This window comes from Citrobacter sp. wls706, assembly GCF_005281305.1.
Lineage (GTDB): Bacteria > Pseudomonadota > Gammaproteobacteria > Enterobacterales > Enterobacteriaceae > Citrobacter > Citrobacter werkmanii.
On record NZ_SZXG01000039.1, the window covers coordinates 37,242 to 125,556 of the forward strand.

The 88,315-nt window shown below is 53.0% G+C and carries 79 protein-coding genes, 1 pseudogene and 1 riboswitch (1 of these 81 running past the window's edge); of the genes and pseudogenes, 37 read left to right on the plus strand and 43 right to left on the minus strand.

The genetic code is table 11. The features are described 5' to 3' along the window. Positions 1-78, minus strand: partial view of a formate dehydrogenase subunit beta gene (gene fdxH, locus FDW92_RS19710; RefSeq protein ID WP_137400689.1) — the start only. 858 nt of this gene lie to the left of the window's left edge; 78 of the gene's 936 nt are visible here — the first part of the coding sequence; its start codon is at positions 76-78; its stop codon lies off the left edge, out of view. A gap of 12 nt (positions 79-90) precedes the next feature. After that, entirely contained in the window at positions 91-3,141 is a 3,051-nt protein-coding gene (gene fdnG, locus FDW92_RS19715) for a formate dehydrogenase-N subunit alpha (protein ID WP_137400690.1), read from the minus strand. 194 nt (positions 3,142-3,335) lie between these two features. Between fdnG and fdhD the strand changes: the two genes are divergently transcribed. Further along, positions 3,336-4,172, plus strand: a complete 837-nt coding sequence (gene fdhD / locus FDW92_RS19720; protein ID WP_072014814.1) for a formate dehydrogenase accessory sulfurtransferase FdhD — start codon at positions 3,336-3,338, stop codon at positions 4,170-4,172. Here fdhD and FDW92_RS19725 read toward each other — a convergent pair. Both FDW92_RS19725 and FDW92_RS19730 read right to left on the minus strand, forming a co-directional pair. Beyond that, positions 4,139-4,645 (minus strand): YgjV family protein, encoded by a 507-nt coding sequence (locus FDW92_RS19725; protein WP_042313487.1) that lies wholly within the window; start codon positions 4,643-4,645, stop codon positions 4,139-4,141. The genes fdhD and FDW92_RS19725 overlap by 34 nt on opposite strands. Before the next feature lie 58 nt (positions 4,646-4,703). Further along, on the minus strand, positions 4,704-5,225 hold the full coding sequence (locus FDW92_RS19730; protein ID WP_042313486.1) for a Crp/Fnr family transcriptional regulator: 522 nt from the start codon (positions 5,223-5,225) through the stop codon (positions 4,704-4,706). A 129-nt stretch (positions 5,226-5,354) separates the two neighbouring features. Here FDW92_RS19730 and FDW92_RS19735 point away from each other — a divergent pair, with 129 nt between their 5' ends. Beyond that, positions 5,355-5,567 (plus strand): DUF1471 domain-containing protein, encoded by a 213-nt coding sequence (locus tag FDW92_RS19735; protein ID WP_042313485.1) that lies wholly within the window; start codon positions 5,355-5,357, stop codon positions 5,565-5,567. Between the two features lie 56 nt (positions 5,568-5,623). Here FDW92_RS19735 and FDW92_RS19740 read toward each other — a convergent pair whose 3' ends face one another. The 6 genes from FDW92_RS19740 to FDW92_RS19765 all read right to left on the minus strand — a co-directional run bounded on the left by FDW92_RS19740 (position 5,624) and on the right by FDW92_RS19765 (position 11,496). Beyond that, positions 5,624-7,369: a putative frv operon regulatory protein gene (locus FDW92_RS19740; protein WP_042313482.1), complete on the minus strand. Its 1,746-nt coding sequence runs from the start codon at positions 7,367-7,369 to the stop codon at positions 5,624-5,626. After that, the gene (locus tag FDW92_RS19745; RefSeq protein WP_042313479.1) at positions 7,369-8,439 is read right to left on the minus strand and encodes an aminopeptidase; all 1,071 of its coding nucleotides are present in this window, start codon (positions 8,437-8,439) and stop codon (positions 7,369-7,371) included. Before FDW92_RS19745 ends, FDW92_RS19740 begins: the two co-directional genes overlap by 1 nt. Next, a complete protein-coding gene (locus FDW92_RS19750; RefSeq protein WP_042313477.1) occupies positions 8,429-9,874 on the minus strand; it encodes a PTS fructose-like transporter subunit IIBC in 1,446 nt (481 codons plus the stop codon). The genes FDW92_RS19745 and FDW92_RS19750 overlap by 11 nt, the downstream gene beginning before the upstream one ends. A gap of 10 nt (positions 9,875-9,884) precedes the next feature. Beyond that, positions 9,885-10,331, minus strand: coding sequence for a PTS fructose transporter subunit IIA (locus FDW92_RS19755; RefSeq protein WP_042313475.1), 447 nt, complete (start codon positions 10,329-10,331; stop codon positions 9,885-9,887). A gap of 182 nt (positions 10,332-10,513) precedes the next feature. Beyond that, complete coding sequence (locus FDW92_RS19760) at positions 10,514-10,837, minus strand: AzlD domain-containing protein (protein WP_042313473.1); 324 nt, start codon at positions 10,835-10,837, stop codon at positions 10,514-10,516. Continuing rightward, positions 10,837-11,496 carry an AzlC family ABC transporter permease gene (locus tag FDW92_RS19765; protein WP_042313471.1) on the minus strand — a complete coding sequence of 220 codons (660 nt, stop codon included), beginning with the start codon at positions 11,494-11,496 and terminating at the stop codon, positions 10,837-10,839. Before FDW92_RS19765 ends, FDW92_RS19760 begins: the two co-directional genes overlap by 1 nt. Before the next feature lie 101 nt (positions 11,497-11,597). On the opposite strand from FDW92_RS19765, the gene FDW92_RS19770 reads away from it, so the two are divergent. Next, on the plus strand, positions 11,598-12,146 hold the full coding sequence (locus FDW92_RS19770; RefSeq protein ID WP_003825255.1) for an XRE family transcriptional regulator: 549 nt from the start codon (positions 11,598-11,600) through the stop codon (positions 12,144-12,146). Between the two features lie 71 nt (positions 12,147-12,217). Here the strand turns inward: FDW92_RS19770 and rhaM are convergent. From rhaM to rhaB, 5 genes and pseudogenes are all read right to left on the minus strand, one after another. After that, positions 12,218-12,526 (minus strand): annotated as a pseudogene (rhaM, locus tag FDW92_RS19775) (L-rhamnose mutarotase); the annotation flags it as partial. Continuing rightward, positions 12,523-13,671: a lactaldehyde reductase gene (gene fucO / locus FDW92_RS19780; protein WP_042313465.1), complete on the minus strand. Its 1,149-nt coding sequence runs from the start codon at positions 13,669-13,671 to the stop codon at positions 12,523-12,525. The pseudogene rhaM and the gene fucO, both read right to left, overlap by 4 nt. An 11-nt stretch (positions 13,672-13,682) precedes the next feature. Then, a complete protein-coding gene (rhaD, locus tag FDW92_RS19785) occupies positions 13,683-14,507 on the minus strand; it encodes a rhamnulose-1-phosphate aldolase (RefSeq protein ID WP_042313461.1) in 825 nt (274 codons plus the stop codon). Between the two features lie 143 nt (positions 14,508-14,650). Continuing rightward, positions 14,651-15,910, minus strand: a complete 1,260-nt coding sequence (rhaA, locus tag FDW92_RS19790; protein WP_042313455.1) for an L-rhamnose isomerase — start codon at positions 15,908-15,910, stop codon at positions 14,651-14,653. Beyond that, positions 15,907-17,376: a rhamnulokinase gene (gene rhaB, locus FDW92_RS19795; protein ID WP_042313453.1), complete on the minus strand. Its 1,470-nt coding sequence runs from the start codon at positions 17,374-17,376 to the stop codon at positions 15,907-15,909. Before rhaB ends, rhaA begins: the two co-directional genes overlap by 4 nt. A 300-nt stretch (positions 17,377-17,676) precedes the next feature. On the opposite strand from rhaB, the gene rhaS reads away from it, so the two are divergent. Beyond that, positions 17,677-18,525 carry an HTH-type transcriptional activator RhaS gene (gene rhaS, locus FDW92_RS19800; protein WP_137400691.1) on the plus strand — a complete coding sequence of 283 codons (849 nt, stop codon included), beginning with the start codon at positions 17,677-17,679 and terminating at the stop codon, positions 18,523-18,525. 108 nt (positions 18,526-18,633) lie between these two features. Next, positions 18,634-19,482 carry an HTH-type transcriptional activator RhaR gene (gene rhaR / locus FDW92_RS19805; protein WP_042313444.1) on the plus strand — a complete coding sequence of 283 codons (849 nt, stop codon included), beginning with the start codon at positions 18,634-18,636 and terminating at the stop codon, positions 19,480-19,482. Here the strand turns inward: rhaR and rhaT are convergent. Next, positions 19,479-20,513, minus strand: coding sequence for an L-rhamnose/proton symporter RhaT (rhaT, locus tag FDW92_RS19810; protein WP_042313441.1), 1,035 nt, complete (start codon positions 20,511-20,513; stop codon positions 19,479-19,481). The genes rhaR and rhaT overlap by 4 nt on opposite strands. Positions 20,514-20,801: 288 nt before the next feature. On the opposite strand from rhaT, the gene sodA reads away from it, so the two are divergent. Further along, on the plus strand, positions 20,802-21,422 hold the full coding sequence (gene sodA, locus FDW92_RS19815; RefSeq protein ID WP_042313438.1) for a superoxide dismutase [Mn]: 621 nt from the start codon (positions 20,802-20,804) through the stop codon (positions 21,420-21,422). Between the two features lie 236 nt (positions 21,423-21,658). Then, positions 21,659-22,642 carry a 2-keto-3-deoxygluconate transporter gene (gene kdgT, locus FDW92_RS19820; protein ID WP_038635946.1) on the plus strand — a complete coding sequence of 328 codons (984 nt, stop codon included), beginning with the start codon at positions 21,659-21,661 and terminating at the stop codon, positions 22,640-22,642. Between the two features lie 41 nt (positions 22,643-22,683). Here the strand turns inward: kdgT and FDW92_RS19825 are convergent, their stop codons facing one another. Next, positions 22,684-23,580, minus strand: a complete 897-nt coding sequence (locus FDW92_RS19825; protein WP_042313435.1) for a dihydrodipicolinate synthase family protein — start codon at positions 23,578-23,580, stop codon at positions 22,684-22,686. 152 nt (positions 23,581-23,732) lie between these two features. Here FDW92_RS19825 and yiiM point away from each other — a divergent pair, with 152 nt between their 5' ends. The 4 genes from yiiM to FDW92_RS19845 all read left to right on the plus strand — a co-directional run bounded on the left by yiiM (position 23,733) and on the right by FDW92_RS19845 (position 27,662). Continuing rightward, the gene (yiiM, locus tag FDW92_RS19830; RefSeq protein WP_042313432.1) at positions 23,733-24,407 is read left to right on the plus strand and encodes a 6-hydroxyaminopurine reductase; all 675 of its coding nucleotides are present in this window, start codon (positions 23,733-23,735) and stop codon (positions 24,405-24,407) included. A gap of 218 nt (positions 24,408-24,625) precedes the next feature. Continuing rightward, positions 24,626-25,330, plus strand: coding sequence for a GntR family transcriptional regulator (locus tag FDW92_RS19835; RefSeq protein ID WP_042313430.1), 705 nt, complete (start codon positions 24,626-24,628; stop codon positions 25,328-25,330). A 7-nt stretch (positions 25,331-25,337) separates the two neighbouring features. Beyond that, complete coding sequence (locus FDW92_RS19840) at positions 25,338-26,294, plus strand: TIM barrel protein (RefSeq protein ID WP_042313589.1); 957 nt, start codon at positions 25,338-25,340, stop codon at positions 26,292-26,294. A gap of 117 nt (positions 26,295-26,411) precedes the next feature. Beyond that, positions 26,412-27,662, plus strand: a complete 1,251-nt coding sequence (locus FDW92_RS19845; protein WP_087856673.1) for an MFS transporter — start codon at positions 26,412-26,414, stop codon at positions 27,660-27,662. A gap of 40 nt (positions 27,663-27,702) precedes the next feature. Here FDW92_RS19845 and cpxA read toward each other — a convergent pair whose 3' ends face one another. Further along, positions 27,703-29,076 (minus strand): envelope stress sensor histidine kinase CpxA, encoded by a 1,374-nt coding sequence (cpxA, locus tag FDW92_RS19850; RefSeq protein ID WP_042313425.1) that lies wholly within the window; start codon positions 29,074-29,076, stop codon positions 27,703-27,705. Then, on the minus strand, positions 29,073-29,771 hold the full coding sequence (gene cpxR, locus FDW92_RS19855; RefSeq protein ID WP_038635960.1) for an envelope stress response regulator transcription factor CpxR: 699 nt from the start codon (positions 29,769-29,771) through the stop codon (positions 29,073-29,075). The genes cpxA and cpxR overlap by 4 nt, the downstream gene beginning before the upstream one ends. Positions 29,772-29,921: 150 nt before the next feature. Between cpxR and cpxP the strand changes: the two genes are divergently transcribed. The 7 genes from cpxP (at position 29,922) to FDW92_RS19890 (ending at position 37,632) form a co-directional block, all read left to right on the plus strand. Next, positions 29,922-30,422, plus strand: coding sequence for a cell-envelope stress modulator CpxP (cpxP, locus tag FDW92_RS19860; RefSeq protein WP_042313421.1), 501 nt, complete (start codon positions 29,922-29,924; stop codon positions 30,420-30,422). A 147-nt stretch (positions 30,423-30,569) separates the two neighbouring features. Further along, positions 30,570-31,472, plus strand: a complete 903-nt coding sequence (gene fieF, locus FDW92_RS19865; protein ID WP_038635968.1) for a CDF family cation-efflux transporter FieF — start codon at positions 30,570-30,572, stop codon at positions 31,470-31,472. 185 nt (positions 31,473-31,657) lie between these two features. Continuing rightward, entirely contained in the window at positions 31,658-32,620 is a 963-nt protein-coding gene (pfkA, locus tag FDW92_RS19870) for a 6-phosphofructokinase (protein WP_006686196.1), read from the plus strand. A 204-nt stretch (positions 32,621-32,824) separates the two neighbouring features. Beyond that, the gene (gene sbp / locus FDW92_RS19875) at positions 32,825-33,814 is read left to right on the plus strand and encodes a sulfate/thiosulfate ABC transporter substrate-binding protein Sbp (protein ID WP_042313417.1); all 990 of its coding nucleotides are present in this window, start codon (positions 32,825-32,827) and stop codon (positions 33,812-33,814) included. 104 nt (positions 33,815-33,918) lie between these two features. Continuing rightward, on the plus strand, positions 33,919-34,668 hold the full coding sequence (locus tag FDW92_RS19880) for a CDP-diacylglycerol diphosphatase (protein WP_042313414.1): 750 nt from the start codon (positions 33,919-33,921) through the stop codon (positions 34,666-34,668). Between the two features lie 73 nt (positions 34,669-34,741). Further along, complete coding sequence (locus FDW92_RS19885; protein WP_042313412.1) at positions 34,742-36,046, plus strand: SLC13 family permease; 1,305 nt, start codon at positions 34,742-34,744, stop codon at positions 36,044-36,046. Between the two features lie 113 nt (positions 36,047-36,159). Next, the gene (locus tag FDW92_RS19890; RefSeq protein WP_042313410.1) at positions 36,160-37,632 is read left to right on the plus strand and encodes a DASS family sodium-coupled anion symporter; all 1,473 of its coding nucleotides are present in this window, start codon (positions 36,160-36,162) and stop codon (positions 37,630-37,632) included. Positions 37,633-37,671: 39 nt separating this feature from the next. Here FDW92_RS19890 and tpiA read toward each other — a convergent pair whose 3' ends face one another. Beyond that, on the minus strand, positions 37,672-38,439 hold the full coding sequence (gene tpiA, locus FDW92_RS19895) for a triose-phosphate isomerase (protein WP_038635981.1): 768 nt from the start codon (positions 38,437-38,439) through the stop codon (positions 37,672-37,674). 108 nt (positions 38,440-38,547) lie between these two features. Further along, positions 38,548-39,147: a YiiQ family protein gene (locus FDW92_RS19900; RefSeq protein ID WP_042313405.1), complete on the minus strand. Its 600-nt coding sequence runs from the start codon at positions 39,145-39,147 to the stop codon at positions 38,548-38,550. A gap of 100 nt (positions 39,148-39,247) precedes the next feature. Here FDW92_RS19900 and FDW92_RS19905 point away from each other — a divergent pair, with 100 nt between their 5' ends. Further along, positions 39,248-39,676, plus strand: a complete 429-nt coding sequence (locus FDW92_RS19905; protein WP_042313402.1) for a DUF805 domain-containing protein — start codon at positions 39,248-39,250, stop codon at positions 39,674-39,676. A gap of 39 nt (positions 39,677-39,715) precedes the next feature. Here the strand turns inward: FDW92_RS19905 and fpr are convergent, their stop codons facing one another. From fpr to FDW92_RS19925, 4 genes are all read right to left on the minus strand, one after another. Then, positions 39,716-40,462: a ferredoxin--NADP(+) reductase gene (gene fpr / locus FDW92_RS19910; protein WP_042313399.1), complete on the minus strand. Its 747-nt coding sequence runs from the start codon at positions 40,460-40,462 to the stop codon at positions 39,716-39,718. Between the two features lie 95 nt (positions 40,463-40,557). After that, a complete protein-coding gene (gene glpX / locus FDW92_RS19915) occupies positions 40,558-41,568 on the minus strand; it encodes a class II fructose-bisphosphatase (RefSeq protein WP_038635990.1) in 1,011 nt (336 codons plus the stop codon). Between the two features lie 139 nt (positions 41,569-41,707). After that, complete coding sequence (gene glpK / locus FDW92_RS19920; RefSeq protein ID WP_042313394.1) at positions 41,708-43,216, minus strand: glycerol kinase GlpK; 1,509 nt, start codon at positions 43,214-43,216, stop codon at positions 41,708-41,710. Positions 43,217-43,238: 22 nt separating this feature from the next. Continuing rightward, positions 43,239-44,084 (minus strand): MIP/aquaporin family protein, encoded by an 846-nt coding sequence (locus FDW92_RS19925; RefSeq protein ID WP_042313392.1) that lies wholly within the window; start codon positions 44,082-44,084, stop codon positions 43,239-43,241. Between the two features lie 428 nt (positions 44,085-44,512). Between FDW92_RS19925 and zapB the strand changes: the two genes are divergently transcribed. After that, a complete protein-coding gene (zapB, locus tag FDW92_RS19930) occupies positions 44,513-44,758 on the plus strand; it encodes a septal ring assembly protein ZapB (RefSeq protein ID WP_019077914.1) in 246 nt (81 codons plus the stop codon). A gap of 114 nt (positions 44,759-44,872) precedes the next feature. On the opposite strand, the gene rraA is transcribed toward zapB, so the two are convergent. The 7 genes from rraA to priA form a co-directional block, all read right to left on the minus strand. After that, on the minus strand, positions 44,873-45,358 hold the full coding sequence (gene rraA / locus FDW92_RS19935) for a ribonuclease E activity regulator RraA (protein WP_008787034.1): 486 nt from the start codon (positions 45,356-45,358) through the stop codon (positions 44,873-44,875). A gap of 92 nt (positions 45,359-45,450) precedes the next feature. Next, complete coding sequence (gene menA, locus FDW92_RS19940; RefSeq protein ID WP_038636012.1) at positions 45,451-46,380, minus strand: 1,4-dihydroxy-2-naphthoate polyprenyltransferase; 930 nt, start codon at positions 46,378-46,380, stop codon at positions 45,451-45,453. Positions 46,381-46,447: 67 nt separating this feature from the next. Next, complete coding sequence (hslU, locus tag FDW92_RS19945; protein WP_003028803.1) at positions 46,448-47,779, minus strand: HslU--HslV peptidase ATPase subunit; 1,332 nt, start codon at positions 47,777-47,779, stop codon at positions 46,448-46,450. A gap of 9 nt (positions 47,780-47,788) precedes the next feature. After that, the gene (gene hslV / locus FDW92_RS19950) at positions 47,789-48,319 is read right to left on the minus strand and encodes an ATP-dependent protease subunit HslV (protein ID WP_003028805.1); all 531 of its coding nucleotides are present in this window, start codon (positions 48,317-48,319) and stop codon (positions 47,789-47,791) included. A gap of 91 nt (positions 48,320-48,410) precedes the next feature. Then, on the minus strand, positions 48,411-49,385 hold the full coding sequence (ftsN, locus tag FDW92_RS19955) for a cell division protein FtsN (protein WP_072014811.1): 975 nt from the start codon (positions 49,383-49,385) through the stop codon (positions 48,411-48,413). Positions 49,386-49,478: 93 nt separating this feature from the next. After that, positions 49,479-50,504, minus strand: coding sequence for a DNA-binding transcriptional regulator CytR (gene cytR, locus FDW92_RS19960; protein WP_042313387.1), 1,026 nt, complete (start codon positions 50,502-50,504; stop codon positions 49,479-49,481). 154 nt (positions 50,505-50,658) lie between these two features. Continuing rightward, entirely contained in the window at positions 50,659-52,857 is a 2,199-nt protein-coding gene (gene priA, locus FDW92_RS19970) for a primosomal protein N' (protein WP_042313385.1), read from the minus strand. A 257-nt stretch (positions 52,858-53,114) separates the two neighbouring features. Here priA and rpmE point away from each other — a divergent pair, with 257 nt between their 5' ends. From rpmE to FDW92_RS19985, 3 genes are all read left to right on the plus strand, one after another. Continuing rightward, a complete protein-coding gene (rpmE, locus tag FDW92_RS19975; protein ID WP_003028810.1) occupies positions 53,115-53,327 on the plus strand; it encodes a 50S ribosomal protein L31 in 213 nt (70 codons plus the stop codon). A gap of 338 nt (positions 53,328-53,665) precedes the next feature. Further along, the gene (locus tag FDW92_RS19980) at positions 53,666-54,346 is read left to right on the plus strand and encodes an oligogalacturonate-specific porin KdgM family protein (protein WP_042313383.1); all 681 of its coding nucleotides are present in this window, start codon (positions 53,666-53,668) and stop codon (positions 54,344-54,346) included. An 89-nt stretch (positions 54,347-54,435) separates the two neighbouring features. Continuing rightward, the gene (locus tag FDW92_RS19985; RefSeq protein ID WP_042313381.1) at positions 54,436-55,860 is read left to right on the plus strand and encodes an MFS transporter; all 1,425 of its coding nucleotides are present in this window, start codon (positions 54,436-54,438) and stop codon (positions 55,858-55,860) included. 53 nt (positions 55,861-55,913) lie between these two features. Here FDW92_RS19985 and metJ read toward each other — a convergent pair whose 3' ends face one another. Then, complete coding sequence (metJ, locus tag FDW92_RS19990) at positions 55,914-56,231, minus strand: met regulon transcriptional regulator MetJ (RefSeq protein ID WP_003825168.1); 318 nt, start codon at positions 56,229-56,231, stop codon at positions 55,914-55,916. Positions 56,232-56,496: 265 nt separating this feature from the next. Here metJ and metB point away from each other — a divergent pair, with 265 nt between their 5' ends. Together metB and metL are read left to right on the plus strand one after the other, a co-directional pair. Further along, positions 56,497-57,657, plus strand: coding sequence for a cystathionine gamma-synthase (gene metB / locus FDW92_RS19995; protein WP_042313378.1), 1,161 nt, complete (start codon positions 56,497-56,499; stop codon positions 57,655-57,657). 2 nt (positions 57,658-57,659) lie between these two features. Continuing rightward, complete coding sequence (metL, locus tag FDW92_RS20000) at positions 57,660-60,092, plus strand: bifunctional aspartate kinase/homoserine dehydrogenase II (RefSeq protein WP_042313376.1); 2,433 nt, start codon at positions 57,660-57,662, stop codon at positions 60,090-60,092. A gap of 26 nt (positions 60,093-60,118) precedes the next feature. On the opposite strand, the gene FDW92_RS20005 is transcribed toward metL, so the two are convergent. Continuing rightward, positions 60,119-61,303 carry a hypothetical protein gene (locus FDW92_RS20005; protein WP_042313374.1) on the minus strand — a complete coding sequence of 395 codons (1,185 nt, stop codon included), beginning with the start codon at positions 61,301-61,303 and terminating at the stop codon, positions 60,119-60,121. 133 nt (positions 61,304-61,436) lie between these two features. On the opposite strand from FDW92_RS20005, the gene FDW92_RS20010 reads away from it, so the two are divergent. Continuing rightward, positions 61,437-62,993 carry a bifunctional UDP-sugar hydrolase/5'-nucleotidase gene (locus FDW92_RS20010; protein ID WP_042313371.1) on the plus strand — a complete coding sequence of 519 codons (1,557 nt, stop codon included), beginning with the start codon at positions 61,437-61,439 and terminating at the stop codon, positions 62,991-62,993. 38 nt (positions 62,994-63,031) lie between these two features. Here FDW92_RS20010 and FDW92_RS20015 read toward each other — a convergent pair whose 3' ends face one another. Beyond that, positions 63,032-63,409, minus strand: coding sequence for a carboxymuconolactone decarboxylase family protein (locus tag FDW92_RS20015; RefSeq protein ID WP_042313368.1), 378 nt, complete (start codon positions 63,407-63,409; stop codon positions 63,032-63,034). Between the two features lie 89 nt (positions 63,410-63,498). Here FDW92_RS20015 and FDW92_RS20020 point away from each other — a divergent pair, with 89 nt between their 5' ends. The 3 genes from FDW92_RS20020 (at position 63,499) to katG (ending at position 67,800) form a co-directional block, all read left to right on the plus strand. Then, a complete protein-coding gene (locus FDW92_RS20020) occupies positions 63,499-64,407 on the plus strand; it encodes a LysR family transcriptional regulator (protein WP_042313366.1) in 909 nt (302 codons plus the stop codon). Positions 64,408-64,564: 157 nt separating this feature from the next. Continuing rightward, the gene (gene metF, locus FDW92_RS20025) at positions 64,565-65,452 is read left to right on the plus strand and encodes a methylenetetrahydrofolate reductase (RefSeq protein ID WP_038636049.1); all 888 of its coding nucleotides are present in this window, start codon (positions 64,565-64,567) and stop codon (positions 65,450-65,452) included. A gap of 167 nt (positions 65,453-65,619) precedes the next feature. Beyond that, entirely contained in the window at positions 65,620-67,800 is a 2,181-nt protein-coding gene (katG, locus tag FDW92_RS20030) for a catalase/peroxidase HPI (RefSeq protein ID WP_042313364.1), read from the plus strand. Between the two features lie 85 nt (positions 67,801-67,885). Here katG and FDW92_RS20035 read toward each other — a convergent pair whose 3' ends face one another. The 6 genes from FDW92_RS20035 to argE form a co-directional block, all read right to left on the minus strand. After that, positions 67,886-68,989, minus strand: a complete 1,104-nt coding sequence (locus FDW92_RS20035) for a glycerol dehydrogenase (protein WP_042313362.1) — start codon at positions 68,987-68,989, stop codon at positions 67,886-67,888. A gap of 12 nt (positions 68,990-69,001) precedes the next feature. Continuing rightward, a complete protein-coding gene (fsa, locus tag FDW92_RS20040) occupies positions 69,002-69,664 on the minus strand; it encodes a fructose-6-phosphate aldolase (protein ID WP_042313359.1) in 663 nt (220 codons plus the stop codon). Between the two features lie 245 nt (positions 69,665-69,909). Further along, the gene (locus tag FDW92_RS20045) at positions 69,910-70,770 is read right to left on the minus strand and encodes an AraC family transcriptional regulator (protein WP_042313356.1); all 861 of its coding nucleotides are present in this window, start codon (positions 70,768-70,770) and stop codon (positions 69,910-69,912) included. 85 nt (positions 70,771-70,855) lie between these two features. Further along, complete coding sequence (locus FDW92_RS20050; RefSeq protein ID WP_042313354.1) at positions 70,856-72,589, minus strand: phosphoethanolamine transferase CptA; 1,734 nt, start codon at positions 72,587-72,589, stop codon at positions 70,856-70,858. A 209-nt stretch (positions 72,590-72,798) separates the two neighbouring features. Continuing rightward, positions 72,799-75,450: a phosphoenolpyruvate carboxylase gene (gene ppc / locus FDW92_RS20055; RefSeq protein ID WP_042313352.1), complete on the minus strand. Its 2,652-nt coding sequence runs from the start codon at positions 75,448-75,450 to the stop codon at positions 72,799-72,801. 279 nt (positions 75,451-75,729) lie between these two features. Beyond that, complete coding sequence (gene argE / locus FDW92_RS20060) at positions 75,730-76,881, minus strand: acetylornithine deacetylase (RefSeq protein ID WP_042313349.1); 1,152 nt, start codon at positions 76,879-76,881, stop codon at positions 75,730-75,732. A gap of 155 nt (positions 76,882-77,036) precedes the next feature. Between argE and argC the strand changes: the two genes are divergently transcribed. The 4 genes from argC to oxyR all read left to right on the plus strand — a co-directional run bounded on the left by argC (position 77,037) and on the right by oxyR (position 81,532). Next, the gene (gene argC, locus FDW92_RS20065; protein ID WP_042313346.1) at positions 77,037-78,041 is read left to right on the plus strand and encodes an N-acetyl-gamma-glutamyl-phosphate reductase; all 1,005 of its coding nucleotides are present in this window, start codon (positions 77,037-77,039) and stop codon (positions 78,039-78,041) included. A gap of 10 nt (positions 78,042-78,051) precedes the next feature. After that, positions 78,052-78,825: an acetylglutamate kinase gene (gene argB, locus FDW92_RS20070; RefSeq protein ID WP_042313345.1), complete on the plus strand. Its 774-nt coding sequence runs from the start codon at positions 78,052-78,054 to the stop codon at positions 78,823-78,825. Positions 78,826-78,942: 117 nt separating this feature from the next. Further along, complete coding sequence (argH, locus tag FDW92_RS20075) at positions 78,943-80,316, plus strand: argininosuccinate lyase (RefSeq protein ID WP_038636075.1); 1,374 nt, start codon at positions 78,943-78,945, stop codon at positions 80,314-80,316. 298 nt (positions 80,317-80,614) lie between these two features. Next, positions 80,615-81,532, plus strand: a complete 918-nt coding sequence (gene oxyR, locus FDW92_RS20080; RefSeq protein WP_042313342.1) for a DNA-binding transcriptional regulator OxyR — start codon at positions 80,615-80,617, stop codon at positions 81,530-81,532. On the opposite strand, the gene sthA is transcribed toward oxyR, so the two are convergent. Continuing rightward, positions 81,515-82,915, minus strand: a complete 1,401-nt coding sequence (gene sthA, locus FDW92_RS20085) for a Si-specific NAD(P)(+) transhydrogenase (RefSeq protein WP_042313339.1) — start codon at positions 82,913-82,915, stop codon at positions 81,515-81,517. The genes oxyR and sthA overlap by 18 nt on opposite strands. A 191-nt stretch (positions 82,916-83,106) precedes the next feature. Between sthA and fabR the strand changes: the two genes are divergently transcribed. Beyond that, a complete protein-coding gene (fabR, locus tag FDW92_RS20090; protein ID WP_003028862.1) occupies positions 83,107-83,742 on the plus strand; it encodes an HTH-type transcriptional repressor FabR in 636 nt (211 codons plus the stop codon). Between the two features lie 15 nt (positions 83,743-83,757). Next, positions 83,758-84,117 carry a YijD family membrane protein gene (locus FDW92_RS20095; protein WP_003825114.1) on the plus strand — a complete coding sequence of 120 codons (360 nt, stop codon included), beginning with the start codon at positions 83,758-83,760 and terminating at the stop codon, positions 84,115-84,117. A gap of 36 nt (positions 84,118-84,153) precedes the next feature. Here the strand turns inward: FDW92_RS20095 and trmA are convergent, their stop codons facing one another. Further along, entirely contained in the window at positions 84,154-85,254 is a 1,101-nt protein-coding gene (gene trmA / locus FDW92_RS20100) for a tRNA (uridine(54)-C5)-methyltransferase TrmA (RefSeq protein ID WP_042313337.1), read from the minus strand. A gap of 115 nt (positions 85,255-85,369) precedes the next feature. Then, positions 85,370-85,557: riboswitch (cobalamin riboswitch) on the plus strand. 64 nt (positions 85,558-85,621) lie between these two features. Here trmA and btuB point away from each other — a divergent pair. Together btuB and murI are read left to right on the plus strand one after the other, a co-directional pair. Continuing rightward, on the plus strand, positions 85,622-87,460 hold the full coding sequence (gene btuB, locus FDW92_RS20105; protein WP_042313335.1) for a TonB-dependent vitamin B12 receptor BtuB: 1,839 nt from the start codon (positions 85,622-85,624) through the stop codon (positions 87,458-87,460). Next, positions 87,405-88,256 (plus strand): glutamate racemase, encoded by an 852-nt coding sequence (gene murI / locus FDW92_RS20110; RefSeq protein ID WP_042313333.1) that lies wholly within the window; start codon positions 87,405-87,407, stop codon positions 88,254-88,256. Before btuB ends, murI begins: the two co-directional genes overlap by 56 nt. Positions 88,257-88,315 lie beyond the last annotated feature (59 nt).

The following is an 88,315-nucleotide window of genomic DNA, read 5'->3' on the forward strand; positions in this document are numbered from 1 at the left end:
GTGATCCCGCGCCTGAGGCGCGGGGGTGAAACCGTTAGTGGCGGATCGACGAATGATGTCTTGCGATTGATAAGCCATAGGTCGTCTCCGTTACACCTTTTCCACGTTCACGAGGAAGGACTTAAATTCCGGCGTCTGCGTATTCGCATCACCAACGAATGGCGTTAACGTGTTAGCGATAAAGCCTTTTTTCGCCACACCTTCGTAGCCCCAGTGAATCGGAATACCGATAGTGTCGATATCCTTACCGTTGGCCTTCAACGTGCGAATACGTTTGGTCACCACTGCTTTGGCTTTAATATAGCCGCGGTTAGAGGAGACTTTGACGGTATCACCATGAGAGATACCGAGCTTATTCGCCAGCTTCTCGCCAATTTCCACAAACTGTTCCGGCTGGGCGATGGCGTTTAGCAGCGCATGCTTGGTCCAGTAGTGGAAGTGCTCGGTCAGACGATAAGTTGTACCGACATACGGGAATTTATCCGCTTTACCCAGCGCCTCCGCGTCACCTTTAAAGATACGCGCGGCAGGGTTAGAGATAACGTTCGGGTGCAGCGGGTTAGTGCCGAGCGGCGTTTCAAACGGCTCGTAGTGTTCCGGGAACGGCCCTTCCGCCATCTTATCGATAGCAAACAAGCGTCCCATCCCTTCCGGCTGCATGATGAACGGCCCGACGTCAGTACCCGGTGCGGCGGCGCTGTAGTCTGGAATATCCATCCCGCTCCATTTCGCGCCATCCCATTTCAGGATCTGACGTTTCGGATCCCACGGATTCCCCTGCGGGTCTGCGGAAGCACGGTTATAAAGAATGCGGCGGTTAAGCGGCCACGCCCAGGCCCAACCCAGCGTATTGCCAAGGCCCGACGGGTCGGCGTTATCGCGACGCGCCATCATGTTGCCTTCCGGCGTCCAGCTACCGGCAAAAATCCAGCAGCCGCTGGAGGTCGTGCCGTCATCGCGCAGTTGGGCGAACGAGCTGAGCTGTTGGCCTTTCTTGACGATTACCGCGCCGGTTGCCGGGTCGGTAATATCAGCCAGCGCTTTACCGTTACTCTCCATCGCCACTTCTTCCGAAGCCGGCTCATGCGGTGTGGAGTAGTTCCAGGTCATGCTCAGCACCTGTTCCGGGTTTGCACCACCTTGTTCGGCATACATCTTGCGCAGGCGCAGGAAGATACCGGCGAGGATTTCGCCATCGGTTGCGGCAATCCCTGGGGCATCCGCGCCTTTCCAGTGCCACTGCAGCCAGCGACCAGAGTTGACGATCGAACCGTTCTCCTCGGCGAAGCAGGTGGACGGCAGACGGAATACTTCGGTCTGGATTTTTGACGGATCAACATCGTTCGACTCACCATGGTTCTGCCAGAAGGTGGAGGTCTCTGTGTTGAGCGGGTCGATAGTGATCAGATACTTCAGTTTGGACAGTGAAGCCACAACCTTGTTTTTGTTCGGGAATGAGGCGACCGGGTTAAAGCCCTGGCAGATATAGCCATTCACTTTGCCCTGGTTCATCATCTCGAAGTACTGCAGGACGTCGTACCCTTTATCCCACTTCGGCAGCCAGTCGAAGCCCCAGCTATTTTCTGCTGTCGCTTTATCGCCAAAGAAGGCTTTCATCATCGAAACGAAGAATTTCGGGTAGTTGCCCCAGTAGTTTACCTGACCTTCCAGCAATGGTTTTGGCGTGTTGGTGGCAAGGTAGGTTTGCAGGTCGGTCTGTTTTTCGCTTGGCAGCGTCAGATAACCCGGCAGACTCTGTGACAGCAGACCAAGGTCGGTCAGTCCCTGAATGTTGGAGTGACCACGCAGGGCGTTAACACCGCCGCCGGCCATGCCCATGTTGCCGAGGAGCAACTGGATCATCGCCATCGTACGGATGTTCTGCGCACCAACGGAGTGCTGCGTCCAGCCCAGCGCGTACAGGAATGATGCGGTTTTGTCTTTCGCGCTGGTTTCTGCGATGTATTCACAGACCTTCAGGAAATCGGCCTTCGGCGTACCGCAGATATTCTCTACGACCTCCGGTGTATAGCGGGAGACGTGCTGTTTGAGCAGGTTCCATACACAGCGTGGATGTTGCAGAGTCACATCGCGTTTGGCGAAGCCGTTTTCATCCAGCTCATAGTTCCAACTGGTTTTGTCATACTTGCGTTTGTCCGCGTCGTAGCCGGTAAACAGGCCATCTTCGAAGCCAAAATCCTCGCGCACGATCAGGCTGGCGTTGGTATAGGCCTCGGTATATTCGCGGTTGAATTTTTCGTTATTCAGCAGGTACAGCATGACGCCTGACAGGAAGGCAATGTCAGTACCGGAACGAATTGGGGCATAGAAATCAGCCACCGCTGCGGTTCGCGTAAAGCGAGGATCGATGACAATCAGCTTAGCGCCGTTGTGAATTTTCGCTTCCATCGCCCAGCGGAACCCGACCGGGTGAGCTTCAGCGGCGTTACCGCCCATCACCACAACGAGGTTGGCGTTTTTAATGTCGACCCAGTGGTTGGTCATCGCACCGCGACCAAATGTTGGAGCAAGACTTGCTACCGTTGGTCCGTGTCAGACACGCGCCTGGTTGTCGACCGCGAGCATACCCAGCGCGCGGGAGAATTTTTGCGTCAAATAGCCGGTTTCGTTACTGGAAGCGGATGCACACAGCATCCCGGTGGAAAGCCAGCGGTTAACGGTTACGCCGTCGGCGTTTTGTGCAACGTAGTTAGCGTCGCGGTCCTCTTTCATCAGCTTAGCGATGCGGTCGAATGCCTCATCCCAGCTAATTTGCTGCCACTTATCTGAGCCTGGTGCGCGGTATTCCGGGAATTTCAAACGGCTTTCAGAGTGGATGAAGTCCACAAGACCTGCGCCTTTCGGGCACAGCGCGCCGCGGTTCACCGGGTGATCCGGGTCCCCTTCAATATGGAAGATGGATGCTTTGGCGTTTTTTGCTCCGTCACCGAGGCTGTACATCAACAGTCCACAGCCAACGGAACAGTAGGTGCAGGTGTTACGGGTTTCGCGGGTGCGCAGCAGTTTATATTGCCGTGTTTCCGCGAGCGCTACGCCGGGTGCAAAGCCCAGTGCCGCTGCCGTGGTGCCTGCCATACCGCCAGCGCAGATCTTAAAGAACTGCCTTCTGCTGACCTGCATGGTTTGCTCCTTGTTTCGACATTGTCACGTTCCCTTCGCATTTCTGCCATGCCAACGCGTGGGAAGTGGTTGTTATTTTTCTTTGCGGACGGGACCGCAAAGGTCCAGAATTGGGTGAATTTCCCTCCGTCCAGGAGGGATTTGTAAAGAATACCACAATGTTGGTACGCGTGTTCCAATATGGTTAAAAGAAAGTGAATAAGATTATTCAAGAAAACATTAAGAATGTGACATCTATGACAGGATCGCGCCAATTGACTCTCTGGAAGCGCGAGGATTTACAACATCCTCAGCCTGATGAAGTCGCTGAAGAAGTGCCTGTTGCGCTGGTCTATAACGGAATTTCACACGTGGTGATGATGGCGTCACCGAAAGATCTTGAGCATTTCGCGATGGGTTTTTCACTTTCTGAAGGCATTATTGAGTCCCCGCAGGATATTTACGGGATGGACGTGGTTCCTTCCTGCAACGGATTAGAAGTTCAGGTTGAGCTGTCCAGCCGTCGTTTTATGGGATTGAAGGAACGTCGTCGCGCGTTGGCCGGGCGCACCGGTTGTGGTGTTTGCGGCGTGGAGCAGCTCAATGATATTGGCAAGCCGGTCCAGCCGCTGCCGTTTACCCAGACATTCGATCTGGCGAATCTTGATAACGCTTTACGACATCTCAATGATTTTCAACCCGTGGGTCAACTGACAGGCTGCACGCACGCGGCGGCATGGGTGCAGCCTGCAGGTCATCTGGCGGGCGGACATGAAGACGTTGGGCGTCATGTCGCGCTGGATAAACTGCTGGGGCGTCGGGCGCTCGAAGGGGAAACCTGGCAACAGGGTGCGGTATTAGTCTCCAGCCGCGCCAGCTATGAGATGGTGCAGAAGTCGGCAATGTGCGGCGTGGAGATCCTGTTTGCTGTTTCTGCGGCGACAACGCTCGCTGTGGAAGTTGCCGAGCGCTGTAACCTGACGCTGGTGGGTTTTTGCAAACCAGGCAGGGCGACGATCTATACGCATCCGGAGCGTCTGATCGCGAAGTGACGCCACCAGGCGGCCAGGATACTGCCTGAAAATGCCAGTTCCATTATTACGGCAACGGGCGAGCCGACAATCACATTGTTCAGTAGCCAACACAGGCTGCCGCACAATGTGTATCCGCGTAATTTCCCGCTGCGTTTTTGAAACGACGCAAAGGTCATCAGCAGGCTTCCCATCAGCGGCAAAATACTCGACAGATTTTGCCAAAGATAAACGCTACACATCAGCGACCCCAGCATAAATCCCCACATAGCCCAGCGATGAAACGTGACGATGGCCGTCGCATAGCGGCACGCGGCGATGATCATTAGCCCTGCGGCAGCATCTTGATCCAAAAGGGAGAAATGGATAGCGAGCAGGGAAGTGGAGGTGGTGAGCAGAGATAAGGTGATGGCCCGGCGTTGAAAATGAAAAGCGGAAATATCCAGCAAAAAGCTGATACCAGCCAGAATCTGAGAGAGGAGAAATGCGTTCATAATGTGCGCCAACAATTGAAGAGTGACGGGACAATAATCGACGCATCAACGTATGGCGTTAACCTTTGTTAAGACGCTGGCGAATACGCGACAGGCTAACGGGAGTAATGCCGATATAGTTGGCGAGATCGCGCTGAGTGAGCTGTGACTCCCAGTCCGGGAAGTGCGTTTGTACATACCGGTAGCGTTGCTCTGGGGTATTGAACAGCAGCATTTGTTCTTTTTTCTCTTTATAGATCAACTGCTGGACCAGTAGCTGGGTCTTAATATCCTGATTTTCCGGCGCATCCAGCAACGCCAGCGGTATTTCACTGGTTTCGCCAGCGGCGATCATTTGCAGACTGTAATCAGCAGGCGTGTTGGTTAGCCAGTTCAGGTACAAAAAGCAGTATTCCCCGGCAAAGTAGAACTCTTTAACCCTTTCAACGCCACTGTCTGCGTGATACACCGCACGTGCAACGCCATGATGTAAAAGATGAATTTTACTTTGTGGTTCACCCTGACGCAGTAACCAACTTCCCGTCGGTTGCGCTTTTCTTCTGCTACCTGCGAACCAGTGTTGTTCGTGATTAAGCGCCATTTTATTTCTCAAATAATTTGAATAAGACAGGCAAATCCTTCCGCTTTTAGTTGTTCGAGTATCAGCCTATTATTTATCACATCAAGGCACGGTGCCTTACTCAAACAACTAAGTTAAAGGGTTTATATCATGAAAAGCATCAAAACTTTTGTCGCAGTTATCGCTCTGGCTACTTCTTTCGGTTCTTTCGCTGCTCAGACAGTTACCGCAACCGGTTCTACGCTGGAAAGCGCTGAAGCAAACATTGCCGCTCAGGCTGAACGTGCAGGCGCCAGCGATTATAAAATCACCCAGGCTTACACCGGTAACCGCGTGCACATGACCGCTGAACTGCTGAAATAAGATACCTCAGTACTGTAGAAAGAGCGCCTTTGAGGCGCTTTTTTCATTTCCGGCATTCACTGCCCGAGCAATGCGATAAACGCTTTATAGTCTTTCAACCCTGCAATAATCTCTGCCGGGTGGCTGCTCAACACGCTGGATAAATAACTGAAGATTTTTAGTTCATGTCGCGCTTCGGCAGCGGCACAGGCGATCAGCACATGGCTGACCGGTTCGTTATTCACCAAAATAGGTTGCGCGAGGGTGATAAAGAAACCACGAAAGCGACGCTCCTGTTCACTCCAGCAGTGAGGAATCGCCAGACGATTCACTATCAGGTTTTCACCTTCATGTTCCCGGGCGCAAATGCGTAGCGCTTCGTCCTCGGTGATGTGGCCCTGTGCCACAAGCTGGCCGCAGATCCGGCCAATGATGCTCTGCCAGCTTTCGCCACTCGTATTGGCGTAATGAAAACTGCCCTGCTGTAAAAAGAATCGTTCGGGCTGCTGGCGTATAAAGGCCGTTGCGAGGAAGTGTTTTATCTGCTCGGTACCCGCCGCGGTGATAATGTTTTTGATAGTTAATGTATTTTTTAGAGATTCATCAAGCAGATAGTGGCTATTATTGATGATTAACAGCGGGGTGATTTCTTCACTGATGGCGCTGACCTCACTCGTATTTCGCGCAATGATCACCCGACAATTCAGTACGTCTCTCTCAATGGCCTGTTGGTTAACAGTGGCGATAGCATTCTGGTCGGATAACAAAATGATCGGCTGACGCTCGTTTTGGTGCCGCTCCAGCGCACAGGCGAAGTAAAGTCCGATGAGATCGCTATCGAACAGCGGAATATCCAGTTTTTCGCGCAACAGGGCAATAAAACGCAGACTTAAATCGAAGGCGGCAGGCCAGGTAGACTTCAGGTTATGCATACTGCTCTGGCGATGTTCCGGTACCCAGACTGGGGCAGAGACGCATCTCAGCAGGTGGCCGGTAATATTATCAACCAGTTGGCTATCGATAACGTTCAGCGCGGCGATGCCGGGAACACTTTTTAATAACGAAGTCACCGTCCCGGTCGAGATGGTCATGGCCTGCCGTTGTCTGATTTCCAGAAGGCCGATCAGTGTTCTGAAGGCGTTCTCACCCAGGTAAACACCTCCTTGTTCCACTGCGTTTTTCAGTGATGCATACCGACATTCTGGCCATGATCCGCAGAGCTGATTACGCAGGGCGTAGACTGCCAGCACCAGGCTTGCCAGGTACTCTCCCGAGATGAGCGGAAATTCATTAAGGTTTTCACATGCTGCATTGAGCCTGTCGATATTGTCGCGGGTAATACCCGGCAGCGGAATCAACAGCGGATCTTTTTTCAGCAGATTCGCCAGCAAGATAATGCGCTTTTCTTCCGGTTCATCAATGAAATGACCGACGCCTGGGCGGCTGGCAAGACAAAAGGCGCGCTCATAGCGTTGTTTGAGACGCGGCAGCCTGTCGGCAACCCAGGTTTCGGGTAAATTCAGCGTCGAGGCGAGCTGAAGGCGGGGGGTAAAAGGGTTCAGCAATAATATCGCCAGCAGTCGGTCATCATTATCATGGCGTTGCAGAAGCTGAAAATAACCGCGCCTGTCGACGATATCCAACTGATATCCCGCACTGCCCCCTGGCTGGATGCGGGCCTTACCGCTGAGCGTAAAATTGAGGTAGTCAAGATCGCGCAGGATGGTTCTGCCCGAAACGCCAGTTTGCCGCGCCAACTCGCCCAACGAATACGGCTGCTGTTCGAGGAGATCGACAATTTTCAACTGGCGTTCACTGAGCATCAGATTGACTCGCGAAAATCGGTGAAGGCTTTAACGTTATCCGCCGTCAGCGAGACCAGCAGCTCGCGGACCAGAGTGAACAGCGCGTCATAATCTTTCGCCGAAATCATACCGCTATTGGCGTGCAGATAGCGGGTCGGCAGGCACAGCGCAGCCACCGGACGACCGCCGCCCATCACATTATAGCGTCCGCCGTCCGTCGCACCGGTTTTCATGGTGCAGAACTGTAAAGGAGCCCCGCTGAGCTTAGCGCTCTCTTTCAACGCGGCAACCAGTCGCTGATTGGGAAAGTAGCGCTTATCAAACAGCATCAGCCCCGGACCATCGCCGAGCTTCAGCGGATATTTGATGCTATCAATGCCGGGAACGTCGCCCGCCACCGCCGTATCCAGCACGATAACCACGTCGGGTTTGATATGCTCCGCCGAGGTTTGCGCCCCGCGCAGCCCGACCTCTTCTTCCACGCTGCCGACGCCGTACAGGATGATCTCCGGGTTATCCACTGCCTGTAATAGCTCCGCCATCAGGGCGCAGCCGACGCGGTTATCCAGCGCTTTGCCGACGATTTTATCATCGCCCCAGCGGGCGAAATTGGCCTCCGGACTGATGAAATCGCCGACCGCAACTCCCTGTTTTTCTACCTCTTCACGGCTGTTCGCGCCAATATCAATGAACATCTCATCAAAAGAGAACGGCTGCTGTTTTTGTTTCTCCGTGAGGGCATGTGGCGCAACGGAGCCGATCACGCCGGGTATTTTAGCCCCCGCGCGAGTGCGAACAGTGACCCGATGGTTAAGCATCGACTGGTTCCACCAGCCGCCGATGGTGGTAAAGCGGATAAAACCGCCCTCGTCGATATGCGTCACCATAAAGCCGACTTCATCCATGTGCCCGACGATGGCCACTTTCGGCCCGCGCTCACCTTTGCGGGCGACAAAACTGCCGAGGCCGTCAAAGGTGATTTCATCGACGCCGGATTCCAGCGCATTAATGAGAACGGAGCGAACTTCCTGCTCATCGCCGCTGACGGCGCTGGCTTCGCATAACTGCTGTAGTAACTCAATGTTCATGGGCAAGCTCCTGCTGCGCGGCTTTACGTTTCAGCCACAACCCTTTCAGGATGATAATTAACGAAATGTTCAGCGCCAGACCGATAGCCAGCACCAGATAAAATGACCCCACTGGCGACATCAGGCCAATCAGTGGATCAAAGATACCTAACCCCGGCGCGAGCCGTTTGATTCCGAAGGCGATCACCAGCATGCCGGTAATACCGCCGGAGAGCGTATTGGCGGTAATCATCGGCAGCGGCGCGGCCAGCGCGTAAGGAATAGCCGGTTCGGTGGCGACGGTTGCCCCCACCACAATCGCGCTGCTGGCGGCTGCCTTCTCCTGCTGGGTAAACAGTTTTGGCGCTAAATAGGTAGCGATACCTGCTGCGACGGGCGGCATCAGCGCCACCACGCCGACGATGGCGTACCAGTCATAGATATGTTTTTCCAGCAGCGAGAAACAGAAGAACCACGCGGTTTTGTTGATTGGCCCGCCCATATCGAACGCCAGCATCGCGCCGACGAGAAAGGCTGCGCCCATTTTCATTGATGGCGGAATGGTGTTCAGGAAATGCAGCAGACCGCCCATGATATCGGACATCACCGGGCCGATGACGTAATAAGTCAGTACGCCAAACACCAGCAGTGTGACAAACGGGATCAGCATCGAGCCGAGTAGCGGCTGGAGCGCTTTGCCGAGGCGCACCTTGCGAAACCACAAGACGAAGTAGCCGATTGCCAGCCCCAGCACGACCGCGCCGAGAAATCCCGCGCCGGATTGCGTCCCCAGTAGCCCTTTATCGTTCGCCAGATAGCACACGAGGAACGCCGGGGCGAACGCCGGTTTATCGGCAATAGACCAGGCGATGTACGCGCCCATTATGGGGATCATAAAGGTGAAGCCCAGATAGCCGATGGATTCGACGATCCAGGTAAACGACGGCGCGCCCTTTGACATGTCGGTATAGGGCAAACCGAACTGCACTAGCATATTGGCGATGGCGACCAGAATACCGCCGCCGATAACAAACGGCAGCGCGGCGGAGACGCCCGCCATCAGGTGACTCATCACGCTACCCTGCTGCACATCCTGTTTGCCCAGCTTTACGCCGCTATCGGCGGTAAACAGCTGCGAATGTGAAGGCAACTGCGTAAAAATCTGGTCGATATTTTTCAGCGCCTGAGAAATGGCGATTTCATAGACCTTTTTCCCGGCGAAGCGCGCGCGGTCTTCACCGCTTAAGCCGCGTCCTGTTGCCAGAATCACGTAATCCGCGGCGGCAATCTCTTCACTGGTCAGACGGTTTTCCACGCCGCTTGAACCCTGGGTTTCGACTTTAATGGTATGGCCGAGCGAACGCGCTTTTTGCTCCAGTGCTTCCGCCACCATATAGGTGTGGGCGATTCCCGCAGGACAGTTGGTGATCGCCACTAAACGCAAGGATGACTCCATAGCCGCTTCCTTATGAGGTTAAGGTCTGATTGAGCAGGGCAAGCACCTGACCGACGTCGCCCTGTTTCAGCTGGTTGATGAAATCCTGATGGATAATTTTGCGGCACAGGGTACCGATGATTTTGACCTGATCATCCTCACCGGTTTGCGGCACGCCGAGGCAAATCCAGCAGTTGACGTCTTCGCCGTCGCTGGCTTTCCAGTCGACGTTTTCTGATTTACGCGCGAACAGGACGAAAGGCTGCTTAACACAGGCGCTTTTGCCGTGCGGGACGGCAATGCCCGAACCAAAGCCGGTGGAGTGCAGTTTTTCGCGCAGTAGCAGCGTTTGCAAAAACTGATGACGATCGCTGACGTAGCCGTTATCAAAAGCGATATTCGCCAGCTGTTTGAGGATGGAATAAACGCTATTTCCCTGAATATTCAGGTCAATGCAGTTAGCTGTAAGGGCTGCCATGGTGAGACTCCGTTAAAACCTGTTTCATACGATTTTAACGGTGAGGCGATGAAGAGATGAGCGGCAATATGTCAGCGTGCAGTGACATTTTGAGGCCGAGTTAGCGCGTGGTTTTGTGGGGTAAAACACACAATGCTACAGGCGATTACCCTGATGAATATTTCGTCAGGGTAGTTATATTATTAGTGTATTCCCGCCATCCTCAACAGCGCCGTCACCACGGCCGCGGCAATGATTACCACGATCAACGGCATTTTACGCCAGGCGAGAAAGACCGCGAAGCCAACCCCAAGAACGCGCGCCATTCCAGCAAAGTGTTCACCTTCATAAAAAGTAGTCGCCAGCGCGACGGAGAACAGCAATACCGTTGCGGCATCAGAAAGCAGCGCCTGCGAGCGTTCTGAAAACGCTAAACGGCTCCCAAGCTTCGCTCCCCCTAAACGCATTAAATACGTTCCCAGAGATAACATGGCGATACCAACGATAAACAGCGTCATGTTGCCCATTATTTTTTCCTCGTCAGTAAGCCAAACAGTGAGAGCAGAACCGGTAAACCCACCGGCGCAAAGGGAATGGCGGCAAGCGACAGCGCGGCACCGCTACAGGCGCGGATTAGCGTGGTGCGGTTTTTAAAGGCCGGGACCACTAAGGCCAACAAAATGGCAGGGAAAACGGCATCCAGACCGATGGTTTCTGGGGCCGGGAGCAGTTTGCCGACACCTGCGCCAATCAGCGTGCCAATCGGCCAGAATAGGGCGACGCCCAGACCGCATAGCCAGTAGGCGGCTTTACGCTGTTCCGGCGTTTTTTGCGACAGGCCAAACACCACGCTTTCGTCGTTCATGATATGGCAGCCGAGGAGGCTGGCGGCACGAGAGCCCACCAGGTCACGCACCGTAACGCCAAAAGGTACGTGTCGGGCGTTCACCAGTAAACCGGCAGCCGCAGCCGCCAGTGGGTTACCGCCGCTGGCGACGATGCCGATAAACATAAACTCGGATGCGCCCGCCAGCACCGTAATAGAAAGCACAAACGGTACCCACAGCGGGAAGCCATAGGCCATCGCCAGCGAGCCATATGACATGCCGACAACGCCGACGGCCAGACAGACGAGAAATATTGCTTTCAGCGTGTCGCCTTTGAGACAGGAAAAATAATGTTTCATACCATTTTAGCCATATCGAACGAATTTCCATTATAATGAACGCAACCATTTAGCTTTACAAGTCGAACGATTCGTTCGATATAAAAAACATGGAGTCGTGAATGACCCAGCCCATCAGTATGATCGCGAAAAGCCTGGTGCGTGAACGTCAGCGCACTGGTTTGTCACTGGCAGAGATTGCCCGCCGCGCGGGGATTGCAAAATCGACGCTCTCACAGTTGGAAGCGGGTAATGGCAACCCTAGCCTGGAAACGCTGTGGTCGCTGTGTGTGGCGTTGGATATCCCTTTTGCGCGCCTGCTGGAGCCGCAAGAGCAAAAAACGCAGGTGATTCGCCGCGGCGAAGGGACAAAAGTCGTGGCGGAACAGGCCCACTATCAGGCCATTTTACTGGCCGCCTGCCCACCGGGCGCGCGGCGGGATATCTATCTGCTGCTGACGCAACCGGGCGCGGATCGTATTTCACAGCCGCATCCACCGGGATCGGTTGAACATATTATCGTGACGCAAGGTAAGGCGATGGTGGGATTGACGGAAGCGCCGGAAGAGTTAGGTGAGGGCGACTACATTTGTTACCCCGCCGATCGGGCGCATATCTTTAAAGCACTGGAGCCTGACACCCAGGCGATTCTGGTTTCTGAGCAGAATTGAAATTGCCGGATGGCGCTATCGCTTATCCGGCCTACAAAAAATAAAACCGTGTGCCCGGTAAGCTTGCGCCACAGATAGAACACCTCTTTTAGCTCTGCGCTGAGCGGGCTGTTGTCCGGGTTGGCTGACATTACGTCACGCATATGTTTCCACCAACGCTGGCAAACGTCGGTGCTGGCAACGGCATTCCAGCGCTCCTCGGACTCAATCTCAACGGTGGCGAACAGCAGATTACGCTCCTGATCAAGATAAATCGCGTAGTGATGTGCGCCGTGCTCTTTTAATACGGCTGCCAGCTCAGGCCAAATGGGATTATGACGACGCTGGTACTCAACGTGCGCGTCGGCATTCACCTGCATCACAAACGCTTTGCGGATCATAACGCCTCCAGATACAGCTCGCGGACTTCATCGCGACTGGCGGTGCGTGGGTTACATGGCGCACACGGATCGGCCAATGCTTTATCCAACCAGCCTTCAATATCTTCTTTGGTCACGCCAAGCTGGCTGAAACCGGCTGGAATACCTACCCGCTTGCTCAGGGCGCGAATGGCGTTAATGGCTTCCATGCTTGCCGCTTTATCGCTCATGCCGCGGGTATCGACGCCCATCGCCTGCGCCACGCGGGCAAAGCGAGCCTCGGCGTTTGGGCGGTTAAAGTTTTCGATTACTGGCAGCAGGATGGCATTGCAGACGCCGTGCGGCAGGTTGTGGGTTGCGCCCGGCTGGTGCGCCAGCGCATGTACCAGACCAAGACCGGCGCTGTTAAATGCCATACCCGCCAGATACTGACCAAATGCCATTTGTTCACGGGCTTCGAGGTTATGACCATCGTCAACCGCTTTCGGTAGCCACAGATTGATTAAGCGAATCGCTTCCAGCGCGTTGGCGTCAGTGAGTGGATGCGCGCCGACGGAAACATAGGCTTCCACCGCGTGCGTCAGGGCGTCCATACCGGTTGCGGCGGTAACGGAAGCCGGGATTTCCAGCATCACGCTGGCATCATCCACGGCGATATCCGGGATGATGTTCGGGTCGATGATCACCTCTTTAACCTTGCGAGCAGAGTCTATAATCACCGCATTGCTGGTCATTTCTGCAGCTGTACCGGCGGTGGTATTGATGGCGACCAGCGGAACGCCGGCATTTTTCACTTTGCCCACGCCGGAGTATGCGGTAGAAGGACCTGGGTTGGCGGTCAGGATTTTCACCGCTTTAGCGGTATCGATCGGGCTGCCGCCACCGAAGGCGATAATGTAGTCACATTCTGCGCTCTGATACGCCGCAAAACCTTTCTGCACCAGCTCTTCTGTCGGGTTTGGAAACACCTCATCAAACAGGTGGTAAGACATTTGATGTTCATCCAGCGCGCTAAACAGGCTATCCAGTAGGCCCAGCTTTACCAGTTGACCATCGGTAACGATCAGCGCTTTGCCCCATTGCTTATTCGCCACGAGGTTCACCATATCGGCAATCGCTCCAGCGCCATGCAGGCTAATTTTGGGTAGTGCCAACATAAAGCTCATCACTATTCTCCTTATAATGCTAGTGCGCTTGCCAGTGGAGTCACACCAAAACGTTTGCCGAGTGCGACCAGTTCTTCACGCGTGATGGTCTGCTTCATACCGCCCATCGAATAGATTTTGACTAAAACTTCTGCTGATTTCTCTGCGGTGTCGATCAGACCGAATGCTTCATCGAGGGAGGGGCCGCTGCCGAACACGCCATGGAACGGCCAAAGAACAAGCGAATACTTCTGCATTTCCTGCGCGGTCGCCTGGCCGATTTCATCCGTACCCGGCACCATCCACGGCAAAATGCCGACGCCATCCGGGAACACCACCAGGCACTCGGTGCTGCCTTCCCACAGTTTGCGCGTCATTAGCGCGGTGTCGTTTTCCAGCACATAGGTCAGGGCGATCAGGTTGGTGGCGTGACAGTGCATGATCACGCGATCTTTGCCGTTCGTCGCTTTAATACGTTCGCAGTGAGAGAGGAAGTGAGCCGGCAATTCGGAGGTTGGTACCGCTTCGTGGGTCAGGCCCCAAAGGATGTGATAGCCCGCGCCGTCGCTGTCCACTTTCACTACGCCTAAATTTGCCGCCGGATCGAGCTGAACGTTACGGAAAAATTTACCCGAGCCGGTGACGATAAAGGACGTATTCGCCAGCAACGGCATAGGCTGACTCAGCGCAATATAGCGCGGTTTTTCGTGAAAGTCGGCGCTAAATGGTGCGATGTCTGCTTCATCCAGGCGCAGCGTCAGGTTGCCGCCGTTACGCTCGTCCCAGCCTTTTAGCCACGCATCAGAAGTGGCTTTGATCATCCCCTGGACGAACCAGGAAGTAGTAATGTTTTGCATCTTCGGTGTTCCTGTTTATTGCCCGAACGTTATCGGGTCTTACGTAGGCCGGATAAGCGCAGCGCCATCCGGCAATCATGTTTCATTTACTGCCGGATGGCGACGCGAGGCGTCGTATCCGGCCTACAGATCAGGTGTCGCAATCAGCTACGTTTGCTCAGGATCTCTTTTTCATAAGCGCGAACGCTGTCCAGCCACTGGCTGCCCGCTGGCGTGTCGTGGCGCTGGCAATACATTTCCCAAACGGCCTGCCATGGCAGTGATTTTTGCTCTTCCAGCAGCGCCAGACGTGCGGTGTAGTCGCCGCTGGCTTCGAGCTGACGTAGTTGCTCGGTTGGTTCTAACAACGCGCGCAGCAGGGCTTTTTTCATATTGCGGGTGCCGATAACCCACGCGGCGATGCGGTTAATAGAGGCGTCGAAGAAGTCGAGACCGATGTGTACGCGGTCAAACAGGTTGTGGCGGACGATCTCGCTGGCAATCGCCTGAGTTTCATCATCCAGCAGCACCACGTGATCGCTGTCCCAGCGCACCGGACGGCTGACGTGCAGCAGCAGGCGCGGTACATACAGCATGGCGGCGGAGATTTTGTCGGAAATCACTTCAGTCGGATGGAAGTGACCCGCATCCAGGCACAGCGCGGTCTGGCGGCTGGTGGCGTAGCCCATATAGAACTCGTTGGAGCCGACGGTGTAGCTTTCGGCACCGATGCCAAACAGCTTGCTCTCAACGGCATCGATATGGTGCGCCGGGTCGAGTTTCTCGCTGATCACTTCGTCCAGTGCTTCCAGCAGGCGCTGGCGCGGCGCTAAACGGTCAACGGTGATATCTTTCATACCGTCCGGGATCCAGATGTTCATCACCGACGGTGTACCCAACTGCTCGCCAAAATACGCCGAGACGCGACGGCTGGCTTTGCAGTGATCGATCCAGAACTGGCGAATGTGGTCATCGGCGTGGGCCAGCGTGAAGCCGTCGGCGCTCAGTGGGTGAGAGAAGCAGGACGGATTGAAATCCAACCCTAACTGGTTTGCTTTCGCCCATTCAACCCAGTTTTTGAAGTGTTCCGGTTTGATTTGGTCGCGGGCAACCGGCGTATCGGATTCCAGATAGATCGCATGCAGGTTCAGACGTTTTGGTCCCGGTATCAGGCTCAGCGCCTGCTCCAGATCGGCACGCAGTTCGGTCGCGTTGCGCGCTTTGCCCGGATAATTACCGGTAGCCTGAATTCCGCCAGTGAGCGAGCCTTCCGGGTTTTCGAAACCGGCGACGTCATCGCCTTGCCAGCAGTGCATGGAGACCGGCAGACGATCGAGCTGGCGTAAGGCCGCCTCGACATCAATACCTACCGCGGCGAAACGCAGTTTTGCCAGTTCCCAGGCTTGTTCAAGTTGAGTGGTCATGCGCAAAGCTCCTTTGTCTGTCGTAGTGATTGAAACTGCGCCTGGTAGCGGGCAATTTCACTTTCCGGATTGGGAATGAAGGTGGTCAGGTCGTAGTTGGCGCGCACTACCTGACGGAAATCATCGACGTTGTTAAGCTCGTCCAGCGTCATCAACTGGATGCCGATGTTGCCGAGCGTGGAGGCTTCAATCGGCCCGGACATAACGCGAATACCGCAGGCATCCGCGCACAGCTGATTCAGTAACGCGTTCTGGCAACCGCCACCAACAATGTGCAACTGGCTAAACGCTGCGCCACGCAGGTCTGCCAACTCTTGCAGAATGTCGGCATACAGCAGCGCCAGGCTGTCGAAGATGCAGCGCGCCAGTTCGGCGTTTTGCAGTGGAACAGGTTGGCCAGATTCACGACAGGCCGCCTGAATTTCCGCACTCATATCGTCGGGGTTGATAAAGCGATCGTCGTTCGGGTTTATCAGGAACTGGCAGGCTGGCAGCGCTTGCGTTTCGGCGATAAGCGTTGGCAGATCGTCGATCTGGCGCTCTTTTAATACGCGCTGGAGCAGCCATAGTCCCATGATATTTTTCAGTACCCGGTAGCGCCCTTCCGCGCCGCCTTCGTTGGTGATATTCGCCGCCAACGCCGCATCGTTGGTATACGGTGTTCTGCTTTCAAACCCCATCAGCGACCAGGTGCCGGAAGAGAGATACGCGCTGTTTTTATCGGCGAGCGGCGAAGCAATGACCGCGCTGGCCGTGTCGTGACTGGCAACCGCCACGACCGGAATTTGATTTTTCTGCGGGCAAATCCAGTGGCCAATGACGTTCCCCGGATGCGTCGGGCGACCAAACCAGGCTTTGTCTGCCCCGGTCCACGCCAGCAGCGTGTCATCCCAGTCGTCGGTATTGATATTGACTAACTGGGTGGTGGTGGCATTGGTGTATTCCCAGTTCATTTCACCGGTCAGGCGAAAGCTGAAGTAGTCGGGGATCAGCAGGGCATGCGCTACCTGCGGAATCAGTTCTGGTTGCTGTTCAACCAGCGCGCGCAACTGATACAAGGTGTTAAAGGGCAGAAACTGAATACCGCTCCGACGGTAAATCTCGTTTTTACCCGGCTGCTTCATCGCCTGCGACATAATGCCCGTCGTGCGGTTGTCACGGTAAGAAACCGGTAGACCGACGCGCTGACCGGCGTTATCGACCAGCACGTAATCCACCCCCCAGGTATCAATGCCGATGCTGTCTATCCGAATGCCTTCATCGCAGACTTTCTTCAGACCCAGACGAATGTCGTTTTCCAGGCTGTCGATGTCCCAGGTATCAAAACCGTCCGTTTTTTGCAGGCAGTTAGTGAAGCGGTGGATTTCACGCAGCGTCAGGGTGCGGTGTTCACTGTCGTAACGCGCCAGCATTACGCGCCCGCTGGATGCGCCGAGATCGACAGCGACACAATGGCGAAAAGTCATAGCGAGGTCCTTCTGAGTTTTATTGCACTCAGTCTAAGAACCCCGAATAAGGCCTACCTTCTCAACAGTGACAGGCACAATTAGCGGCTGGCAACATGGCAAAGGTGAACGTGATGATGTTCACAGTTTTTACTAATCGGGCGGATTCGGGCAGATGTGACGCCTTCCGCAATTCCCGATCTTTCCCGCCGTATCTTGAAGAATTGACCGTGTTTACGCACTTTGGCGTCAAAAATTTAAGGTGAGGGTAGTAACCCTTAATTACTATTCAGCCATATTCGCTAAACAGGGGGAGCCGTCATGACTGTACTGTATTGCGTAGACTTTTTTCCGACAGGTAAAGCGCCAGTGGCTATTGAACCACGGCTTCCTCAACCCGCATTTCCTGAACATCATCATGATTTTCATGAAATTGTGGTGGTTGAGCATGGTACGGGAATCCATGTGTTCAACGGACAGCCTTACACCATCAGCGGTGGTACGGTGTGTTTCGTCCGCGATCATGACCGGCATTTATATGAGCATACGGACAATTTGTGTCTGACCAATGTCTTGTATCGATCCCCGGATGCGTTTCAATTTTTAGCCGGGCTGAATCAGCTTTTACCTCAGGAACAGAATGGGCAGTATCCATCCCATTGGCGGGTAAACCAGGGGGTATTACAGCAGGTCCGACAGTTGGTGGGGCAAATGGAAGCGCTTGGTGACGGGATGGATACGCCAACGGCAGCAAATCGTGAAATTCTGTTTATGCAGCTACTGGTCGTGTTGCGTAAAAGCAGCCTGATGGCAGCGGCAACCGATAACGACGCGCGGCTTAACCTTCTGATGGCGTGGCTGGAAGATAACTTTGCTGACGAGGTGTGTTGGGAGGCGCTGGCCGAGAAGTTTTCGCTCTCTTTGCGCACACTGCACCGCCAGCTTAAACAACAAACGGGATTGACGCCCCAGCGCTACCTTAACCGTCTGCGGCTTATTAAAGCGAGACATCTGCTTCGCCACAGTGATGACAGCGTGACCGATATCGCGTATCTCTGCGGTTTCGGCGACAGTAATCACTTTTCGACGCTTTTTCGCCGTGAGTTCGAGTGGTCGCCACGCGATATTCGCCAGGGGCGCGATCTCATGGCGGGAAGCAGCCTGCAGTAACGCGAAAGCTATCAACGTTTTTTACCGCCCGTTTGCTGATAATCATACCCTTTCATGCCGGATGGCGGCTGCGCCTTATCCGGCAAGTGTCCAGGTTGAGGTAATGCGGTGGCGAATCAGCTAATCCTTCTGAAATCAGATTTTTTTGCGCATGAGCAGCAGGCTGTTGCCGTGGCTGACCGCTATCCGCAGGATGTCTTTGCGGAGCATACCCATGAATTTTGCGAGCTGGTCCTGGTCTGGCGCGGCAATGGTCTGCATGTCCTTAACGATCGTCCATACCGAATAACCCGTGGCGATCTGTTTTACATTCGCGCCGAAGACAAACATTCCTACACTTCCGTAAACGACCTTGTGTTGCAAAATATCATCTACTGCCCGGAGCGGTTGACGCTGAATGTTGACTGGGAAGGGGCGATCCCCGGATTTAACGGTACGCCGCGGCAGCCGCACTGGCGACTCGGCAGCGTTGGCATGACGCAGGCCCGGCAGGTGATAAGCCAGCTTGAGCATGAAAGTAATCAACGCGATGCGCAGGCTTTTAGCATGGCGGAACTGCTATTCGGGCAACTGGTGACACTCCTTAAACGCCATCGTTATGCCACAGATACGCTCCCGGCAACGTCGAGTGAAACGCTGTTGGATAAACTCATTACCGCGTTAGCCGGGAGCCATGAGCATGCTTTCGAACTGGATAAATTTTGCGAGCGCGAACAGTGCAGCGAGCGCGTTTTGCGCCAGCAGTTTCGTAGCCAGACCGGGATGACCATCAATCAGTATCTCCGCCAGGTACGGGTCTGCCATGCTCAATATCTGCTCAAGCATAGCCGGTTAATGATTAGTGAGATTTCCATGCGCTGCGGCTTTGAGGACAGTAACTACTTTTCGGTGGTGTTTACGCGGGAAACCGGGATGACGCCGAGCCAGTGGCGTCATCTCAGTACCCAGCATGCTTAGCTGGCCATTCCCAGACCAACAATGTTTGCCGCGACGATAATCACCACGCAGCCGAGGCTCAGTACGCTGACCGGACGGCGACCCGCATTCTTCCACTCTTTCAATACCAGACCAACAATCCCACCGCACAGGACATAAAAACTCATGTGCAGCATCCAGCTTACATAGTCATACTGTGCCGGAATACGCGCGTGGCCCCAGGCGTAGAAGAAAAATTGCAGATACCACATCAAGCCACCGAGCGCGGAGAGCAGCACGTTGCTGATGATCAGCGGTTTAGCTAGCGAGAAGTCGGCTTTTATCGACAAGTTCTTCACTTTTGCCAGACGAATGAAGCAAAAACCCAGGTTGACCAGCGCACCACCGCCCATGATAACCACATAGCTGGGCAGGGCGACATACAGCGGGTCCACACCCAATGCGGCGGCGGCATCGTGCATCGGTTTCGCGGCGTTCATCGCAAATGACATCCCTGCAGAGAAAATGCCGCACATGACCGCCAGAACTAACCCTTTTTTCAGATTAAACTCTTCGGCTTTTATGCCCATTTTGCGTTCTTTTAATTGACCCGCACGGGTAACAATGCCCACGCCAATCAGTGCGACCAGTACGCCAAGCAGCGTCATGCGTCCGCCGGAGGTGTTGATCAGCACGTCAAAGTTGCCGTTGATAATCGGGGTCATCAGTGTGCCGACAATCAGCGTAATACCTATCGCAATGCCGATACCCATCGACATACCGAGATAACGCATAGTCAGGCCATAGTTAATGTTGCCAATCCCCCACATCGCACCGAAAAGAAATACCGGGGCCAGTGTGGAAAGGCTGAAGGAGCTGAAATAGGCCCAGAAATTGGGAAGTAACATAGCGCTGATAGTCCACGGAAGGATAAGCCAGGAGACGATCCCGCCCACCGACCACATCGTTTCCCATGACCAATGTTTGACCTGCTTGAACGGGGCATAGAAACAGGCGGCACTGGCTGCGCCTATCAAATGCCAAAAGATACCCATCGTAATCGCGTTACTCATGACTTAATCCTCGTTATTTTTTATCGTCGGTAATGACCCCTCCGACCTAACGAGTTTAAAAATTACGCAAGGTGTTAACCTTTTAACGCTTGCCGCCATTTTACGCATGTTGGCAATCATCACGTTAAGTGGGTGATTCGGTTCACAACTTTTGCAATAGACTGAATGATTAAAACCTTGTAAAAAGTACGGCATTGATAATCATTTTCAATATCATTTAATTAACTATAATGACCCAACTGCTTACGCGGCGTTAACACTGGCCGCCCGACAACACTGGAGATGATTATGAGTTATACACTGCCATCCCTGCCGTACGCTTATGATGCCCTTGAACCGCACTTCGATAAGCAGACGATGGAAATTCACCATACCAAACACCACCAGACTTACGTAAACAACGCCAACGCTGCGCTGGAAAGTCTGCCTGAATTCGCCAGCCTGTCGGCTGAAGAGCTGATCACCAAACTGGATCAACTGCCAGCGGACAAGAAAACCGTACTGCGCAACAACGCAGGCGGCCACGCTAACCACAGCCTGTTCTGGAAAGGCCTGAAAACCGGCACTACGCTGCAGGGCGAGCTGAAAGCGGCTATCGAACGCGACTTCGGCTCTGTTGACAACTTCAAAGCTGAATTCGAAAAAGCAGCAGCCACCCGCTTTGGTTCCGGCTGGGCGTGGCTGGTGCTGCAAGGTGACAAACTGGCTGTCGTTTCCACCGCTAACCAGGATTCCCCGTTGATGGGTGAAGCAATTTCTGGCGCTTCCGGCTTCCCGATCATCGGTCTGGATGTGTGGGAACACGCTTACTACCTGAAATTCCAGAACCGCCGTCCGGACTACATTAAAGAGTTCTGGAACGTGGTGAACTGGGATGAAGCTGCTGCGCGTTTCGCCGCTAAAAAATAAGTTCTACGCTTAAATAATGCCCCTGCAAGCGCTGCTTGTGGGGGCTTTTTTGTGATCAAAATCAACATGGGAACATTGATCCATTTAAATTGAAACAATGTTTTATTGTGCGGGTGGGATCACTTTTATAATTCCTCTGAATGTCTATCTTCTGTTCATCAAGACGGGCGCATCTCAAAAGTAAGATGCAATCGCCCATAAAAATTGCCCCATTTTTATGTCTACAGGTGATGGAAATGCAGATCAAACGAACGATAGAGAGAATCCCTGGCGGGATGATGCTGGTGCCGCTTTTCCTCGGCGCGTTATGTCACACCTTTTCACCCGGCGCCGGGAAATATTTCGGCTCATTTACCAACGGTATGATCACCGGTACGGTGCCTATTCTGGCGGTCTGGTTCTTTTGTATGGGCGCGTCGATTAAGCTAAGCGCAACCGGCACCGTGCTGCGTAAATCAGGCACGCTGGTCATCACCAAAATTCTGGTGGCGTGGGTGGTAGCGGCGATTGCCTCACGCATCCTGCCGGAACACGGTGTGGAAGTCGGGTTCTTCGCCGGGTTGTCCACGTTGGCGCTGGTGGCCGCCATGGATATGACCAACGGTGGGCTGTACGCCTCGATTATGCAGCAGTATGGCACCAAAGAAGAGGCCGGGGCATTTGTCCTGATGTCTCTGGAATCAGGCCCGCTGATGACCATGGTGATTCTGGGTACCGCGGGGATTGCTTCGTTTGAACCACACGTGTTTGTGGGGGCCGTATTACCCTTCCTGATTGGTTTTGCGCTGGGTAATCTGGACCCTGAACTGCGGGAGTTCTTCAGCAAAGCTGTGCAGACTCTGATCCCGTTCTTCGCCTTCGCGCTGGGTAACACCATTGATTTGAGCGTGATTGCGCAGACCGGCGTGCTGGGGATTCTGTTGGGCGTGGCGGTGATTATCATCACCGGGATCCCATTGATTATCGCTGATAAACTGATTGGCGGCGGCGATGGAACAGCGGGGATTGCCGCTTCCAGCTCAGCGGGTGCGGCGGTTGCCACGCCGGTACTGATTGCTGAAATGGTTCCGGCATTTAAACCGATGGCGCCAGCGGCAACCTCTCTGGTGGCGACCTCGGTGATTGTGACCTCCATTCTGGTACCGATTATCACGTCCATCTGGTCGAAAAAGGTCAAAGCCAGGGCCGCGGAAATTGATCTTCGTGGTACCGTGAAGTAAGCCTCTTTTGCCGGATGGTCTGCGCCATCCGGCTTAGTCAGTTAACCTTTGACGACGAACACCTCATCAATAGTCCGACATTCCCCCTCATTCAACTCTCCGCCAGCATTACGTGACACACCGGTGCAGTAGCCAAACTTACGCGATACCACGGTTTTGATGGTGGTGACAAAATCTTCGCCAATGGCGTAGATGGACATGTAGGTGCCAATCTGGTCCTGAATATCGCGAAGCGTCGCCAGATCGCCCTGCTTAAACGCCTCCCGCGCACTGACAAACAGTTCCGGCATAACGTTGTTCAACCCTGAAATAATCCCCGCCCCGCCTGCCAGCAGGTTAGGAATGTAGTATTCGTCATAACCGGACAGTACGGCAAAATCTTCCCGCACGGCGCGCGTTGTCTGAATCATGCTGCGGGTATGTGACTGACAGTCGACGGTATCTTTGATGCCTGCGAAATTTGGGAACTCGGCAGCGAGAGTGGCAACCAGCTCCGGCGTTAAATCACAGCCGGTACGCGCCGGGAAATTATAGGCAAACCATTTACCGCTGAGTTTCTGTCCCAACTGGCGGAAGTAACTCAGCAGCTGTTTCGCCGTTTGTCCGTAGTAATAAGGCGGCAGGATCATCACGGCATCATAACCTGCGCGATACGCTTCCTGCGCCATCAACAGAACATCATTCTGGCAGGTGGATGAGACGTTGGCGACCATCTTCAGCGAGCTCATGGCCCGGGCTTCACGGATCAGCAGCAGTCGTTCTTCGAGCGTAAAGGAAGCAAACTCCCCGATGCTGCCCATCAGCAAAATCACGTCGATTTTGGCCTCGGTAAGGCGTTTAAGATGCTGGCTCAGACCGTTGAGATCGATCTTGCCGTCATTGTCCATTGGCGTAATGGAAGGGCACCAGACGCCAGCAAATTGCGATTGACCAGTCACGTAGTCGACTCCTTATTTGAAATGATGTTTCAAAACCAGATTACATTGATAGCATGTGTCCTTAAGTTTCATGTGAACCGTGCTCTCATTTTGAGCGACTGGGATAAAATAAATATGGTGTAATGGGGGAAATTTATCGGGAGAGGGAACAGATGCGATATCCGGTCGATGTTTTTACAGGCAAGATTCGGGACTATACGGGAAGTCGTCCCAGCGCGATTGCTAAAGTTCAGGTCGATGGTGAGCTGATGCTGACCGAGCTTGGCCTGACGGGGGATGAACAGGCGGAAACGAAAATTCATGGCGGGCCGGATCGCGCGCTGTGCCATTATCCGCGTGAACACTATCAGCACTGGAGACAAGAGTTTCCGGAGCAGGCGGAGTTATTTGTTGCCCCCGCTTTTGGCGAAAACCTCTCCACTGAGGGGCTGACAGAAGAGAATGTGTATATTGGCGACATTTTCCAGTGGGGAGACGCGCTGATTCAGGTCACACAGCCGCGCTCGCCGTGCTTTAAGCTGAATTTCCATTTTGGCATCAGCGATATGGCCAGCCAGATGCAGGATGCGGGCAAGACGGGCTGGCTGTGTAGCGTCATCGCTCCCGGTCAGGTGTCGGCAGACGCGCCGTTGATCCTGGCGTCACGCGTGAGCGATGTCAGCGTGCGCGAGGCGATTGCCATTGCCTGGCATATGCCGTTTGATGACTCGCAGTATCACCGTTTACTGTCGGCTGCCGGGTTATCGAAGAGCTGGACCAGAACGATGCAAAAGCGCCGTTTAAGCGGTAAGATCGAAGATAATTCCCGCCGTTTGTGGGGCAAATAACTCTCACCTTTAGCTTGCCATTAAATCAGGTGGCGACACCTGATTTATCTTCCTCATGGTTCATCTCCTCACGTACTAAAACCTGCCTGTCGCGCCATGTGTCCAGGCCATTCTTGATACCTGGCCCACAAAAAGAAACGCTGCGTTGAAAAAAAACTTGAGTATTTCGTGCACTCAAATATCTTAGCTTCAAATTGGTTTAAACCAGATTGAATGAGATGAAAAAGAAAAACAATGTTGATGTGCTCAGAGAGCGCTTTGAAAGCTGGTTAAACGAGAATAATTTGCCAGCGGGCTCCAAATTGCCTTCGGAGAGAGAGCTATGTGAGCTGCTGGATGCAAAGCGCATGACCTTACGTCAGGTTCTGATCGAGCTGGAGATTGATGCACGTATTTTCCGCAAGAACCGTAGCGGGTGGTTTATTTCATCGAAGCGATTCATTTATAACCCGAAATCACTTTCCAGCTTCAATGCCGAGGCCTGTGCCCAAGGGCGTAAACCTTTTTGGGATTATTTGACCAAGGAAACGATTGAGACGGTTCCGCACCATGTTGATGATGTTTTTCTCTCCTCCGGCGATCGTTATTTAGTTACCGGCTGGTGTGGTCTTGATTCACATAAAGTGTTTTACCATGAATCCTATATTGATGCCGATGTTGCACCGGGATTCATAAACAAACTTGGCAATCAGTCTTTTGCCAGCGTCTGGGAAGATGCGTTCGGTCATGTTTTAAATATCAAAGAGATGATTTTTAAACCGGTCAATATGCCGGAAGTGGCCTGCAAAGAACTGGGCGTTGCGCCAAATACTTATGGAATTTTAGTAGAAAAACATCGGGCAACCCGAGACAAAAAAGTGGTTCAGGTTGATTTTGAATACTGGCGACTTGAATCAGTGGAACTTGTTATTCGTGATGAATGAGAAAACTATGGGAAAATATAACCAGGAACTTCTCGCTGAACGCGCGAGAAATATACCGCTGTACCTACATGCTTATGCCTTTCATCTGAATATGCGCTATGAGAGAGTCCTCCCTGGCGATCTTCTGGATATTGCATATCAGCAAAAATTAAAAGGTGTAAAAATACATGTTGAGGATGGCGAGTCCCAGTCACTGCAGAAACTAAACGATCGGCAGTTACACGATTTTAAAGAAAAGGCCAAAAAATATAATTTGGATGTGCATATTGAAACCAGCGCATCGGACCAGGCGACATTGACGGATGCGATCCGTATTGCCATGGCAACTGGCGCAACGTCAGTTCGTTTCTACCCGCGCTATGAAGGGCATCTCAACGATGTTATGGCGAAGATCGCTAATGATATTGCGTGGTTGTCTCAGCATGATGACTGCGGCCTAAGCTTTACCATCGAACAGCATGAAGATCTGCAAGGTCATGAACTGGTGACGCTGGTTAAGAATAGTGGGATGAAGAATCTCTCTATTCTGTTTGATTTTGGCAACATGATTAACGCTAATGAGCAGCCGCTTTCTGCGTTAGAGGTCATGTCTCCTTGGATCACTCAGGTACATATTAAAGACGCTAAAATTATTAAAGAAGGTAAAGGCTGGGGGCATGAGGCTTGTCGTTCAGGATACGGCGACTTACCCATGGAGGAGATGCTCAAGGCATTATTACTCTTAGGTGAAGATAAACCACAAGTACATGCTTTTGGTCTGGAAGAAGAAGTTGAATATTATGCTCCGGCATTTCGTTTCGATGATGAAGGTGATAATCCCTGGATCCCATGGCGCGATGCAAGTTATACGCCGCTACCCGACGCTGACATGATTGATGCGCGACTGGCGCAGGAAAAAGAACATGCGCTGGCTCAAATAAAATATATTCGTGACTTGTGTAATAAATTTATAGGTAATCAATAACTTTTTAAAATCTTACTAAATGCGAACAGGGTTATGAAAATAACTCTACAATTTTATTAATTATATAAATTAATCTAAATATTTCTCTCAACAAGCAATGAGGGTTTACTCATGTTCATGAATAAATGGGCAAGGCTTTGTTTTTTGATTTTAGGCGGCGGCACAATATTCAAACTTTCAAGTATGAAAGATGTTTTCTATGTGCCAATGCAAAATGACTGGGGTTTAACCAATACGCAGATTGGCTTGAGTTTTACGGTTTATACGATTGTTCAGACAACCGGCCTGTTTCTTTCGCTCTATATTGCAGACCGTTATTCTAAGAAAATATTATTACCCTTTGGTCTGATCGGTGTTGGGCTTTGCGGTTTATATCTGGCAACGCTACCGTCATTTACCGGTTATCTCATTTGCTTTGCCGCAATGGCGTTTTTTGCCGATGTGGTGTATTGGCCGGTATTGCTGAAAGCCGTACGTCTGCTGGGTACGAAAGAAGAACAAGGCCGCATGTTTGGCTTTTTAGAAGCCGGACGTGGCGTGGTGGATGTCATCGTCGCTTCTGGTGCCCTGTTTGTTTTTGTTCAGTTTGGTGAAGGCAAAGCGGGAATGCAGGCGGGTCTGTTGTTTTATACGGTCATTACGCTTGCGGCAGGTATTGTGACGTACTTTATTGTCGATGACGACAAAGTGAAAGGCGGCGAGAATACCAGTGCCAATATGGAAGTGTTAAAGGGGATTAAACATGTTTTGTCCTGTCCTAACGTCTGGTTGGCTTCTTTAGGGATTTTCTTCGTTTACGCCGCATATTGTGGGCTGACTTACTTTATCCCCTTCTTAAAAGACATCTACATGTTGCCGGTAGCACTGGTCGGCGCGTACGGCATCATTAACCAGTATGCGTTAAAAATGGTAGGAGGGCCGATTGGTGGGCTGCTGGCGGATAAGGTTGCTAAATCGCCTACGGTGTACCTGAAATGGACCTTTCTGATCTCTGCCGTTGCGATGCTTGTTTTCATGCAGTTGCCGCATCAAACAATGAACGTGTATATCGGTATGGCCGCGACATTAGGATTCGGGGCGATTATCTTCTCACAGCGTGCGATTTTCTTCGCGCCGATGGATGAGATTGGTACGCCACGTGAGTATGCCGGTTCGGCAATGGCGTTTGGTTGCATCATCGGTTATATGCCCGCCATGTTTGCGTACACGTTATACGGATATTTGCTGGATACCAATAGCGGCATCACAGGCTACAACTATGTTTTTAGCGTGATGATTGCGTTCAGCTTAATGGGCTTTATCTGTTCGACAATTCTGGTGAAGCGGATCAAAAAGCAAAAGCTAGCGGCTGCGACCGCAACTGCATAATGTGAGTGCTTCCCCGGCGATACGTGACCGGGGAAGCCTGTTAAGCGCGTTTATACAGCGGTAACCAAATCACCAGCCGTAAACCACCCAGCGGGCTGTCTTCGGCCTTCACCCAGCCACGATGCTGCTGGATCGCGGTTTCCACAATCGCCAGACCCAGCCCCGTTCCGCCAGACTCGCGATCGCGCGCCTCATCGGTACGATAGAACGGACGGAAAATCTGCTCCCGGTCCTCAGGGCTGACGCCCGGACCATCGTCGTCAACGGTGATGGTGATCCCGTCTTTATCCACCGCGAAGCCCACTTCAATCTGCGTGTGTGAATAGCGTAGGGCGTTGCGCACAATGTTTTCCAGCGCGCTTTCCAGCGCATTTGGGTTGCCGTACAGCGGCCACGGACCCGGCGGGAAATTCACCGTGAGCGATTTACCCATCTGCTCGGCTTCAAAGGCGGCGTTATCCAGTACTTCGCCCCATAGCTGATTGGCTTTCACCGTTTCACTGACCAGCGCGTTTTTCTGCTGATTACGTGACATCACCAGCAGGTCGTTGATCATGCTGTCCAGCCGATGCGCTTCTGTTTCAATGCGCTCCAGCTCTTTGCTCTCACCGCTACGACGGCGCAGCAGAGCGGTTCCCAGTTGCAGACGTGTCAACGGCGTTCTCAACTCGTGAGAGATGTCCGACAGCAGGCGCTGCTGCGTGGTCATCATCCGCTCCAGAGCCGTCACCATCTGGTTAAAGCTGGCGCCCGCCGCCAGAAACTCCTGCGGACCGGCTTCCAGTTCCGGATGCTGACGCAGGTTGCCCTGGGCCACTTCATCCGCTGCATTTTTCAGCTTACGCGCCGGTTTCGCCAGGCTCCAGGCAAGCCAGAGCAATAACGGAGAGCTGACTAACATGGTGACGATCAGCAACAACAGCGGTCGGTCGAACAGCAGGTTGATAAAGTCAGATTGCGAGCTGCTGGCAGGTCGAATGAGATACAGCTGGTAGTTATCTTCACCGTCTCTGACGGAAAAAGGCCCGACCATCTCCACGCGACCGTATTTTTTCTTTTGCGGATGGTCGGCGTTATCGGCCTGACCAATAAAGTTACGAATGATCTGCATTTCGTTGCGTTCTGCGCCGATCACGCGTCCTTCCGTGGTAACAAGCAATAACCGCTGTCCTGGCGGCGCCCACTTGTCTATCGCCCGAAACAAGCGACGCCACCACATCAAATCGTTGGGTGGATCGTTCGCCAGTTCAGCTTCAACGTGTTGCTCAATCATCAACCCCTGGCGCTGCTCGCTGTCCAGTAGCTCGGTCATCTGACGTGAGTCGAGCTTGGGTAACATCAGTACCAACATCAACACCAGTGCCAGCGTCAACCAGAAGATGGCAAAGATGCGTGCGGTTAAACTCCCTATCATGAAGCGGAGACCATCAGGTAGCCGCGACCACGTAGCGTTTTAAACCACGGATGCCCATCTTTACGCTCTGGCAGCTTACGACGCAGGTTCGAGATATGCATGTCGATCGCGCGATCGAAAGGCGTCAGGCGTTTGCCCAGCACTTCCTGGCTCAGATGTTCACGCGAAACCACCTGGCCGAGATGCTGCGCCAGCAAATAGAGCAGGGTGAATTCGGTGCCGGTTAGCTCCAGCGTTTGCCCGTCGAAGCTGGCTTCCTGGCGACCCGGGTTGAGGCTTAACGCATCCACTTCCAGAGTCGGTGAGCCGTTGTCGCTGCTCTGCTGCTGTTCGCTCCAGTGCGAGCGACGCAGAATAGCGCGGATACGTGCGACCAGTTCGCGGTCGTTAAACGGTTTAGGTAAATAGTCGTCCGCGCCCAGTTCAAGGCCGAGAACGCGATCCAATTCGCTGCCGCGAGCGGTCAGCATGATTACGGGGGTCTGGTGTGTCTGGCGAAGCGCTTTCAGTGTATCGATGCCGTTTTTCTTTGGCATCATGACGTCGAGCAAAAGTAAATCGATGCTGTCATCCAGAAGCTCGAGCGCCTGTTCCCCATCATGGGCAACCAGCACATCGAAACCTTCCATTTCGAGCAACTCCTTTAACAGGGAAGTCAGCTCTCGGTCATCATCAACTAACAGGATTTTATTCATTGTTTACGTACCTCCGAGGCAGAAATTACGTCATCAGGCGTCGCTAATCTATGACTTTACGTTGTTTTACACCCCCTGACGCATGTTTGCAGCCCGAATCGTAAACTGTCTCTCGTTGAATCGCGACAGAAAAGATTTTGGGAGCAAGTGATGGGCAAAGTAACCGCTGCCGTCATGGCCTCAACGCTGGCACTCAGTACTTTAAGCCATGCAGCTGAAGTCGTCACAGGCGATCACTGGCACCTGGGTGAAGGCTCCTCGCAACGCAGCGTACAGAGCCACATGTTTGACGGTATCAGTTTAACCGAACATCAACGTCAACAGATGCGAGATTTAATGCAGCAGGCAAGACACGAACAGCCTCCTGTTAATGTTAGCGAAATGGAGACAATGCATCGCCTTGTCACCGCAGAGAAATTTGATGAAAGCGCTGTGCGCGCTCAGGCAGAAAGAATGGCGCAGGAACAGGTTGCCCGCCAGGTTGAAATAGCCAAGGTTCGCAACCAGATGTATCGCCTGTTAACGCCCGAGCAGCAAGCGGTTTTAAATGAGAAACATGAACAACGAATGGAGCAACTGCGCGACGTCGCGCACTGGCAAAAAAGCTCATCGTTGAATTTATTGAGTAGTAGCAACTCACGTTCCCAGTAGTAACCCTGTTTTCCTTGCCATAGACACCATCCCTGTCTTCCCCCACATGATGTGGGGTTTTTTTTTGCCCAAAATTTGTCACTCGGTAATTGCCTGACTGTTTTACTTCATCCGTTATACTAGCGGCATATCCTGGCAGGAGTGTTTATGAATCAAACCTATGGGCGGCTGGTTAGCCGGGCGGCAATCGCGGCGACCGTGATGGCATCGCTGTTACTTTTGATCAAAATTTTTGCGTGGTGGTACACCGGATCGGTCAGTATTCTGGCTGCACTGGTGGATTCTTTGGTGGATATCGCGGCGTCGTTAACCAACCTGTTGGTGGTGCGTTATTCATTGCAACCGGCCGATGATGAACACACGTTTGGACACGGTAAAGCGGAATCATTGGCGGCGTTGGCGCAAAGTATGTTTATTTCCGGCTCAGCGCTGTTTTTATTCCTGACCGGGATTCAGCATCTTATCCAACCCACGCCGATGAAAGATCCCGGCGTCGGGGTGATTGTTACCATCATTGCGTTAGTGTGCACCATCATACTGGTCTCGTTTCAGCGCTGGGTGGTGAAGCGTACGCAAAGTCAGGCTGTTAGGGCGGATATGCTTCATTATCAGTCTGATGTTATGATGAACGGTGCGATTCTCATTGCGCTTGGGCTGGCATGGTACGGCTGGCATCGCGCAGATGCCTTGTTTGCGCTCGGGATTGGCATCTATATTTTATATAGCGCATTACGCATGGGGTATGAGGCGGTGCAGTCATTGCTGGATCGCGCTTTACCCGATGAAGAACGTCAGGAAATTATTGATATCGTGACGTCATGGCCGGGAGTCAGCGGCGCTCACGATCTTCGCACGCGGCAGTCAGGGCCGACCCGCTTTATTCAGATTCATTTGGAAATGGAAGATAATCTGCCGCTCGTTCAGGCGCATGTAGTGGCTGAGCAGGTCGAGCAGGCAATTTTGCGACGTTTCCCGGGATCGGATGTCATTATTCATCAGGATCCCTGTTCCGTCGTACCCAAGGAAGGCAAGATGTTTGAGCTTTCATAATTCGTTGTAAAAAAAGTGAACCAGGCCAGCATTTTGTGTATAAATTACCACCATTTGGCCTGACCTGAATCAATTCAGCAGGAAGTGATTGTTATACTATCTGCATATTCGTTGGATCGTTTCGATATGCGGAATCGACTTCCGGCAGCAGATTTCATTTTGCATTCCAAAGTTCAGAGGTAGTCATGATTAAGAAAATCGGTGTGTTGACAAGCGGCGGTGATGCGCCGGGCATGAACGCAGCAATCCGTGGTGTTGTACGTGCAGCGTTGACGGAAGGGCTGGAAGTCATGGGGATCCATGATGGCTACCTGGGTTTGTATGAAGACCGTATGGTCCAGCTTGACCGCTATAGCGTGTCCGACATGATCAACCGTGGCGGTACCTTCCTCGGTTCTGCCCGCTTCCCGGAATTCCGCGACGAAAACGTGCGTGCGGTGGCTATCGAAAACCTGAAGAAGCGTGGCATCGACGCCCTGGTTGTTATCGGTGGTGACGGTTCTTACATGGGTGCGAAACGCCTGACTGAAATGGGCTTCCCGTGCATCGGTCTGCCGGGCACTATCGACAACGATATCAAGGGCACCGACTACACCATCGGTTATTTCACCGCGCTGGGTACTGTAGTCGAAGCGATTGACCGTCTGCGTGATACCTCTTCTTCTCACCAGCGTATTTCCATCGTTGAAGTGATGGGCCGCTACTGTGGTGATCTGACTCTGGCGGCAGCGATTGCCGGCGGTTGTGAGTTCGTGGTGGTTCCGGAAGTAGAATTCAGCCGTGACGATCTGGTTGCTGAAATCAAAGCCGGTATCGCGAAAGGTAAAAAACACGCGATTGTAGCGATCACTGAACACATGTGTGACGTTGACGAACTGGCGCATTACATCGAGAAAGAAACGGGCCGTGAAACGCGTTCAACCGTACTGGGTCACATCCAGCGTGGTGGTTCTCCGGTTCCTTATGACCGTATTCTGGCGTCCCGTATGGGCGCGTATGCCATTGAACTGCTGCTCGAAGGTCACGGTGGCCGTTGCGTAGGTATTCAGAACGAAAAACTGGTTCACCATGACATCATCGACGCTATCGAAAACATGAAGCGTCCTTTCAAAGGTGACTGGCTGGACTGCGCGAAAAAACTGTACTGATTGTTTTTTGCGCGCCTGATGGCGCTACGCTTATCAGGCCTACAGGTTGCAGAAACGTGTAGGCCTGATTAGGCGCTAGCCGCCATCCGGCAATCCCTCAGATTTATTCCTCGAAGTTATAGCAAATCTTTTTTTATTCTTTAATGTTTGGATCGCTTTCTGGCACGCTTTGCTCATCACAACACCACATAAGAGAGCTGGGCGATGAACAAATGGGGCGTAGGGTTAACATTATTGCTGGCATCGACCAGCGTTCTGGCAAAGGATATTCAGTTACTTAACGTATCGTACGATCCAACGCGTGAGCTGTACGAGCAGTACAACAAAGCTTTTAGCGCGCACTGGAAGCAGGAAACCGGCGACAACGTCGTGATCCGCCAATCACACGGCGGTTCGGGTAAACAGGCGACTTCCGTCATTAACGGCATTGAAGCCGATGTCGTGACGCTGGCGCTGGCTTACGATGTGGACGCTATTGCTGAACGTGGTCGTATCGATAAAAACTGGATCAAGCGTCTGCCGGATAACTCAGCACCTTACACTTCCACCATCGTTTTCCTGGTCCGCAAGGGCAATCCAAAACAAATTCATGACTGGAACGATCTTGTCAAACCGGGTGTGTCTGTCATTACGCCAAACCCGAAAAGCTCAGGCGGCGCACGCTGGAACTATCTGGCAGCATGGGGCTACGCCCTGCACCACAACAATAACGATCAGGCCAAAGCCCAGGACTTCGTCAAAGCCCTGTTTAAAAACGTTGAAGTGCTGGACTCCGGTGCGCGTGGCTCAACCAATACCTTCGTTGAACGCGGTATCGGTGATGTGCTGATTGCCTGGGAAAACGAAGCGCTACTGGCGACGAACGAACTGGGTAAAGATAAATTCGAGATAGTCACTCCGAGTGAATCTATTCTCGCGGAGCCGACCGTTTCCGTGGTCGACAAAGTGGTGGAAAAGAAAGACACCAAAGCGGTAGCGGAAGCCTACCTGAAGTATCTCTACTCGCCGGAAGGTCAGGAGATAGCAGCGAAAAACTTCTACCGTCCGCGTGATGCTGAAGTGGCGAAGAAATACGAAAATGCCTTTCCGAAGCTGAAGCTGTTCACCATTGACGAAGAGTTTGGCGGCTGGACGAAAGCACAGAAAGAGCACTTCTCTAACGGCGGTACGTTCGACCAAATCAGCAAGCGCTAAATAAATCTGTGAGTTACCAACCCGGTGGCATAACGCGACCGGGTTTTTTATTTGTCATGGTTTTGCGTTACTCTTGCCCCTCAATAGGATACAGGGAACGCGTAATGAAAAAAGCAGGCTATCTTTTACTGGCGGTGATTGTGGTGGCTGCCGCTGCTGGCATTGGTTACTGGAAATTCACCGGCAACCCGGACGCGTTACGCCAGATTGTTCTTCAGCAATGCTTGCCGCACCAGTTGCAGCAGCAGGATCCCGCACCGTGCGTGGAAGTGAAACCAGACGCCGGATATGTGGTGTTCAAAGATCGTAATGGTCCGCTGCAATATCTGTTGATGCCTGGTTACCGTATCAATGGTACGGAAAGCCCGTTGCTGTTGGAATCAGGCACGCCGAACTTTTTCTGGCTGGCCTGGCAGGCGCGTAGCTTTATGAGCCAAAAATACGGTCAGGAGATCCCTGACAAAGCGGTATCGCTGACCATTAACTCGCGTAGCGGGCGTACGCAAAATCACCTGCACATTCATATCTCCTGCCTGCGAACCGATGTCAGAAAGCAGCTGGATGACAACATGGCGAAAATCAGCACCCGCTGGTTGCCTTTGCCGGGTGGATTACGCGGGCATGAATATCTGGCGCGTCGCGTCACGGAAAACGAACTGGCGCAACGCAGCCCGTTTATTATGCTGGCGGAAGAAGTACCGAATGCGCGAGAACATATGGGCCGCTATGCGCTGGCGATGGTGCGCCAAAGCGATGAGTCTTTTGTCCTGCTGGCGACTCAGCGTAACTTGCTGTCGCTGAATCTCGCCTCTGCTGAGGAAATTCAGGATCATCAATGTGATATTCTGCGCTAACCCTACCTAATCTGGCGTTTACTCCGCATGCCTGTCCCCGTATTCTTGTTGAAAAAAACAACAGGAGACAGGCATGTCGCTCTGGCTTTCACACCCTCTGTTTATTCCTTCTCTGGTGGTTGGCATCACCATTATTCTCTGGGCGACATCGCTACTACCGGAATTTATAACGGCGCTGCTGTTCTTTGCCGTGGCGATGGTGGCCAAAATCGCGCCACCGGATGTGATTTTTGGCGGCTTTGCGTCATCGGCATTCTGGCTGGTCTTCAGTGGCTTCGTGCTGGGTATCGCGATTCGTAAAACGGGATTGGCGGACAGGGCGGCGAGGGCGCTGTCATCGCGATTGACCGACTCCTGGCCGTTAATGGTAGCGAGTGTGGTACTGCTAAGTTATGCGCTGGCGTTTGTAATGCCGTCCAATATGGGGCGCATTGCGCTGCTGATGCCGATTGTCGCGGCGATGGCGAAACGGGCGGGAATTAACGACGGCACGCGAGCCTGGTATGGTCTGGCGCTGGCCGTCGGGTTTGGGACGTTCCAGCTTTCCGCGACGATTTTACCCGCTAACGTGCCGAATCTGGTGATGAGCGGCGCAGCGGAAGGTTCTTACGGTATCCACCTGAATTATCTGCCCTATTTACTGTTACATACGCCGGTTCTGGGCTGGCTCAAGGGCGCGGTACTCATCGTACTTATCTGCTGGCTGTTTCCTGGTAAGCCCCATGCGCCGCGCGATCTGACGCCGCCTGAGCCGATGAGCCGGGATGAAAAACGTCTGGCATGGATGTTAGCGGTGGTGTTGTTTTTGTGGGTAAGCGAAAGCTGGCACGGCATTGGTCCAGCGTGGACCGGACTGGCGGCGGCGGTTATCACGCTGCTACCTCGGGTTGGCTTTATTAATGGCGAGGAGTTTTCCAGTGGGGTCAATATCCGTACCTGTATCTATGTGGCGGGTATTCTGGGGCTGGCGATCACCGTCACGCAGACCGGTATTGGCAGTGCGGTGGGCGAGGCGCTGTTACAGGTGATGCCGCTGGACGCGGAAAAACCGTTTACCAGCTTCCTCGCGCTGACTGGCATTACCACCGCACTCAATTTTATTATGACGGCAAACGGCGTTCCGGCGCTATATACCACGCTGGCGCAAAGCTTTGCCGATGCGACGGGATTCCCGCTGCTGTCGGTGATTATGATTCAGGTACTGGGATATTCCACACCGCTACTTCCGTATCAGGCTTCACCCATTGTTGTGGCGATGGCGCTTGGGAAAGTGCCTGCGAGGGCGGGGATGCTGCTGTGTATTGCGCTGGCGGTGGCAACGTATCTGGTGCTTCTGCCGTTGGATTACCTCTGGTTCAGTATGCTGGGTAAATTATAACTGTATCTAAATGTTAATTTTTTGTTTTGTGAGATGATGAATTGTTTTATTTGGGCTGATGGCGGTTAATACCGGGGCGCAGATTTGTGCACTGGAAACTCAAGGATTGATTCATGGACAGTTTGACCCCTATCCGCTGTTGGCCTGCCATCATTTCGCTCGCGATCACGCTGACCATCTGGTTTGTTATCCCGTGTCCGCCTGATGTCACTCCGCAAGCGTGGCATCTGCTGGCGTTGTTCATAGGTACGATCGCAGCGATTATCGGTAAAGCCATGCCCATTGGCGCCATCGCGGTTGTGGCGATTATGCTGGTGGCGATGACCGGCGTCACTAACCCCGGTAAACCCTCGGCCGCACTGAACGATGCGTTGAGTGGCTTTTCTAACCAGTTAATCTGGCTGATTGGTTTATCCATTATGCTGTCGCAAAGTCTGTTAAAGACCGGCCTGGGGGCGCGAATTGGCTACGGGTTTATTGCGCTGTTTGGTAAAAGAACGCTGGGTATTGCGTGGGCATTAACCCTTGCGGAAACGCTGATTGCGCCGGTTACGCCCAGCAACACGGCGCGTGGCGGTGGTATTATCCACCCAGTAATGCGGGCGATTGCGGAAAGCCTCGGATCGCAACCGGGAAACAACGAGAATGGTTCAACGGGTCGCTATCTGGCGCTGGTGAATTACAACATTAACCCCATCAGCTCGGCAATGTTCATCACCGCGACCGCACCTAACCCCTTAATCGTTAGCTTTTTAACGAAGGGGACGGATGGCGTGCTGAACATGACCTGGGGAATGTGGGCTATTGCGGCGCTGCTTCCCGCTGTGGTCTCGCTGGTCGTCATGCCGATTGTAATCTGGTGGCTCTACCCGCCAGCCATCACACGCACGCCAAATGCGCCGCAGTTCGCACGACAAAAACTGGAGGCGCTAGGTCCGCTTTCACTGGCAGAGAAAATTACCCTGGCCGTCTTCATTTTGCTGCTCTGCCTGTGGGCGGGAGTGCCCGCGATGTTGATGGGCAGCGCCTGGAGCGTAAACCCCACAAGCGCCGCGTTAATTGGTTTGTCGATTCTGTTGATGGCGGGAGTATTAAGCTGGGAAGACATTCTTAAATGCCGTGGAGCGTGGGATACCATAGTCTGGTTCGCGGCGCTGGTAATGATGGCGGATTTTCTCAGCAAGCTTGGGTTGGTTGGTTGGCTGGCGACCAGCGTGGGTAGTGCAATCGACCATCTGGGTGTGCACTGGAGCATTGCGACGCTGTTGTTGATTCTGCTTTACGTCTATTCGCACTACTTTTTCGCCAGTACAACTGCGCATATTACGGCGATGTTCGCTGCGTTCTTCGCTGCAGGTTTAGGCCTCGGCGCGCCGCCAGCGCTGCTTGGTTTAATGCTCGGTTTCTCCTCCTCCTTGATGATGTCGCTCACGCACTATGGCACGGGTACTGCGCCTATTATCTTTGGTTCGGGCTATGTCACGCTGGCGGAGTGGTGGAAAACGGGGCTGGTAATGAGTGTGGTCAACCTGACCATTTGGGGTGTGACCGGCGCCTTCTGGTGGCACTGGTTGGGATACTGGTAGTTAATACAGCGGGAGGAGTGCCCCTCCCGCCTTAACAACTTAAGCCTGTTTAGCGGCTTCTGCTGCTTTAACGATGACTGCGAAAGCATCTGCTTTCAGAGAAGCACCGCCAACCAGCGCGCCGTCGATGTCCGGCTGAGCGAACAGTTCTGCCGCGTTGCCCGCGTTTACGGAACCGCCGTACTGGATAATAACCTGTTCAGCGATTTTCGCGTCAGCTTTAGCAATGTGATCACGAATGAATTTGTGAACAGCCTGAGCCTGAGCCGGAGTTGCAGATTTACCGGTACCGATAGCCCATACTGGTTCGTAAGCGATGACTACGCCTTCGAATGCCGCAGCGCCCTGAGTTTTCAGAACGGCGTCGATCTGACGTGCGCAGACTTCTTCAGTTTTGCCCGCTTCGTTTTCTGCTTCGGTTTCACCGATGCACAGAACTGGAGTCAGACCCTGCTCTTTCAGCACAGCGAATTTCTTCGCGATCAGCTCGTCAGACTCTTTGTGATAAGTACGACGCTCAGAGTGACCGATAATGATGTACTGCGCGCCGATATCTTTCAGCATTTCAGCGCTTGTTTCACCGGTGAATGCGCCAGACAGGTTCAGGTCAACGTTCTGCGCGCCCAGGATGATGTGGCTACCGGCAGCGGCGTGTTTCGCCAGGTCGATATACATTTCCGGCGGAGCAATCGCTACTGCACAGCCAGCAACGCCAGCCAGTTCTTTACGCAGATTAGCAACCAGTTCGTTTACCATATGGCGGCTGCCGTTCAGTTTCCAGTTACCCATCACTAAAGGATGTCGCATTTCATTTCTCCACGCTTGTCAGCGAATTAAGGAATATGGCCGCCCGTCAGGGCAGCATGGTCTGTGAAACAGTATAGAGATTCATCCCCAGAAAGGCTTTGCTTTTTGTCACTTATTCGACCCTTCGAGGTTTTCAGATAGAGCCAGCTTAATCGGTTCAACAGCGAAGGTCAGCCCCTTTTCACCGTTATCTGCTATGACATAGCGAATAGCGCCTTCTGTTTCGGCGTAATAGTGCTTACCTTTGCCCGCTGCGAGAAGTTTTTGCAGCTTTTTCTGGCTCTGTTCTTTCGTCAGCAGCGGCGCGACGGTGCGGATGACGGCGCTCATATATTCCAGCGCTTTCGCTTTCGCCGCCTTTTGTTCTGGCCCCTGAATCGGCAGCCAGGTTATCTGCATGCTTTTGATTTTTAAGGTGCCGCGCTCAAGGGCGGAGGACGCATACAGGTTTTCGTTGATTTTACTGGCGGCGCGGGTGAGATTCGCTCGGTCGCGACTGCTGTCGATGGCGCGGAACTCATTGAGGATAAGCTTCGGATTCTGTGTATTAAAGTTTTCACGAAACTGGCTAATCGATAGATCAAAAGTTGGCGCGCCCGCCAACAAATAGGGGGCCGTGATTGCCGTCGATGGCTCTTCCGCCTGCGCCGTAGTGCTTACGGTTAAGGCTGAAAACAGTAATAAAAACAGTGTAAATCCTTGCTTCATCAATTGTACCTTTCATTCTCACTGCTCACGATTAAAACGGTAACCGTCCGGCTTGTCAAAAGGGTAAACTGTCCTGGAAGGTAATAATAAAGGAACCTACATGACCATACAGCAGTGGTTATTCTCATTTAAAGGGCGTATTGGACGCCGTGATTTCTGGATTTGGATAGGTCTGTGGCTCGTCAGTATGTTGGCGTTGTTCTCCCTGGCGAGTAAGCAATTACTCGATATTCAAACCGCGGCATTTTGTCTGGTGTGTCTGCTATGGCCGACGGCGGCGGTGACGGTAAAGCGTCTGCACGATCGGGGACGTTCAGGGGCGTGGGCGTTGCTGATGATTCTGGCGTGGATGCTGCTGGCCGGAAACTGGGCGATGTTACCTGGCGTCTGGCAATGGGCGGTAGGCCGTTTTCTTCCGACGCTGATTCTGGTCGGCATGCTTATCGATCTGGGCGCGTTTGTCGGCACCCAGGACGAAAATAAATATGGTAAAGATACGCAGGACGTAAAGTACAGAGCTGACTCGTAGGGCGGATAAGGCGCGTTAGCGTCGCCATCCGGCAAGCCCTTACCAGTAGTGTTCAGCGGTCATATGGCCTGGTCGACGGCGCAGGTGTTTGGTCATCTGCCGGGTCTCTTTCAACAGTTGCTGCGTGTCGCGTACCATTTGTGGATTTCCACATAGCATTACGTGGCTGGTTTCTTTATCCATTGGCAGACCTACCGCTTTTTCCAGCTCACCGCTTTCAATCAGCGCCGGCACTCGCCCGGTCAACGAATTTGCCGCAGTTTCACGGCTAACAACGGTCTGGATACGTAATTTACCTTCGTAGCGCTTTTCCAGCGCCTGCATCAATGGCAGGTAGCTTAAATCGGCGGCATAGCGCGCGGCGTGGACCAGCACCAGATTTTTAAAGCGATCCAGATCTTTGCCTAACTGCAAAATCGACAAATACGGGCCGATAGCCGTGCCGGTCGCCAGCATCCATAGCGTATCGCAATCGGGGATCTCATCCAGGACGAAGAAGCCAGCGGCTTCACTGACCACCTGAACGTCATCGCCAGGTTTCAGCGCGGCCAAACGAGGGCTGAGTTTGCCGTCGGGAACCGTCACCAGATAAAACTCTAAATCGGGATTGTCGGGCGCATTGACGTAGGAATAGGCGCGCTGGACGCGCTCGCCGTCGATTTCCAGGCCAAGCTTGGTAAACTGGCCAGCAGTGAAAGGAAGAACCGGAGCTCGCACGGTCAAACTAAATAAGGCATCGGTCCAGTTCTGCACCTTTGTGACTTTGCCTGTTACCCAATCTGCCATGGTTTTCTCCTGTCTGCTTTGATTGCCTTATCTTCGTTCGTTGGACGAAAGATTTCCAGCCCGGATGGGCTGGAAGGCTCTATTGATCAAATCAATTACAGGATGTGCGCCTGCACATCGGGATCTTTGCGATCGAGATAGTGAATCGACTGAATGCGGCGGATTGTGCGTGATTTGCCGCGGATCAACAGTGTTTCTGTGGTCGCGATATTACCTTTGCGGCTAATGCCTTCCAGTAGATCGCCTTTGGTGATGCCGGTGGCAGAGAAAATAACGTTGTCGCTGCGCGCCATTTCGTCCAGACGCAGTGCTTTGCCCGCCTCAATGCCCATCGCAGTGCAGCGGGCCAGTTCCTGTTCGCCAATGCGGCGGTTTTCTTCGCTGTCGCCTTTGACGTCATGACGCGCCAACAGACGGCCCTGCATATCGCCATCCAGCGCGCGGATAACGGCGGCGGAGACCACGCCTTCCGGTGCGCCGCCAATGCCGTACAGCACGTCAACTTCACTGTCAGGCATGCAGGTCAGAATTGAAGCCGCAACGTCGCCGTCGGGAATAGCGAATACGCGCACGCCCAGTTTCGTCATCTCTGCAATAACGTCATCATGGCGAGGTTTTGCCAGGATAGTGACGGTCAGGTCACTCAGGGGTTTGTTCAGCGCGGCGGCAATGTTACGCAGGTTAGCTTCCAGCGATAGGTTCAGGTCAATGGACCCTTTTGCGCCTGGGCCGACAATCAGCTTTTCCATATACATGTCCGGCGCGTTCAGGAAGCAGCCTTTGTCGCCCACGGCCAGTACCGCCAGCGCATTTGCCTGGCCCATTGCCGTCATACGCGTGCCTTCGATAGGATCGACGGCGATGTCTACCGCATCACCAAGACCCGTACCGACTTTCTCACCGATAAACAGCATCGGCGCTTCATCGATTTCACCTTCGCCAATCACGATGGTGCCGTCGATGTTGACCTGGTTGAGCATAATACGCATGGCGTTCACCGCCGCGCCGTCAGCGGTATTTTTATCGCCGCGGCCCAGCCATTTGTAGCCAGCCAGCGCGGCCGCTTCGGTCACGCGTGAAAATTCAATGGCAAGTTCTCGTCTCATTGCAAACTCGTAGCTGAAAGGAATGGCGCGAAGTGTAGCACAGGGGAGGGGGCGAGATTATTGATGTGTGTGCGGGTTGTCCCCGCACGAAGATATTGCCGGATAAGACACCTTAGCGTCGCCATCCGGCAATGACGTATTACTCGTCGTGATCTTCCCACGCCATGGCGCGTTTGACTGCTTTTTTCCAGCCGCTGTAACGGAAGTTACGTTCGGTAGTTTCGATGCCGGGACGGAATTCACGCTCGATGACCGCTTTTTCCTGCAGCTCATCCAGGTTTTGCCAGAAGCCGACCGCCAGACCGGCCAGGTACGCCGCACCCAGCGCAGTGACTTCGCGGACTTCCGGACGCTCAACGCGCGTGCCGAGAATATCCGACTGGAACTGCATCAGGAAGTTGTTGGCGACCGCACCGCCATCGACGCGCAGGGCGTGCAGGCGAATGCCGGAGTCAGCCTGCATCGCTTCCAGTACGTCACGAGTCTGGTAAGCGATAGACTCAAGCGTTGCGCGAATGATGTGGTTGGAGTTTACGCCACGGGTCAGACCGAAGATGGCGCCACGCGCATACGGGTCCCAGTACGGTGCGCCCAGACCGGTGAATGCCGGAACGACGTACACGCCGTTGGTGTCTTTCACTTTGGTGGCGAAATACTCAGAGTCGAATGCATCGCTGATGAGTTTCATTTCATCACGCAGCCACTGGATAGAGGCACCCGCCATAAACACCGCGCCTTCCAGGGCGTAGTTCACTTCCCCGGTCGGTCCGCAGGCGATGGTGGTCAGCAGCCCGTTTTCGGACTTAACGGCTTTCTCGCCGGTGTTCATCAGCATGAAGCAGCCGGTACCGTAGGTGTTTTTCGCCATCCCTTCCTTCACGCACAGTTGGCCGAACAGCGCCGCCTGCTGGTCACCGGCGATACCGGAGATAGGAATACGAATGCCGCCTTTACCACCGATGTTGGTCTGACCGTACACTTCAGAAGAACGACGTACTTCCGGCAGCATGGCGCGCGGAATATCCAGCGCATCCAGCATCTTGTCGTCCCAGTCCAGGGAGTGAATGTTGAACAGCATGGTACGTGAGGCGTTGGTGTAATCGGTGACGTGTACACGCCCCTGCGTCATTTTCCAGATAAGCCAGGTGTCTACGGTACCAAACAGCAGTTCACCGCGACGAGCGCGCTCACGCGAGCCTTCTACGTGGTCGAGGATCCACTTCACTTTGGTACCGGAGAAGTACGGGTCAATCACCAGGCCGGTGTTGCTACGAATGTACTCTTCCATACCGTCGCGCTTGAGCTTCTCGCAGATATCCGCGGTACGACGACACTGCCACACAATGGCGTTATAGATAGGTTTACCGGTCTCACGTTCCCAGACGATGGTGGTTTCACGCTGGTTGGTAATACCGATCGCGGCAATTTCATCGGAACTGATATCGGCTTTCGCCAGCACTTCTACCAGCGTGGAGCTTTGGGTCGCCCAAATTTCCATTGGGTCGTGTTCTACCCAACCTGCTTTCGGGTAGATTTGCTCGAATTCGCGCTGTGAAACGGCAACGATATTCGCATCGTGGTCCATTACGACCGCGCGGGAGCTGGTGGTGCCCTGGTCGAGCGCAACGATATATTTTTTTTCAGTCATAATTTTTTGTCCCGTAGTCACATTACTGCGAAGCTTTTTGTTGAGTGTTGGCCGCAACGTCTTTCTCTTCAATCGCGCAGACATCGCACGGTAAATGACGACCAATCAGTTTGCGATAGGCCCATGCGCCCAAAATTGCGCCAGTAATTGGGCCAAACACTGGTACCAGGAAGTAAGGGATATCACGACCACCCGTGAAGGCAATCTCACCCCACCCGGCCAGTCCGGCGAACAGTTTCGGTCCGAAGTCACGCGCCGGGTTCATCGCAAAACCGGTTAGCGGCCCCATGGAAGCACCAATAACGGCAATCAGTAAGCCGATCAGCAGTGGTGCCAGAGGACCACGAGGTACACCGTTACCATCGTCGGTCAGGGCCAGAATCAGCCCCATTAGAATAGCGGTAATGACCATTTCAACCGCGAAGGCCTGCACAAAATTGATATGCGGGTTCGGATAGGTGGAGAAAGTACCTGCCAGACCCAGGCTTTCCGTACTGCCGCGCACGATATGGTTGGTTTGTTCGAAATCGAGGAAAAGATTGTAATAAAGCCCGTAAACCAATGCCGCTGCGCAAAAGGCGCCGGCAATTTGTGAAATAATAAAAGGGATGACTTTGCGTTTATCAAAACAGGCGAACAGCCAGAGTGCGATGGTGACCGCTGGATTCAGGTGTGCGCCAGAAACGCCTGCGGTCAGATAGATAGCCATCGCTACCCCCAGACCCCAGATGATGCTGATTTCCCACTGACCAAAAGTAGCCCCGGCCACTTTGAGTGCAGCGACACAGCCCACACCGAAGAAAATCAACAACCCGGTACCGAGGAATTCAGCAATGCACTGGCCTTTTAAGGTTGATGTTTGACTCATAATCGGATCCTGAAGAGAGTTTAATGTTTATTGTGTGCGAGAAGGTCACTGACATCCCCGGAGCCGGTAGGCACACTGTTAATTTATCGTTAACGCTCAAAAACGAGAAATATCGAAATTAAAATGTGTGTACTGCATCAACAAAATGAGCGTTTTCGCGCCATTGCGCGGTATTTGTTATACAAAAATAGTGTGAGCTGAATCATTTCACCGATCAATCTCTTAACACTTAAGCGTTATGACAGTCATGTCACCAGGAGAAAGACTAAAAGTGTTGCAAACCGCAATCTGCGCGGGATGCCGCTGGACAGGGATGACGCGGCTTCATACAATCGGTGTTAAGTAGAGTGCGCTCGTTTTTATTAAGGCGTCGCCGGTTATCGGGACGAGGATTTTTATCCATCAACGCCTTGCAATTCAGGAGAGGTATGACGATGTCATTAGAAGTGTTTGAGAAACTGGAAGCAAAAGTACAGCAGGCGATTGATACCATCACGCTGTTGCAGATGGAAATCGAAGAGCTGAAAGAAAAGAACAACTCACTGTCGCAGGAAGTTCAGTCTGCACAGCAGCAGCGTGAAGAACTGGAGCGTGAGAACAACAACCTGAAAGAACAGCAGAACGGCTGGCAGGATCGTCTGCATGCCCTTTTAGGCCGTATGGAAGAAGTCTAATTACGCTTTATCTTTCGCGTAATCGCCCCTGTTTGTAGGCCGGATAAGGCGTGAGCCGACATCCGGCAATCAGCGACAACGCATAAAAAAAGGCACCTTGCGGTGCCTTTTTGATCACTCGATATCGAGCGGGTCTTCGGAGAGAATTATCCCGGTGTTGTCGGCGTACAGGTGGTCGCCGGAGAAGAACGTCACGCCGCCAAAGTTGACGCGCACATCGCTTTCCCCAATGCCCTCACCTGAAGCGCCTACCGGAATTGCGGCAATCGCCTGAATGCCAATATCCAGTTCTTCCAGATCGTCTACCTGGCGTACTGAGCCGTAGATGACCAGACCTTCCCATTCATTCTGTACGGCCAGCCGCGCCAGTTCGGCATCGACCAGCGCGCGACGGACAGAACCGCCGCCATCGACCAGCAGAATGCGACCACGGCCGTTTTGTTCGAGCAGATCGTACAGCAACCCGTTGTCCTCGAAACATTTTACCGTGATGATTTGTCCGCCAAACGACGACCGTCCCCCAAAGTTAGAGAACAGCGGTTCCACGACGTTGACATCTTCCTGATAGATGTCACAAAGCTCGGATGTATCGTATTTCATAGGCTTAACGTTTAGTTGCTGCGAGAATTTTTAGTATATCGCGCTATGTGTACTGTTGGCAAAATCATCAATTGTTAATTGATATTTGTCAGTTAAAGAGACCACTGACTTAAGAAAATTCCAACGACAAACAGCAGGTTAGTTAATAGTGCCGCTTTTACGGTGCGTTCCAGCATCGGGCGCATTGCCTCAGGGTTCATCTCACGCATCACGTAACGCGCCTGTTTGAAAAGCAGCGGAGCGGCAAGAATAAACAGCCATCCCCACAGGCTTTGCAGCGAGAACAGGTTAAACAGCGCCAGACAGACCAGCGTACCCATCAGCAGGCAGGCATGGTAGCGGCGGGCATTCACGGCGCCTAAACGCACGACCAGCGTGTTCTTGCCATTCTCTCTGTCGCTGTTGATATCGCGCAGATTGTTGACGTTGAGCACAGCGGTTGCCAGCAGGCCGCAGGCGGTGGCAGGCAGAATCAGCGCCGGAATCAGCGTATGGGCCTGTAAATACCAGCTTCCCATCACGCTGAGCCAGCCGAAGAATACCAGCACGGAAATATCGCCCAGACCGATATATCCGTAAGGGCGATTACCCACGGTGTAAGTGATCGCGGCGATAATCGACAGGCCCCCGAGCACCAGGAAACCGACAAAATCCGCCAGCGTGTGACAGGCCACGGCAACCAGGGCCAGACCAGACAGACAGATCAACACTACGGTGACGATCAGCGCGCGCTTCATCTGCTCTTGGGTGATAACCCCTTTTTGCATCCCGCGCAGCGGTCCAATGCGATCGGGCTTGTCGCTGCCTTTGACGGCATCGCCATAGTCGTTAGCGAGATTGGACAGAATTTGCAGCAGTCCCGCCGTAATTAATGCCAGCAGAGCAACCAGCGGATCGAAGTATCCTTGCCACCATGCTAATGCCGTACCGACGATGATCGCCGCGAAGGCGAGCGGTAAGGTCTTAGGTCGTAAACTTTCCAGCCAGGCTTGTGAGCGGCTAATTTGTTGTTGTTCAGTCATATTTAGCGCCAATAAAAATGGGGCTTTATCAGCCCCATCAACAGTGATGAAAATGCATTGAACGCGATTATAGGATAAAACGGCTCAGATCTTCATCTGCGACCAGCGCATCCAGATGTTTGCTCACATATTCGGCATCAATTGTGATGCTTTGGCCGTTCAAATCGCTCGCATCATAGGAAATATCTTCCATCAGACGCTCAAGAACGGTGTGCAGACGACGCGCGCCGATGTTTTCGGTGGTTTCGTTAACCTGCCAGGCCGCTTCGGCAATGCGTTTAATGCCCGATTCGGTGAAGTTAATGTCCACACCTTCGGTCGCCATCAGCGCTTTGTACTGAACGGTGATGGAGGCATTCGGTTCGGTCAGGATACGCTCAAAATCGCTGGTGGTCAGCGCCTGTAGTTCAACGCGAATCGGCAGACGACCCTGCAGTTCCGGGATCAGGTCCGACGGTTTGGCTACCTGGAATGCGCCAGAAGCGATAAACAGAATGTGATCGGTTTTCACCATGCCGTGCTTGGTGGAGACCGTGCAGCCTTCAACCAGCGGCAGCAGGTCGCGCTGTACGCCTTCACGGGACACGTCCGGACCAGAGGATTCGCCGCGCTTACAGATTTTGTCGATTTCGTCGATAAACACGATCCCGTGCTGCTCAACGGCGTCGATAGCTTCCTGTTTCAGCTCTTCCGGGTTCACCAGTTTGGCCGCTTCTTCTTCAATCAGCAGCTTCATCGCGTCTTTGATTTTCAGCTTACGCGGTTTTTGCTTCTGACCGCCCAGGTTCTGGAACATGGACTGCAGTTGGCTGGTCATCTCTTCCATGCCCGGAGGCGCCATGATTTCAACGCCCATCGGTGCGGCGGCGAGATCGATTTCGATCTCTTTATCGTCGAGCTGGCCTTCGCGCAGTTTTTTACGGAACGCCTGACGCGCAGCAGAAGGTTCCTGCGGTTGTTCAGACTGCCCCCAGTTATTTTTAGCTGGTGGGATCAGCACGTCGAGAATGCGCTCTTCCGCCATCTCTTCAGCGCGGAAGCGGTTTTTCTCAATTGCCTGAACGCGAACCATCTTAATGGCAGCGTCGGTCAGATCGCGGATGATGGAGTCAACTTCTTTACCAACATAGCCAACTTCGGTGAATTTGGTTGCTTCAACTTTGATGAACGGCGCGTTGGCCAGTTTTGCCAGGCGACGGGCGATTTCGGTTTTACCGACGCCGGTCGGGCCAATCATCAGAATATTTTTCGGCGTCACTTCATGGCGCAGCTCTTCGTTGAGCTGCATACGGCGCCAGCGGTTACGCAGGGCAATCGCCACGGAACGCTTAGCGTTATCCTGGCCGATGATGTGTTTGTTCAGTTCGCTGACAATTTCGCGTGGGGTCATTTCAGACATGGGGGATCCTTACGCTTTGGAGTTCAATTCTTCGATGGTATGGAAGTGGTTGGTATAAATGCAGATATCCCCTGCAATATCCAACGCTTTCTCAGCAATCTCGCGCGCGCCAAGCTCGGTGTTTTCCAGCAGAGCGCGTGCAGCAGCCTGGGCGTAGGGACCGCCGGAGCCGATGGCAATCAGATCGTTTTCTGGCTGGATGACGTCGCCGTTACCGGTGATGATGAGTGATGCCGTTTCATCTGCGACGGCCAGCAGCGCTTCGAGTTTGCGCAGCATACGGTCGGTACGCCAGTCTTTTGCCAGTTCAACGGCCGCTTTCACCAGGTGACCCTGGTGCATTTCCAGCTTGCGTTCGAACAGTTCGAACAGCGTGAATGCATCCGCAGTACCGCCCGCAAAGCCCGCAATGACTTTGTCGTTATACAGACGGCGGACTTTCTTCACGTTGCCTTTCATTACGGTGTTACCCAGTGTGGCCTGACCATCACCGGCGATTACCACATGGCCGTTACGGCGTACGCTTACTATTGTTGTCACGAGCAGACCCCTTGGTTACAAATGCAGAATACAGGCCCCGCACAGGATGCGGGGCGTAATGCAAGTATAGATGGGGGGGATTTTGGGGGTTTCAACCCCCAGTGGCGAGTCGAATGCAGTTTGTGTGACCAGCAACCTTCAGGCGGCTGATGGTGTTGTCGGCATTCTCTTTGCCTTTGACCGGACCAATGACCACGCGATTCCAGCCGTTATTGGTGGTAATACGCGAGTTGAACCCTTCAAAGGCCAGCTGCGCGCGCACGGTTTCTGCCTGCTCAGCGCCTTTAAATGACCCGCACTGAACCATCCAGCGGCGTTCATCTTTTTTCTCCGCCGTCTGTTTTGGCGGTTGCGTTTCATTCGTTATTGGCGCGGCCGGTTGCGTTTTCGGCTGAGCGGCGGTGGTATGCGCAGGCGTTTGCAGCAGATCCTGATAAGGCTGTTGCGCCGCCGGTTTTGGCTGCGGTTTCGGCTGTTGTACCGGTGCGGTTTGCGCCGTACGCGTTTGCGGCTGCTGGTAAGGCTGTTCCGTTGCCCGTTGGCGTGGCTGTTGAGCCTGCTGCTGCGTAGTGTTCCACTGCTGCTGTTGCACCTGACGTTGACGCTGCAGCGTTTGCTGGCGTTGCTCAGGCGTTTGTTCGTTCCACGGTACTTCGTTGAGCTGCGTTGGCTGTTGACGCATGTCAGCCTGCATCTGCGCCAATAACTGGCGTTGCTCATTGGTTAACTGGTCGGCGTTCAGCACCTCGCCGCCGGCGGACGGTTCGGTAGGAGCGCGTACGCCAGGCTGACGGCTTTCCAGCTCTTTGATGTATCGCCAGCGCTCTTCCGGTTTTGGTGGAATGCCATTGCCGGTGACTTTCTGGTTTTGCAGCGTTTCGGACTCTTCTTTCTTGTGATGCGTAATGAAGTACAGACCACCGATAAAGGTCACAAGTACGGCTGCAGCAATAGCAACCATAGTGGGCGATACCGCAGGCGTATTGCGTTGTTTTTTCCGTGATGTGCTCTTTTTGCGCCGCGAAGGTGCCGGTTGGCCGCGACGTACATAATCTCGTTGTGCCACTATCGTTTCGCTGTATTTATTCGTTCGTCAGCCCGCCATGTTACTTAAGCGGCGGGCCTTTGACCAGACAGGGGAGTCCGAAAGCACTTTACTTTACGTCAGTGCCCGGGTTGTACCCCGAATAATAAGCTCGCAGTCCAGTAAACGTGAGCCACTGCTGACGTTCTGGCCTTGTAATTGATCGAGCAGTAACAGCATAGCTTCACGTCCGATATCGAAACGCGGCTGTGCGACGGTTGTCAGGGGTGGATCACAAAATTCCGCGAGCGAAATGTTATCAAAGCCAATGATCGATAAATCGTCGGGCACCTTCAGGCCCTGACGTTTGGCGTAAGAGAGGGCGCCAAGGGCCATGACATCGCTGTGGCAAAAGACCGCAGTAGGCGGCTGTGGTAGCGCCAGGAGCTGTTTAAGCGCATTGGCTCCCGCTTCATAGGTAAAATCCCCGCGCGCGATGAAATGCGGATCGACCGTAATTCCGTTGCGGCGCAGTGCCTGAACGTAACCTTGCAGACGGTAATGGCACAGCGGCATATCCTCTGGTCCGGCGATACAGCCAATGCGTTTATGTCCCAGTTCCAGCAGATAGTTCATCGCGTTAAAGGCGGCGGTGAGGTTATCAATGTGCACGGTGGGAAGTTCCAGCTCTGGCGCGAACTCGTTGGACATAACCATCGGCGGTAAATTACGCTGCTCTTCCACGCTGGCATCAAACGGCAGGCGCGAGCTGAGCAGCACCATACCATCGATCTGCTTGGTGATAATGAGGTTAAGAAAGGTCTTTTCCTGCTGATTCTGGTGCGCGCAATCGCCGATAAGCACCAGATATCCCTGTTCTGCGGCGGTGACTTCTATGCCACGAATGACTTCGCTAAAAAACGGATCGCAGATATCAGGCACAATCACCAGAATGGTACGTGACTCATTACGCTTTACGTTGCGTCCCATCGATTGAGGTAGATATCCCACTTCCAGAGCAGCCTGCTCAACCTTGTTACGGGTTGACTGCGAAACTTTGTCTGGGTTCATTAATGCGCGGGATACGGTTGCCGTTGAGACTTTCGCCTTCAGAGCAACATCTTTCATCGTAGCGGCGGCAACCTGCTTATTCGGTTTCACTCTTTCTCCTCGCCAGGGCGGCTGGCACAGACTCGTCCCTGGATAACCTTCATCTGAAACATTTTTATCAGATAGTGAATGGAAGCGGTTACAGAATTTTCATAAAAAGTGTGATGGATATTTAATTTTACGATCCGCCTCGCATCGTGAGGGATTATCCCTCGATGGGATCGACATCCAGCACCCATTTAACCTTACGTGCATCGGGTAATGTATTAATCAGCGCCAGCGTGCCGCTGACGATATGCTGCAGGCGAATTCGCGACGGGTGCTGCAACAAAATTTGCCAGCGATAGCGACCGCCACGTTTGGGTGCCAGGGCAGGAACCGGGCCTAACACCCACAGTTTTTCATCGGCCAGCGGACTGGCCTGAATCAGATTTCGTAACTGCTGCAAGAACATCGGCGCATGCTGGTTGTTGTGATCTTCTGCCCGCACGATGACATGGCTGGTCCATGGGGGAAGCTGGAGCGTTTGTCGCTCGGCCAGCGCCTGTTCGGCAAAGGCGTCATAACCTTTATACAGCAAGGTTTGCAGCAGCGGATGTTCAGGGTGGTGCGTTTGCAGCACCACTTCGCCCTGTTTCCCGGCGCGCCCGGCACGCCCGGAAACCTGCGTATAAAGCTGGGCGAAGCGTTCTGCCGACCGGAAATCTGCGGAGAACAGCGCGCCGTCAACGTCCAGCAGCGCCACCAGGGTGACGTCCGGGAAATGGTGGCCTTTTGCCAGCATTTGCGTGCCGATCAGGATCCGCGCGCCGCCGCGGTGTACTTCCGCCAGATGCTGCTCCAGCGAGCCTTTACGGCTGGTCGTGTCGCGATCGATGCGTGAGATTGGCACGCCGGGGAAAAAAGGCGCCAGAGCCTGCTCAAGCTGTTCGGTGCCGAGTCCTACCGGAACCATATGCGTTGAGCCGCAGGAAGGGCACTGACGCGGTATCGGACGCTGACTGTCGCAGTGGTGGCAGCGCAGATGGTGCTGCGCCTGATGCAGCGTGTAGTAGTGATCGCAGCGCGGGCATTCAGCAATCCAGCCACAATCGTGACACAGCAGGGCAGGAGCAAAGCCCCGGCGATTCAAAAACAGGATCACCTGATTATCCGCCTGCAGGTGCTGACGCATACGGGCGATAAGCGCAGGGGCGAGTCCGGCCTGCACCTGCTGACCTTTCAGATCCAGTACGTGCTGAGTGGCTGGGCGGGCATTCCCGGCGCGGCGCGTCAGGCGCAGCATGCGGTATTTTTTCTGCCGCACGTTGCACAGCGTTTCCAGTGCTGGGGTGGCTGAGCCGAGAATGATGGGAATTTGTTCGCTATGGGCGCGATAAACCGCGAGGTCGCGCGCATGATAGCGCCAGCCTTCCTGCTGTTTATAAGAGCTGTCGTGCTCTTCGTCGATGACAATCACGCCCAGATTTTTAAACGGCGTAAACAGCGACGAGCGAGTGCCGATAACAATCGCCGCTTCGCCATTTTTCGCCTTCAGCCATGCCGAAAGACGTTCACTGTCATTTAAACCCGAGTGCAGGACTTCGACCGGCGCATTGAAGCGCTCGCGAAACCGGGCAATAGTTTGCGGCGTCAGGCCAATCTCCGGCACCATTACCAGTGCTTGTTTGCCCTGGGCGAGCACATTTTCCAGTACGCTTAAATAGACCTCTGTTTTACCCGATCCCGTCACGCCCGCTAATAGCCAGGCGCTAAAACTGTCAGAAGCGCTGTGGATCGCCCCGACAGCGGTAGCCTGTTCGGTATTCAGCCGCAGACGCTCACCGGAAACCGCGTAGTGCGTACGCCAGTCGCTAAATCCTGGCGTTTCGCTTGCCAGATCGCACAGGCCTTTTTTACGCAGCGCCTGCAAGGCGGCGTCATTAAATTCCAGCTCTGCCACCTGGTCGCGCCAGATTTTTCCCTGGCGTAATGCTGCCAGCGCCTGCTGCTGCTTGGGAGAGCGCTTCAGGCCGTTGAGATCAATAACCTGGCCCTCTTCAGTGGCAAACCAGTACCACATGGGCGCGTTGGTAGCCGGGCGTCCCTGGCGTAGCAGAATCGGCAGGGCATGAAACAGCACGTCGCCAATAGGATGATGATAATAGTCAGCTGCCCATAACAGCAGACGCCAGACGGAGGTCGAATAGACCGGTTCGCTGTCCAGCACTTCGAGAACGGCTTTTAATTCGCTCCGCGGCAGTTCGCTGTGCTCGCTGACGGAAAGGACGATGCCCACGCGCTCCTGCTGCTTGCCAAAAGGCACGCGTACACGACACCCGGCTTTGGCGCTCATGCCTTCCGGCAGGAGGTAGTCAAAGGTGCGAGGTAGCGGAACGGGTAAGGCAACGTGCGCAACGGGCATTGAATCATCCTGACTTGAAATCTGGCGGGTTAGTATACACATTAGTGAAGGGTAGAATGCGGATCAGTTTGCATGAGCAGGTTAATTTCTGTATGATTCGCCGCCTTTGATGCAAATTGATTGCGTCAAACAATGACCATTACCCGAGAATTTCAAGCTGTTGATGCAGTGTGAAAGGTGACGGGGAATAATTAACATCGCGTGGTGTCTGGCGTTAGGGCTGGAAGAGCGACGCGGCCTTAAACCGAGGTTTTCCCATGAAAAAAGATATTCACCCGAAATACGAAGAAATTACTGCAAACTGCTCTTGCGGTAACGTCATTAAAATCCGCTCTACTGTCGGTCACGATCTGAACCTTGACGTGTGCAGCAAGTGCCACCCGTTCTATACTGGCAAGCAGCGTGATGTTGCTACCGGTGGCCGTGTTGATCGCTTCAACAAGCGTTTCAGCATCCCAGGCAGCAAGTAAGTTTCAGCTGTCAGAAAAAAGCGCCTTACGGCGCTTTTTTTGTATCTGCGCCTGAAGACTGAAATTTATATTGATGTGTTGAATAGTGTCTTTTATTTAATAAATAAAACAGTGTTTTTATTTTTTAGGTAAAATGTTTCTACTGGTGATCTGCGTCCTTTTTATCTTCTGGTTTTTGCCACTCATGCTAATTGTTGGCAAAATACCAAAGGTTTCTGCTTTCTTTCTAAAATACACTTTCGTCGAAATATAAAATTATTCTTAATCCTTCATCGTTTCCCATTAATGGACGGAACGAGATGGGTAATTTCCTTGATTTAGTGTGAAGAGGGATGGTCATGAAATTTAAATCTGCGTTATTACTGATTCCATTATTCTCTGTGGCCGCGCAAGCGGGTTATGTTGATTATCGTCATGAATATTATGACGATGGGCGTAATTACGATCGTGTTTATATGTCTCATCGTTTTGCGACTGGTTTTGGTGTTGCAGTTGAAGCTATTTCACGTTCCGAAGATACGCAATCTAATGATGCGTGGAATAATATGGAAAGTAATGGCAACGAGTATACGGCAAGCTACCAGTTTACCTGGCGGGATCTTATCTGGCAGCCGGGTATTGCGATTGAAACGGGCGATAACATCACGATTTATAAACCTTATATCCGCGTACAGTACAATATCAATGACTGCTGGTGGACTGCGTTCCGCTATCGTCAGGAGTACATGCGCAGAAACACTGACGGCAAGGATGACCGCATGGTCTATCGTCCGGAAGCATGGCTCGGTTATAACATTCATGACTGGATGTTTGAGCTTAACGGTATTTATAAAATTGCCGATAGCGAAGATTTATATAACAACCGCAAAGACGATTATGAATATAACTTCCGTGTGGCTTATAAAATAGGTTCCTGGATTCCATTTGTTGAGGTGGGTAACGTTTCCTCCGGTTACAACACCACCACCACAGACGATCGTCAGACTCGTTATCGTGTCGGTCTCGGTTATAACTTCTGACCATTAATACTCTTCATAGCGGTTTATTACGCTGAGCATCGGTATATACATATAGTTTGCGTGAATAATGAGTCTAAGGAGTTGACATCATGTCTAATGATGGAACTACAATCGGAAGTAATCAAAGTATTGCTTTCAGGCCTTTCGGATTAAGAGATAAATTTGGTTATTTGTGTGGTGACCTCGGAACCTGTTTTATTCTTGGGTTGGTGAACAGTTTTCTAATGATTTATTACACTAACGTACTCGGTATTTCCGGCGTTATTGTAGGCTCGCTCTATTTTGTAACCAAACTCTTTGATGCGTTTGTCGACGTTGGCGTAGGGCGTTTATGTGATACCTCTAAACTAACGGTACATGGACGGTTTAACCCGTGGGTGCGCCGTATGAAGTATCCTTTCTGCATCATTGCGGTCGTCCTGTTCCTGCCATTTGTGAATGATTTCTCTTATACGGCGAAAATTATCTACATCTGCTGCTCCTATTTTATCTACGGTTCGTTGTTATCGACGGTCAGTATCCCGTATGGTGCCATGTCTGCGGCGATCAGCTCGAACCCGGAAGATCGTGTTTCGCTCTCAACCTGGCGCAGCGTTGGGTCTGCCATCGGCGGCGGGGCAACCGGCTTTTTTATTCCAATTCTGATGTACACCACCCTGGTGGACGGAAGCCAGGTGATTTCCGGGCAGCATTTCTTTTGGATTGCCATTGGTTGCGCAGTGCTGGGCTTTATCTTTTTAACCCTAACCTGTCAACTAACGACGGAACGCGTGCGTGTGGAGAGAAAAGAGAGCATGCCCGTGTCGGTATTACTGAAGGGGTTGTTACGCAACAAGGCACTGATTGTTCTGGTTGTGGTGGATCTGCTGATTGTGATTAATCAGGGGTTGTCCGGGACCAATATGACCTACCTGTTTAATGACTATTTCCATAACAAAGAGGCCATGTCCGTTGCATTGCTGTTTACCTTTGGCTCTCTGGTTTTGCTGGCGCCATCGGCATCCTGGCTCACGAAGCGGTTTGGTAAAAAAGAAGCGAGTGTAGGCGCGTTGCTCTTTGCGGTAGCGATGTATCTGATTATGTACTTCGTCCACATTACCGACGCGAAAGTCTATTTGGTTTTCCTGTTTCTGGCGACGCTGGGTGCGGGGTTATTCAACCTGATGATATGGGCGTTTATGACTGATGTTTGTGATTATCACCAGTATGTCACTGGCGATCGTGAGGATGGTACCGTTTATGGCGTGAACTTCTTCGCCCGCAAGGTTGGTCAGGCGTGCGCCGGGGCTATTGGCGGCTTTATGCTGGCCATCATTGGTTATCAATCTTCCTCAACGGGTGGGGCTGTGCAAACCAGCATCGTGCAGGAAAATATTTATACGATGGCGAATCTCCTGCCGGCTTTGTGCCTGTTTTTGGCGGCGGTCATTCTGATTTATTGCTATCCATTGAACCGTAAAGAAACGCTCAAAATGGAAGAAACATTGAATAAACTCAATGGAATTAGTAAGTAGCGTTGTGAAAGATGGCGGGAGCAATCCCGCCTTCTTTCATCTTTCTTCAACAATTAGTATTCCCACGTTTCCGGGTTGATACCCAGTTCACGCATGATTACCTTTGCTTCTTCCGGGATTTCATCACTGCGCTCTTTACGCAGGTCGTCATCGTTGGGTAGTGGTTGCCCGGTAAAAGCATGCAGAAACGCTTCACACAGCAGTTCGCTGTTGGTGGCGTGGCGCAGGTTGTTCACCTGACGACGCGTGCGTTCATCGGTAAGGATTTTTAACACCTTCAGAGGAATGGAAACCGTAATTTTTTTTACTTGCTCACTCTTCTTACCGTGCTCAGCGTATGGGCTGATATATTCGCCGCTCCATTCAGCCATGAGATACCTAATCCTCTTCGTCATTAATATTGAGGCCAGAACCTGAGCCCGGACCATAATTGCGCGTAGTTTATCGTAGTGGCGCGGCCCTGACACGAAGTAAGCCGACGCGGATGTACGCTAATGCATATAATTTTAACGGCTATTTGCGGTTTGCTCAATCTATACGCAAAGAAGTTTAGATGTCCAGATGTATTGACGTCTATTGTAACTATGATTAATCTGGTGCCTGACTTTTCACCGACTCAGCCAGGATCTCCTCAATATGACGCGTAAACAGGCCACCATCGCAGTGCGTAGCGGATTAAATGACGACGAACAGTACGGTTGCGTTGTCCCGCCGATTCACCTCTCCAGTACCTATAACTTTACCGGTTTTAATGAACCTCGCGCCCATGACTATTCACGCCGCGGTAACCCGACGCGCGATGTGGTTCAGCGCGCGTTGGCAGAACTGGAAGGTGGCGCGGGCGCGGTACTAACCAATACCGGTATGTCGGCGATTCATCTGGTGACGACGGTATTCCTGAAACCTGGCGATCTGCTGGTCGCGCCGCACGACTGTTACGGTGGCAGCTATCGCCTGTTTGACAGTCTGGCAAAGCGTGGCTGTTATCGCGTACTGTTTGTCGATCAAGGCGATGAGCGGGCGTTGCAGGCGGCGCTGGCGGAAAAACCGAAGCTGGTGCTGGTAGAAAGCCCCAGCAACCCGCTACTACGCGTGGTGGATATTGCGAAAATCTGTCAATTGGCGCGTGAAGCTGGTGCAGTCAGCGTGGTAGACAACACTTTTTTAAGCCCGGCACTGCAAAATCCACTGGCATTGGGCGCCGATCTGGTGTTGCATTCATGCACGAAATATTTAAACGGTCACTCAGACGTGGTGGCTGGCGTGGTGATAGCGAAAGATCCGGAAACGGTCACTGAACTGGCGTGGTGGGCGAACAATATTGGCGTGACCGGCGGCGCGTTTGATAGTTATCTGCTGTTGCGCGGCCTACGTACTCTGTCACCGCGTATGGAGGTGGCGCAACGTAATGCTCAGGCGATTGTTGATTATCTGCAAACGCAGCCGCTGGTGAAAAAATTGTATCACCCGTCATTGCCGGATAATCAGGGGCATGAGATTGCCGCGCGTCAGCAAAAAGGCTTTGGCGCGATGCTGAGTTTTGAACTGGATGGCGATGAGCAAACGCTGCGTCGCTTCCTTGGCGGGCTGTCATTGTTTACGCTGGCGGAATCGTTAGGAGGTGTTGAAAGTCTGATCTCCCACGCTGCAACCATGACACATGCGGGAATGGCGCCAGAAGCGCGCGCGGCGGCAGGGATTTCGGAAACGCTGCTGCGTATCTCCACCGGTATTGAAGATGGCGAAGATTTAATTGCCGACCTGGAAAATGGCTTCCGGGCTGCAAACAAGGGGTAAACATGAGTGTGATTGCGCAGGCAGGGGCGAAGGGTCGTCAACTGCACAAATTTGGTGGTAGTAGTCTGGCTGATGTGAAATGTTATCTGCGTGTCGCAGGCATTATGGCGGAGTACTCGCAGCCTGATGACATGATGGTTGTTTCAGCCGCAGGCAGTACCACTAACCAGTTGATTAGCTGGCTGAAGTTAAGCCAGACCGATCGTCTTTCTGCGCATCAGGTTCAGCAGACGTTACGTCGCTATCAGAGCGAGCTGATTAGCGGTTTGTTACCACCAGAAGTGGCCGACGGCCTGATCGGTGCGTTTATTCACGACCTGGAGCGTCTGGCCGGATTACTCGACAGCGGCGTGAACGATGCCGTTTATGCTGAAGTTGTCGGACACGGTGAGGTATGGTCGGCGCGTTTGATGTCCGCCGTCCTTAACCAACAAGGTATGGAATCGGCCTGGCTGGATGCGCGCGATTTTTTACGTGCGGAGCGTAGCGCTCAGCCGCAGGTGGATGAAGGTCTCTCTTACCCTTTGCTGCAGCAACTGCTGGCGCAACATCCGGGTAAACGCCTGGTCGTTACCGGTTTTATTAGCCGTAGCAACGCCGGTGAAACGGTACTGCTGGGGCGTAATGGTTCTGACTACTCGGCGACGCAGGTTGGCGCGTTGGCTGGGGTTTCTCGCGTAACTATCTGGAGCGATGTCGCCGGGGTTTACAGTGCGGATCCGCGTAAAGTGAAAGATGCCTGCCTGCTACCGCTGCTGCGTCTGGATGAAGCCAGCGAACTGGCGCGTCTGGCGGCTCCGGTCCTCCATGCCCGTACCTTACAGCCGGTTTCCGGCAGTGATATTGATCTCCAGTTGCGTTGTAGCTATACGCCGGAGCAAGGTTCAACGCGTATTGAACGCGTGCTGGCTTCCGGGACCGGGGCGCGTATCGTGACCAGTCATGACGACGTCTGCCTGATTGAGTTTCAGGTTCCCACCGGTCAGGACTTTAAGCTGGCCCACAAAGAGGTCGACCAGATTTTAAAACGCACCCAGGTGCGTCCGCTGGCGGTGGGTGTACATCCCGATCGCCAACTGCTGCAATTTTGCTATACCTCCGAAGTCGCTGACGGCGCGTTGAGAATTCTTGATGAGGCCGGATTGCCGGGAGAGCTGCGTCTGCGTCAAGGGCTGGCGCTGGTGGCGATGGTCGGGGCGGGCGTCACCCGTAACCCGTTGCACTGCCACCGCTTCTGGCAGCAACTGAAAGGTCAGCCGGTTGAGTTCACCTGGCAGTCGGAGGAGGGCATCAGCCTGGTCGCCGTACTGCGTACTGGACCGACGGAGAGCCTGATCCAAGGTCTGCATCAGTCAATTTTCCGCGCGGAAAAACGTATTGGCCTGGTGTTGTTCGGGAAGGGGAATATTGGATCACGTTGGCTGGAGCTATTCGCCCGTGAGCAAAGTACGCTCTCGGCGCGTACCGGATTAGAGTTTGTGCTGGCAGGCGTGGTTGATAGCCGCCGTAGCTTGCTGAATTATGAAGGGCTGGATGCCAGCCGCGCGTTGGCTTTCTTTGATGATGAGGCAGTGGAACAGGATGAAGAGTCGTTGTTCCTGTGGATGCGCGCCCACCCGTATGATGACTTAGTGGTGCTGGACGTAACCGCCAGCGAGCAGTTGGCGGATCAATATCTGGATTTCGCCAGCCACGGTTTCCATGTTATCAGCGCCAACAAACTGGCAGGTGCGAGCAGCAGTAATAAGTATCGCCAAATTCATGATGCGTTTGAAAAAACCGGTCGTCACTGGCTGTATAACGCCACCGTGGGTGCAGGTTTGCCGATCAACCATACCGTGCGCGATCTGATTGATAGTGGAGATACCATTCTGTCGATCAGCGGGATCTTCTCTGGCACGTTGTCGTGGCTGTTCCTGCAATTTGATGGCACGGTGCCATTCACCGATCTGGTGGATCAGGCGTGGCAGCAGGGGCTGACCGAACCAGACCCGCGCGTGGATCTTTCCGGCAAGGATGTGATGCGTAAGCTGGTGATTCTGGCGCGTGAAGCGGGTTACGACATCGAGCCGGATCAGGTTCGCGTGGAGTCGCTGGTGCCTGCGCATTGTGAAGAAGGCTCTATTGACCATTTCTTTGAAAATGGCGATGAACTGAACGAGCAGATGGTGCAGCGTCTGGAAGCGGCGCGTGAAATGGGGCTGGTGCTGCGCTATGTGGCGCGTTTTGACGCTAACGGTAAAGCACGTGTGGGTGTTGAAGCGGTACGTTCTGAGCACCCGCTGGCGGCATTGTTGCCGTGCGATAATGTGTTCGCCATTGAAAGCCGCTGGTATCGCGATAACCCGCTGGTGATTCGCGGACCTGGCGCAGGCCGCGATGTGACCGCCGGAGCCATTCAATCGGATATCAACCGCCTGGCGCAGTTGCTGTAGTTTGCGTTGCCGGATGGCGCTTACGCTTATCCGGCCTGGCTATGACACGAACCATAGGCCCGGGAAGCGGCAGCGCCACCGGGCAAATCACTCTGGGTGATCAGGATGTTGTATTTCTCCGTCAGCGTCCTTATCGTCTGAAACACCGCATGGGCCGAGTAACGGGCGCTATCCCGAAATTCCGGCTGTTGCTGCAGCCAGGCGATAAAATGATGACTTGCCCTCAGCGTTATCGAGGCCCCTTTTTCAACCTGTCCCTCCGTTAACAAACACACCATTTTACGCCTGTTGTTCTGTTGCCAAATCTGCCACTGGTTTTGCCACCATCCCTGATAACTTTTGCCCAGTAATTGCCAGGGCATGGTGCGTTGGTCGTCGCCCATTTCTTCATCCACAAACCAAAGCGAGGCGTGATGTTCGCGAAATTGTTCCGCCCATGCGGTAATCACAGCGCCGCGCAGAAAGCATTCGTGGGCGATGATGTGCATTTTAACCGTTGGCCAGAGATGGCTCAGAACGCGGAAATGCCCATGCGTGGTAATGACCGGGCGTAAAATCTTACCGCTGGCGTTACGTTTGAGCATCGCGCTGCCGTACTGAATTTCGTCAAACTGGCTGCGACGTAAAAACTGCGTTTCTCGCTGATTTACACGTTGGATAACATCGTCATGATTCGCTGTGGCCTCGACCATCCCGCGCCAGCGGTAAACTAATGACTTGCCAACAGAATGAGGGGAAAAGTTGCTGGAAATATGCAAAATATTGCCGCGAATAGCATCAAAACTGAGTAATACATACAGTTTCTGATCTGCACTTGCGCCCTGAAAAGGGACGATAAGCGGCACCGTCACTATTTGTTCTGGCGGATCAATAGTCGTCGATGGCGGTTGTCTGGGGGTCCAGACTTTTCTACAGCTCCGGCACTGTAGGCGCTGGGTTCCCTGTGGGTTATGTCCATAACGGATCGGTTCCCGCTGATAGCAATTTGGGCAAAAAAGACCGCTGTTAATTGCAAAATGTGTAAAACAGGCGGCCAACCACTCGCGGAAATGTTCAGCGTTAAACAGCGGGGGATAACTTCCGCATGCCCGGCAGTGCAGGGCGGCGTAGCCCAGTCGGTAATCGGGCCAGCTGTAATCAACTGAGTTTGCCAGCCCCAGATTTTTGCAGCCAAAAGACTTGCAGCAGTTGATGGTGAACAGAGAAGTCATCGCATTACCAACGATTTTTAATGGTCGTTGATTTTGCCCTGCAACTATTACCGATGGGTGTGAGTCTTCTCACATAAAAAAACCTTTCAGAACGTAACGTAGCGATTCTTTATATGACTGAAAGGGATTGATTATGAAGTTAAAAATGCTTGCTGTCGGTGTTCTGGTATCGCTGCCGTTATGGGCGTCAGCGAAAGACGTCACGATTATCTATACCAACGATCTCCATGCCCACGTCGAACCTTATAAAGTCCCGTGGATTGCTAATGGCACACGCGATATTGGCGGTTGGGCCAATATCACGACGATGGTGAAGCAGGAAAAAGCGAAAAATAGCGCGACCTGGTTCTTTGACGCGGGTGATTACTTCACCGGGCCGTACATCAGCAGCCTGACAAAGGGCAAGGCGATTATCGATATCATGAATACGATGAATTTCGATGCCGTCACTATGGGGAATCATGAGTTCGATCACGGCTGGGATAATACGTTGTTGCAACTGAGCCAGGCGAAATTCCCCATTGTGCAGGGCAATATCTTTTACCAGAACAGCAGCAAAATGTTTTGGGATAAGCCCTGGACCATTATTGAAAAAGATGGCGTAAAGATTGGCGTCATAGGTCTGCACGGTGTGTTTGCTTTTGATGATACGGTTTCGGCTGCGACGCGCGTTGGCATTGAGGCGCGGGATGAGGTGAAGTGGCTGCAACGTTATATCGATGAATTAAAAGGTAAGGTCGATCTGACGGTGGCGTTGATCCACGAAGGTACGCCGGCGCGTCAGTCCAGCCAGGGAAGTACAGATGTGCGTCGTGCGCTGGATAAAGATATCCAGACTGCAGGTCAGGTGCATGGCCTGGATATCCTGATCACCGGCCATGCGCATGTGGGCACGCCAGAGCCGATTAAAGTCGGTAATACCTTAATTCTCTCCACCGACAGCGGCGGTATTGATGTCGGTAAACTGGTGTTGGATTACCAGCAAAAATCGCATCAATATACCGTGAAGAATTTCGAGCTGAAGACGATCTACGCCGATGAGTGGAAACCCGATCCGCAGACGAAACAGGTGATTGATGGCTGGAATAAAAAGCTTGATCAAGTGGTACAACAGACGGTTGCCAACTCGCCGGTTGAGCTGACGCGTGCTTACGGGGAATCCTCTTCGTTGGGGAATCTGGCGGCGGATGCATTACTGGCTGCGGCGGGTAAAGATACCCAGTTAGCGCTTACCAACTCAGGCGGCATTCGTAATGAAATCCCGTCAGGTGCTATTACGATGGGCGCAGTTATTAGTACCTTCCCGTTCCCGAACGAGCTGTCTACGATGGATCTTACCGGTAAGCAACTGCGTAGTTTGATGGAGCACGGCGCAGGTTTAAGCAACGGCGTACTGCAGGTATCCAAAGGGTTTGAGATGAAGTACGACAGCAGCAAACCGGTTGGCCAGCGGGTCACCGTATTGACGCTAAACGGCAAGCCAATTGAGGACGCTGTGGTTTATCACATTGCCACCAATAGTTTCCTGGCAGACGGCGGTGATGGTTTTACGGCATTCACCGAAGGCACCGCGCGTAATACATCCGGCGGTTACTATGTCTCTAATGCCGTGGTTGATTATTTCAAAGCGGGAAATACGCTGACGGATGAGCAACTGAAAGGCATGCGCGTGGAAGATGTGAAAAAGTAACACGTTCAGGCCAGCAGACAATCCGCTGGCCTGTTGTTTTAGCCTCTGTGGGAGGCAAATACCTCTTTTGCGGCGAACAAGCCGTTGAGTGCCGCGGGGAAGCCAGCGTATACGGCCATCTGCATAATCACTTCGACGATCTCATCCTGCGTTAAGCCTACGTGTAATGCTGCGCCAATATGCTCCTTCAATTGCGGGGCGGCATTACCCAGCGCCGTTAACGCCGCGACGGTAGCAATCTCTCTACTGCGTAAATCCAGACCCGGTCTTGAATAGATGTCGCCAAAAGGAAATTCGAGCAGGTAGCGGGCGAAGTCTGGCGCAATATCTTGCAGACTTTCGACGACCGCATCGCCCCCTTTACCATCCACTTTTTGCAGCATCTTCTGACCGGTAATAAAGCGTTCTGAATGCATAATCTCTTCCTCATTTGTCTGGTATATGGTCTGAGGATAGAGCGTGCAGAATGATTGGGATAATACCGTTTCCGTGATACCTTTTCGGTATGACAACATCGCCTTTGCACACTCTGGATATTCGCCTGCTGCGTTACTTTTCCGTAGTGGCGGAAGAGAACAATATGAGCCGGGCGGCGCAGCGTTTATTTATGTCGCAGCCGCCGCTGAGTCGCCATATTCGCCAGCTTGAAGAACGTCTGGGGATGACGCTTTTTGTCCGTCATACCCGTGGTTTGACGCTGACGGAAGATGGTCTGCGCGTACTGGAAATAGTGCGTCCGCTGCTGACGATGTACGAAGAAACCTGCGCGACGTTGAGTCAGTTAGCGCAAGCTGGGGAGCACTCTTTGCGCCTGGGGCTAAGTACGGCGTTTGAACAAGGTGTTTTTGCTTCGCTTGAATCGCAGCTACACGGGTGTACGGAGAAACTACATATTGTTCGTCATGGTTCGCCTGAGCTGGTGCGGCAGGTTCGTCGGGGAAAACTGGATGCAGCGCTGGTGGCGTTACCGCTTGAGACTCCTGGGCTTACCGCTATGCAACTTGGCTGGCAAGAGCCGATGATTGCCGCATTACCCGCGATCTGGCCAGAGGCGAGCCTGCCGTCACTCTCATTAACGACGCTGAACCACCGGCCACTGTTCTGGTTTAAACGCGAACGGAACCCAGCCTTTTTTGATTACACCCGACATATTTTTCGTCGCGCCGGTTACTCTCCCGCCTGTATTGAAGAGCCGCTGGAACATGACGTGCTGCTGGCGCGGATCGCGCATGGCGACGGTCTGAGTTTACTCCCGGCCTCCTTTTCCGCTATCCAGCGTCAGGGCGTGATATTTCTGCCGCTTACCGATTCCGCATTACGTATCCACGTGGGATTGGTAATGCTGCCTGAGAGCGAAGCAACGTTGCAGTGGTTGCAGACGGTTGCGAACCAATCCCTCGGTCTTTCAGGTTGATGTGAATTTTTTTCACGTTGACTGAGTATTCCTCACCTTTAACGATGATTTTTGTGTTGACGCCAGCGTGCTTTTCCGTCATTTTTACATCTAGACGTCTAAACGTATAGCAGTTCACAACACAACATATAACGACAAAAGATTGATGAGGTAAGGTATGAGCTTTTTTCACGCCAACCAGCGGGAAGCGCTGAATCAGAGTCTGGCCGAAGTACAGGGGCAGATTAACGTTTCTTTCGAATTTTTCCCGCCGCGCACCAGTGAAATGGAGCAAACCCTGTGGAACTCTATCGATCGCCTGAGCAGCCTGAAGCCGAAGTTTGTTTCAGTCACTTACGGTGCAAACTCTGGTGAGCGCGACCGCACGCATAGCATTATTAAAGGGATTAAGGATCGCACCGGGCTTGAAGCGGCGCCGCACCTGACCTGTATTGATGCGACCCGCGATGAGCTGCGCACTATTGCTCAGGACTACTGGAATAACGGTATTCGTCATATTGTTGCCCTGCGCGGTGACCTGCCGCCGGGAAGCGGTAAACCGGATATGTATGCCTCTGACCTGGTGACTCTGCTAAAAGACGTTGCGGACTTTGATATCTCCGTTGCGGCTTACCCGGAAGTACACCCGGAAGCGAAGAGTGCTCAGGCCGATCTGCTGAACCTGAAGCGTAAGGTTGATGCCGGTGCGAATCGCGCGATCACCCAATTTTTCTTCGATGTAGAAAGCTATCTGCGTTTTCGCGATCGCTGCGTGTCAGCGGGTATCGATGTGGAAATTATTCCGGGCATCCTGCCGGTATCTAACTTTAAACAGGCGAAAAAATTTGCCGACATGACCAACGTCCGCATTCCGGCATGGATGTCGACTATGTTTGCTGGCCTGGATGACGATGCGGAAACCCGCAAGCTGGTGGGCGCAAACATCGCCATGGATATGGTGAAAATTCTCAGCCGCGAAGGGGTGAAAGATTTCCATTTCTATACTCTCAATCGCGCCGAAATGAGCTACGCAATTTGTCACACGCTGGGAGTAAGACCGGCATAATCAGTACGTCAGCCCTCTGCGGAGGGTTTTTTATTGATCATTTTGATCTACATCTCTGTAACTAAAAATATAAAAGGATCTGGCTATCGAATCTGTGGGTTATTTCGACTATATCTAATCTTTGGTGGTGTATATCGTAGTCATAACACTGTAAAGGGAGCATATAGATGAGCATGTCCGACGATAGCCAGAACGCATCAACTGCCGGTAAGTGTCCTTTCCATCAGGGCGGGCCGGATCACAGCGCGGGAGCTGGAAGAAGTAACCGCGACTGGTGGCCTAATCAACTCCGCGTTGATCTTTTGAACCAACATTCCAATCGTTCGAACCCGCTGGGTGAGGACTTCGACTACCGCAAAGAATTTAGCAAACTTGATTACTCTGCCCTGAAAGGGGATCTCAGAGCCCTTCTGTCCGAATCTCAACCGTGGTGGCCTGCTGACTGGGGCTCTTATGCCGGTTTGTTTATCCGTATGGCATGGCACGGGGCAGGGACCTATCGTTCCATCGATGGACGCGGTGGCGCGGGTCGCGGACAACAGCGTTTTGCACCACTGAACTCCTGGCCGGACAACGTCAGCCTGGATAAAGCGCGTCGTCTGCTGTGGCCAATCAAGCAGAAATATGGCCAGAAAATCTCCTGGGCCGACCTGTTTATCCTCGCGGGCAACGTGGCGCTGGAAAACTCCGGCTTCCGTACCTTCGGTTTTGGCGCGGGTCGTGAAGATGTCTGGGAACCGGATCTCGACGTAAACTGGGGTGATGAAAAAGCCTGGCTGACCCACCGTCACCCGGAAGAACTGGCAAAAGCGCCGCTGGGCGCAACCGAAATGGGTCTTATCTATGTGAACCCGGAAGGGCCGGATCATAGCGGCGAACCGCTTTCTGCGGCCGCGGCGATTCGCGCGACCTTCGGTAACATGGGAATGAACGACGAAGAAACCGTGGCGCTGATTGGCGGCGGTCATACGTTAGGTAAAACCCACGGCGCAGCAGCAGCTTCCCACGTTGGGGCCGATCCTGAATCTGCGCCGATTGAAGCGCAAGGCTTAGGCTGGGCCAGCAGCTATGGTAGCGGCGCGGGTGCAGACGCGATTACTTCCGGCCTGGAAGTGGTCTGGACGCAAACGCCGACTCAGTGGAGCAACTATTTCTTCGAGAACCTGTTCAAATATGAGTGGGTCCAGACTCGCAGTCCGGCTGGTGCTATCCAGTTCGAAGCGGTGGATGCGCCGGAGATTATCCCCGATCCGTTTGATCCTGAGAAAAAACGCAAGCCGACGATGCTGGTCACCGACCTGACGCTGCGTTTCGATCCTGAGTTCGAGAAGATCTCTCGTCGTTTCCTCAATGATCCGCAGGCGTTCAACGAAGCCTTTGCCCGTGCGTGGTTTAAACTGACGCACCGCGATATGGGGCCGAAAGCGCGTTACATCGGACCGGAAGTGCCAAAAGAAGATCTGATTTGGCAGGATCCGTTGCCGCATGCGTTCTTCAACCCAAGCGAAGAGGATATTCTTAACCTGAAGGCGACCATTGCTGCTTCCGGGTTGTCTGTGGGCGAATTGGTATCGGTAGCGTGGGCTTCGGCATCAACCTTCCGCGGTGGGGATAAACGTGGCGGCGCGAATGGCGCTCGTCTGGCGCTCGACCCACAGCGTGGTTGGGATGTGAATGCTACCGCAGCACGCGTACTGCCCGTGTTAGAGGGCATCTATAAATCAGCCCATACCGCGTCGTTGGCCGATATTATCGTGCTGGCTGGTGTCGTAGGCGTGGAGCAGGCTGCAAGCGCTGCGGGTGTCAGCATCAATGTTCCTTTTGCGCCGGGCCGCGTGGATGCGCGTCAGGATCAAACGGATATTGAGATGTTTGAACTGCTCAAGCCAATTGCGGACGGGTTCCGTAACTATCGTTCTCGCCCTGACGTATCAACCACTGAGTCACTGCTGATCGATAAAGCACAGCAGCTGACGCTGACCGCACCGGAAATGACTGTGCTGGTGGGCGGTATGCGCGTACTGGGCACCAACTTCGATGGCAGCCAGCACGGTGTCTTTACCGATCGTCCTGGCGTACTCAGCACTGACTTCTTCGTCAATTTGCTGGATATGCGTTACGAATGGAAAGCGGTTGATGAGTCACAAGAGCTGTTTGAAGGTCGTGACCGTCTGAGTGGCGAAGTAAAATACACCGCAACTCGCGCCGATCTGGTGTTTGGTTCTAACTCTGTACTGCGTGCAGTGGCTGAAGTTTATGCCTGCAGCGATGCGCACGAGAAGTTCGTGAAGGACTTTGTGGCGGCATGGGTGAAAGTGATGAACCTGGATCGTTTCGATCTGCTGTAAACAAAAACGCCGGATGGCGCTTGCGCGTATCCGGCATGGTATGAATAAAAAATCCCCGTGATTGCGGGGATTTTTTATTGGCAGGTTATTCCCACTCTTGCAGATAACGCTGCCCATACTGGTCAGCGACCAGCAATGCGGCATACACCTGATCCGGCGTTGCGCCGCCAGGCATGTTGTGGATGGTTTCGCCTTCAGCACAGGCAGCCTCTGCCACAATGCGCATTTTCGCCGGGATATCCTGTTTGATATCCAGTTGCGCCAGGGTAATCGGCAACCCAACGGAATGACAGAGTGCCGCCACGGTTTCGATTTCATCGACCGGCGCGTTTTCCAGCACCAACTGCGTTAGCGTACCAAACGCCACTTTCTCGCCGTGGTAGTAATGATGCGCATCCGGGATCGCCGTCAGGCCGTTATGAATGGCGTGAGCCGCTGCCAGACCACCGCTTTCAAAACCGACGCCGCTCAGATAGGTATTGGCCTCAATAACGCGCTCCAGCGCAGGTGTAACCACGCGCTGCTCGGCTGCCAGCATCGCTTTTTCACCTTCTTCTATCAGTGTATTAAAGCACAGCTCAGCCAGTGCCAGCGCCGCCTGGGTGCACTGACCACCCGCCATGGTGGTTGCGCCGCTGCGTGAACAGGCACGCGCTTCGAACCAGGTCGCCAACGCATCGCCGATGCCTGCGGCTAACAGACGTGCCGGTGCGCCCGCAACAATTTTAGTATCAACAATGACCCTGTCCGGGTTGTTCGGCAGTAGCAGATAGCGATCGAATTCACCCGCATCGGTGTAAATGACGGACAGGGCGCTGCACGGTGCATCGGTAGAGGCGATGGTTGGCGCAATGGCGACAGGCACGCCCATAAAATGCGCCAGCGCTTTGGCGGTATCCAGCGTTTTCCCGCCGCCAATACCAAGTACTGCGCCACACTGCGCTTTTTCCGCCACGCCGCGCAAACGGTCGATTTCGTTTTGCGAACATTCACCGCCAAAAGGCGCGATCTCCAGCGCCAGTCCGGCATCCTGGAAGCTTTTTTCCAGCGCGGATTGTGCGAAGCCTAAGACAAACTTGTCCCCAACGACCAGCCAGCGTTCTGCCAGTGGTTTGAGGTAGCTGCCAAGACGGGTAATAACATCGGCACCCTGGATGTACTTACCAGGTGATTGAATAATGCGATCCATACTTTATTTCCCTCACAGGTTGATGTGACCAAATGCGTTGTTCCAGTCCTGCTCAAACTTCTCTATTGCTGACTTTACCGCAGGGGTATTGAGCATTTGTTGCGCTACGTCTAAGGGCAGGGTGATTGCTTCACATCCTGCCAGTAAGCAATCCAGCGCCTGACGCGGGGTTTTAAAGCTGGCCGCCAGTACCATGCTGTTTGGCGCATGTAGCTCCAGTAGCGTTTGCAGTTCCTGTACCGTGCGGATCCCGTCGCCGCCCTGAGCGTCAATGCGGTTAACGTAAGGCGCGATATATTTTGCGCCAGCCAGCGCGGCCAGTAGACCTTGCGAAGCACTGTACACGGCGGTTCCCAGGGTGGTGATACCCTCTTTTTTCAGTAACTTGATGGCGGCCAGACCTTCAGCAGTAACGGGAATTTTCACCACGATACCCGGTACGGCATTGCTCAGACGTTTAGCTTCTTCCACCATGCCCTGCGCGTCGCGGCTCATGGTTTGGGCAAAAAGAATGCCCTCTTCGCCAATGGCGTTTTGCAGGCGCGGCAGCACATCCCAGATGGATTCTTTGCTTGCCGCCACAATGCTTGGGTTGGTGGTGACACCCGCGATAGGGAAGATGCGGGCCAGACGTTCAACTTCCGCGACGTTGGCGGTATCAAGGTAAAGTTCCATACAAAACACCCTCTTAATTTTGCGTGAGCAGCCCGTTGCCGGAATGCGTTGTTGTGCACAGGATAAGAGCGTTTTGCCGCATCGCGCTATCTGACAAATCTGTCAAAAGCTGGATAAATGTAATGTATCTATAAAAGTGAGATTTACTTCACATGTCAGCTACGGATAGGGTTTGTTGCGGTGATGGGGATGGTGAGTTAGCTTTTGATATTACAAAAATCCAGTTAATGTTGTTTTTATCTTCTTTATTGCTGGCGGATCGCTTTCTCCGTCAACTGGCTGTGATATTGCCGGCGATATTCTGAGGGCGAACGTTCGGTATTCTTGCGAAACAGGCGGCAGAAGTAATTGCTGTCAACAAACCCGCAGGTGTGCGCCACTTCTTTAATCTTCAGCTCATAACCTTTCAGTAACGTCTTCGCGTGTTCCAGACGTGTGTGGTTCAGGTATTCGTTAAACCCGATGGCGCCCGTTTTTTGAAACAGATGGGAGAGGTAATTGGGAGAAATGTAAAACGCCTGCGCGACGGACTCTCGGGTGAGCGGCGAAGCGTAGCGTTCATCAATATAGTCGCGAATGGCTTCGAACAGCGCCTGACTGCGTGACGCGGTCTGGATCTGGCTGCCGAGCAGATCGCGGCAGTGGCTGAGTAAACTCGCGACGATTAACCTGGCGGTTTGCTGCTCCTGTGGTTGCATCTGCATTTCATTGAGCGTTTGCAGCAGGAAAGAGCCAATGCGTGGCCCACGCCGCGCGACGTGCTGGCGGGTAACATTTTGATATTGCTTACCGTCCCACTGGACGATGCTGAAACCCAATTGCTGTTTGCCAAACAGGATGCTGAGTGTGGTCACCGGTGTGCGCCACTGGGGGAAGTTCCAGCCGCTAGCCGGCACGAACAGCACATCGCAAGGGAGTAACGTCGCGGGAGCACCTGCAACGCCGTTATCGGTGAACTCACCTTCCAGCACAATCTCCAGCCGGGGAAAATCAACCTGATATGCCAGTTCCGGCGTTGAGCTACTGGTACTGGCAAAATAAATCTGGCGCAGCGGTGTGGGGCCGTTAATCAGGCGGGCGAGAAGATGGCTGATGTCGTGATACATGTTAATCCCTTGCAGGCAGCAGACAGGGAGAACAGTAACCGCCATTATAAAAAAAGGCCACTCTTAAAGAGTGGCCTGTGTGGGATTATTGATTACCGATTTGATCGCCGTAAGGCAAGGTATCGTAATCAATCAGGGCATTCTTCTTGTATGGATTGCCAATCCAGCGAGTCGTCTCTTTGAACTGCGGGCTGGTAATGGAACGCGTTGGATCGAAGCCATCGTAAGTGAAGCCTGCTAAATCAGACCAGGTATGGATTAGCTCTGAGCTGCTGTATTTACGATTCACATCCTGCGAGAAGTCCCGAGGATGCGCGGCCTGCCATTTTTCCGAGGTCCATAATAAGAACGGCACCGTATACATATGGCGTGTCGGATTGTCTTCATTACGGCCCTGCGTTTTATGCGGTGGCGTGTCGTACACCTCTTCACCATGATCGGAGAAGTACAGCAGGAAACCGTTCGGATCGGTCGCTTTGTAGTCTTTGATCAGGCTGGCAATGATGTGGTCATTGTAGACATTCGCGCTGTCGTAATCGTTGTAGGCTTCCAGCTCATCATTACCCAAACCAGCGGGAACGTTGTCGATATTGTTGTCGAACTTGCCCTGACCATCCGGATAACGGAATTTGTACTTAATATGGGTACCCAGCAGGTGAACGATGATGAATTTTTTCGGTGCCGGGTCGGCCAGGACTTCTTTAAATGGCGCCAGCACATTGCTGTCATATTCGCGCGCACTTTGCGTACGCTGCTGGTTCATATAGAACTGCTTATCTGTCTGCTTAGAGAACACCGTCAGCATGGTGTTGCGGGCAGTCATTGTCTGCTGATTGGTGATCCAGAATGTTTTATAACCCGCCTGTTTCATCATGTTCATCAGGGATGGCTGGGTCAGATACAGATCCGGGTTCTTCTCGTTGGCAAAGGTCAGCGCCTGCTGCAGGATTTCAATGGTATACGGACGTGAGGTCACGACATTATTGAAAACGGTGAAGTTAGGATCGGTTTTATGCAGCGCATCCAGTTCCGGCGTTGTTTCGCGTGGGTAACCGTACAGGCTCATTCGACCACGCTGCGTTGACTCACCAATTACCAGCACTAATGTACGTGGTGCGTCACCGGAATGGTCCTTAAAGTTGGCCAGCGGCGGCAGGGCATTGTTTTCATTCAGCAGGCTATTCAGTGCGGTTAACTGCTGGCGATACTGATAATAACCGGAGATAAATTGCCACGGTGCGGCGGGCTCCATCCGCGAAGCGAGACCATCCAGCGTTTTTTCAAACGGTTTATGTTTGATGAACGTGTTAACCGCCATTGGGTGCAGAATCAAGCCATATAACAGTGCGAAAGACACCAGATAGCGCCAGGGCGATGGAATATGAACAGGGCGCAGACGCGTCCACAGCAGAATCGCCATTGCCGTATACGCCAGCGCGATTAACACAATTTTCAGGCTGAAATATTGGCTCAGATATTCGCTGGCTTCGTTCGCATTGGTTTCAAACATTACGTACAGAACGCTTTGCGAGAACTCTTGTCCATAAATGACGTAATAGCTCAGAGCCGCCAGCGAGGCCGCCCATAGCATGACGCCAATAACGGCAGCGATCGCGCGGATACGGTTTGGAAACAGGAATACAGGGATCAGCCATAGCGAACTGAATAGCAAGGAGTCGCGTAAACCGGTAGATCCGCTGTAGCCGCTAAAATAGATAACGGCCTGCAGTAATGAGGAAAAAAACCAAAAATAGAGGAGCGCCCAACCCAGGGCTTTCCAGCTAAATGCAGGTTTAGACTGGGGTTGTAAGGATTGCATAGTGTGAGCCTGTCTTTAATCGTAGCGCCAAGAGTAGCGGCTAAACCTTAAGAGGAAGTGAAGCATCACGATGTTAGTATCGTGTTCTGTTGTTTATATATTCATTGAGTGAATATATACAGGCGGGAATATATTGAAAATGAAGCAGTTATAACAGCGATTTTTGATGTCGCCTTCACGCAATAGCACGAAGGCGACGGGAGGGGACGTTAGCCTGTGTTACGCATACCGGCGGCAACACCAGCGATAGTTACCATCAGCGCTTGTTCAACGCGTGGATCTGGCGCATTGCCTTGCTCTTCCGCCAGGCGCGAGCGATGTAACAGCTCTGCCTGTAAAACGTTCAGCGGATCGGTATAAACATTCCTTAACTGGATAGATTCGGCAATCCACGGCAGGTCGGCCATCAGATGTGAATCATTGGCAATCGCCAGCACGACGTCGATATCTGCTTCCAGGCGCTGACGCAGTTCTTCGCCGAGCGGCCACAACTCTTTTTTGACCAGACGTTGATCGTAGTATTCAGCCAGCCACAGGTCTGCTTTAGCGAAAACCATTTCCAGCATGCCAAGGCGTGTGGAGAAGAATGGCCAGTCGCGGCACATTGCTTCGAGTTCGCTTTGCTTACCGTCTTCCACCACTTTTTGCAGCGCGGTGCCAGCACCCAGCCATGCCGGGAGCATCAGGCGGTTTTGCGTCCAGGCAAAGATCCACGGAATGGCGCGCAGAGACTCTACCCCACCAGTCGGGCGGCGTTTTGCCGGACGTGAGCCGAGCGGCAATTTACCCAGTTCCTGCTCTGGTGTTGCGGAGCGGAAGTAAGGGACGAAGTCTTTGTTTTCACGTACATATCCACGGTAGAGCTCACACGAGATATCAGAAAGCTCATCCATGATATGGCGCCAGTTATCTTTCGGCTCTGGTGGCGGTAACAGGTTGGCCTCCAGGATGGCTGCGGTATAAAGCGACAGGCTGCTGATGGTGACTTCCGGCAGGCCGTACTTAAAGCGGATCATCTCCCCTTGTTCCGTCACGCGTAGGCCACCTTTCAGGCTGCCTGGCGGTTGAGAAAGCAGTGCGGCATGCGCAGGCGCGCCGCCGCGGCCAATGGAACCACCGCGACCGTGGAACAGCGTCAGCTCGATGCCGGCTTTTTCGCAGGTTTTGATCAGCGCGTCCTGGGCCTGATATTGCGCCCAGGAGGCCGCCATCACGCCCGCGTCTTTTGCGGAATCAGAGTAGCCAATCATGACCATTTGTTTGCCCTGAATAAAGCCGCGGTACCAGTCGATATTCAAGAGCTGGGACATGACGTCATCAGCATTGTTGAGGTCGTCCAGCGTTTCAAACAGCGGCGCAACCGGCATAGCAAAACCGATCCCGGCTTCTTTCAACAGCAGATGTACGGCCAATACATCGGACGGCGTTTTCGCCATCGAGATAACATAGGCGGCAATGGAGCCATACGGAGCTTCGGCAATGACGCGGCAGGTGTCGAGCACTTCGCGGGTATCATTGCTTGGTTCCCAGTTACGTGGCAGAAGCGGACGCTTGGAGTTCAGTTCGCGGATCAAGAAAGCCTGTTTATCCGCTTCTGACCAGTTTTCGTAGTCGCCAATGCCCAGATACCGGGTCAGTTCGCCCAGCGCTTCAGTGTGACGGGTACTTTCCTGACGAATATCAATACGTACCAGCGGCACGCCGAAACATTTCACGCGGCGCAAGGTGTCGAGCAGTTCGCCATTGGCGATGATGCCCATGCCACAGGCTTGCAGAGACTGATAACACGCGTACAGCGGATCCCAGAGCTGTTCGTTTTGGGTGAGAAGGCCGGCAGGTTTCGGTAATTTCTCGCCTTTCAGACGGGCTTCCAGCCAGGCTTGAGTTGCCATCAGACGTGAACGCAGGGTTTTCATCAGATAACGGTATGGTTCTGCTGCGCCTTCTTCACCTACCAGCGCCAGCAGTTCCGGCGTGGCATCCACCATCGACAGTTCAGAGATCAGAAACTGAATGTCTTTCAGGAACAGGTCGGTGGCTTTCCAACGGCTGAGCAATAGCACGTGACGGGTGATATCCGCCGTCACGTTCGGGTTGCCGTCACGGTCGCCGCCCATCCAGGAGGTAAAGCGAACCGGAACAAAATCAACGGGCAGCTTATAACCCAGATTCTCTTCTAACTGTTCGTTCAGTTCGCGCAGATAGTTCGGCACGCCTTCCCACAGGCTGTTTTCGACCACGGCGAAGCCCCATTTGGCTTCATCGACCGGGCTTGGGCGTATCTTGCGGATCTCATCCGTATGCCAGGACTGGGCAATCAACTGGCGCAGACGGCGCATCAGTTGATGGCGTTCATAATCGACGAGATCTTTGTTATCAAGCTGTTTGAGACAGGCGTTAACTTCACCCATTTTATGGATCAACGTACGACGGGTGATTTCTGTCGGGTGGGCAGTCAGAACCAGCTCCAGGGAGAGTGACTCCACGGCTTTTTTGATGGTGGCTTCATCGAGGTTGGGCTGGTCTTTCAGTTTACGCAGAGTGCGAGCAATCACTTCCGGGTTGCTGGCTGCTTCGCCTTTGGGCGAAATGCTGTGGTATTGCTCGGCGGTGTTGGCCAGGTTCAGGAACTGGCTAAACGCACGGGCAACCGGCAGCAGTTCGTCGTTAGACAGGTTTTGCAGCGTCGTAAGTAGCTCCTGGCGATTGACTTCATTGCCAGCGCGGGATGATTTGGACAGCTTACGGATTGTTTCTACGCGATCAAGAATGTGCTCTCCCAGCGCATCCTTAATGGTCTCTCCCAGCACTTTGCCGAGCATACTGACATTACTACGCAACGCGGAATATTGTTCGTTCATATTTACCCAGACACCCCATCTCTTTTGTAAATGTCCTGTATCTTTCGCGCCGCCGTCAACACTGCTGCAACGTGAAATTTTTCGGACTTAATTTTTTTGCCGTCTTTTATAAAGCCACGTAAAACTCGTGACGTCAATTGCTGCGAAATCGGTTCAGCAAACGAAAAAATGGCGGGAATTTACGTTATTTAATTCACATCGAATCAAATAAGCTGTGCTTATGAAAATGTTAATAAATGACCTTGCTCGCCGCTGAAGGATGAGCAAGGTTATAAACGATTAATGCCAGCAGAAATGATGCACAACCTGGGTGATCAATTCGCGAGTTGGCTTAATGAAGCGTGTTTCCAGGTATTCATCTGGCTGATGTGCCTGATTAATGGAGCCTGGGCCCAACACCAGCGTCGGGCAAAGCATCTGGATAAACGGCGCTTCAGTGCAGTAGTTCACCACTTCCGTTTGCGCTCCCAGCAGTTTTTCGACGACTTCAACCAACTGATGGTCTGGCGGACACTCATAGCCAGGAATAGGCGGATGCAGTTCCGACACCGTCAGGCGACCCGGCCAACGCTCGCTGACAGGGGCCAGCGCATCGTTAAGTAAACCATTAAGATCGTTGAGCGTCATGCCGGGCAGCGGGCGAATATCCATATGCAGCTCGCAGCAGGCGCAGATTCGGTTGGCGGCGTCGCCACCGTGGATATGACCCAAATTTAACGTCGGGTACGGAACGGTAAAAGCGTCATGGTGATAGCGTTCTTTCAGGTCATCGCGCAGAGTCATGATATGGCCGATGGCATCATGCATCAGTTCAATCGCATTGACGCCACGCGCTGGATCGCTTGAGTGACCCGACTGCCCCAAAATGCGAATTGCATTAGAGATATGCCCTTTGTGCGCACGCACCGGTTGTAGGGAGGTAGGTTCGCCAATGATCGCGCAGTCCGGGCGCAGAGCGGTGGTCTCAGAGAAGTAGCGCGCTCCCGCCATGCTGGTCTCTTCGTCGGCAGTGGCCAAAATGTAGAGGGGCTTTTTCAGCTTCGTTACGTCCACGTCACGCAGCGCGTCGAGGATAAACGCGAAGAAGCCCTTCATATCTGCCGTACCCAAACCGTAGAGCTTATTATCATGCTCGGTCAGGGTGAACGGATCGCGCGTCCAGCGTCCGTCGTCAAACGGCACGGTATCGGTATGACCCGCTAACAACAGACCGCCAGCCCCTTGTCCAATGCTCGCCAGCATATTGAATTTATTTCGCGTGTCGGGAACCGGCTGAACCTCTACATTGAAGCCTAAATCTTTGAACCAGTCCGCCAGCAGAGTGATTAAACCTGCATTGCTTTGATCCAGTGCTTCTTCGGTGGCGCTAATCGATGGCGTGGCAATCAGAGCGCGGTAAATCTCGATAAATGGCGGTAAATTGTTTTTCATTGTTGACACACCTCGGGTCATGATAGTATCAATATTCATGCAGTATTTATGAATAAAAATACATTAACGTTGAGCGTAATAAAACCCACCAAGTGTAAGGTGAGGTGATAAAGGCTTATACCTGGCAACAGAATCTAAGAAGGTGAGCAGCCCCGATGTTGAATACGCTGATTGTGGGCGCCAGTGGCTATGCCGGCGCAGAGCTTGTGACCTATGTAAATCGCCATCCTGATATGAACATAACCGCTTTGACCGTCTCAGCGCAAAGCAATGATGCAGGAAAACTCATCTCCGATTTGCATCCGCAGTTGAAAGGCATTGTTGATTTACCGTTGCAGCCAATGTCGGATATCAGCGAGTTTAGCGCAGGGGTGGACGTTGTGTTCCTCGCCACAGCGCATGAGGTCAGTCATGATCTGGCCCCGCAGTTTCTGCAGGCCGGATGTGTGGTGTTTGATCTTTCAGGCGCGTTTCGTGTTAACGATGGCGCGTTCTATGAAAAATATTATGGCTTTACCCATCAGCACCCCGACCTGCTGGAGCAGGCGGTGTACGGGCTGGCGGAGTGGAACGCAGAGCAACTGAAAGAAGCAAATCTGGTTGCCGTACCAGGTTGTTATCCGACGGCGGCGCAATTGTCGCTGAAACCTCTGATTGACGCTGGGCTGCTGGATCTCAGCCAGTGGCCGGTGATTAACGCTACCAGCGGCGTCAGCGGGGCAGGCCGTAAAGCGGCTATCTCGAACAGCTTTTGCGAAGTGAGCCTGCAGCCCTATGGCGTGTTTACCCATCGTCATCAGCCGGAAATCGCAACTCACCTCGGCGCGGAAGTGATCTTCACCCCGCATCTGGGGAACTTCCCGCGCGGAATTCTGGAAACGATCACCTGCCGTCTGAAAGCGGGCGTAACCCATGCGCAGGTGGCCCAGACACTGCAACAAGCGTATGGTGATAAACCACTGGTACGCCTGTACGATAAAGGCGTTCCGGCCCTGAAGAATGTGGTGGGCTTACCGTTTTGTGATATTGGGTTCGCCGTGCAGGGAGAGCACCTGATCGTGGTGGCGACCGAAGATAACTTATTAAAAGGCGCGGCGGCACAGGCGATGCAGTGCGCAAATATCCGTTTCGGCTTTGCTGAAACGCAGTCTCTTATTTAAGGGTGCAACAATGAATCCATTAATTATCAAGCTGGGCGGTGTTTTACTTGATAGCGAAGAGGCGCTGGAGCGACTGTTTACCGCCCTGGTGAATTATCGTGAGTCGCATCAGCGTCCGCTGATTATTGTGCACGGCGGCGGCTGCGTGGTTGATGAACTAATGAAGCAGTTGAATCTGCCGGTGAAAAAGAAAAACGGTCTGCGCGTCACCCCTGCCGATCAGATAGACATTATCACTGGCGCCCTGGCGGGTACGGCGAATAAAACCTTACTGGCCTGGGCGAAAAAACATCAAATCGCCTCTGTGGGCCTGTATCTTGGCGATGGCGACAGCGTAAAAGTGACGCCGCTCGATAAAGAGCTAGGTCATGTTGGACTCGCGCAACCGGGTTCGCCTAAGCTAATTAACACGCTGCTGGAAAGCGGCTTTCTGCCGGTAGTCAGCTCCATTGGCGTCACTGAAGATGGACTGCTGATGAACGTTAACGCCGATCAGGCGGCAACAGCGCTGGCGGCAACGTTGGGTGCGGATCTGATCCTGCTCTCTGATGTGAGTGGTATTCTGGATGGTAAAGGTCAGCGCATTGCCGAAATGACCGCCGCGAAAGCGGAGCAGTTGATCGACCAGGGGATTATTACCGATGGCATGATCGTGAAGGTCAATGCGGCGCTGGATGCCGCACGCACGCTGGGCCGCCCGGTGGATATCGCCTCCTGGCGTCATGCTGAGCAACTCCCGGCGTTGTTTAACGGCACGCCTATCGGTACCCGTATTCTGGCTTAAGTATTTGTATGCCCGATGGCGGCTACGCCTTATCGGGCCTACGTGAACAGAACCTGTAGGCCGGATAAGCGTAGCGCCATCCGGCATTGAAATTAAAAGAATTTAAGGAAGCATGTTATGGCACTTTGGGGTGGGCGTTTTACACAGGCAGCAGATCAGCGGTTCAAACAGTTCAACGACTCGTTGCGTTTTGACTACCGCCTGGCAGAACAGGATATTGTCGGCTCTGTGGCCTGGTCCAAAGCGTTGGTAACGGTCGGCGTACTGACTGCCGATGAACAGCTGCAACTGGAAGAGGCGCTGAACACGCTGCTGGAAGAGGTTCGTGCCAATCCGCAACAGATCCTGCAAAGCGATGCCGAAGATATTCACAGTTGGGTGGAAGGTAAGCTGATTGATAAAGTCGGCCAGCTTGGTAAAAAACTGCATACCGGGCGTAGCCGTAATGATCAGGTCGCGACCGACCTTAAACTGTGGTGTAAAGACACGGTTATTGAATTACTCTCTGCCAACCGTCAGTTGCAAAGTGCGCTGGTGGTGACGGCGGAGAATAACCAGGACGCCGTGATGCCGGGTTACACCCACCTGCAACGTGCGCAGCCGGTGACGTTTGCCCACTGGTGCCTGGCCTATGTGGAAATGCTGGCGCGTGATGAGAGCCGTCTGCAGGATGCGCTTAAGCGTCTGGACGTCAGTCCTCTGGGCTGCGGCGCGCTGGCGGGTACGGCATATGAAATCGATCGCGAACAACTGGCTGGCTGGCTGGGCTTTGCTTCGGCAACGCGCAACAGTCTGGACAGCGTTTCCGATCGTGACCACGTGCTGGAGTTACTCTCCGACGCCTCTATCGGCATGGTGCACCTGTCGCGTTTTGCTGAAGACCTGATTTTCTTTAATACCGGTGAAGCGGGCTTTGTCGAGCTGTCCGATCGAGTGACCTCTGGTTCATCCCTGATGCCGCAGAAGAAAAACCCGGATGCGTTGGAATTAATCCGTGGTAAATGCGGTCGCGTGCAGGGAGCGTTGACCGGGATGATGATGACCTTAAAAGGCCTACCGCTGGCGTATAACAAAGATATGCAGGAAGACAAAGAAGGGCTGTTCGATGCGCTCGACACTTGGCTGGATTGTCTGCATATGGCCGCGCTGGTGCTGGATGGCATTCAGGTGAAACGTCCGCGTTGTCAGGAAGCGGCGCAGCAGGGTTATGCCAACGCCACTGAGTTGGCGGATTATCTGGTAGCGAAAGGTGTTCCGTTCCGCGAAGCGCACCACATTGTGGGCGAGACGGTGGTTGAGGCGATTCGCCAGGGCAAACCTCTGGAAGCGTTGTCGTTGACCGACTTACAGAAGTTCAGTCCGGTTATTGGCGATGACGTTTATCCGATCCTTTCTCTACAATCGTGTCTGGACAAACGTGCGGCGAAAGGCGGCGTGTCGCCGCAGCAGGTTGCGCAAGCGATTGATTACGCGAAGGCGCGTCTGGCGTAACTTTTGTCTTTGTAGGCCTGATAAGCATAGCGCCATCAGGCAAACAGTGATCAGAGCCTGGCATCACGCCGGGCTTTTTTATGCAAAAAAAATGCGGACGCAAGGTCCGCAAAAGTTCACGTTGGCTTTAGTTATTTCGAGTATGAGAGAAACTCTCTAAACGGACAGTAGCTTCAAGGGTTAAAGGGGTACCGTTCCGTTTCTGTGGTGCATTATTAAACAGAAAGCTTGATAGGGATAATCGTTCGTTGCTATGCTACCTATCGCTACGAACTATCGTGGCGATGGAGGATGAATAATGAATATTCGTGATCTTGAATACCTGGTGGCGCTTGCCGAACATCGTCACTTCCGACGGGCGGCAGACTCCTGCCACGTGAGCCAGCCAACGCTGAGCGGACAGATCCGTAAGCTGGAAGATGAGCTGGGCGTCATGCTGCTGGAGCGTACGAGTCGTAAGGTGCTGTTCACTCAGGCAGGTCTGCTGCTGGTGGATCAGGCGCGCACCGTGCTGCGCGAGGTCAAAGTGCTCAAGGAGATGGCAAGCCAACAAGGCGAGACGATGTCTGGCCCGCTGCATATTGGTTTGATCCCAACGGTGGGGCCATACCTACTGCCGCATATCATTCCTATGTTGCACCAGACCTTCCCAAAACTGGAAATGTATCTGCATGAGGCGCAGACGCATCAGCTGTTGGCGCAACTGGATAGCGGTAAGCTCGACTGCGTCATTCTGGCGCTGGTGAAAGAGAGTGAGGCATTCATCGAAGTTCCGTTATTTGATGAGCCTATGATGCTGGCGATCTATGAAGATCATCCGTGGGCAAACCGTGACTGTGTACCGATGTCCGATCTGGCGGGTGAAAAACTGTTGATGCTGGAAGATGGCCACTGCCTGCGCGATCAGGCCATGGGCTTCTGCTTTGAAGCCGGTGCGGATGAAGATACCCATTTCCGGGCAACCAGTCTGGAAACGCTGCGCAATATGGTGGCGGCAGGTAGCGGTATTACGTTACTGCCTGCGCTGGCTGTTCCGTCGGAGCGTAAGCGTGATGGTGTTGTCTATCTGCCATGCATTAAGCCAGAACCGCGCCGTACGATTGGCCTGGTGTATCGTCCAGGTTCGCCGCTGCGCAGCCGTTATGAACAGCTGGCAGAGGCCATCCGTGGATCAATGGATGGCCATTTCGACAGTGTGTTAAAACAGGCGGTTTAAGCCATTTAGCGCCGCTACCCGATAGGCTTCCGCCATGGTTGGGTAGTTAAAGGTGGTGTTAACGAAGTACTCGATGGTGTTACCACCACCTTTTTGCTCCATTATCGCCTGACCGATGTGAATAATTTCGGCTGCACGTTCCCCAAAGCAGTGGATCCCCAGAATCTCTTTGGTTTCGCGATGGAACAGAATCTTCAACGTGCCGACACTCATGCCCACGATTTGCGCACGTGCCAGATGTTTAAACTGGGCGCGGCCGACTTCGTATGGGACTTTCATCGCCGTAAGCTGCTGTTCGGTTTTACCAACGGAGCTGATTTCAGGAATGGTATAAATCCCGGTTGGGATATCTTCGATCAGATGCGCGGTGGCTTCGCCTTTCACCAGTGCCAGGGCGGCAATACGTCCCTGATCGTAGGCCGCCGATGCCAGACTCGGATAGCCGATCACATCCCCTACAGCATATACATGCGGCAGCGCCGTCTGGTACATGCTATTTACTTTGAGCTGTCCACGGCTGTCGGTTTTCAGACCAATATTTTCCAGCGCCAGCGAATCGGTATTACCGGTGCGGCCATTGGCGTACAGCAGACAGTCAGCCTTCAGTTTTTTACCAGATTTCAGGTGCATGATGACGCCGTCATCGCAACCTTCAATCTTCTCATACTCTTCATTGTGGCGAATAACCACACCGCTATTCCAGAAGTGGTAAGAGAGCGAGTCGGACATCTCTTGATCAAGGAACGCCAGCAGACGATCGCGGGTGTTGATTAAATCAACTTTGACGTCCATTCCACGGAAGATCGACGCATATTCACAGCCAATCACCCCCGCGCCGTAAATCAGAACGTGGCGAGGTTCGTGGTGTAGGCTCAGGATGGAGTCGCTGTCATAAACCCGGGGATGCGAAAAGTCGACGTCAACAGGGCGATAAGGGCGTGAACCGCAGGCGATCACAAATTTATCCGCGGTCAGCGTTTCCACCGTGCCGTCGTGGCATTCCAGGGCGATAGTGTGTTCGTCAACAAAACGGGCATTTCCCTGCAAAATCTCGCAGTGATTACGCTCGTAAAAACCTTGCCGCATGCGCGTTTGCTGATTAATCACGTTATCAGCATGATTGAGAATATCGGCGAAGGAAGAACGGAGAAGTCGGGAATGGTCGCTGTAAAGTGGGTTCTGATTGAATTCAATAATGCGGCTGACGGCGTGGCGGAGTGCTTTCGACGGGATGGTGCCCCAGTGGGTACAGCCTCCGCCGACGTTATGATAGCGCTCAATCACCGCGACGCGCGCTCCCTGTTTAACCAGACCCATTGCAGCGCCTTCGCCGCCGGGACCGGAACCTATTACTATTGCATCGTAATCGTAGGAATGTGACATGGTCAGGCTTACCTGTTCTTATACATAAAAGCAACAGAATAGTAACATCGTTGTCGGGATAACCCAATTATCGTTGTGCTTTTTTGCGAAGTCGAAGCACAAACTGCGCGTAAACAATCATTAACAAAGCCATGCCAACAGCCTAATCTCTGGTATAGTGCCAGCAAGGTATGTGGAAGGATTCAGACATCGTGATGGGCGTTAGAGCGCAACAAAAAGAGAAAACCCGGCGTTCGCTGGTAGAGGCTGCATTTAGTCAACTCAGTGCTGAGCGTAGTTTTGCCAGTCTCAGTTTACGAGAAGTTGCTCGTGAAGCGGGCATTGCGCCAACCTCGTTTTATCGCCATTTCCGCGATGTGGATGAGCTCGGGCTGACGATGGTGGACGAAAGTGGTCTGATGCTGCGTCAGTTGATGCGTCAGGCGCGTCAGCGTATCGCCAAAGGCGGGAGTGTGATCCGTACCTCGGTCTCAACATTTATGGAGTTCATCGGCAACAATCCCAACGCCTTCCGTTTATTATTGCGCGAGCGTTCGGGAACCTCCGCAGCGTTTCGTGCAGCGGTCGCACGTGAAATTCAGCACTTCATTGCGGAACTTGCGGACTATCTGGAACTCGAAAACCATATGCCTCGTGCGTTTACTGAAGCGCAGGCCGAAGCCATGGTAACGATTGTGTTCAGCGCCGGGGCAGAAGCACTGGATGTTGGCGCTGAACAGCGTCGACAACTGGAAGAGCGGCTGGTATTGCAACTACGCATGATCGCGAAAGGCGCATTTTATTGGTACCGCCGTGAACAAGAGAAGATGACGCACCACTCCGAGTAACGAGAAGGACGAGCAATGAAACAGTCAGGTCAAGATAAAGGTACGCTGCTGCTGGCGCTGGTTGCTGGCTTATCGATCAATGGTACATTTGCGGCGCTGTTTAGCTCCATTGTGCCATTCTCAGTATTCCCGATTATTTCGTTGGTGCTGACGGTTTATTGTCTGCATCAACGCTATCAGAACCGCACCATGCCTGTGGGGCTACCAGGCCTGGCCGCCGCCTGTTTTATTCTCGGCGTTCTGTTGTACAGCACCGTGGTACGCGCTGAATATCCGGATATTGGTTCTAACTTCTTCCCGGCGGTACTGTCGGTGATTCTGGTGTTCTGGATCGGCTTTAAAGTGCGTAACCGTAAGCAGGAAATTGCGGAATAATATTTGTAGGCCGGGCAAGCCCGGTCAGGACATCACTTACTTCGCGGTCAGTAACACGCCACACTCCATATGGTGCGTATACGGGAACTGATCGAACAGAGCCAGACGTGAAACATTGTGCGTCTGGCTTAACGTTTCCAGATTCTTACACAGCGTTTCCGGGTTGCAGGATATGTACAGAATCCGCGGATACGCCTGTACCATTTTCTCCGTTTCGCTGTCCAGACCGCTACGCGGCGGGTCAACGAAAATGGTTTCACACTGGTAGCTCTTCAGATCGATCCCCTGCAAACGGTTGAACTCGCGAACCCCATTCATCGCCTGAGTAAACTCTTCTGCCGCCATGCGGATAATTTGTACGTTATCAATATGGTTAGCCGCAATGTTGTACTGGGCAGCCGCCACGGATGGTTTGGCGATTTCAGTCGCCAGCACGCGGTTGAAGTTTTGCGCGAGGGCTAATGAGAAGTTGCCATTACCGCAGTACAGCTCAAGCAGGTCGCCCTTAGAACCTTTGGTGACATCAATCGCCCATTCCAGCATCTGAATATTCATCGCGGCATTCGGCTGGGTGAAGCTGTTCTCAACCTGGCGATAGATGATCTCTTTCCCCGCGACTGGCAAGCGTTCGTCAATATAGTCCTGGTCCAGCTCGATTTTGGTTTTGGTGGCCCGGCCAATCAGATGCACGTTCAGGTTTTGCGCACGCAGCGCGTCCCGTAGCGCTTCGGCTTCCTGACGCCATTCGTCATCCAGCTTTTTATGGTACAGCATCGAGACCACCGCTTGATCGCTCAGGGTGGTGAGGTAATCAATCTGGAACAGTTTGTGGCGTAGGACATGGTTATCGCGTACCCCTTCAATCATTGCCGTCATCAGCGTGTTGATAAGCTCGCTGGCCGCCGGGAAGCTGTCGACGCGAATACGGCTTTTCGTCTGTTGATCGAACATGATGTGGTACAGGTCATCACCGTCATGCCACAGCCGGAATTCGGCGCGCATACGGTAGTGACTGACCGGTGAGCGAAACACTTCCGGAGCCTGTGCATAAAACGGTGTCATTAAGCTCTGCAGACGCACCACTTTTTCAGCTAACTGCGCGTCGTACTGTTCTGTCGGAAGATGTTCGGGGGTCATGATGCGTCCTGAAAAATAAAAGTACGCGGGGATTGTAGGGATTGCTCAACAGATGTCCAGTCATTGATGATTTCCGATATTGTGATGCGTGGTCTGGACAGTCGGTTGTAACAAACTGTAGCATCCGTTTTCCGGTCCTGTGAGTTAAAAGGGAATCCAGTGTGAATCTGGAGCTGACGCGCAGCGGTAAGGAAGGTGGGAGATGAGCGCACCTGGTGCAGACACTGCGGCTTGCCGTGGGAAGTCATCGTCTCTTTAAGTCGCCTCCAAGCCCGAAGACCTGCCGGCTAACGTCGCATCTGGTTTTCATCATCGCGTACTATCGGTGGGACCTGCGGCATCCTTCTTATATTGTGGATGCTTTACAATGATTAAAAAATCGTTGCTGTGGACGGCACTTTCCGTCACGGCATTTTCTGGTTGGGCGCAGGATGCTAGCCCAGATACTCTCGTCGTCACTGCCAACCGTTTTCAGCAGCCTCGTAGCGCAGTACTTGCTCCTATCACCGTTGTTACGCGTCAGGATATCGATCGCTGGCAATCCACCTCCGTGAATGATGTGCTTCGTCGCCTGCCAGGCGTGGATATCGCCCAATACGGTGGTATGGGACAAAATTCGTCTATTTCTATTCGCGGCACCAACGCCAGCCATGTTCTGGTGCTGATTGACGGTGTGCGGCTTAACCTGGCAGGGGTTAGCGGCGCAGCCGATCTTAGCCAGTTCCCGGTATCGTTGGTACAACGTATTGAGTACATTCGTGGACCGCGTTCGGCTATTTATGGTTCTGATGCGATTGGCGGCGTGGTGAATATCATTACCACGCGCGAAAAGCCGGGGACGGAACTGACCGCTGGCGTGGGAAGCAATGGCTACCAGAATTACGATGTCTCAACCCAACAACAGCTTGGCGAAAATACGCGCGTCACGTTGATGGGCGATTATGCCTATACCAAAGGCTTTGATGTCGTGGCTTACGGTAGTACCGGTACGCAGGCCCAGCCCGACAAAGACGGCTTCTTAAGTAAGACGCTGTATGGCGCGCTGGAACACAACTTCTCTGACACCTGGAGCGGGTTTGTTCGCGGTTACGGTTATGATAACCGAACAGATTATGACTCGGGTTATTATCCGGGGACGCCGTTAGTGGATACCCGGAAACTCTATAGCCAAAGCTGGGATGCCGGACTGCGATTCAATGGTGAGTTGATCCAGTCGCAGCTGGTTTCCAGCTATAGCCACAGTAAAGACTACAACTATGATCCGGATTATGGCCGCTATGACTCCTCGGCCACGCTGGATGAGATGAAGCAATATAATGTGCAGTGGTCAAACAGCATGGTGGTTGGTCACGGTAACGTGGGCGCTGGCGTAGACTGGCAAAAGCAAACTACGGAGCCTGGCACCGGGTATGTCACGGACGGTTACGACCAGCGGAATACCGGTCTCTACTTGACGGGATTACAGCAATTGGGTGATTTCACTTTCGAAGGCGCGGCGCGCAGTGATGACAATTCCCAATTTGGTCGTCATGGCACATGGCAAACCAGCGCTGGCTGGGAGTTTGTCGAAGGCTATCGTTTTATTGCCTCCTACGGCACCTCTTACAAGGCACCTAATCTGGGACAACTGTATGGCATGTACGGAAATTCCCATCTGGATCCTGAAGAGAGCAAACAGTGGGAAGGGGCATTTGAAGGGCTAACGGCGGATGTGAACTGGCGTTTGTCAGGGTATCGCAACGATATCGATAACATGATCGATTACAACCCCCACACCAAAAAATACTATAACGAAGGCAAAGTACGTATTAAAGGTGTTGAGGCTACAGCGAACTTCGACACTGGGCCGTTGGCGCACACGCTGAGCTACGATTACGTTGATGCACGTAATGCGATTACCGATAAACCGCTGGCGCGTCGTTCAAAGCAGCAGGTGAAGTATCAGCTTGACTGGCAGGTTTACGATTTTGACTGGGGTTTAACGTATCAGTATTTAGGAACGCGATACGACAAGGACTTCGTCACCAATCAACCGGTAAAAATGGGTGGAGTAAGCTTGTGGGATCTGACAGTGGCATATCCAATCACCTCACAGCTGACTGTTCGTGGTAAAATCGCCAACCTGTTCGATAAAGATTACGAGACAGTTTATGGCTACGCAACTGCAGGGCGGGAATACACCTTGTCTGGCAGCTACACCTTCTGATCCACGTCCCACCGTGCTGGTGTTTGATTCCGGCGTCGGTGGGTTGTCGGTCTACAATGAGATCCGCAGTCTCCTGCCGGATCTCCACTATATATACGCTTTTGATAACGTCGCCTTTCCTTATGGTGAGAAGAGCGAGGAATTTATCGTCGAGCGTGTTGTTGAGATTGTGACTGCGGTCCAGCAGCGCTATCCCCTCTCTCTTGCGGTCATCGCGTGTAATACTGCAAGCACCGTGTCGCTTCCTGCGTTACGAGAGAAATTTGCCTTCCCGGTTGTGGGCGTCGTTCCTGCTATTAAACCGGCGGCGCGACTCACGGCGAATGGCGTTGTGGGACTGCTGGCTACACGTGCGACGGTGAAGCGCTCGTATACCCATGAGTTGATTGCACGGTTTGCTAACGAATGTCAGATTGCGATGTTGGGTTCCGCCGAGCTGGTGGAACTGGCGGAAGCGAAGCTGCACGGCGAAAAGGTCTCTCTGGAGGAGTTGCGTCGCATTCTACGTCCGTGGCTGCGGATGTCGGAACCACCCGACACGGTGGTGCTGGGCTGCACCCATTTTCCTCTATTACAGGAAGAGCTTTTACAGGTCCTGCCCGAGGGAACGCGACTGGTGGATTCGGGTGCCGCGATTGCACGTCGCACGGCCTGGTTATTAGAGCATGAAGCACCGGACGCGAAATCAACCGATGAGAATGTCGCATTCTGTATGGCAATGACGACAGAAGCCGAACAATTATTGCCCGTGCTGCAACGTTATGGCTTCAAAACGCTCGAAAAACTGGCACTTTAGTTATTTTTGGTGAAAAAATACGCACTCGGGAAGTTATTTTAAATTTCCCCTTGTCAGCC

Bases quoted from the DNA above. Each gene is read 5' to 3' on its own strand.
- FDW92_RS19725 (WP_042313487.1), bottom strand. From the start codon at position 4,645: ATGAACGCATTTCTCCTCTCTCAGATTCTGGCTGGTATCAGCTTTTTG.
- FDW92_RS19730 (WP_042313486.1), bottom strand. From the start codon at position 5,225: ATGGCGCTTAATCACGAACAACACTGGTTCGCAGGTAGCAGAAGAAAA.
- FDW92_RS19735 (WP_042313485.1), top strand. From the start codon at position 5,355: ATGAAAAGCATCAAAACTTTTGTCGCAGTTATCGCTCTGGCTACTTCT.
- FDW92_RS19740 (WP_042313482.1), bottom strand. From the start codon at position 7,369: ATGCTCAGTGAACGCCAGTTGAAAATTGTCGATCTCCTCGAACAGCAG.
- FDW92_RS19745 (WP_042313479.1), bottom strand. From the start codon at position 8,439: ATGAACATTGAGTTACTACAGCAGTTATGCGAAGCCAGCGCCGTCAGC.
- FDW92_RS19750 (WP_042313477.1), bottom strand. From the start codon at position 9,874: ATGGAGTCATCCTTGCGTTTAGTGGCGATCACCAACTGTCCTGCGGGA.
- FDW92_RS19755 (WP_042313475.1), bottom strand. From the start codon at position 10,331: ATGGCAGCCCTTACAGCTAACTGCATTGACCTGAATATTCAGGGAAAT.
- FDW92_RS19760 (WP_042313473.1), bottom strand. From the start codon at position 10,837: ATGGGCAACATGACGCTGTTTATCGTTGGTATCGCCATGTTATCTCTG.
- FDW92_RS19765 (WP_042313471.1), bottom strand. From the start codon at position 11,496: ATGAAACATTATTTTTCCTGTCTCAAAGGCGACACGCTGAAAGCAATA.
- FDW92_RS19770 (WP_003825255.1), top strand. From the start codon at position 11,598: ATGACCCAGCCCATCAGTATGATCGCGAAAAGCCTGGTGCGTGAACGT.
- fucO (WP_042313465.1), bottom strand. From the start codon at position 13,671: ATGAGCTTTATGTTGGCACTACCCAAAATTAGCCTGCATGGCGCTGGA.
- rhaD (WP_042313461.1), bottom strand. From the start codon at position 14,507: ATGCAAAACATTACTACTTCCTGGTTCGTCCAGGGGATGATCAAAGCC.
- rhaA (WP_042313455.1), bottom strand. From the start codon at position 15,910: ATGACCACTCAACTTGAACAAGCCTGGGAACTGGCAAAACTGCGTTTC.
- rhaB (WP_042313453.1), bottom strand. From the start codon at position 17,376: ATGACTTTTCGCCATTGTGTCGCTGTCGATCTCGGCGCATCCAGCGGG.
- rhaS (WP_137400691.1), top strand. From the start codon at position 17,677: ATGACTGTACTGTATTGCGTAGACTTTTTTCCGACAGGTAAAGCGCCA.
- rhaT (WP_042313441.1), bottom strand. From the start codon at position 20,513: ATGAGTAACGCGATTACGATGGGTATCTTTTGGCATTTGATAGGCGCA.
- sodA (WP_042313438.1), top strand. From the start codon at position 20,802: ATGAGTTATACACTGCCATCCCTGCCGTACGCTTATGATGCCCTTGAA.
- kdgT (WP_038635946.1), top strand. From the start codon at position 21,659: ATGCAGATCAAACGAACGATAGAGAGAATCCCTGGCGGGATGATGCTG.
- yiiM (WP_042313432.1), top strand. From the start codon at position 23,733: ATGCGATATCCGGTCGATGTTTTTACAGGCAAGATTCGGGACTATACG.
- FDW92_RS19835 (WP_042313430.1), top strand. From the start codon at position 24,626: ATGAAAAAGAAAAACAATGTTGATGTGCTCAGAGAGCGCTTTGAAAGC.
- FDW92_RS19840 (WP_042313589.1), top strand. From the start codon at position 25,338: ATGGGAAAATATAACCAGGAACTTCTCGCTGAACGCGCGAGAAATATA.
- FDW92_RS19845 (WP_087856673.1), top strand. From the start codon at position 26,412: ATGAATAAATGGGCAAGGCTTTGTTTTTTGATTTTAGGCGGCGGCACA.
- cpxA (WP_042313425.1), bottom strand. From the start codon at position 29,076: ATGATAGGGAGTTTAACCGCACGCATCTTTGCCATCTTCTGGTTGACG.
- cpxR (WP_038635960.1), bottom strand. From the start codon at position 29,771: ATGAATAAAATCCTGTTAGTTGATGATGACCGAGAGCTGACTTCCCTG.
- cpxP (WP_042313421.1), top strand. From the start codon at position 29,922: ATGGGCAAAGTAACCGCTGCCGTCATGGCCTCAACGCTGGCACTCAGT.
- fieF (WP_038635968.1), top strand. From the start codon at position 30,570: ATGAATCAAACCTATGGGCGGCTGGTTAGCCGGGCGGCAATCGCGGCG.
- pfkA (WP_006686196.1), top strand. From the start codon at position 31,658: ATGATTAAGAAAATCGGTGTGTTGACAAGCGGCGGTGATGCGCCGGGC.
- sbp (WP_042313417.1), top strand. From the start codon at position 32,825: ATGAACAAATGGGGCGTAGGGTTAACATTATTGCTGGCATCGACCAGC.
- FDW92_RS19880 (WP_042313414.1), top strand. From the start codon at position 33,919: ATGAAAAAAGCAGGCTATCTTTTACTGGCGGTGATTGTGGTGGCTGCC.
- FDW92_RS19885 (WP_042313412.1), top strand. From the start codon at position 34,742: ATGTCGCTCTGGCTTTCACACCCTCTGTTTATTCCTTCTCTGGTGGTT.
- FDW92_RS19890 (WP_042313410.1), top strand. From the start codon at position 36,160: ATGGACAGTTTGACCCCTATCCGCTGTTGGCCTGCCATCATTTCGCTC.
- tpiA (WP_038635981.1), bottom strand. From the start codon at position 38,439: ATGCGACATCCTTTAGTGATGGGTAACTGGAAACTGAACGGCAGCCGC.
- FDW92_RS19900 (WP_042313405.1), bottom strand. From the start codon at position 39,147: ATGAAGCAAGGATTTACACTGTTTTTATTACTGTTTTCAGCCTTAACC.
- FDW92_RS19905 (WP_042313402.1), top strand. From the start codon at position 39,248: ATGACCATACAGCAGTGGTTATTCTCATTTAAAGGGCGTATTGGACGC.
- fpr (WP_042313399.1), bottom strand. From the start codon at position 40,462: ATGGCAGATTGGGTAACAGGCAAAGTCACAAAGGTGCAGAACTGGACC.
- glpX (WP_038635990.1), bottom strand. From the start codon at position 41,568: ATGAGACGAGAACTTGCCATTGAATTTTCACGCGTGACCGAAGCGGCC.
- glpK (WP_042313394.1), bottom strand. From the start codon at position 43,216: ATGACTGAAAAAAAATATATCGTTGCGCTCGACCAGGGCACCACCAGC.
- FDW92_RS19925 (WP_042313392.1), bottom strand. From the start codon at position 44,084: ATGAGTCAAACATCAACCTTAAAAGGCCAGTGCATTGCTGAATTCCTC.
- zapB (WP_019077914.1), top strand. From the start codon at position 44,513: ATGACGATGTCATTAGAAGTGTTTGAGAAACTGGAAGCAAAAGTACAG.
- rraA (WP_008787034.1), bottom strand. From the start codon at position 45,358: ATGAAATACGATACATCCGAGCTTTGTGACATCTATCAGGAAGATGTC.
- menA (WP_038636012.1), bottom strand. From the start codon at position 46,380: ATGACTGAACAACAACAAATTAGCCGCTCACAAGCCTGGCTGGAAAGT.
- hslU (WP_003028803.1), bottom strand. From the start codon at position 47,779: ATGTCTGAAATGACCCCACGCGAAATTGTCAGCGAACTGAACAAACAC.
- priA (WP_042313385.1), bottom strand. From the start codon at position 52,857: ATGCCCGTTGCGCACGTTGCCTTACCCGTTCCGCTACCTCGCACCTTT.
- rpmE (WP_003028810.1), top strand. From the start codon at position 53,115: ATGAAAAAAGATATTCACCCGAAATACGAAGAAATTACTGCAAACTGC.
- FDW92_RS19980 (WP_042313383.1), top strand. From the start codon at position 53,666: ATGAAATTTAAATCTGCGTTATTACTGATTCCATTATTCTCTGTGGCC.
- FDW92_RS19985 (WP_042313381.1), top strand. From the start codon at position 54,436: ATGTCTAATGATGGAACTACAATCGGAAGTAATCAAAGTATTGCTTTC.
- metJ (WP_003825168.1), bottom strand. From the start codon at position 56,231: ATGGCTGAATGGAGCGGCGAATATATCAGCCCATACGCTGAGCACGGT.
- metB (WP_042313378.1), top strand. From the start codon at position 56,497: ATGACGCGTAAACAGGCCACCATCGCAGTGCGTAGCGGATTAAATGAC.
- metL (WP_042313376.1), top strand. From the start codon at position 57,660: ATGAGTGTGATTGCGCAGGCAGGGGCGAAGGGTCGTCAACTGCACAAA.
- FDW92_RS20005 (WP_042313374.1), bottom strand. From the start codon at position 61,303: ATGACTTCTCTGTTCACCATCAACTGCTGCAAGTCTTTTGGCTGCAAA.
- FDW92_RS20010 (WP_042313371.1), top strand. From the start codon at position 61,437: ATGAAGTTAAAAATGCTTGCTGTCGGTGTTCTGGTATCGCTGCCGTTA.
- FDW92_RS20015 (WP_042313368.1), bottom strand. From the start codon at position 63,409: ATGCATTCAGAACGCTTTATTACCGGTCAGAAGATGCTGCAAAAAGTG.
- FDW92_RS20020 (WP_042313366.1), top strand. From the start codon at position 63,499: ATGACAACATCGCCTTTGCACACTCTGGATATTCGCCTGCTGCGTTAC.
- metF (WP_038636049.1), top strand. From the start codon at position 64,565: ATGAGCTTTTTTCACGCCAACCAGCGGGAAGCGCTGAATCAGAGTCTG.
- katG (WP_042313364.1), top strand. From the start codon at position 65,620: ATGAGCATGTCCGACGATAGCCAGAACGCATCAACTGCCGGTAAGTGT.
- FDW92_RS20035 (WP_042313362.1), bottom strand. From the start codon at position 68,989: ATGGATCGCATTATTCAATCACCTGGTAAGTACATCCAGGGTGCCGAT.
- fsa (WP_042313359.1), bottom strand. From the start codon at position 69,664: ATGGAACTTTACCTTGATACCGCCAACGTCGCGGAAGTTGAACGTCTG.
- FDW92_RS20045 (WP_042313356.1), bottom strand. From the start codon at position 70,770: ATGTATCACGACATCAGCCATCTTCTCGCCCGCCTGATTAACGGCCCC.
- FDW92_RS20050 (WP_042313354.1), bottom strand. From the start codon at position 72,589: ATGCAATCCTTACAACCCCAGTCTAAACCTGCATTTAGCTGGAAAGCC.
- ppc (WP_042313352.1), bottom strand. From the start codon at position 75,450: ATGAACGAACAATATTCCGCGTTGCGTAGTAATGTCAGTATGCTCGGC.
- argE (WP_042313349.1), bottom strand. From the start codon at position 76,881: ATGAAAAACAATTTACCGCCATTTATCGAGATTTACCGCGCTCTGATT.
- argC (WP_042313346.1), top strand. From the start codon at position 77,037: ATGTTGAATACGCTGATTGTGGGCGCCAGTGGCTATGCCGGCGCAGAG.
- argB (WP_042313345.1), top strand. From the start codon at position 78,052: ATGAATCCATTAATTATCAAGCTGGGCGGTGTTTTACTTGATAGCGAA.
- argH (WP_038636075.1), top strand. From the start codon at position 78,943: ATGGCACTTTGGGGTGGGCGTTTTACACAGGCAGCAGATCAGCGGTTC.
- oxyR (WP_042313342.1), top strand. From the start codon at position 80,615: ATGAATATTCGTGATCTTGAATACCTGGTGGCGCTTGCCGAACATCGT.
- sthA (WP_042313339.1), bottom strand. From the start codon at position 82,915: ATGTCACATTCCTACGATTACGATGCAATAGTAATAGGTTCCGGTCCC.
- FDW92_RS20095 (WP_003825114.1), top strand. From the start codon at position 83,758: ATGAAACAGTCAGGTCAAGATAAAGGTACGCTGCTGCTGGCGCTGGTT.
- trmA (WP_042313337.1), bottom strand. From the start codon at position 85,254: ATGACCCCCGAACATCTTCCGACAGAACAGTACGACGCGCAGTTAGCT.
- btuB (WP_042313335.1), top strand. From the start codon at position 85,622: ATGATTAAAAAATCGTTGCTGTGGACGGCACTTTCCGTCACGGCATTT.
- murI (WP_042313333.1), top strand. From the start codon at position 87,405: ATGGCTACGCAACTGCAGGGCGGGAATACACCTTGTCTGGCAGCTACA.